We start from the raw sequence: 115,343 nt of genomic DNA, 5'->3' as shown, positions 1-115,343 counted from the left end.
ACATGGGCGAAATGGCGCAGGGCCAGACGATCCGACACTTGCCCACTGGCCTCGGCAATTTCTTGCAGCAGATCCGCCAGCCCATTCAGAGCTGCCCGGACGCTGGATTCCCCGAACAGCGGATTCTCCAGACACCCCAGATCGAACCGCGCCAGACGCTCGACCAGTTGCGGCAGCCCGGTCTCTCGCGGCGCCGCGAAATCATCGTTCAACCGTTTCAAGGTGCGGGTCACCAGTTTCAACTGGAACAGCACCGCATGCGGGTTCTGCTCATCGAGCAGCAGCAGGTCGAGCACCGGAATCAATTGCGCCACGGCCAGATAACGCGAACGGTAGGTGATGCTGCTGTTGCCCAGTTCCAGTAGCCATTCGAGGCCCGCTTGATCGAGCGCCCCGGCGCCGCGCAGAAACGCCGCCAGACTGCTGCTGAGAAACTGCAGCCGCTCGATGCGCCGGCCGATCATCAGAAAGCGCCAGCCTTCGTCGCGGGTCATGTCGTCGAGGGCGAACCCGGACAGCGCCGCCAGTGACATCACCAGACGGTTAAGGAAATCCAGCAATTCGCCAAAGTCGGGCTCGTCGGTGTCCAGCTCCATGGCTTCACGCTGCAACTCCACCAACGCTTGCCAGTTTTCCCGCGAAAGCTTGCCGCGCACTTGCGAGGCCGCCCACTGCAAACGCTGCAGGTTGGAGCGCAGGCTGAACGACCAGTCCTCGCCCAGCAGCGCCGCAAGCAGACGCTCCGGCAACTCACCTTCGTCTGGCAACAACGTCAGCCGCTCGCCGAGGTCGACGGCGGCCTGCAACGCTTGCGGGTCGTCGCCGTCGACATAGCGCGCGAGCATGATGCGCAGCAACCGCGCACTGTCATCACAGCGCTCGCAGTAACGACCGAACCAGAACAGGTTTTCCACCACCCGTGACGGCAGATACGGGTCGCGGCGCACCAGATCATGAACCCCGACGCTGCGCTGACTCTTCCATTGCTCGCCACTGGGCGGGCGATCACCGAGTACCCAAGTGTCTTTGCTCGCCCCACCGCGCTGCATCGACACTACTTCGGCGTCAGCCTCGGCCGCCACCCGGGTCAAACCACCAGGCAGCACGCGATAACCATCAGCACCGGCCACGGCGTACATGCGCATGCCGATCGCCCGTGGTTGCAGTTGGCCGTTTTCCGCCTGCCAGATCGGCGCTTGGGAGAGTTGAGCCAATTCTTGCGCCACATACGCATAAGGACGCGCCTGCATGCGCTCGGCAAGCGCCTGACGCTGCTTTTCACTCAGGTCACGGCCAAAGACCGGCGCGAAGCTCTGCGAAGGAAACGCCGGTTTGATCAGCAGTTCAGGAAGTTTTTCCAGGGCCTGGGCCAACACCGGCGCCTCACCGCACCACCACGTCGCGATCGACGGCAAAATCAGCTCTTCGCCAAACAGGTATTGGTTGATTTTCGGCAGAAAGCCCAGCAACCCCGGCGACTCCAGCACCCCGCTACCCAGCGCATTGGCGACCAGCACCCGGCCCTGACGCACCGCCTCAAGCAACCCGGGAACGCCGAGTGCCGAGTCCGTGCGCAACTCCAGCGGATCGCAGAAATCATCATCGAGCCGGCGCATGATCGCGTGCACCCGACGCAAACCACTGAGGGTTTTCAGATAGACCGTGGCATCGCGCACCGTCAGGTCACCGCCCTCGACCAGCGGATAACCGAGCTGGCGAGCCAGATACAAATGTTCGAAATAGCTTTCGTTGAAGCGCCCCGGCGTGAGCAGCACCACCAGCGGCGCGTCATCGTCACTGGGCGCTTGTCGCGCCAGGGTTTCCTGCAATGTGCGGAAGAAGCCGGCCAGATGCTGCACCTTCAGATCCCGGTACAACTCGGGAAAGGCGCGCGACACGATGGTGCGGTTTTCCAGGGCATAGCCGGCGCCCGATGGCGCTTGCGTACGATCGGCGGTAACCCACCAGCGCCCGTCCGGCGTGCGCGCCAGATCCACGGCGTACAGGTGCAGAAACGTCGCTTCCGGCGGCGCGACATGCTGACACGGCCAGAGAAAATTGTTGTGGCCAAATACCAGCTCCGCAGGCAACAAGCCTTCGCTGATCAGCCGTTGCGGCCCGTACAAATCGGCCAGCACCGCATTGAGCAGTCGCGCACGTTGGGCGATGCCTGCCGACAGTTGCTGCCATTCATCCGCAGCAATCACGTGGGGCAGCAGATCCAGCTCCCACGGCCGATCGGCGCCCTTGGGATCGGCATAGACGTTATAGGTGACACCGTTTTCCTGAATCTGTCGCGCCAGCAGTGCCTGACGCTGCACCAGTTGCGTAGGTGTGCTGCGCTGCAACTGATCGAACAGTCGCCGCCAATGCGGGCGCACCGCGCCACTGCCGTCGAGCAGTTCGTGATAAGTGCCCGCCGTGAGCGGGTAGCGGTCTAGCAGGTCAGGCATGGAAAGCTCGGCAGACAGCGAAGAACGGTCAGACTAACGCAGGCACATGACATGCGGATAGACGAAAAATCCGCATGTCGCGTGCGATCTAGAAACGTCGCAAATCGATTGTCATCGGCAGCTCGTCACTGATTTCTACGTTCGGTATAGGAAGTTTCCCCGGTGTGTGTCCGACACGGAAGAACCGCGCCATCCGCCGACTCTCCGCTTCGTTGGCATTGACCGGCAACGTCTCGTAATTGCGCCCGCCCGGATGCGCGACGTGGTACTGACAACCGCCCAGCGAGCGCCCCATCCAGGTGTCGAGCAGGTCGAACACCAGCGGTGCGTGTACGGGGATGGTCGGCTGCAAGCAGTTGGCCGGTTGCCACGCGCGGTAACGCACACCCGCGACAAACTCACCAACGCGCCCGGTCGGGTGCAAGGGCACCGCGACGCCATTACAGGTCAGCAGATAGCGCTGCGGCGGCAGCCCCTTGAGCTTGACCTGTAAACGCTCCAGCGATGAATCGACGTAACGCACTGTGCCGCCAGCCGCGCCCTCCTCGCCCAGGACATGCCACGGTTCCAGAGCCTGACGCAGCTCCAGTTCAATACCGTTGACGGCGTAATCGCCGACCTTGGGAAAGCGAAACTCCAGATGCGCGGCAAACCATTCCGCCCGCAGCGGATAACCGGCGCTGTTGAGTTCGACGATGACGTCAGCGAAATCCTGTTCGATAAAGTGCGGCAGCAGGAAGCGGTCGTGCAGTTCAGTGCCCCAGCGCGCCAGTTTCGGCGGCGCATAAGGTTCACGCCAAAACCGCGCGACCAGCGCGCGCAACAACAACTGTTGGGCCAGGCTCATGCGCGCATGGGGCGGCATTTCAAAGGCGCGCAGTTCAAGCAAGCCGAGACGCCCGGTGGCGCCGTCCGGTGAATACAGTTTGTCGATACAGAACTCGGCACGGTGCGTGTTGCCGGTGACGTCGATCAGCAGATTGCGCAGCAGTCGGTCAACCAGCCACGGCGCGCATTCCTCACCCGGTTCGGGCATCTGCGCAAAAGCGATTTCCAGTTCATACAGGGCGTCATTGCGCGCCTCATCGACACGCGGCGCTTGGGACGTAGGGCCAATGAACAATCCGGAAAACAGGTAAGACAAAGACGGGTGGTTGTGCCAGTAACTGATCAGGCTGCGCAGCAGATCGGGGCGGCGCAGAAACGGTGAGTCCGCCGGCGTCGCGCCACCGAGTACGAAATGGTTGCCGCCGCCGGTGCCGGTGTGGCGACCGTCGATCATGAATTTCTCGGTGGTCAGGCGAGTTTGCCGCGCCTCTTCATAGAGAAATTCAGTGCGTTCGACCAACTCGTCCCAGGTCGCCGACGGCTGCACATTGACCTCGATCACACCGGGATCCGGGGTGATGCGGAAATTGCTCAGGCGCGGATCGCTCGGCGGCTCATAGCCTTCCAGCAGCACTGGGCAATGCAGTTCTTCAGCCGTGGCTTCGATGGCCGCGACCAGTTCCAGATAATCCTCGACCCGCTCCAGCGGCGGCATGAACAGGTACAAACGTCCCTCACGCGCCTCGGCGCAAAACGCTGTGCGGGTCAGCCAGTCAGCGGATTCGTCGATTTTCGGCGCGCGTTCGTCAGGCGTCGCCGGTTCACCATGACTGTTGAGCTGCGCAGTTTGCGGCAGTTCGGAGAAATCCTGATTCGGGTCCTGTGGATGGATAAACGGATACTCGGCCGCCTTCACCCACGGCTGCGAACCCAGTGGCAAGCGATAACCCAGCGGCGAATCCCCCGGCACCAGCCGGCAGTGCTCATCTCGCAGGTACCAGCGCCCGCTCTGCCATTGATCGCCCTTGGCGGTGCGCGCCAGCGGCAATACCTGGCCGATCACCTTGTTCAAGCCCTGACTGAAGACCTTGCGCAGACGTGCGCGCTCCAGCGGCTCCTCCAGTCGCGAGTCTTCGGCGCTGACATTGCTCGGCAACGTGCCCTCGCGCCAGAGGTAATAGAAATTATCCTCGTAGGCAGGGAAGACAAAACGTGTAGGCAACTTCAACCGTTCGGCAACACTCGCCAGAAAGCGCCCGGCCAACTCACCATTGGCGCCGTAATCCTGCTGCTCGTCTGCGATCAAGGCGTTGTTGTGCCAGATCGGCACACCGTCGCGACGCCAGTAGCAATTGAGCGACCAGCGCGGCAATTGCTCACCGGGATACCACTTGCCCTGACCGAAATGCACCAAGCCCTGCGGCGCGTAATGCTTGCGCATGCGCTGGAACAGTTCGGCGGAAAGTTGCCGTTTGGCCGGCCCCAGCGCGGCGGTGTTCCACTCGGCGCCATCCGGGTCATCGATGGAAACGAAAGTCGGCTCGCCGCCCATGGTCAGGCGCACGTCATCCGCCAGCAGGTCAGCATCGATCTGCCGCCCCAGCGCCTGAATCGCCAGCCACTGCTCGTCGGTGTAGGGCTTGGTGACGCGCGGCGCCTCCCAGATCCGCTCCACCGACATTTCGTGGCTGAACTCGCATTCGCATGGCTCGACCAAGCCACTGATTGGTGCCGCCGAGGACGGATCGGGGCTACAGGCCAACGGAATATGCCCTTCACCGGCAAACAGCCCGGACGTCGCATCCAGGCCGATCCAGCCAGCGCCCGGCAAATACACCTCACACCAGGCGTGCAGGTCGGTGAAGTCGACCTCAGTGCCGGACGGGCCGTCGAGGCTTTTCACGTCGGCAGTCAATTGAATCAGATACCCGGAAACAAATCGCGCGGCCAACCCGAGGTTGCGCAGCAACTGCACCAGCAGCCACGCCGAATCCCGACAGGAGCCGGAGGCATGTTCGAGGGTGTGTTCCGGGGTCTGCACGCCCGGCTCCATGCGAATCAGGTAGCCGATGTCTTCGCTCAGGCGCTGGTTGAGCGCCACAAGAAAGTCCACTGCTGGCAGCGGAGTGCGATCGATGGCGTCCAGATAGGCTTTGAATTTTGGCGTCAGCGGCAGGGTTTCAAGGTACGGCGCCAGTTCCTTGCGCTCATCGGCAGCGTAGGCGAAGGGGATTTTCTCCGCGTAGGGCTCGAGGAAGAAGTCGAACGGGTTGAACACGGCCATTTCGGCGAGCAGATCGACTTCAATGCGCAACTCATTGGTCTTCTCGGGGAATACCAGCCGCGCCAGATAGTTGCCCTGCGGATCCTGCTGCCAGTTGATGAAATGCTGCTCGGGCGAGACTTTCAGCGCATACGACAGTATCCGCGTGCGGCTGTGGGCAGCCGGGCGCAGACGAACGATCTGCGGGCCGAGTTCGACAGCGCGGTCGTAACGGTAATGCGTGACGTGATGCAATGCGACATGAATCGACACGGCGTGCCTCCTGCGAGCCTAAGCGTATTCGAAAGCGCGCAAGACTTATGCCATGCACAGGCTAAGGCGCTTTCCCGGAATGCATAGGGCAGTACAGCACCAAAATCGGGCGATGCGGGGAAATGGTTTGGCGAAGTTGCTCCTAAATGTGGCGAAGATCAAAAGATCGCAGCCTTCGGCAGCTCCTACAGAAAATGCATATCCCCATGTAGGAGCTGCTGAAGGCTGCGATCCTTTGATCTTCTACCACAATGCAAAACGCCAACCCGAAGGTTGGCGTTCTGTTGAGCTCAAGCGATGTTTAGCGCGGGACGACCGGCTTGCGCGCCGGCTTCGGCCCTTTGCCTTTCGCGGCGTCCTTGCGCTCCTTGGCTGCCTGCTGGTTACGGGCAAACGCCGCTGCCTTGGCCTGTTCACGCTTGTCCCAAGGATTACCGCCATCACTGGCGCGCGGCGGCAGGCCGGTGTGCTGGGTGAGGATCTTGGTGGTCTTCTCTTTGCCTTCCTTCGCCACTTTATGGCTGCCGGCCGGCGTCGAGTTCTTGCGACGGGCGCTCTGGTAGCTGTCGGTAGCCGGCTGGTGCGTCGGGATCAATTGATCCTTGCCCGAACCGATCAGATCAGCGCGGCCCATGCGGATCAGCGCTTCACGCAGCATCGGCCAGCCTTTCGGGTCGTGATAACGCAAGAACGCCTTGTGCAGACGACGCTGCTCTTCGCTCTTGACGATGGTCACGCCGTCGCTCTTGTAGGTGACTTTGCGCAGCGGGTTCTTGCCCGAGTGGTACATCGCGGTGGCGGTGGCCATCGGCGACGGATAGAACGCCTGCACCTGGTCGGCGCGGAAGCCGTTGCCCTTGAGCCACAGGGCCAGGTTCATCATGTCTTCGTCGGTGGTGCCCGGGTGGGCAGCGATGAAGTACGGAATCAGGTACTGCTCTTTGCCCGCTTCCTTGGTGTACTTCTCGAACATGCGCTTGAACTTGTCATAGCTGCCGATGCCCGGTTTCATCATCTGGTTGAGCGGACCTTCCTCGGTGTGTTCCGGGGCGATCTTCAGGTAGCCACCGACGTGGTGGGTCACCAGCTCTTTGACGTACTCCGGCGACTCGACCGCGAGGTCGTAACGCAGGCCGGAGGCGATCAGGATCTTCTTCACACCCGGCAACGCACGGGCGCTGCGGTACAGCTGAATCAGCGACGAGTGGTCAGTGTTCAGGTTCGGGCAGATACCGGGGAACACGCATGACGGTTTGCGGCACGCGGATTCGATTTCCGGGCTCTTGCAGGCGATGCGGTACATGTTCGCGGTCGGGCCGCCGAGGTCGGAGATGACCCCGGTGAAGCCAGGGACCTTGTCGCGGATCTCTTCGATCTCGCGAATGATCGACTCTTCGGAACGGTTCTGGATGATCCGGCCTTCGTGCTCGGTGATCGAGCAGAAGGTGCAGCCACCGAAGCAGCCGCGCATGATGTTCACCGAGAAACGGATCATGTCGTAGGCCGGGATCTTCTCCTTGCCGTACGCCGGGTGCGGAACACGGGCGTAAGGCATGCCGAACACGTAGTCCATTTCTTCAGTGGTCATCGGAATCGGCGGCGGGTTGAACCAGACATCGACCTCGCCATGCTTCTGCACCAGCGCGCGGGCGTTGCCCGGGTTGGTTTCCAGGTGCAGCACGCGGTTGGCGTGGGCGTAGAGAACCGGGTCGTTACGCACCTTTTCCATCGACGGCAGGCGGATCACGGTCTTGTCACGGGTCATGCGCGGGCTGGCAAGGATCTGCACGACCTTGGCTTCCTGCGGATCCTCGACCGGGCCCTTTTCCTGTTCGATGGCACAGGCCTGGGTGTCTTGCGTGTTGACGTACGGGTTGATGATCTTGTCGACCTTGCCCGGACGGTCGATGCGCGTGGAATCGACTTCGTACCAGCCTTGCGGCGTGTCACGACGAATGAACGCGGTACCACGCACATCAGTGATGTCTTCGATCTTGTGGCCCCACGACAGACGCTGGGCGACTTCGACAATCGCGCGCTCGGCGTTGCCGTACAGCAGAATGTCGGCGCTGGCGTCGATCAGGATCGAGTTACGCACGCGATCCTGCCAGTAGTCGTAGTGGGCGATGCGGCGCAGGGACGCCTCGATGCCGCCGAGCACGATCGGCACATGCTTGTACGCTTCCTTGCAGCGCTGGCTGTAGACCAGGCTCGCGCGATCCGGACGCTTGCCGGCCATGCCGCCGGGGGTATAGGCGTCGTCGGAACGGATTTTCTTGTCCGCGGTGTAGCGGTTGATCATCGAGTCCATGTTGCCCGCTGCAACCCCGAAGAACAGGTTCGGCTCGCCGAGCTTCATGAAATCGTCTTTGGACTGCCAGTTCGGCTGGGCAATGATCCCGACGCGGAAGCCCTGGGACTCCAGCAGCCGGCCAATGATCGCCATGCCGAACGACGGGTGATCGACGTAGGCATCACCGGTAACAATGATGATGTCGCACGAATCCCAGCCGAGCTGATCCATCTCCTCCCTGCTCATCGGCAGGAATGGCGCTGGCCCGAAACATTCGGCCCAATATTTTGGATAGTCAAATAACGGCTTGGCTGCTTGCATGTCGACGACCGGTGTTGAAGTGAAAATTCGCGGGCGCGGAATATAGCACAAAAAATAACCAATTCCGACGGCAATGGTCGGTTTCTCTTACAGCCTGCGTTTTGCGCATCCGACAACCCGTAACCGGCATCAAATCACCGTTCAAACCTAATATTCATCAGTCCAGCGCCAGCGCCGGCTGATGTGACAACCCTTCAAGGATGAAGAAATGTCACCGAAATCGCCCATCAGAGGCATCGCCACTGTCCATATCCATCCCCGCCCCGACACGCCGCTTATCGGGCGTGTGCCGTATCAGACGGATCCATCAGGTGTCCTGCTGGCACGCGCAGTACAGACGCCCGGCAAAATCACGACGAGCACTGACCTTGACGCGATCACTGCGGCGCCCCCGATTACGATCCGCCAGTCGACATCCACCGCGCCCACGCACCCCGTGGCTCAGGAGCAATCACTTGAGCAGTACCGGATCAGTGCTCCTGTCTCGCTGCCGGATCCCGATGCAGAGGGTTTCAGAACATTCAAGGGACGCCGCTACGTCGATGTGCAGGACGGCGGGATCGTTCAGATTGTGCTGGATGCGCAAACCGGGCTGTACCAAGCGAGATTGCCCAGCGAGCGGCACGCCTCCGGGCCGATGCTTGTACGCGATCCCGACAGCCGTTTCTGGCATGCCCTGAAGGCCCCCGCCCCCACCACTTTCCCCTTGTCCACTCAACGCCTGCTCGCCTTCGCAAGCGATCTGGATTTGCACGGCGCAGAACCTGGACATGACGGCCTGCATCACTACAACGGCAAACTGTATGTCGTGTTGGGACAGCGCACCTATCAAGCACTGCATGATCTTGACGCGTCTTCGCCGTCGAGGGCCGTGATGCGCATCGTTCGCTCCGAAGATCCTGTGGCCGCTGATTCCGCCAACGTTTACATCGGCACACGTCCGGGGCGCTCGGAGCCGATTGTCTTTGATGAGCATCAGGGTTGGGTGGGCACGCTGGCAGGCGGTGCGGGAGGCATGCGTCGAAGCGCAAAGCCGACGGAAGCCGCGCGGGTGGCCGACCTGGTCTTCGAGCTGCAGGCTCTGGATCTGGAGTTCGACCAGGCGATGGCCAAGGGCGAGCAGATACAAAACCGCTGGCGGGCCCTGAAAGGCACCGACGGCGAGCGAAACGTATTGGAACAACTCGAAGGACACCATCAACGGGAGCTGTCGATACTCGAAAAAGCTCTCAGCGTGCACACCGGACAAAAGGAGCGGATCATCGCGGCCAGAGGCAGCACCTCTTACCGGAACAAAGTCATCATGCTGCAAAAAGGGCGAATGCTGACGCTCAACCAAATGATGATCGCCAATGACTCACTCAAGCTCCTCGACGGACCGCTTTTCGGCGGTCCGGTTTCAGACCACCCCAAAATCGCAGCCCATCTGTCAGCCAAACTGGTGATTCTGAAACAACGTCAGGCCATTGCTGATGAGCTGCGGAACACATGGCGCTTGTCGCAAACCGAATTGAAAGACGTAGCGTTCGAGCCGATGGATCTGCACGACACCGTGGCATTCTGGGTTTACGCCCAAAGCCGAATGTTCGTCGATACGACGGCTGAAGTGGACATCAACAACGCCCACGCCCGATACCTCGGCTTCTGCTTTGGCGAGATCACGTTTGCCTTCCGCGCGTACGACAGTATCCCTACCCAAGCGCGCATCGCATTGCTCAGCGATCTGCTGGATCAGACGTCGGCCATCAGAGTCTCTTACGAGAATCTGCAGCTCCCGACCGGTGCGCACCATAGCCGTTCACGCGAAGACATCGTCGAGGCCATCCGCACCTTCGAGGGCACGCTGGAAGAGCACCTGAACCGTTTCCACCATGAGCAGGAAAAGACATCAGCGCTGCCACCCCATGAGCAACCGATTGATTTCGACTTTATCCCTGCACAGGACAGGAACCAGCCGAGCGTCACACCGCGCAAGATGTTTCGCAGCAAACACCACGGCGTCTACAAGATTCGCGTCGGTCGGCCGCGCCGTACCGCCGCTGGCGAAGAGCTGATTGATGTCATCAACCCACACGATCCGGCAGAGGTTCTACAGACCTACGAGCACCGGGAAGGCGAATGGCGTCGCCAGATTGCCCGGCAAGAAAGAAATCTGGCGACATTGACCACCCAGGCCGAGCAACTTCTGGAAAAAACCGATTCGCACTTGAACACGGCCTGGCGCGATGAGAGCGCGAAACGCAACGCTACCAGCATCGTCGAGTTCCTCACCGACCGGGCCGACAACCTCACTGAAGTCACCCGACAAATCGAACAGGCCCCGAATCCCGGTGCCGTGGATACGGCCACATTGCTCCAGCGTCTGGAACACGACAGCCAGCGCCTGCTCAATGAGGGCGAAGAGATTCGCGTGCGGCTGTACAAAGACCCTGCCTATCTGAGCATTGATCGAGTGGCGTACCTGATTAGCCATGGCCATCTCAGCGCCACCCGAACCCATGCCCGGGTGCAACTGGGCAAAGGCAACAAAAAAGACTTCCTCGACGTTTACACCCTGAACGACAGGCAAACCGGTACGCCGTTGTGGCACGCCCATTTTCACTATGCGGAAAAACACAGCCCGGCGCTGAACTTCACTGCCAAGGGCGGCCATCTCAAGACCCTGCAGCAGAGCAGGCTCGGCACGTCATCCCAACGCCGGGATGAACAGGCAGGTCGAGCACACGTGCGGATCTGGCGCGAAGACATTGACCTGTCGACAGCACAGCAAATATTCCAGCTGGCTTCATAAAACGGCCTCTCCCTGAACCAGGGTTGAGGGACTTATTTTCAAGGATGAAAAACATGGCTCCAAAAAAAAGCGCCAAGGGCACCACCAATGCCGACAGCCCTTTTCGCGCGGATTCACCAGGGCACGGCAATACGGGGCAAGCACCTCGTATGACACTGGAATCGTCGTTTTCTCTCGCCCCCCAGACGCAGCCGCTCGGCACTCACGGCATGCCCAGTCCTGAGCTGAGAAGACCATCCCCCGTCGTCATAGCGCACACGACAACGGCCTCGGTGGAAATGGGCGTAACAGGGCCACAATCACTGGAGCGCTACCAAACCCCGGCAACTGGCCGTTTGCCCCAGGCCAATACCGAGGGCTTGAGAATGTACAAGGGCCGCGAATACGTCGATGTCGGGCACGGCGGCATCGTGATGGTCGGGATCGATCCGCAGACCGGCCTCTACCGCGCCCAGCTCGCGGCCGAGCGGGTTGCCTCTGGCCCGCTACTGCTGCGCGACAGCGACAGCGGTCTGTGGCATTCGCTCAAGGACGGTGACGCCGTTACCTTGATCGACACTCACCTGCAGACGTTGCGCACAAATCCGGATATCACCGACGCCAAGGCCGACAGCGACGGGATGTTGCGCCATGAAGGGCGGCTGTACCTGCCCCTACACGACTACGTTTATCAGGTCATGCACGATGTGAGTGCCTCCACCGGGGCCCAAAAAGGGTGGCGTATCGTCAACCCGAAAGACCCCGTGGCAGTCGACAGCGCGAATATCTACCGAGCCAGCCGCAGCGGCGCAACACGGCCGGTCAGGCGCGATGAAGGTAATCGCTGGGTCTATCATTTGCCAGACCTGAAGGGAGGCATTCAGGACGCGGAGATTGCCCGCCTGAGTAAAGACACGTTGATGCAGATGTACGAGCCTTTTCACAAGGCCCACACGGAGTTGACGAACTCGTCGGACCGGCATAACACCCTCTGGGCAGAAATCCAGAAACTGCCCGAGAGCAGTGCAGAGCGAAACGCAAAACTGCTGAGTCTCGAAGTGCATTTGCTCAAGCATGTGCAAAAACAGGCAGATTTCGTGGAGTCGCTGGTGCTCAACAGAAAATGGCTGGTCCTTGCGAAAGCCAACGGGCTGTTCAAGCAGGAACTGCACACCTTCCGCATAGAGCGCGCCGAATTCCTCAACCGTCTCATGGCGGCCATGGACCTGCGGGTCAGGCCGGCGGTCTCCAGTCTGGATGCCGACAGTTGCAAGCGAATGATCCCTCACCTGAACAAGAAGCTGAGATTTATCGAAGAACGTGAAGTGGTGTTGGCAGAAATCAGAAAAGCCGACCCTGGAGCGGCGCCGATACTCGAAGAAATCAGGCAACAAGTACCGTCGGCCGAACGCATCAACTTCAACAAGCTGACCCTCTACGTACACCTGTATGCGGGCACGCCCGACCATTCACCCAATACCACCATGCCATCGCTTTCCTCCGTCGACCTGGTCACCGGAGACCTGATAAACATTCCGCAACATGAGCATCCGATGGCGCTGCTCTTGAGCCTTGATCAGATCAGGACGGACAAATCCCGATTTGAACTGCAACTGGCGGTCAATGCTGACACGGATGCTTTGAGGGCCGGGTATCTCCGGGAAATTCTCAGACTGATTGATCCACTCGAGAGGCGAATCGAAAACCGGCTGAACGACATTCTGGAATCGATTGGCCGCGATCGCGAGCTGCCCAACATCGACCACGATATCGATTTCGACTTCCTTCCAGCGCTGCCCGACCCTTCGGAAAGCCCCCGCCCTTTTTCCCCCAGGAAAGTTTTCCGGGTCCGCCAGCACGGCACTTACCGGGTTCTGGTCGGTGAAACGGAAACGGCTCAGGACGGCAATGTCATCGTCAGGGTCCCGGACCCGTTGCGCCCCGGCTCTCCATCCGCCCGCTACGAAAAAAGACAGGGCGAATGGTTGCCAGTGCGACCTCCCATCGCCAGTACACCCCGACCACAACTGGTCGCCGAGGCAAAGCGGTTACTGGTCGACGTTGAACAGCACGTCGCCAAGGCCAGGGTGGAAGAAGCGAGAAAAACCAATCCGACCGAGATTCTTGAAGGCTTGGGCAAAGAGACGGAAAGCCTGAACGAGCAGGCAAGGCGCCTGGAAAGCCATGAAGACGCGGCCAATGACACCGAACTCCTCGACCTGGCTGCGCGCTTGCGAAGCGTTGCCGAGTCACTGGATGCCCATGGCCAAAGTGTTCTGGTGCGCATGTACAAGAACCGGGACGTGCTCGACATCATGCGTTTGAACTATCTGATGGATGCCGACGAAGTCAGCGTGAGTAAAACCGTTGACCGCAAGCCATTGGGCAAGGGCAAAAGCAAGTCGTTTCTTGATGTTTATTCGATCACTGATCGCGCTGACGACACACCGTTGTGGGAGGCACATTTCCACTATGACCAGCACAACGCCCCGCCCCTGAGTTTCACCACCAGAGGTGGTCACCTCAAAACCCTCGAACAGAGCAGGCGCGGCATCGACGCTCAGCGCCGCGATGAACTGGCCGGTTTGCCGCACGTGGCCATCTGGCGCCAGACCTTCGATGGCAAGACCGCGAGCAAAATATTTGCACTGGCCAGCGCGGCTGGCGTGCACCTCAAGCCTGAGTAAAGGACTCAGGACCATACGATCAATCAGGCAATGACGCCGCCCCTGCCATCAGCGCCCGTTCAGACGAGCTGATGCGCAAACCCTGCAAGGATAGAAAGACATGCCCGTTAAATCGCCTCCCAAAAGCAACAGGCCCGGTAATCGCCCGGCTCACCAAAACGCTGTGCCAGACGTGGACTCCCCGCGCCTCGACCTGCCACTGCGCACAGATTCAGACATCTCGATACCCGGTGGGCATACACCACGACCGGGCCGCTTACCAACGCCAGCCGATATCGATGCGATCGAGCCGGCACCAGGCATCACGGTTCATCAACCCGCGATGCCCATTGAAAATCCGCGCGCGGCAAGCCAGTCACTGGAACATTACTGGGTGCCTGCTGCCAGTGGTTTGTCGGATCGCAACGCTGAAGGTTTGAGAACGCACAAAGGCCGCCAGTACGCCGATGTGCCCGGCGGCATCGTGCTGGTCGGCAAAGATGCGCAAACGGGTCTGTATCGGGCCAGGCTGCCCAGCGAATCCAACCCCTCGGGGCCAGTATTATTGCGAGACTCCAGCTCGGGGCTGTGGCATGAACTGGAACACTTCGAGCCGATTGGTGTGCCATTGTCGAGCAGCCGTCTGGAAGTTTTCCGCACGCCGCTGGATTTCACTGGCGTTCAAATGGGTAGCGATGGCCTCCACCGGCTCAACGGTAAACTCTATGCTGTGATCGACAATCACAGTTACCAGGTCCTGCACGACACCGACGCCTCGACCCCATCGACAGCGGTAATGCGCATCGTCCGTGGGCAAGATCCGGTGGCCGGCGACAGCACCAATACTTACATCGCTACCCGTCCCGGGCGCTCGGAGCCGATCATTTTCGATGCTCGCGAAGGCTGGCTGGGGACGGCGGTCGGCGGTGCCGGCGGCATGTTCCGCAGCGAGCCGGGCAGCCCCGCGCATCCCAACCTGCTGCAACGATTTGCCAGCGCGATCAATCAATTACGAACGCCAGAGTCACGTGCGCGAAAACTCTTCCCGGCCCTCAACAGCGAGGAAATCTCTCAGCTTCTGCGTTCCCACGGCGATGACGTCCGCGACTATCTGTCCCAACGCGAGGCCAGTTACAGGGCACTCAAGGCAGATCTCGCTTCCTGGATCAGCAAGACATCCTCGCAGGCCCCTACCGAAACTGCACATCCCGCGGTGGAGCGTGCCGCCGAAGAAATAAAACGTTGCTGGAAACGGCAGACGGGGACGACGCTGAAACTTGATTTGGGCGAGGCGATTCTTGCCCCGCTGACGGCTGACTTCAGCCACGTACGAACACTGGAGCTGAAGGCGGTCGCCTGGTCGGACACCGCCGACACCTTCCTTGGCCGTTTCCCCAACCTTGAGAAACTGTCGGTAACTCACTCCACCCTGGACAAGCTGCCGCCCGATGTCGCGTCGATGAGTGTTCTCAAGGCCCTGGAACTGAACTCGAACCGAATCGAGTTCAATGAGCAGACAGCAGCAAAACTGGGCGCACTCAAACAGCTTGAACACCTCGACCTGTCGGGCAATCCGCTTGGCAGAATCCCGGACTTTCGCGGCATGTCACACCTGCAGTCATTGAACCTGAGCAACACCGGGCTGGACCATTGGCCCAGCGGTCTACGCGATCAGGTGGCACTGGACTTGGTCGACTTGCGCAATAACCAACTGCGCGAAATTCCACAGGCGATCCTTGACCCGTCAAGCGATGAACGACTGGCGATCACCCGTATCAACTCGGTCACGCTGATTGAAGGCAACCCCTTCCCGGCCGGCTACTGGCGAACGCTCGAGGTTTACTGGCGCCGCGTCGTGGCCGACTATCCGGCGATGCGCACTGGCTTGCGCGCAGATGCGTTCAGACTGGATGGCGACATTCCCGAAGTGGCGATGGTGCAGCGGATGTATCCGGACAAGAATCCGCAAGCCGCCAGGGAATATCTGCTCGGCCTCGGTGACGGCGCCGAAGAGCAGATAGCGCAACGCATTGCCGGTTTCGATCTACTGGAAACGCAACTGCAGGCCTACATCGCCGACAGTCAACCCGGGGCGGCCAACGCCCTGGGCCCGGAAAGAGTCAACGCCACCCGCCTGGCAAGAATCATCAGAGGCTGCTGGCTGGGTGAGTCGGAAGGCGTATTGAAACTGCCACAGCTGTACGGTCCATTACCCCTGCTGACCGTGGATTTCAGTCACATCAAATCCCTCAGTCTCGACTCGGTAATCTGGTCGGACACCGCCAATACGCTTCTGTCCAATTGCCCCAATCTGGAAAGACTGACCATCGTTAACTCCGGCATCGATAAACTGCCGCAAAAAATCGCCGAGATGGACAAACTCAACTATCTGGACCTGAGTTCAAACCAGATAAAACTGGATGAGCAAAGCGCTTTGGCACTCAGTGCACTGCATCAGTTGAAACAGATTGATCTGTCCAACAATCAACTGCGGGTGGTGCCTGACTTCAGCGCCATGTCCGGGTTGCAGGTCTTGAACCTGAAAAACACAGGCCTCACTCAGTGGCCTGCCGGGCTGCTCGACAAAACCGCTCTGACCAGCCTGGACCTGCGCGACAACCGCTTGAGCGAGGTTCCTCAGGCGAACCTCAACCCGACACCCGAGACGCTGTCCGTGGTCGCGCGGATCAACAATGTCACGCGACTTGAAGGCAACGACTTCCCCGCCGCTTACTGGCGAAAGTTCGATGGCTACTGGCGACACCTCAAAGCGTCTCACCCCGAGCTGATGGAGCCGGCGCATCCCGCCGTATTCGATAGCGAGAACTCCAGGGCGCAGCGTTATCGAAACCTGTACCCGACCAAGAGCATCAAGGAGTGCAGAGAGTTCATCTGGAGTCATGACAAAGGCACCTTTGCCCCACGCTTGCTCGCGCTGGAACAAGAGTTCGATCTTCTGAAAACCCAGCTCGACGACTGGGTTTTTTCCGGAGGCGGTAACCGCCTGCGTTACGTGCGTGCCAATCAGCTGCAAATCAACGCTACCACCCGTAATGACCGCACCGCAGCGCGGGATTTGATCATCAGTTGCTGGCGCCGCGAAACGGCGCAAAAGCACGCTTTCGACGGCTCGCCGATCGGCCTGGAACTGGACTTGAGCGGTCTGACCTTGCCGACCCTGCCGGATCTGAGCATCGACTTCAGCCATGTTGGCTCACTCAGATTGAGCGGCATGAGTCTGACGGAGTCACCGGAAGGTTTCCTCACCCGTTTTCGTCATGTGCGCTGGCTGGACATGTCGAACAATCGCCTCAGGGACTTGCCCCCGGCGGTGGGAGAAATGCACGCGATGACGCGCCTGTTTCTGCAGCACAACCAACTTGAACTCAATGCAGAAACGGCGCGGATACTGGCTGGACGCACAACGCTCAGAGCACTCTGGATCGACAACAATCCCCAGCTCGGTGTGATCCCGGATTTCAGCCTGATCACCGATATGCGCGAGGTCACCCTGGCGAACACCGGCATCTCGCAGTGGCCAACCGGGCTGTTTGATCAACCCCTGCTGACCCGGATCGATCTGAGCAACAATCAGATCACCACGATTCCTGACTTTGTCACTGCTCCGCCCCCGGAGCGCTTGGCGCATTCGGTCCAGGTCAACAGCGGCACGCTGGTGAGCAATAACCCGCTGTCGGACGCAACGCCGCAGCAATTGCTCGCCTACCGTGAACGACTGATGTTGGCCGGTACGCCTCTGACCCGAACAGCCAACCTGATCACGACGTCCGTCAACGTCGCACGACGTCCCGTCACAAGAGACGCCCTGGAACCGGACCCGCGATGGACTGAGGGATTAAGCGTCGACCAGGCTACCGCGCGAAAAGCTCAATGGCGCGCGTTACGCGAGCAGGATGGCTCGGACGGTTTCTTCAACATCCTGGCGAGCCGCGGTGACCATGCTGATTTTCGGCGTCAGGCATGGGACGTGATCGATGTCATCACAGAAAATAATCCGCAGTCGAGAAACCTGCGCAGGGAGCTGTTCGATCGCGCGTGCGAAGCCGGCTGCACTGACCTCGCCGCGGCCACCTTCACCGACCTGCAAGTCCTGGCCATGACGTACAAGGCTCGGGTTCAGGCCAGACTCGATCTGGATGGCGCACCCTTGGTGGCATTGTCCAAAGGATTGTTTCGCCTGAAGCACGTCGACGACTTCGCGGCAGCAGAGATCGCCTCAAGCAGGGCCATCATCAACGATCCGGCAACCTCCCGCGAGCTGCGAAACAGCCATAGCTTGCGCATACGCGATCCACATGAAATGACCATGGCCTACCGCTTTGGCCTACGAGATCGCCTGCAATTGCCGTTTCAGCCGCAGGCACTGACATTTATCGGCATGGCCGGCGTTACCCCGGCAATGCTGGATGCGGCGTATCGCAAAGTGTCGATGCTGAATGGTTCGCCTGAAGAATTTCAGGCGTTGGTGTCGATGGATTTCTGGCAGGACTTCATCATTCACAAATACCGGGCGCAATTCGATGCGAGTCGTCAGCCGTTTCAGGATCGTCAGGGAATTCTCGACAGCCAGTCATCACAAGGCCTGCTGAGCGAGGCTCAATACAACTCGCAAACCGATGATGTGACGGCGCAGTTGGCGATTGTCGAAGCGACATTGATTCAGACGCTGACGCGGCAGGAATTGCAGCCTCGAACAACAATCGAGGCGACTTCTGCCAACGTCACGTCTGCGCAGGAAACCCCGGGAGCGAGTAACGCAACGCTGTAACCAATAGAGCGGCGCAGCAGGCCGATTGATTTCGGCCTGCTGTCACTCGTCGTCGTCGAAGTTGTAACTGCCCGGCGCGAGGTTTTCGAAGCGCGTGTATTTGCCGATAAACGCCAGGCGGATAAAACCGATCGGGCCGTTACGCTGTTTGCCGATGATGATTTCGGCGATGCCCTTGTGCTCGGTTTCCGGGTGATACACCTCGTCGCGGTACACGAACATGATCACGTCGGCGTCCTGCTCGATCGCTCCCGATTCACGCAAGTCGGAGTTCACCGGACGCTTGTTCGGACGCTGTTCGAGGGAACGGTTGAGCTGCGACAGCGCCACCACCGGGCAGTTGAATTCCTTGGCCAGCGCTTTCAGGGATCGCGAGATCTCGGAAATTTCGTTGGTACGGTTGTCACCGCTGGAACCCGGGATCTGCATCAGTTGCAGGTAGTCGATCATGATCAGGCCGACGTCGCCGTGTTCACGCACCAGGCGCCGGGTCCGCGCACGCATTTCCGACGGGCTGATACCGGCGGTGTCATCGATGAACAGTTTGCGATCATTGAGCAGGTTGACCGCCGAGGTCAGGCGCGGCCAGTCATCATCTTCCAGTTGGCCGGAACGCACCTTGGTCTGGTCGATGCGGCCCAGCGAGGAGAGCATACGCATGATCAGCGATTCACCTGGCATCTCGAGGGAGTACACCAGGACCGCCTTCTCGCTGCGCAACACGGCGTTTTCCACGAGGTTCATCGCAAAGGTGGTTTTACCCATCGACGGACGGCCGGCGACGATGATCAAGTCGGCAGGCTGCAGGCCGCTGGTCTTCTCGTCGAGGTCGGTGTAACCGGTGGACAGGCCGGTAATCGCGTTGTCGGTGTTGAACAGGGTGTCGATGCGGTCGATGGCTTTGGTCAACAGTTCGTTGACACCGACCGGGCCACCGGTCTTTGGCCGTGCTTCGGCGATCTGGAAGATCTGCCGTTCGGCCTCATCGAGGATCTCTTCCGCGGTCCGGCCTTCCGGGTTGAAGGCGCTGTCGGCGATTTCAGTGCTGATGCCGATCAGTTGGCGCAACGTTGCACGCTGACGAACGATCTGCGCATAGGCCTTGATGTTGGCGACGGACGGCGTGTTTTTGGCCAGTTCGCCAAGGTAACCAAGGCCGCCGACCTGCGAGGTCTGCCCTTCCTTGTCCAGTTGCTCGGACAGGGTCACGACGTCGATCGGCATGTTCTGATCGGCCAGTTTGGCGATCGCACGGAAGATCAGACGGTGGTCATGTCGATAGAAATCGCCGTCGGAGACTTGATCGAGCACGCGTTCCCAGGCGTTGTTGTCCAGCATCAGACCACCGAGTACAGCCTGTTCGGCCTCGATGGAATGCGGCGGCACCTTCAGGGCAGCGGTTTGCAGATCGTATTGCTCGGGAGCGGAGATATCGTTCATGGCCACTTGTGTTTGTTGGGAAAAACAGGGAATTCAGAAAGACAAAGGGCACGACCTGTAAACAGGATCGTGCCCGATGTTAACCGTCTGACGGACAAGCCGCCAGCCGATCAGGTATTACTTAAGCTGCTACCACGACAACGCGTACGGTGGCTTCAACTTCGGCGTGCAGGTGCACAGCCACGTCGAATTCACCCACGTTGCGGATGGTGCCGTTCGGCAGACGAACTTCGCTTTTCGCAACTTCAACGCCGGAGGCGGTCAGTGCGTCAGCAATGTCGTGAGTACCGATCGAACCGAACAGCTTGCCTTCGTCGCCAGCGGTGGCAGTGATGGTCACTTCCAGCTCGGCCAGTTGGGCAGCACGGCTTTCAGCCGATGCTTTACGGTCTGCGGCAGCTTTTTCCAGCTCGGCACGACGCTCTTCAAACGCAGCCAGGTTGGCAGCGGTTGCAGCGGTAGCTTTGCCGAAAGGCAGCAGGTAGTTACGGCCGTAACCGGCCTTAACGTTTACTTTGTCGCCCAGGTTGCCCAGGTTGGCGATTTTTTCCAGAAGGATCAGTTGCATGTGGAAATCCTCTTAACTTTTAACCTTCACCGTTCGCGTTATCGGCGTCTTTCGACACGTGACGACCGCGAAAATCAATCAGGCTGTCGACAATGGCCAGAACCACGAGCAACGGATAGATCAGCTGCATGAACAGCAGCAGCGTGACGTACAACCCCACCAGCCAGAAACCGGCCAGTCGCTTCTGCCCGACCAGCCCGTGAATCAGGGCAAGTCCGGCGAACACCAGCGGTACACTGCACAACGGCGTCAACATGGCCATCTGTGCACCGAGATTCGGGCCCAGAAGCATCAACGCCAGCAGTAACATCGCCGGCCCCAGCGGGATCCGGATGGCGCGAAACTCGCGACCAAAACCACCCGGGTTGTACAACAACGCCTGCCAATGCCGCCCGACAATCAGGCTCAGCACGCTGACGATCTGCAACAGCGCCGCAATCAGTCCGGTCAGGACCGGTGCAATCAGGGACGCGAAACGCGCTTGCTCATCGACCGACAATTGCTTGTAGGTCTCACCGAGAAGCGCCGGCATGACCTTTATTAAGGCCTGCGCGAGCATCTCGATCTGGGCCGCAAACGCAGCCCCAAGCACCACCGAAAACACCACGCCAATCACTACGCTGACCAGCAGCGTGCGGACCCAGGACTCACTTGCGCGCAAAACCAACGCAAGCCCCGAAGACCCCAGCAGCACCAGAAGTGCCCGTGGGTCATCGGCATACAACCACCAGATCAACGCCGGCAGCAGCCCCAGAGACAGAACACCCAGGGCGTCCGTCAGTCCGCGCCGCAGCAGCACAAGGCTCCCCGCGGCAGCACCCAACCAATACAACAACGGCAATGTTGCACATCCGGCCACCACGAGAGTGGCCTGCATACGGCCTCGCATGATGAACTCAGCTAAGGCACGCATGCATTCAATCCTTTGCTACTTGTCGACTGCCCGGTCTCAGCGGCCGTGGCTGTCGGTGTAGGCCAGCAGGGCCAGGAAGCGGGCGCGCTTGATAGCGGTGGCCAGCTGACGCTGATAACGAGCTTTGGTACCGGTGATGCGGCTTGGAACGATTTTGCCGGTCTCGGATACGTAGGCTTTCAGAGTGTTGAGATCTTTGTAATCGATCTCTTTCACGTCTTCAGCGGTGAAGCGGCAGAATTTACGACGACGGAAGAAACGTGCCATTTGATAGGCTCCTTAAAAGGTCCGTGGATTACTCGTCAGCGTTATCGCTGTTGTCGCTGTCATCACTATCAGCGCTATCAGCGCCTTCGTGCTCAGGACGGTCGCGACGCTCACGGCGCTCACTGCGGTTTTCTTCAGCCTTGAGCATCTCGGACTGGCCGGTAACGGCTTCGTCGCGACGGATGACCAGGTTACGGATCACTGCATCGTTGTAGCGGAAGTTGTCTTCCAGCTCGGCCAGGGCCTTGCCAGTGCACTCAACGTTCAGCATCACGTAGTGAGCCTTGTGAACATTGTTGATTGCGTAGGCCAGTTGACGACGGCCCCAATCTTCCAGACGGTGGATTTTGCCGCCGTCTTCTTCGATCAGCTTGGTGTAACGCTCAACCATGCCGCCGACTTGCTCGCTTTGATCCGGGTGGACCAAAAAGATGATTTCGTAATGACGCATGAATGCTCCTTACGGGTTGTAGCCTGCCGCTCAAAAACGGTCAGACAAGGAGTGAATGACACTTATGGACTTGCTGGCGCGGGGCACATGCGTGCCTGCCGTCACAGCAAGGGGCGCAATTGTAGAGAAGGGACAGAGGAGGTGCAAGGCAATTGGTGAATATTTGAACAACCACCCATTTATGCAACACCACAAAACACTGTGGGAGCGAGCTTGCTCGCGAATGCAGTTTGTCAGGCAACATTTATGTCGACTGACACTCCGCTTTCGCGAGCAAGCTCGCTCCCACATTTGAATCGCGTACGACTCAGGATTTCTTGGTGGCAGCCTTGGCTTTTGCACCGCGCTGACGCTGGGCTTCGAACAGGCAGACGCCGGTCGCCACGGAAACGTTGAGGCTGCTGACGCTACCGGCCATCGGCAGGTTCACCAGATAGTCGCAGTGTTCGCGGGTCAGGCGACGCATGCCTTTGCCTTCAGCACCCATGATCAGAATGGTCGGGCCAGTCAGGTCCTGGTCATAGATGCTGACCTCAGCCTCGCCCGCCGTGCCGACAACCCACAGACCGCGCTGCTGAAGCTTTTCCAGCGTACGGGCGAGGTTGGTTACCGCGACCAGCGGAATCACTTCCGCCGCGCCGCAAGCGACTTTACGCACGACCGGCGTCAGGGTCGCCGACTTGTCTTTCGGCACGATCACCGCCAGCGCACCGGCCGCATCGGCCGAACGCAGGCAGGCACCGAGGTTGTGCGGGTCGGTCACGCCGTCGAGCACCAGCAACAGCGGCGCGCCTTCCGTGCGATCGAGCAGTTCGTCGAGCATGGCTTCGCCCCAGACCTGGCTCGGGCTTACTTCCGCGACTACGCCCTGGTGCACACCCTCAACCCAGGCATCCATTTCGCGACGTTCGGCCTGGCCGACCTGAACGCGATTTTCGTTGGCCAGCTCAACCAGAGTCTGCACACGCGGATCGTTGCGGCTTTCCGCCAGCCAGATCTGCTTGACGCGTTTCGGGTGGTGACGCAGCAACGCTTCTACCGCGTGAACGCCATAGATTTTTTCCAACTGACTCATGACTTCGCCTTCGGTTTACGTGCCCCGCCACTTTTGGCTGGAGCGGAACCCGCTTTTGGCGGGCCCTTACGGTGTTTGCTCGGTTTGGCTGGCTTGCCGCCGGAGGCCTTTTCAGGCGCCGACCGTCCGGTCTTTCCCCCGGACGCCGCTTTACCACCGTTTTTGGCATCGGAAAGCAGCGCTTTCTTCATTTCACGGCTTTTGCGCAGCTCGGCGTTCTTCGCCACGGCATCGCTAGGGCGATAGGCTTCGGCAGCCTTTTCCTTGGCCGGACGACGGCTGGCGGTTTTTGCCGGAGCCTTTTCTTCCGCAACCTTGGCCGCCGGAGCCGCGGTTTCAGTGCCACGTTTTTTGCGACCGATCGGCGCGCTGATGGTTTTTTCGGCCATCTCGAAGTCGATCTTGCGTTCGTCGAGGTCGACGCGCATGACCCGCACTTCAACGGTATCGCCGAGGCGGAAGCTGCGCCCGGTGCGCTCGCCCGCCAAGCGGTGATGCACAGGATCGAAGTGGTAGTAATCGCCCGGCAGCGCCGTGACGTGGACCAGACCTTCGACGTAGATGTCGGTCAGCTCGACGAACAGGCCAAAACCGGTGACCGCGGTGATCACCCCCGGGAACGACTCGCCCACGCGATCCTTCATGAACTCGCACTTGAGCCAGTTCACCACGTCACGGGTCGCTTCATCCGCGCGACGTTCGCTCATGGAGCACTGCTCGCCGAGTTGTTCCAGCGCAGCCTCGTCGTACGGATAGATGCGTGCCTTCGGAATGGTCATCGCACCGGCACGGCGAACGTGCGGGGTGTCCTGTTTCGAATGGATCACGCTGCGGATCGCACGGTGCGTGAGCAAGTCCGGGTAACGACGAATCGGCGAAGTGAAGTGGGTATAGGCTTCGTAATTCAGGCCGAAGTGGCCGTCGTTTTCAGCGCTGTATACCGCCTGGCTCAGCGAGCGCAGCATGACGGTCTGGATCAGGTGGAAATCCGGACGATCCTTGATGCTCGCCAGCAGTGCCTGATAGTCCTTCGGCGACGGGCCATCCTTGCCTTTGTGCAGGGACAGGCCGAGCTCGCCAAGGAACGCGCGCAGTTTTTCCAGACGCTCCGGTGGCGGACCGGCATGAACGCGGTACAACGCAGGAATTTCGTGCTTCTTGAGGAATTCGGCAGTGGCCACGTTGGCCGCCAGCATGCACTCCTCGATCAGTTTGTGCGCATCGTTACGGGTGGTCGGACGGATTTCGGCAATCTTGCGCTCGGAACCGAAGATGATCCGGGTTTCCTGAGTCTCGAAATCGATCGCGCCGCGCACATGACGGGCGGCGAGCAGCACTTTGTAAAGCGAATAAAGCTGCTTGAGGTGCGGCACAACGTCGGTGTATTCGCCGCGCAGTTTGCGCGCTTCGGCAACTTTCGGCGTTTCCAGCATCGCGCTGACTTTGTTGTAGGTCAGACGAGCGTGGGAATGGATCACCGCTTCATAGAAGCAGTAGTCGGTCATTTCGCCGGACTTGGAGATGGTCATCTCGCAAACCATGGCCAGACGATCGACATGCGGGTTCAGCGAGCACAGGCCGTTGGACAGTTGCTCAGGCAGCATCGGCACGACGCGCTCAGGGAAGTACACCGAGTTGCCGCGCACTTGCGCTTCGTTGTCCAGCGCCGAACCGATTTTCACGTAGCTGGAAACGTCGGCAATCGCCACGTACAACTTCCAGCCACCGGAGAACAAGCGCAGCTTGCCCGGTTTTGCTTCGCAATAAACCGCATCGTCGAAGTCGCGGGCATCTTCGCCGTCGATGGTGACGAACGGCAGATGGCGCAGGTCGACGCGCTTCTCTTTGTCCTTTTCTTCGACTTCCGGCTTGAGCTTGGCCGCTTCTTTCAGAACAGCTTCAGGCCAGACGTGCGGAATGTCGTAAGTGCGCAGCGCGACATCGATTTCCATGCCCGGCGCCATATAGTTGCCGACCACTTCAACCACGTCGCCCTGCGGCTGGAAGCGCGGCGTTGGCCAATGGGTGATTTTCACCTCGACGAACTGACCGATCTGCGCGTTGGCGTTGCGGCCCGGAGTGACCAGCACTTCCTGCTGGATCTTCGGGTTGTCCGCAACGACGAAGCCGATGCCGCCTTCTTCAAAGTAGCGACCGACGATGGTTTCGTGCGCACGGGACACCACTTCGACGATCACGCCTTCGCGGCGACCGCGACGATCGAGACCGGAGACGCGCGCCAAGGCACGGTCGCCATCGAACACCAGGCGCATTTGCGCAGGGCTCATGAACAGGTCGTCGCTGCCGTCGTCAGGCACCAGGAAGCCAAAACCGTCACGGTGACCACTGATGCGACCGAGGATCAGGTCGAGCTTGTCGACCGGCGCGTAAGTGCCACGGCGGGTGTAGATCAGTTGAGCGTCGCGCTCCATGGCGCGCAGACGGCGGCGCAGGGCTTCGATCTGGTCTTCTGTGGTCAGACCAAACTCTTCGACCAGTTGCTCGCGGGCAGCCGGCGAACCCCGATCGGCGAGGTGCGCCAGGATCAGTTCGCGGCTAGGAATAGGGTTTTCATATTTTTCCGCTTCACGAGCGGCCTCGGGATCGAGGGACTGCCAATCGGCCATTAGAGAGTTTTCACCTTGTCTATATGCGGGTTAGTTTGGCATAGGCGCCATGAAACGGGAAATTTCCGACTATATAAGGCCCTTATGAGGGTCTGTATCGTCGCTTGAAAGCCGTTTTGAACACCGCTGGTAAAAAAAATCATATTTTTTGCTGACAGGGGTTTACAGTTAAAAAGACGCTCCGTATAGTGCGCGCCATCGACGACGCACAGCGCTGCCGATACTGCCCAGATGGTGAAATTGGTAGACACGCCAGCTTCAGGTGCTGGTGACCTTACGGTCGTGGAAGTTCGAGTCTTCTTCTGGGCACCAATTTCGAGCTTGAGACTAGATCAGTTTCAAGGCTCACACAAAACCCGCGAAAGCGGGTTTTTTGCATTCTAAGCCCGGGTTTTCTTAAAACTGATTTATTAAAATTAAATCAGGGGTTTACAGATCAAAACGCGCTCCGTATAGTGCGCCACATCAACAGCGGCAACGCTTGCGATGATTGCCCAGATGGTGAAATTGGTAGACACGCCAGCTTCAGGTGCTGGTGACCTTACGGTCGTGGAAGTTCGAGTCTTCTTCTGGGCACCAATTCAAATTCAAGGTTACGACCTTGGATTTCACAAAAACCCGCGAAAGCGGGTTTTTGCGTTTCCGGCTTCCAGAAATTTATCGCCACCTCACCTATCAAAACGCCAGCCCCACCGCAAGGCGCACTTGAGAAACAATATCGTTTATCATTGTTGCAAGTTTTTGCAATGCGACAGTGAGGAACCCTGCGAATGACGTTTCGAAATACCCTGCGCCGAGGCTTGACCTTCACCCTTCTTGGCCTGGCGCTCGCCACTCCCCTCACCCAGGCTGCCGATGCGGTTTCCCTGACTCTGTACAACGGCCAGCACAAGGAAGTCGGTGACGCGATCGCCAAAGCCTTCGAAGCCAAGACCGGCATTCACGTCAACGTGCGCAAAGGCAGCAGCAATCAACTCGCCAGCCAGATCATCGAAGAAGGCGACCGCTCCCCTGCCGATGTCATCTACACCGAAGAATCGCCGCCGCTGAACAATCTCGGCGAACAAGGCCTGCTGGCCAAGGCCGATGCCGCCACCCTGGCCGTACTGCCGGAAAAATACGTCGCGACTAACGGCACCTGGATCGGCGTGACTGCCCGGGTTCGTGTCGTCGCGTTCAACCCTAAGCTGATCGATGAAAAAGACCTGCCGAAGTCGGTGATGGAATTTTCCGATCCGAAGTGGCAAGGCAAAGTCGGCTTCGTCCCGACCAGCGGCGCGTTCCAGGAACAAGCCGTGGCGATCATCAAGATGCACGGTCGCGACGCCGCCGAAGAATGGCTGACCGGCCTGCGCGCTTTCGGCAAGACCTACAGCAACAACATGGTTGCGCTCAAAGCCGTGGAAAACGGTGAAGTCGCCACCGTGCTGGTGAACAACTACTACTGGTTCGCCCTGCAGCGCGAGAAAGGCAAACTCGACTCGAAACTGCATTACTTCACCGGCGGCGACGTCGGCGGCCTGATCACCGTGTCCAGCGCTGCCGTGCTGAAATCCAGCAAACACCCAAAAGAAGCCCAGCAATTCCTTGCCTACATGGCCAGCGAAGAAGGCCAGCGCGTGATCACCCAGACCACCGCCGAATACCCGCTGCACAAAGGCATGGAATCGGATCGCGGGCTCAAGCCGTTCAGCGAACTGGAAGCGCCGAACGTGACGCCCGCCGACTTGGGCAATGCTGAAGAAGCGCTGGACCTGGAACGCGAAGTTGGCTTGAACTGATGACCGCATCGTTATCCGCCCCCGCCGCGCGCGGGGGTTACGCACCAAAGCGTAAGCGGCCTTCAATCTGGCTGGTGCTGCCAGTGTTGTTGCTGGTGGTGCTGAGTCTGTTGCCGCTGGCTTACGTCGGGCTCAAGGCCTGGCAGGCCGGTTGGGCCCAAGCGCTGCATTTGTTGTGGCGCCCGTATGTATTCGGCCTGCTGCGCAACACCTTGGCACTGATGGTTGGCGTGACGATTACCTGCGGCGTGATCGGCCTGTCACTGGCCTGGTTGCTGGAGCGCAGCAATTTGCCGGGGCGGCGCCTGTGGGGCGTGATTCTGTGCCTGCCGTTCGCGGTGCCGGCGTTTGTCAGCAGCTTCACCTGGGTTTCCTTGAGCGCGAAGTTCGAAGGGCTTGGCGGGGCGATTCTGGTGATGAGCCTGTCCAAGTATCCGCTGATATTTCTGCCGGTGGCGGCAACGCTGCGCAATCTTGATCCCTCACTTGAAGAGTCGGCCCGCACCCTTGGGCAGAATCGCTGGGGCGTGTTTTTCCGCGTGACCCTGCCGCTGCTCTGGCCATCGCTACTGGCCGGCTCGCTACTGATTGCCTTGCACATGCTGGTGGAGTTCGGCGCACTGTCGATCATCGGCCTGCAAACTTTCACCACGGCGATCTACCAGCAATTCGAACTGGAATTCAGCAACGCCAACGCGGCGATGCTGTCGGCCGTGCTGCTGGCACTGTGTCTGGTGCTGTTGTGGCTGGAACTGCGCGTACGCGGCAAAGGCCGACATGTGCGCACCGGACAAGGCGCGGCGCGGCAGGCTGAACAGGTTCGTCTGGGCCCTTGGGCGGCGGTCGGTCAGTTCTATTGCCTGCTGCTGGCGATCATCGGTAGCGGGATTCCACTGGGGATGCTGGCGTACTGGCTCGCAGTCGGCTCGTCGGCAGCATTCCCAGTAGCGGCTATCACTGAAGCGTTGCTGTCGTCGCTGGCGTTGTCGCTGGGTGGCGCGGCGCTGTGCCTGGTACTGGCGGTGCCGGTGGGATTGCTGGTGGTGCGCTACAAAGGTCACCTGGCGATCTGGGCCGAACGCTTGCCGTATCTGCTGCACGCGCTGCCGGGCCTGGTGATTGCGCTGACGCTGGTGTATTTCGCCCTGCATTACGTGCCGGCGCTGTACCAGACCTCGGGACTGCTATTGATCGCCTATGCGCTGCTGTTTCTGCCACTGGCACAGGCGCCGATTCGCACGGCGCTGAACAAGGCTGCGCCGCAACTGGAGGAGGCAGCGCGCACGTTGGGCGCTTCGTCGTTCATGGCGTTCTGCAGGGTGACGTTGCCGATTATTTTCCCGGCATTGGGCGCGGCATTTGCGCTGGTGTTTCTGGATGCGATGAAGGAATTGACGGCGACGTTGCTGCTGAGTCCGACCGGGCTCAATACGCTGGCGACCGAAGTGTGGGCGCATACCGCGAATGTCGAATTTGCGGCAGCGGCGCCTTATGCGGCGTTGTTGATTTTGGTGTCTGGATTGCCGGTTTATCTGCTGACAACGCGGATGTATCTGAGCCGCTGACACCGCTATCGCGAGCAGGCTCGCTCCCACATTTTGACCGAGTCCCATCAGAGGAATGCGATCTAATGTGGGAGCGAGCCTGCTCGCGAAGAGGCCCGCCCAAACAGCCTCAAGCCCTGAACTGCCCCAGACTCGCCTTCAGCTGCGCCGCCAAACCATCCAGCACCTTGCCACTCGCCGTGGTCTCCACTACCGCCTGCGCCGCTTTCTCGGCCTGCGCATGAATCGTCTCGACCCGACCACGAACAGCCTGAGCACCCTGCGCCTGATGCGCAGCTGCTTGTGTCGCCAGGCCAATCGCCGCATGCACCTGCTCGACCGAGATCTGAACCGACTGCTGCAACCGCGCACTGTCACGCAACACCAGCAAACCTTCACTAGCCTGACGCCCGGCCTGACCGATCGCCTCGACCGCTTCGCGCGCACCCTGCTGCAACGCGACAATGTGCGCCTGAATATCACCGGTAGAGCTTTGTGTCTTGCTGGCCAATGCGCGAACCTCGTCAGCCACCACTGCAAAACCACGCCCGGTCTCACCGGCCCGCGCCGCCTCGATAGCGGCGTTGAGCGCCAGCAGGTTGGTCTGTTCGGCAATCCCGTGAATCACCGTCAGCACCACTTCGATCTGCTCACTCTGCTGCGCCAGCCGCTCGATGACTTTCGCCCCGGTATCGACCTGCCCCGCCAACGCCTCGATCAGGCTGCCGACCTTGGCGGACGTCCGGGTGTTTTCGTCGGTGGCCTGGCGAATATCCACTACCTGCTTCAACGCCGCTTGCATCGCATGGCTTTCCGACTGCGCCTCGTCGGCCATTTGCGACAGCGCGCGCAGGCTCTCCGCCACTTCATCACGCTGCATGCCCGCCGCCGCATCGGCACCGGCATTGCGCAACGTCATCGCGCCGATTTCCACACCGGTACGCTGCGCCACATCACCCGCCTCGCGCACGATCGGCTGCAACTTATCCACAAAGCGATTGACCGCCGAAGCCATGTCGCCGATTTCGTCTTTGCTGTTGATCTGCACGCGTTTGGTCAGGTCGCCCTCGCCCGCCGCCAGGTCATCCATCGCGGCGTTGAGCATCTTCAGACGATTGACCACGCGATGGCCGAGCACGACTGCCAGCAACAGCAATACGCCGCAACCGACCAGCGCCAGGCCCATGCCGATCCGCCAACGCAAAGTCGCCGCCGCTTCTTGAACAGTATTGGCGGTGTTGGCTTTCATCTCGACGGCGGTTGACTGCGCCGATTGCAGGCGCGCCTGCATGGCTTTGGCACTGTCCGCTGCAGCGCCTTTCAGGCTGTCGCCGACCAATTGATCACTGCTGGCGATCAGCGCGGAGAAGCGCTTGTCGAGTGCCGCGAGATCGGTTTCCACCGACGCCGTGGAGACACCCATCAGCACCTTGCCGATTTCCACGCCATTGGGATTGATCGAGGCCTCCAGGTAGTAAACCGACGGATCGTTTTTCGCCGCATCCAGCACTTTATCCAGCGCACGCTCGCCCTGGCCTTTTTCCAGCAAGGCCTTGTTGATCGGGTTTTCGCGATTGAGATAGCGGGTCAGGTGCTGACCGGTGGCGTCGTCATAGACCACGAACAGCACATTGGGATTGCGCTGGGCGCGGCGGGCGAACTCGGACAGGGTCGGCACATCACTGTCCCACATGGCGCGCGGGGCCACGGAGGCGAGCAATTGCGCCATGTCATTGGCCGAGTCCTTGAGATCCTTTTCCAGCGTCGCACGCAGTTGCGCCTGCTCTTCTTTCAAACGCGAAGACAGGCCGGCGGTAAGCCGCTGGCGGGTACTGGCAGACAAGGCATCGAGACTCGAGGTGACTTCACGCCCGGCTTGCTCCAGTTCACCGGAAAGTTTCTGGCTGTCGGCGCCCAAGCGCACCGCCAAATCAGCTTCCAGCGCGGTGACGGTGCTCCGCGTGAGGGCAACGGCCACCAGCACCTGCACCAAAAGGGCGATACCAAGGGTAACGAACACGGGCCGCAACAAACGGCTTTGTAACAGTGAGAGAACGGCCGACACTGTGAATACCTCTACTTCTGACGCCATTAATTTGATGGCACTCTTGTAGACAGATTCACAGCAAAGGTCATGCCGTCCAACAGGCATAAACGACAAAGGCCCCGATTAAGGGGCCTTTGTGTTTTTACATCAACGACTTATCAAGCAAACGGATGACGCAGAACGATGGTTTCGTTGCGGTCCGGGCCCGTCGAAATAATGTCGATCGGCGCGCCGATCAACTCTTCAACGCGTTTGATGTAGGCACGCGCGTTAGCTGGCAGCTCTTCCAGGGTTTTGGCACCCACGGTCGATTCGGTCCAGCCCGGTACTTCTTCGTACACAGGCTGCAGGCCTACGTAGCTGTCAGCGTCAGTTGGAGCAACTGCGTTGCCTTGCGCATCTTTGTAGCCGACGCAAATGTTGATGGTTTCCAGACCGTCGAGTACATCCAGCTTGGTCAGGCAGATGCCCGAGATGCTGTTCACATCGATCGCGCGACGCAGGATAACGGCGTCGAACCAGCCGCAACGACGGGCACGGCCGGTGGTCGCACCGAACTCGTGACCTTGCTTGGCCAGGTGCGCACCGACGTCGTCAAACAGCTCAGTCGGGAATGGACCCGAACCGACGCGGGTGGTGTAAGCCTTGGTGATGCCCAGGATGTAATCCAGGAACATCGGGCCAACACCGGAACCGGTCGCCACGCCACCGGCGGTGGTGTTGGAGCTGGTCACGTACGGGTAGGTACCGTGGTCGATGTCGAGCAACGAACCCTGGGCGCCTTCGAACATGATGTCTTTGCCGGCGCGACGCAGGTCGTGCAGCTCGGCAGTGACGTCGAGCATCAGCGGCTTGAGCAGCTCAGCGTATTCCTTGCACTCAGCCAGGGTCTTTTCAAACTCGATGGCCGGCTCTTTGTAGTAACCGACCAACATGAAGTTGTGGTAATCCACCAGTTCACGCAGCTTGTCTTCGAAGCGTGGCATGTTGAGCAGGTCGCCAACACGCAGGCCACGACGGGCAACCTTGTCTTCGTACGCCGGGCCGATGCCGCGACCGGTGGTACCGATCTTCAGTTCGCCACGGGCCTTTTCACGGGCCTGGTCCAGCGCCACGTGGAAGGACAGAATCAGCGGGCAGGACGGGCTGATACGCAGACGCTCGCGGACCGGTACGCCTTTCTCTTCCAGCTTGGTGATCTCGCGCAGCAGGGCGTCAGGTGCAACCACCACGCCGTTGCCGATCAGGCACTGCACGCCTTCGCGCAGCACGCCCGACGGGATCAGGTGCAGGACGGTTTTTTCGCCGTCGATCACCAGTGTGTGGCCAGCGTTGTGGCCACCTTGGTAGCGCACTACGGCTGCAGCATGTTCGGTCAGCAGATCAACGATCTTGCCTTTGCCCTCATCACCCCATTGGGTGCCCAGGACTACGACATTCTTACCCATAACACTTGTCCTCATTCGCGCAAACTTGGTGCCGGCGATGGCCGGCAGGAAAACTCAAGAAGCCAGTGGCGATACTTGCCAAAGCCCGTTCTGCTGAATCAATTGCCGGTCGCAGTCCGCATCACGGGCGGCGGCCAAAGGTTGCCCAGGCAGGGCCTGAACGACACGCTGACCCTCACTGCGCAACTGGCAAACCTGCTGCCAGAGTGCCGCATCCGTACTGTCAGGCATCCAGATACCGCCAGACGGTAGCTCGATCTCAGCACGCCCCAGGGTCACCAGGGTTTTCAAATCGGTGGAGAAGCCTGTCGCCGGACGGGCGCGACCGAAGTCGGCACCGATGTCGTCATAGCGACCGCCCTGAGCGATGGACTGACCAACGCCCGGCACGAACACCGCGAACACCACACCGGTGTGGTAGTGGTAGCCACGCAGTTCGCCCAGATCGAAGTACAGCGGCAGATCAGGGAAACGTGCCGACAGACGCTCGGCGATCGCCAGCAAATCCTCCAGTGCCGCCAGCACCGGCGCCGGCGCATTGGCCAGGCGCTCGCGGGCAGCGCTCAACACTTCACGGCCGCCACACAGGTCGACCAACGCCCGCAGCATGCCCGACAAGTCGGCCGGCAAGCCCTCGGTCAAGGCAATGACTTCGTCGATGGCCTTGCGTTGCAACGCATCGAACAACTGCTGCTCGACTTCGCCGGAAAGACCGGCGGCGCGCGCCAGACCACGATAGATGCCGACATGACCGAGGTCCATGTGCACGTCCGGCACATCGGCCAGTTGCAGCATGGCCAGCATCAGGCTGATGACTTCGACGTCGCTGCTCGGGCTGGCGTCGCCGTACAGCTCGGCGCCCAGCTGGATCGGGCTGCGCGAGGACGACAATGCACGCGGCTGGGCGTGCAGGACGCTGCCGGCATAGCACAGACGGCTCGGGCCTTCGCGACGCAGGGTGTGCGCATCGATGCGCGCCACTTGCGGCGTGATGTCGGCGCGGAAACCCATCTGCCGGCCCGATTGCGGGTCGATGACCTTGAAGGTACGCAGATCAAGGTCCTGGCCCGCGCCGGTCAGCAGGGATTCCAGGTACTCGATATGGGGAGTCACGACAAACTCGTAACCCCAGCTCTGGAACAGATCCAACACCTGACGACGCGCGACTTCAATGCGCGCCGCTTCCGGTGGCAGTACTTCTTCGATGCCATCTGGCAGCAGCCAGCGGTCTACCGTTGCCATTACGCCATTCCCCTTTGATCCGGGCGGCCAGCCTGCGGGCGAGCCTTGAGTGAAGCAGAAAATGACCGATCCGTTCAAAACGCACGCGCATGAACGACGCGGCGAAAGGCCTGTTACCGGCTTCGCCCATCACTTTCCTCGAAATACTCTCGGGCCATTCAACCCGATGCCTGCAACAAAAAACAGCAATCAAACGTGCAGACGCAAAAAAGCCGGGAATTTCCCGGCTGCCGCATCATACACACGTTTTCCCAAAGGATCACCCCGCCCGAGGTTTTAGCCGCCGGGCGGAATGATTCAGGTCAACGGCGTATCAAGGCTTGGCCTTTTCCAGGTAGTGGAAAAAGTCGCTGCTTGGGTCGAGGACCAATACGTCGGATTTGTTCGCGAAGCTTTCACGGTAGGCGCGCAGGCTACGGTAGAAACTGTAGAACTCCTGATCCTGACCGTAGGCCTTGGAGTAGATCGCAGCGGCCTGGGCATCACCGTCACCGCGAACCTCTTCGGATTCACGATAGGCTTCAGCCAGCAGCACGCGGCGTTGACGATCAGCATCGGCACGGATGCCTTCTGCCAGCTCGTTACCCTTGGCGCGGTGCTCGCGAGCCTCACGCTCACGCTCGGTGCTCATACGTTCGAACACACTGCGGTTTACTTCTTTCGGCAGGTCGATGGCCTTGACCCGAACATCGACGACTTCGATACCCAGCTCTTTTTCCGCCATCTTGTTCAGCGAGGCAGTGATGTCAGCCATCAGTGCGTCACGCTCACCCGACACCACTTCGTGCAGGGTGCGCTTACCGAACTGGTCACGCAGACCGGATTCCAGACGACGGGACAGACGCTCGTCGGCGATTTGCTTGAGGCCGGAAGTCGCGGTGTAGAAGCGCTCGGCATCTTTCACGCGCCACTTGGCGTAAGCATCGACCATCACGGCTTTCTTTTCCAGGGTCAGGAAACGCTGTGTCGGTGCATCCAGCGTCATCAGACGTGCGTCGAATTTACGCACCTGGTTAACGTAAGGCACCTTCACATGCAGACCTGGCTGAACATCGGCCTGAACCACGCGACCGAATTGCAGCAGCACCGCACGCTCGGTCTGAGCGACGATGTAGAAGCAGTTCCAGCCCACCAGTACCACAACGACGCCAACGATCAGGGCGATCAGCGATTTATTGCTCATCAGCGGGTCTCCCTTGTGCGCGACTGCGGCAGGTCAGTGACATGCGGCGTGACGTCCGTGTTGTTGCTGGCGGCAGCCGAACCGGTAACCGGCGCATTGCTGCCCGAACTGTTTTGAATCATTTTGTCCAACGGCAGGTAAAGCAGGTTGCTCTGGCCGTTCTTGTTGCCGGTCACGAGTACCTTGCTGGTGTTGCTGAAGACTTCCTGCATGGTGTCCAGGTACAGACGCTGGCGGGTCACTTCAGGTGCCTTGCGATACTCGGCGACCAGTTTGGTAAAGCGATCGGCCTCACCCTTGGCGCGCGAGACCGTTTCGTCACGATAACCGTTGGCATCTTCAAGGATGCGCTGGGCCTGACCACGGGCTTCCGGCACGACGCCGTTGGCGTAGGTTTCAGCCTGGTTGCGCGAACGCTGCTCGTCTTCACGGGCGCGGATCACGTCATCGAAGGCTTCCTGCACTTCACGCGGTGCCGCTGCGCTCTGTACGTTGACCTGAGTAACGGTGATACCGGTGCGATAGGTATCGAGGAAGCGTTGCAGACGCTCCTTGATTTCGCTGGCCATCAATTCACGACCTTCGGTCAGCACCTGATCCATGGCGGTGGAACCCACCACGTGGCGCAGGGCGCTGTCGGTCGCATGCTGCAGGCTGATTTCCGGCTGATCGACGTTCAGCACGAAGTCCTGCAGGTTGCTGATCTTGTACTGCACGGTCAGCGGCACTTCGACGATGTTCTCGTCTTCGGTCAGCATCTGGCCTTGCTTGGTGTAGGCACGCTCACGCGTGACGTTTTCCATGTACTTTTTATCGATCGGCGGGAAGTAGATGTTCAGGCCCGGGCCGACAGTCTCGTAGTACTTGCCGAAGCGCAGCACCACTGCCTGCTCCTGCTCGTCGACCACGTAGACTGCGCTGTACAGCCAGACAGCCGCCAGCACGACGAGGCCGATGCCGAGCAGACCGCCGAAGCCGCCACTGCTCTTGCCCGACCCACCGCCATCGTCACCACGTTTCTTACCACCACCGAACAACCCGTTCAGGCTTTCCTGCAGCTTTCGGAAGGCCTCGTCGAGATCCGGTGGCCCCTTGCGGTCGCCGTTATTGCGGCGTTTGCCACCCCAAGGATCCTGATTATTCGAGTTGCCACCCGGCTCATTCCAAGCCATAGCGCTCTCCATCTGATAAAGCAAAGACGCACCCACGGCGCGCCGACCAATGCTACAGAATGCCTGCCGTTGCGGCACAACCGCTTTTTCAGGCTTTTATTGCAAAGTGTGTTGCTCGATGAATTCCATCGGCTGCAATCCTTCGCGGCTTACCAGTCGATTCAGCTCGACACGGGGCAAACGAACGGCCAGCAGACTGATGCCTTCTTCGTCGTGCTCTTCTTTCTGCACCGCACCGAGTTCGAAAAACTGCGCACGCAGTCGGGCGAATCGTTGCGGCAAGCGCAAGGTGCCGATGAACAAATCACTGCCGAGTAATTCGGCGATGGCTTGTTCAAGCAATTCCAGGCCACTGCCATCACGCGCCGACAGCCAGACCCGCTGGGGCTTGCCGTTCTCGTCACGCTGGATTTGTGGCTCAACGCCTTCAAGCAAATCGAGTTTGTTATAGACCTCGAGTATCGGCAAGTCCTGGGCACCAATCTCGCCCAGCACCACCATCACCTGCTCGATCTGCAACATGCGATCCGGTTCAGCCGCATCGATCACGTGCAACAACAAGTCAGAGTTGGCCGACTCTTCGAGGGTAGACCGAAATGCTTCGACCAGCTTGTGCGGCAAGTGACGAATGAAGCCCACCGTATCCGCCAGGACAATCGGCCCCAGGTCGTCCAGATCCAGACGACGCAGGGTCGGGTCCAGCGTGGCGAACAACTGGTCAGCCGCATACACGTCGGACTTCGTCACGTTGTTGAAGAGTGTGGATTTACCGGCGTTGGTGTATCCCACCAGAGAAACGGTGGGGATATCCGCACGGGAGCGGCCACGTCGCGATTGCTCGCGCTGGCTGCGCACCTTCTCCAGACGGCCCTTGATCTGTCGCAGGCGAACCCGCAGCAAACGGCGGTCGGTTTCGAGCTGGGTCTCACCCGGGCCACGCATGCCGATGCCGCCACCTTGACGTTCAAGGTGAGTCCAGCCGCGAACCAGGCGGGTGCTCATGTGGTCAAGCTGGGCCAGTTCGACCTGGAGCTTACCTTCATGGGTGCGGGCGCGCTGGGCGAAAATATCGAGAATCAGACCGGTACGGTCGATCACGCGACACTCGAAAACACGTTCGAGGTTACGTTCCTGACTGGGCGTGAGGATGTGATTGAAAATCACCAGATCGGCTTCTTCAGCTTTGACCAGGTCGCGTAATTCCTCGACCTTGCCACTGCCAATCAGGTATTTGGCGGTTGGCCGATGACGCGGCACGTTAAAAAACGCAACGGTCTCGGCGCCGGCCGAATTAGCCAATTCCTGAAACTCCTGCGGATCTTCGCGCGCCTCAGGGTCCTGTCCATCCAAGTGAACGAGGATCACTCGTTCACCACCACCGTGGCGCTCAAAGAACAAAGGAGACTCCTATCAGGCGTTACCTGGCTCAGCGTCACCTGCTTCGGATTCGGTTGCGCTAGGCAGACGAATTGGACGAACCGGCACTACTGTCGAGATAGCGTGTTTGTAAACCATTTGGCTCACGGTGTTTTTCAGCAGGATGACGAACTGGTCGAACGACTCGATCGTGCCTTGCAGTTTGATACCGTTGACCAGATAGATGGAAACCCCAACTTTCTCTTTACGTAAAGTATTCAGGTAAGGGTCTTGTAGCGAATGCCCTTTTGACATGTGCCGCACTCCTTTAAGGATTCAATAATAAAAATAGGTAATTCAGATGGCTTTGGCCGCCACACCCCCAAGGATAGACGGCAATTGCAAGGACTCAGCTCAATATGGAGATGGTCCCAAGGTATTTCAAGGCGCGTGGCAGATTGTCGCAATCAAGACTGTCCAGCCAGTGTAGATCTTCCCAGCTGCGCAGCCAGGTGAACTGGCGTTTGGCCAATTGGCGCGTGGCAATGATGCCGCGCTCCTGCATTTCGGCCAACGTCAGCTTGCCATCCAGGTAGTCCCAGACTTGGCGGTAGCCTACCGCACGTATAGACGGCAACCCTGAATGCAGGTCACTTCTTTTACGCAGGGCTACGACCTCGTCGATGAACCCCTGTTCCAACATATTTGTGAATCTTTGTTTAATGCGCTCGTGCAATACCTGACGATTTGCCGGGGCAATGGCCAAGTTCGCGACAGTATAGGGCAATTGTTGCCGTCCCGAAGCGGCTGCTTCAGTACTTTGCGCAGATTGTTGCTGACGCAGCTCGGTCATGCTCTGACCGCTGACCCGATAAACTTCCAGCGCGCGACTCAGGCGCTGCGGGTCGTTGGGGTGAATCCGCGCCGCAGACACCGGGTCAATGATCGACAATTGGTCGTGCAGCGCTTGCCAGCCAAGGCGTGCAGCCTCTTCTTCGATCTGCGCGCGGACGTCGGGATCGGCGGCCGGCATGTCTGCCAGGCCTTCGACCAAAGCCTTGTAATAGAGCATCGTACCGCCCACCAGCAGCGGAATTTTTCCGCGCGCGGTGATCTCGGCCATGGCTTGCAGGGCATCGCGACGGAAATCCGCAGCGGAATAGGCTTCAGCCGGATCGAGGATATCGATCAATTGGTGCGGATATTCGGCCAGCAACTCCTTCGAAGGCTTGGCGGTGCCGATGTCCATGCCGCGATAGACCAGCGCCGAATCGACACTGATCAACTCGCACGGCAGCACCTTGGTCAGCTCGATGGCCAGATCGGTCTTGCCCGCAGCGGTCGGGCCCATCAGGAAAATCGCTGGAGGAAGCTGGCTCATCAACGACCGCGCAGGAACAGTTTGTCCAGATCGTCCAGGCCCAGTTGGGTCCAGGTCGGTCGGCCATGGTTGCATTGACCGCTGCGCTCGGTGTTTTCCATGTCGCGCAGCAGGCCGTTCATTTCCGGCAGGGCCAAACGCCGGTTGGCGCGGATCGCGCCGTGACAGGCCATGGTGCCAAGCAATTCGTTGAGGTGCGCCTGAATCCGGTCGCTGGTGCCGTACTCCATCAGGTCCGACAGGACATCGCCGACCAGACGGTTGGCTTCGGCCTGCTTCAACAAGGCCGGGATCTGGCGGATCGCCAGGGTTTCCGGGCCCAGACGCTGCAGTTCGAAGCCCAGACGCTGGAACCATGCGGCGTGTTCTTCAGCGCAGTCGGCCTCACGCTGGCTGACCGCCAGCGATTCCGGCACCAGCAACGGCTGACCACTGAGGCCTTCGCTGGCCATGGCGATTTTCAGGCGTTCATACATGATCCGCTCGTGGGCGGCATGCATGTCCACCAGCACCAGACCTTGCGCGTTCTCGGACAGAATGTAGATACCCTTGAGCTGCGCCAGCGCGTAACCGAGCGGCGGAATGTCTTCCTGTCCGGCCGGCAATGCGTTGGCATTGGCTTCCGGCAGTGGTGCGAAAAACTCTCGGTACGCGGCTTGCGCCTCGGCAGCCGGCGGCACCGCCGACTGCGGGCGCGGCGAGTATTGATACTGGTAAGCCCCGCCAGCGCTGGCACCGGACGACGTATTGAACGCCGGTTGCGCCTGCGGTTGCTCCAGCAGCGCATTGGCTGCCAGACGCATTTCACCCTGCGGGCCGAACTCACCGGCGTCGAGGCCGGTTGGCCGGACGACGGCAGTGGTCACGGAACCCGCGAGCTGGTCTTCAGGACGCACATCGCCCAACGCGCGGTGCAACGTGCCATAAAGGAAGTCATGCACCATGCGCCCGTCACGGAAGCGCACTTCGTGTTTGGTCGGGTGCACGTTGACGTCGACCGCCGCCGGATCGACTTCGAAAAACAGCGCAAAGGTCGGGTGACGGCCGTTGAACAGCACGTCGCGATAGGCCTGACGTACCGCGTGGGCCACCAGTTTGTCGCGCACCGCCCGGCCATTCACAAAGAAATATTGCAGATCCGCCTGACTGCGGTTGAAGGTCGGCAAACCGACCCAGCCCCACAGGTGCAAACCGTTGCGTTCGATCTCGATCGGCAACGCTTGCTCGAGGAAGCCGGAACCACAGATCGCCGCCACACGCCGGGCGCGAGCCGCATCATCGTGGGCTTCGTGCAGGCTGAGAATGGTCTTGCCGTTATGCCGCAGATGGAAAGCCACGTCGAAACGCGCCAACGCCAGACGCTTGATCACTTCTTGCAGGTGATCGAATTCGGTTTTTTCGGTCTTGAGGAATTTGCGTCGCGCCGGCGTGTTAAAGAACAGGTCGCGAACTTCCACCGAAGTGCCGACCGGATGCGCCGCCGGCTGCACCCGAGGCGCCATGTCGCGGCCTTCGGTTTCCACCTGCCAGGCCTGGTCGGCGTCACGGGTGCGCGAGGTCAGCGTCAGGCGCGCCACGGAGCTGATCGACGCCAGCGCCTCACCCCGGAAACCGAGACTCATCACCTGCTCAAGGTCTTCGAGGTTGCGAATTTTGCTGGTGGCGTGACGGGCCAGGGCCAGCGGCAGGTCATCGGCGGAAATCCCGCTGCCATCGTCGCGCACACGCAGCAGCTTGACGCCGCCTTGCTCGACGTCGACATCAATCCGCTTGGCTCCGGAATCCAGGCTGTTTTCCAACAGTTCCTTGATCACCGAGGCCGGGCGTTCGACCACCTCACCGGCGGCGATCTGGTTCGCCAGCCGTGGGCTGAGCAGTTCGATGCGGGCCGAGTTCAGAACCTGATTCATTCTTTGGACGCCAGTTCGGTGCCAGGAATGGTCAAGTGCTGGCCGACTTTCAGCTCATCGCTTTTCAGGTTGTTGGCGGCGCGCAGCGTGGCCGGCGACACCTGATAGCGCACGCCGATCATCGCCAGCGTTTCACCCGGGCCGACGCGATGATCGCGCGGGCCTTGAGCGATCTTGCCGGAATCACGCAGCCAGGCGATGTAAGTGCCCGGTGGCGGGTTCTGCTGGAAGAACTGGCGCACGCCACTGCTGATCGAACGCGCCAGCGCTTGCTGGTGGCTCGATGCCGAGAGCTTGTTGGCTTCGTTGGCGTTGGAGATAAACCCGGTTTCGACCAGGATCGACGGGATGTCCGGCGACTTCAATACCATGAACCCGGCTTGTTCCACGCGCTGTTTGTGCAGCGGCGTGACGCGGCCGATGTTGGTCAGAACTTTCTGCCCGACGTTGAGGCTGGAGGTCAGCGAGGCGGTCATCGACAGGTCGAGCAATACGCCGGCGAGCATGCGGTCCTTGTCGTCGAGGCTGACGTTGCCGGCACCACCGATCAAGTCGGACCGGTTTTCGCTGTCGGCCAGCCAACGGGCGGTCTCCGACGTCGCGCCGCGATCAGACAGGGCAAACACCGATGCGCCGAAGGCTGCAGCAGACGGCGCAGCGTCGGCGTGAATCGACACAAACAGGTCTGCACCCTTCTTGCGGGCGATTTCGGTACGGCCGCGCAACGGGATGAAGTAGTCGCCGGTACGGGTCAGCTCGGCGCGGAAGCCTTTCATGCCGTTGACCTGACGCTGCAGTTCGCGGGCAATCTGCAGGACCACATCTTTCTCACGCTGGCCACGCGAGCCGGACGCACCCGGGTCTTCGCCGCCGTGGCCGGCGTCGATCACTACAATAATGTCGCGCTTGCCGGCCGGGGCTGGCGGTAACTTGATCGCAGGTTCGGTCGGGGTGACCGGCACCGCTGGCACAGTCGCCACCTGCGGCGTCGGCGCGGGCGGCGGTGCAGCGTCGGCCGGGTTATCGAACAGGTCGACCACCAGACGGTTGCCGTACTGCGCATTCGGCGCCAGCGAGAAGCTTTTCGGGGTGACGGCTTTCTTCAGGTCGATGACCACCCGCAGATCAGTCGGCGTGCGTTGGGCCGAGCGCATCGCGGTGATTGGTGTGTTTGCGGTCTGCACGTTCAGTGGCGCACCGAGGGTGGCGCCGTTGATGTCGATCACCAGCCGGTCCGGTGAGGTCAGGGTGAAGACGCTGTGCTGCACCGGGCCGCTCAGGTCGAAGACCAGTCGCGTGTTGTCCGGCGCCCGCCACAGGCGCACGCTGTTGACCTTTGAATCGGCCACAGCGTTGACGGTTACTGCCATCAACAACAGTCCAGCGGCAGCCACCAACGCGCGAAAGCGCATACCTAACCCCATCATTTAATTGGATTCCAACGCCAAAGCGGCACACCAGGCCTCGCCACGCGAGCCCTGGGATAAAATTTTCAGCGAACGCCCGCTGTCTTGCGGGCTAATGGTAATGGTCAGGTCAGGCTTTGGCAAAAAGCCTGCACCTTTATCGGGCCATTCGATCAGACACATCGCGTCGTCTTCGAAGTAGTCGCGGATACCGAGAAACTCCAGCTCTTCCGGATCGACCAGGCGATACAGGTCGAAGTGGAAGGCGCGGATATCACCCATCTCGTACGGCTCGACCAAAGTGAAGGTCGGACTTTTCACCGCCCCGACATGGCCCAGCCCGCGAATGATGCCCCGCGACAGGGTGGTTTTGCCCATGCCCAGGTTGCCTTCGAGAAAAATCAGGCCATGGCCCTGGGTCACGCGGGCGATCCGTGCGCCAAAGTCGCTCATGGCCTGTTCATCGGCCAGGTACAGGGTTACTTCAGACACGGTACTTGCTCCTCCAACAACTGACGAATGGCTGGAATCAGATCACTGGCCGCCAGCCCACGGCCGAATTTTCCTTGTTGCTGACCGGCATTGGCATGCAGCCAGACCGCCAGACACGCCGCATCAAAACCGGCCATGCCTTGCGCCAGCAGCGCACCGGTCAAACCGGCCAGTACGTCGCCGAGTCCTGCAGTGGCCATGGCCGGATGACCTTGGTGACAGAGCGCCAAACGTCCATCAGGATGCGCAATCAGGCTGCCCGCACCTTTCAACACAACCACTGCTGTATATTTTTTGCTCAGCGCCAGCGCCGCCGCCGGACGATCCGCCTGCACTTCGGCAGTGCTGATGCCCAGCAAACGCGCCGCTTCGCCCGGATGCGGGGTGATCACGCAATCCTTGGGCAACTCAACGAAACCGCTGGCCAGCAGGTTCAGTGCGTCAGCGTCCCACACTTGCGGCAAAGCCGCGTTGGCGGCCGCCGACAGCAACGCTCGGCCCCAACTGGCCTGGCCAAGGCCAGGACCGACGACCAGCGTCGAAACCTTTTCCAGCAAACCCATCAGCTGATTGGCCGATGAGGTGCCGAGCACCATGGCTTCCGGCACACGGCTCAGCGCCGCTGGCACATGTTCTGGCCGGGTCGCCAGCGACACCATGCCCGCGCCGCTGCGCAGGGCCGTTTCGGTGCTGAGCAGAATCGCCCCGCCAAAACCGTGATCGCCACCGATCAGCAGCACGTGACCGAAACGGCCCTTGTGCGACGACGGCGCACGTGGTGCCAATCGAGGAAGATTAGCGGCATTGAGTCGCTGGGCGCGGACAGGTATGTCACGGTAAGTTTCCGCTGCAGCCTGCAAATCGTTGAACACCAGCGCGCCGACATGATCCGCCGCGTCACCGGTGAAAAGCCCAAGCTTCAGGCCAATAAAAGTCACCGTGAGATCGGCACAGACCGCGACACCCAGCGCGCGCCCGGTGTCAGCGCACAACCCGGAAGGGATATCGACCGCCGCAACCGGCAGGCCACTGGCGTTGATCGCATTGATCGCGCTGGTATAAGGCTCACGCACTTCGCCGTTCAGGCCAGTGCCGAGCAAGGCATCGAGGATCACACCACGCAACTCGCAGTGAGTGCTCCACCCCTGAATCGCCACACCGTGCGCCACGGCCTCGGCATGGGCCGACGCCGCATCGCCCTGCAATTGCCGGGGATCACCGACCGCCAACACCCGCACTTGCCACCCGGCCCGGTGCGCCATGGCCGCGATCAGATAACCGTCACCGGCATTGTTACCACGCCCGGCCAGCACCGTCAGTGCAGTCGCCGACGGCCATTGCCGCACCAACGCGCGCCACGTCGCATGGGCGGCGCGCTGCATCAATTCGAAGCCCGGCGTGCCGGCGGCGATCAGCCGTGCATCGAGTTCACGCACCTGCGCGGCGCCATACAGCGCGTCGGGTAATTCATCTTTCGTGTGCGGCATGCGTCTTCAGGCTCCGATGTCTGGCAGAATTATACGCACCTCAGCTCCGGTTTCTCTCGCCTCATGTCCGCCATCACCACAGACCTGCCCGCCCTCGCCCAATCGATCAAGGATTGGGGCCGCGAGCTGGGCTTCCAGCAAGTCGGCATCAGCGGTCTCGATCTGGCCGAGCATGAGCAGCATCTGGCGCGCTGGCTCGAGGCCGGTTACCACGGCGAAATGGACTACATGGGCGCCCATGGCAGCAAACGCTCACACCCCGAAGAACTGGTGCCGGGCACTTTGCGCGTGGTATCGCTGCGCATGGACTACCTGCCCGGCGACACGCAAATGGCGCAAATGCTGGCGCAACCGGAAAAAGCCTACGTGTCGCGTTATGCCTTGGGCCGCGATTACCACAAATTGATCCGTAAACGTGTGCAGCAATTGGCCGACAAGATTCAATCCGAGATCGGCCCGTTCGGTTTTCGTGCGTTTGTCGACAGTGCCCCGGTCCTGGAAAAAGCCATCGCCGAACAGGCTGGGCTGGGCTGGATCGGCAAAAACACTCTGGTACTGAATCGCAAGGCCGGCAGCTATTTCTTCTTGAGCGAACTGTTCGTCGATCTGCCATTGCCGGTGGATGAGCCACACAGCACCGAGCATTGCGGCCGTTGCACTGCGTGTCTCGATATCTGCCCGACCAATGCCTTCGTCGGCCCGTATGTGCTGGACGCTCGACGCTGTATTTCCTACCTGACCATCGAATTGAAAAGTGCCATACCCGAAGACCTGCGACCGTTGATCGGCAATCGCGTATTCGGCTGCGACGACTGCCAGATCGTCTGCCCGTGGAACCGTTTCGCCAAGCCCTCCGGCGAAAGCGATTTCAAGCCACGGCACAACCTCGACAATGCCGAACTGGCCGAGCTGTTTTTGTGGGATGAAGAGAAATTTTTGAGCAGCACCGAAGGCTCGCCGTTGCGGCGTGCGGGGTATGAGCGCTGGTTGAGGAATCTGGCGGTAGGGCTGGGCAATGCGCCTTCAACGATTCCGGTGCTGGAAGCGTTGAAGGCGCGACGGGATTATCCGTCAGACCTGGTCAGAGAGCATGTGGAGTGGGCACTGGAACAGCACTCCAGACTTTCAAACCCATAAAGGGCAACAAAGTACTCAGGCCGATGGCAGGCGCGTTGTGTCAATGCTTTTAGCCGTTTTCATCATGGTGTTGGTCTGCCCGTCGGACAAATGGCCGCCCGCCTGCAAGACTTTGCAAACTCGCTGTTTACTGTCCTCCAGGAGGTAAATCCGCTCGCCACGTCCTTTGGTCTTCGCAAAAAACACATGCGTTACTTTTCTTCCAGCGCCGACGGGGCCGAATTCCTCGTACAGCATCTCGGACTCCGCAGCAGCCTGGCTGGCGGACTTATTGCTTTCCACGAGTTCGTAGAAACCTTTAGCCCTCTGCTCATTAATCTCAGACACGAAGTTGTCTTTTTTGGCCCTGTGCAATTGCCAAGGTTCGTCTGCCACTTTCTCCACCGGCGCGTTGGCTTTTTTGGCCGCAGCCTTGGCGCCTTTGCCACCCTTCTTCAAAAATTGCCCCGCTTTGCCTGCGCCCCTGCCACTGAGCCCTTGGCTAAAGGCTGAAGCCATCTTCCTGCCCGCATTCACAGCAGCTTTTGCACCCGCTGCCATACCTGCACCCAGCGAAGCCAGCCCAAGACCAAAGCTGATCCAGCCCAAGATCTCGCCCGCTTGAGAACCCGGTGCCAGCTCATTGACCACCTCGCTGGCAATACCCGCCAGGCCTGAAGCAACCGCCAGTCCCAATGCCGCCACTGCCCAAGGCGTGGCCGCGCCCATCGTCAGCACACTGGCAACAATCCCGAGAATACTGAGCCCGATGCCCAGGATCGATTGCCAGGAGATATGCCCGGTTGGGTCGACACGATTGACTGGGTCGCCCAGGCAATAACTGTAGGCATTCAATCCACCCGCGCCGAACGGACTCATGCTGTCGGGGGCGAGAAAACGCATGAGTGTCGGACTATAGGCCCTGTAACCGTTACCCAGCAGATACAACCCGGTCACCGGATCCAGCTGCTCGCCGTTGAACCCGGCGAGGCTGAACACGCCACCTTCGGCAGGGCGATGCCCGTATGGGCTGTAGGCGCAATCAGTGAGCTGTTCCTTGCCCAGCGTTGTCAGCACGCTGTGTTGCTGATCGGTGCCAAACAGCTGGGCGCCGGCGTTCACACCGAGTTGTTGTTGCCCCACAAGCGCTCCACCGTGACGCACAACACTGGAGGAATTTTCACCACTGACCTCATTGGCGACCCGGCCTGCGTGGTAGTAACGCTGCGCAGTTACCTTATCGTGTTGCGACAGTTCAACCAGATCGTCGAAACCGTCGTAATGGTAGCCACGAATGACTGATCCCCCGGCACTGGACAATTGCTCAAGCCGTCCGAACGCGTCATAGGCCAGGGTTCGCGCCTGGTCGTCCTTGATCATTCTGCCGTTGGCGTCGTATTCCAGAGTCACTGGCGGCGGATAGTCGGCATGGGAATGTTCGACTGCGCTGAGTTGTACAGGATCGGGATTGTCATAACTGAAGGTGGTCAGATTCACCCCCAGCGGGAACTTCGTTTGCACGGTCAGGATGTTATCCAGCACATCGAAGGTGAACGTCTGCCGGACAATTTCCTTGCCATACGGATCGCGGGGCTTTTGGGTGCCGGCACAGTCGTACTGGATCAGTCGCCCGCGCACATCGTAGGTAAATTGCTCATCGCGCAATAGTTGCGTGCCACGCCTGGACACTTTCTGCGCCAGTTTGCCAGCAAGCGTATAAGTCGATTCCAGCGTCTGGTCAGGCTGCCCCTGAATCTCGAAAGTACGGCGGGTTTCACGACCGATATCGTCATAGGCAAACCGCGTGATCATCTGCCGCTTGATCGACGTATCTTCGGTTTTCGTCCAGCCCAGCATCCCCGTCTGGGTGTCGTAGTGAAATTCGGTTGTCAACGAACCCCGCGAGGTGGATAGCAGGCGGCCGTGCTTGTCGTATTCGGATCGGCTTTCGGCTCCGAGTACATCGACATGAGTGATCGGTCGCCCCTGCAGGGACCAGGTACTGGACGTTGCTTTCGTGATCGCGCCGAAGATCGTCGTCTCGGATTTAAGGCGTCCGGAAGGGTAATAGGTAAAGCTGCGTTCCCTGCCGTCTTCGGTACAGGTCAAGGGATTGCCACTGACCTTGTCATAAGTCAGGGTGGTGACCAACTCCCCGGCCTTGCGCTCCGTCAGCACACCGCCCAGATCGCGCAAATATGTGAATTCGGTTTTTTTGCCATCGGCACTCTTGTACCACTGAGGCTGAGTGAAGCCGCCTTCATAACCCGCCTCGGACTTTCGGCCGCCGACGGTACTTTGTATTAAACGACTCAAGCCGTCATAAGTTTGCTGCCCCAACACCTTGTCATCGACCTTAATACCGATCGGTAGCCCGTCATCGCTATGCTCGGCGTAGTCGGTCACGACTGCACTGGCGTCAGGCAGGACAGTGCGAACTATCCGGTCAAAAACGTCGTATTCATATCGAGTGGTATTACCGACAGGATCTGTCTGGCTGGTTGTGCGCCCGAACCCGTCATAGCTGTAAACGGTTTTGCCCAGACTTTTGTTCTTCAGATTAAAGCTTTCCACACTCAGCGGTTTACCGAAGTCATTGACGAGGGTGAGTGTCTTGCCCATACCCTGGAACCAATGGGTTTGCTGGCGAAGAACCGGATTCGCCTCGCTGTGTTCGATACGCCCGTCGGCATGCAGCGTCTTGCTGACCTGGCCCCAGGAATCGAATTCGTAGCGGGTACTGACCGGATAAGGCTTGCCGTCACGCCAATCGGTCAGCGTCACTTTCACCGTGTGACCGACCGGATCATGCAGGGCAGAATAAATCGTGCGAGCCTGAATAAGCCCGTCCTTGTCGGGATGGTCGCAGTCCTTTTCCTGAACGGTGATCACCCGCTCCAGGCCGTCATAATTCACCCGTTGCTCACCACCGACGGGATCCGTGGTCACCATTGTCGCCGGTTGCTGTTTAGTGGCGGCCAGATAGGCAAACCGGGTAGCGGCCGCATAAGGGCTCCCGGAAGCAACCGTTTTGCGCACTGCCCGGCCGATGGCGTCGTATTCATGTTCGACGTGCTCGCCATCGACACCGATCTCTGACATCAGTAATCCGGTCAGCGTCGAAAGCACTTTCTCACTGGTCTGTAGCGCACCGTCAAATCCACATGTGCTGGACTTGACCCGCAACCTGTCACCCTCGAGTTCATAGGAAAACCCGGTAGAGGTTTTTTTATCATTGAGGGTGATACTTTGCTGTTTCGTGGCACCGTGCTTGAGTGGGTCCTTGGGCGTATCCAGATAACTGCGTTCGGTTTTCGAGCGTAAGACTTCAACATCTGCCACAACTTCGTAAAAACGTTCCGCAACCGGCAACACGAATGCCAGCTCCGCACCCTCCAGTGCAGTATGCAGCGCATAGTCGTAGTACGTGACAGTCGAAGCCCCACCCGACGCGGCAGCGGTAACCGTTCTCTTTTTCGGGAACCTGGAGAAACCCAGCGGATCCTCTGGGCAATTGTCTCCACCACCTACCGGATAAAATTCCGTCGAAGTCGTCACCCCACTTGGCTCAATGTGCTTGAGCAAGTTGCCTTCGCCATCGAACTCGGTGACGGTGGTTTCCACTCGCTGCTGTTGGGTGCGTCGATCGAGGTGAGTCACCGTATGGACTTTCGGCATGCGGAACTGAGCCACCTGCTCATTGAAAGGCTTGGTGACGGAGCAGTGATACTCGGTGGCGGTGGCGATCTGGGCGTCACCACAGGTTGTAACCTCAGCCACCAACAGATGGAACTTGTTGTAGGTGCGTTTAATGCGCGTATGCACTTTGCCGCTCAGTAACAACTGCTCGTCCGAGGTATAGACATAGTGACCGGGCGCCAGATAGAGCGGGTCCAGGTCATTATCCTTGGCAGGGAGGAGGCCCTGGCCAAGGAAGTTATGGTCGGAGTACGTGTATGTCTTGCAGAGTCTGGGTTGGCCGCGCCCTGGGTAGATATCGTGCGCGATAACAAACGGCAGTGTCTGTTCCGCTCCATTTACGAAGCTATGACCTTGCCGCTTGTAGCGGATGATTTCTACGCCGCGTAGTGGATTGACGACTCGGTGCAAATAGCTGCCCTCGTCGATGACTTCATATTCCAGCTCCCAACCTTTACCGACCGGAAGCTCGATTGCCGTTACCCGAGCGTTTTTCAAGATCAACTTGTAGTCGGAACTGGAAGAGGTATCGGGATACCGGGTCAACGTTACCTGACCTGCATTGCGGGTGATTTTCAGCAGGCATTGTTTGGCGTCACGAACTTCGGCCAACCTGGGGAACTGGTTGAACAACTCGTGCTTCAACGCGATGCTTACACCGTTCGCCGCGATTATTTTTTCCGCTACGGCGACCTGAGTACCAGCCAGGACCTTGAGCAGTTCACGCCGACCATCCTTGTATCGAACTTCATAGCGCCCTGCTCCGGTCACCAGCACCTTTGCCGTTTGCAGTTTCATTTCCTTGAACTTCAAACCGGTGGACGTTTCCACAGCCTTGTAACGCTCACCGTTGGACAGCGTCATGACTTTGCTGCGCAAGTCGTAATGGGTCAGGGTCAAAGACCAGCCAATGCCAAAACCGGAGTCCGTCTGGTTGAGCGGATTGAAACCCATTGAAAGTGCAAGTTCGGGACCATTGAGATCCGCCGAGTGCAACTTTCCTAACGAAAACGAACACGTATACATGCCGGTGCGGGGATCAACACCTCCGGAGACAAACTCACCGAAGTTGAAAGCATTTGAATGAACAGCGGCAGATAAATTACTTTCCATTGAAAAACGTCCTTTTATTTCAAGATCCAGATACTGACTCGTCAACTTGGCCAGCAAACATCGCTGACCACATTATGAAATCAGACAAGCTGTTTCATGGGTCGCCTGGACCCACCCAGAATAAAAGTGCGCTCTTCTTTATTACCTTCGATACACAGCCTGTGTTCCGAGCCAAACTCATCGATCACTGCAAACTCGAATGAACCCTCGCTCTCCCGCCCCACTTGCAGGTCAGCGGAAATATATTGAACAAGCGTCAGTTGCCCAGGCACATTGTTGATCGGCACGTTCATGATACCGAGGGGACTGCGGAAGGTTGCTTTCAGGCCGTAGATGGGTGCCATGTAACCGTAAAAGTTTCTGCGCCCGTCGCGAGTACCAGGAATGTTTCCGGAGGCATAGACTTGCACCGCATCTTCGGAATCATAAGGATCAAGTTTCACCTCACTGCTGTACCAGTCAAGCAGGTGAATCTGCCTGCCGTCCGCGTGCAGCCCAATGTGATGACTTTGAACCCAGTCATATTGTGCTTTCTGCTGTTTGCTACCATATTCATTGAATGTAAAGCTATTCAGCGAATATTCTTTCGGCGGAATTGCCTCCAGCGTAACACTGCTGTCAAAGCCGATTCCGTTACTTCGCAACAACACGCCATCCACGAGAATTTCGGCGGCCACTTCCATGATTCCGGGCCTGGTGGCCGAAACCCAAAACTGGAAAATCTGCACGGGATCAGAGTCGTCACTTATCCGATTGTGCGTGGCACGTGGTACTTCGGTAATCCGCGGTGCACCACCCGACATTTCGTGTGCATAACGATTTTCCTGCAGCGATACATTCCAGTCGCCTTCCAGAGGGCGCGCGCCGTTATAGGCGATTAACCGCAGGGACTGCAACGCAGGATGCCCATACAGGGATGCGCCGTCGCCATTGTTATCGATCCCGTGCAGAAGGACCAACACCCGCACCTGCATGCGCCCATTGGCATACAGCACTTTATGCTGGCCTGACCTTGTGGAGTCGAGTTTTACCTCGATACGGGAAATACCAATTTGATCATCAAACATTTATCAATACCTTGCTGAGTAATAGACTTCGCCCTCTAAGGACTCAGCAAACTATTGACGATCGATTTAAATAAAAACAGCCGCGACATTCGACAAATTATTAGAAAGTAATATTTCAACATCACCCTCAACAACCCTCACAAATGCTAATACTTTCAAAAATCGCAGACCACCTTATGCAAGCTTCAACCAAGCTCTTCCCGCCCCTTTGATTTCAGCACTCAACAATCAGGCTCCCCTTATGACTTCAACTACTCAGAATCAAAAAGGGGAGCCAACAGGCAGTTTATTCTTGTCAGGCCATGTTAGAAAAACACAGAAGTCGTTACTTCCACCAATATTCAGTCACTGTCTGAACCTGTCGAGAATCCGCTTTCCGAGGACTCGCTATCGGAGTCAGAGTCGAAAACCACATCCTCCGTCTGGATTTCCACCTTCCGATCCATACTGGCGTTCTCAAGATACTGACTGATCCGTTGTCTTGACGCGTCACTCAGCGGATTATTCAATAAACCAACGAACAGATCCTGTGTATCCGGAATCTCGAACAACTCATATCCCACGTCGGAGATATTATTATCATGCAATGCCACAACCCCCAGTTTCCTCAGCGAATCTATGCCTGAAGGAACGCTGGAAAGATGTGCATTGCTCAGCATCAATCCGGTTAAACCTGGCATGTAGCCTACATGCGGCGCAACTGTCAGAGGATTGTTTGCCAGATTCAACCGGGTCAGCGTTTCAATTCTGGACAATCCTTCAGCTGTGACCTCGGATAGTTTTAGCGAGCACCTGTCCAGCGTAAGCTCGCTTAACTGGCGCATTTGAAATATTCCTGACGGGAATTCCTCCATTTTTATACCGACGACACCCAAATATTGAATATTCGGAAAGCTGTCAAGAAACGCACCTATCCGTGCACCCGGTTCATTTGCGGTCAACATCAACTCTGTTACATATTCAAATCGGGCGGACAACGTGGGTAACTCACCCGAAAAATCAACATAGTGAGAGAAATGATAGTCCCCCTCCCCCCACTTCGAAACCGACTTGCGTTGCCAGATATCTTGCAACTTTGCGCTGAACTGTTCGCGAGCCTGGCGTCGTTGGGCGGCTGTCGGCGCGCCTTCTGGCTCCGACGTCCGCGAATGAGGTGACGCCTCTTCGGCACTCCAGATCGCCAACTCATCACGCAACGTCGCAAACTCTGTTTCCAGGCGAGACAAAACGCCTGATGGATCACTCTTCAAACGCTCATTGATAACCGTCGTCACTTCCTCATCCGAAAGTAGCGGATAAAGATCACGGACACGATCCACGACGGACTTTGTCGATACTGGATGGCTGTCACCACCACCTCGCAACTGCCCCGCTTGCCGATATTGCGCGTCGGCAGGATCGGCGCTAAGCGGAAGCGCCGCGAGTTCCAGCAGTTCGCTTACGGCCTGGTACGACGGCAACGGCTGTGTCCGGATCAACTGTTGCAGCGCTGCACCACCTCCCTCTGTCACACCGAGCACCTGACGATGATCGGGCAACAACAGAGACCAGACGGTTGAATACAGATCCTTCGATTCCTGAGGTAATGGGGCATCGCTGCTGTGGATGACATAGCCATCATCCTGACGAATCAATACGTGACGAATCGGCGACCGCGCGTTGCCGATAGCGCCCAGAACATCCCCGTCGGCCACGCCCTGCCGAACCTCGATACGAACTTTTCTCGGCCACCCCGCCAGGCGCCCGAACATCTGCAACGCCAGTCGGTCACTGTCCGGGCTGGATACCGAATCCAGATACATGCCTTCACAGGCTCTGGCAAGACGAACATCACGTAGCGCCAGCAGCGCTTCTTCTGTCAGGTGCCGTGGCATTCCCGGTTGGTTATGCATATGCAAACGGTCGCCGGCGCTTGCATCGCGCCAGAGCGCCTGCGCCATCGTTTTGGGCAATAAAGGAAAAATCCGCCGCATTTGCAGCGTGATTTCATCACAGTCAACTTCGAACGCCCGCTCCTGCTCCTGAAAGAGCAAGGCGCGGTCGCGTTCGACCCCGCGGCCGATGAGATCGCCTTCGCTTGCCGGCAGCAAAGCCCGCAGTTGTGGATCAGCCTGGGCGCGCACCAGCGGATCGGCATGTTGCATGTGCGTGATGAACAACTGGATTTTGCGATCGAGGCTGAAGCGCCTGAGTGTGTCTTTCAGCAAAGCCAGGGGCCGAACATGAATGTCGGAATCGCGCGCCAGCATTTCGCTTATGCCACTTACCGCAAGAATGCGTTTAATCGTGACTGGGTGGAAATCGTCAATTGAATGACCCATGCGAAGAAACAGTTCTGCCGTTCGCCTGCGCATCAAATAAAGGATTTCAGAGCGATTGCGCAAATCCGTGTTTTCCAGCGTGCGCCAGAACCGGCCCTCGCTGTCGGGCTGCAACAGTGGGCCGGATGAATGCAGCTCCCTGGCCTGCGTAGCGCGAAACAGGCCACTCTCGGCGTCCAGGACCACTTGCACGATATGCTCGTCGTCTACGGCAACGTACTGACGCTGCTTCAAAACCCGGATGCCCTGCGCATTGGCCTCGCCCAAGCCTTTGGGTGTGGGTATCCAGTAATCTGCCAGTGAGGGCTGCGCCGCATGCAGCGCGAGTTCATCGGTCGTGGAAGGTCTCGGGATCGCGTTCACCTTGATCGCTGGCACTACTGCGATCGGATCAGGCTTGTAGGAAGGCTGCAATGGCTCCAGGCGATGCGGTGTGGATTGATGCAGCGGTGCAGGAAAAGCGACCGGTGGCCGGCGAGAGCCATCCACATTGACATCAGGGGTTTTGGTTGGGGCGGGAACAGGTTTGACCTTTGGCGGTTTGCCAGTCATGAATACTCATCCTTGAGCTGAGGTTGCGCTGGCCCGATAACTTCAGGACCAGCGCCGGACATTCAGTAAAAGCACTTTGGGTGCGACTACCGGATAATTGAACAGCACAGCTTATCGATAGTCGCCATGCCAAAAAGAATATATATCTACTACATCCACCGACATTGCATCAGTGAAGCCGGACTTAACCTCGTTCCAGATATAAATTGCGCTCATAGAAGTTGACACGAATCGCCAGCTTATGCTCCGTACCGTGTTCATCAATGGCGAGAAAGTAAAGTTTATCTCCGTATTTGAATTCTTTCCCGATTTTCGAATATTCGGACAGGGCTTGCACGACAGTCAGCTCTCCGTCGCTCTGGATCCTTACAGAATAACTCTCATCATTCCACGTATGGGCGTCAGAGAAAAACGCGAACACAAAAGGATCTCCGTTAGCCGGCAAGGACACCGTCACTTTATGGGCTTCGGGGCGAACAAGAATGACCTTCATAAAGTTGGTTCTTATTTCATTAAGTCTGTTACCCCCCGCAAAATCATGGTCGGTTCCTTTATCTACACCGTCTACAACCCAATCGACCAGTTTGATCTGCTGCCCCCCTGGATACAGTCCCAGACGATGGCTCCAGATGCGATTGCCGGGCAACTCATCGCCGCGCCGGGTTTGATACCAGCGAAACGCTTCCATGGAATATGCCGAAGGAGGTTGTGCTTCGATAGTTACGCTGCTGTCATGGACACTGGACAGTGTGGTTCCGTTACTGAGAATCCTCTCACCGTTCAAAGACAGGCGCGCACCGATCTGAGTCGTCCCGGCGCTCGATGAGGACACCCAAAACGTGCGAACTTGAGGATGTACGCCATCGTTTTCCAGATCATCGTCGTGATCCTCTCCGGCAGTGAGTGAAGGTCGTGCCTCAATCGTGAACCGCCCTTGCTCGGTGCTCGCCACCCAGCCGTCGCGCAACGTCTTGCCAGTGCTGTAATGAATCAACTCAATGCTTTCCATGACCTCTGCCGGTACGTGCATGGCATTGCCGTCAAGATCTATCCCGGAAACCAGAACTTGCACTTTCACCTGCATTCGGCCGTTACCGAACAACGATCTGCTACGAGTACTGTCGCTGGCATCAAACTTGACCTTCATAAGGGCAAGGCCTGAAATAATGGGCAGATTGGTTTGCTGATCGGGTGTAGCGTCCATGCTTTCGCTCATGATCTATTCCTTTGAAGAGTTATACTTAAATATTGACATCGAAAAGATGCCAACAAAAAAATTACAGCCCTTTCAAATAAACAGCAAAGCGAAAAATGTAAGAAACATACACTTGCAGCATCTCTAGCAGCTTACGGGTATTTATCCTGTAAACCACTATCTTCCTGCACCGAGGATTAATGCTCGTCGTTATATACGAATTTTGGCATCTCCCAATGAAAACGGATGGCCAGCAGGCGTAATAAAAAACCGCCAAACAAGGTAATCAGAATGGCCTGTTCACCGGGCACGCTCAGATAAAGACAGAGCATGTAGCACCATGCTGCAGCAAACGAGACACTCGCATAAAGTTCGCGCCGAAAGATCAGCGGAATGTCGTTGCAGAAAATATCGCGCAGGATGCCGCCAAATACCCCGGTGATCACGCCGCTGACGGATGCCACCAGCATCCCGTGACCCATTTCCAGGGCGGTCATGCAGCCGATCAGGGTAAACGCCACCAGGCCGACGGCGTCGAGTACCAGAAACAGCGAGCGCAGGTGACGCATCCAGCGCGCGGTGAACACGGTAACCATTGCGGCTACCGAGGTCAGCACCAGGTATTCCGGGTGTTTGACCCACGTCAGCGGATAATGTCCAAGCAACACATCTCGCACTGAGCCACCACCCAACGCTGTAATACACGCGATCAGTACGACACCGAACCAGTCCATGCCGCGGCGCCCGGCAGACAGAGCGCCAGTCATGGCTTCGGCAGTGATAGCGATCAGATAGAGCATGAGCAACATGGTGGCAATCCTGGCAGTGAGGCGCGCAGTTTAGCCACTACGCGCCGCCGCCAACAGAGATGCCCCTGACTTCACTCCAATTTAAACCGCCGTCATTGAATTTGCCCCTTTGCTATTTCACGAAAAGCAAAAATATCAGCCTCGCTCCAGCCTGAAGCTTCGTTCTTTAAAGTTAGTGCGGATGGCGAGTTTATGTTCAGTACCAAATTGATCCAGAGCGGTGAAGCGGAAAACGTCCGATCTGTCGACGGGCAATTGGTCTCGTGCCGTTGGGGACAGTACCTGGACAATCGTCAGTTCTCCGACGCGATCGTTGACTTCAACCTCATAGTCCTTCTCATGATGAGTAAACCTGATGGAATCTGGCGTCATACCGGAACTCTCGACAAACGGTAACGACACGTTAAACGTGTTCCTGTTCGGACGGATCAGAATTCCTGCCTGAAACGCTGCATTCCATGCATCGATTTTATTACCAAAGGCAAATACAACGTTCCTGGCAGAACCCTCGGCAATCCAGTCAACCAACTTTACTTGTTGCGCATGGGGATACAAGCCGAGGTAGTATTTGTAAATTCGTTGATTTCTGAACCCGCCGTCATACCAGACATCTTCCCATCGAAATTGCTCGATCGCATAGGTTACCGGCAGGATGGCCTCAATGCTGATACTGCTGTCATGCCTGCTCGACAGAGTTGTTCCATTACTGCGGATGACTGTGTTATCGAACTTTATGGACGCACCGATCTGAATGCTTTCAACATTTTCACTGGAAACCCAGAACGTCCGTACCCGGCGCTGGTCCGAAAGATCCTCGCCTCCATCATCCTCATCCTCCATAACGGCGGCCGTGTGCGCGACTGCCAAGGTGAAACGGCCCTGCTCAGTACTGGCTCGCCAGCCATTGCGCAAGGTTCTGCCGCTGTCATAGTGAACAAGACGAATACTCTCCATGACCTCGTCGGAAACAGCAACGACATTCCCATCACTGTCCAAACCCGCCACTACAACCTGTACCTTAACTTGCATGCGCCCATTGGCGTATAGCACCTTGCTCCGACTCGATGCCCCCGCGTCGAACTTTACGGCAAGACTACCGATACTTACGGCCGCCTGTGACTCGGCGGACTGGTCCTGCGCGGCGTTTGATATTTCGCTCATGAAATCATCCTTAATAGACATTAGCTCATACACTTCCAGTGTTCGAAGCAGTGAGCACTATTAATAACATGCACTGATAACTTCAACTTACCCAAAAGTGTAAGGAAAACTCCAGAAAGGTGATCCGATGTTTAATTCATGAAACACACTTAAATGAAACTCTTAAAAACCATTGCTTCAGTTGGTTTACCCGCTCGAAGATATCAGATGAAGGCACAACAGGGCACGAGCGACACGTGTAAATGCAAAAGCTGCCTCAGGCCGAGATCTTTTGATAGGTGTGAATGCACAACAAGTGCAAAAAGATCGCAGTCTGCGGCAGCGCCTGCATAGACCCCATCAGAACTTGATGAAGTGCTTGCGGTAATGCTGCAATTCGGCGATCGATTCGCGGATGTCGTCCAGTGCCAGGTGCGTGCTGCCCTTCTTGAAGCTGTCGCGCACGTCCGGCGCCCAGCGCGCGGCCAGTTCCTTGAGCGTGGAGACGTCGAGGTTGCGGTAGTGGAAGTAGCTCTCCAGCGATTTCATATGGGTATAAAGGAAGCGGCGATCCTGGCAGATGCTGTTGCCACAGATCGGCGACTTGCCCTTCGGTACCCATTTTTCCAGGAAGGCGATGGTTTCAGCTTCCGCTTCAGCCATGCTGATGCGGCTGTCGCGCACGCGCTGGGTCAGGCCGGAGTTGCCGTGGGTGCGGGTGTTCCACTCGTCCATGCGCGCGAGCACTTCGTCGCTGTGGTGGATGGCGATCACCGGGCCTTCGGCCAGTGTGTTCAGATCGCTGTCGGTGACGATGGTGGCCATCTCGATGATGACGTCGTTTTCCGGATCCAGACCGGTCATTTCCAGGTCGATCCAGATCAGGTTCTGCGGGTTTTGCATATGTCGGCTCCTAGGCAATGCTGCGCAGTTTAGCCTAGGGCGATGCCCGGGCGTGCTAAACTCGCGGCCGTTTTACCTAATCGCTGCATTCTTCAGACGGAACACCCATGGCCAAACGCCAACTCAATCGTCGTCAAAACTGGCGCATCGAAAAGATTCAGGGCGAACGCGCTGCACGCGCCGCCAAACGCGAGTCCTCGGCTGTCGAAGCCCTTGAGGGCGGCGACCTTGGCCCGGAACAGACAGGCCTGGTGATCGCCCACTTCGGTGTACAGGTCGAGGTCGAGGCTGTTGACGGTGAGCAGGCCGGCCAAGTGTTCCGCTGCCACTTGCGCGCCAACCTGCCCGCGCTGGTAACCGGCGACACCGTCGTCTGGCGTGCCGGCAACCAGGGCATCGGGGTAATCGTCGCGCAACTGCCGCGCACCACCGAACTGTGCCGCCCGGACAGCCGCGGCCAGCTCAAACCGGTTGCGGCCAACGTCGACATGATCGTCATCGTCTTCGCGCCGCTGCCTGAGCCGCATGCCAACCTGATCGACCGCTATCTGGTCGCAGCCGAACACGCCGGCATCCGGCCGTTGCTGCTACTGAACAAATTCGACCTGATCGACGAACAGAACGCCCCGGCGCTGAATGCGCTGCTGGCGGTGTATCGCACGCTGGGTTATCCGGTGCTGGAGGTGTCCGCGCACCACGGCAACGGCATGGAACAACTGCAACAGCAGCTCGACGGCCGCATCAGCGTCTTCGTCGGCCAGTCCGGTGTCGGCAAGTCGTCGCTGGTCAACAGCCTGCTGCCAGAGGTTGAAACCCGCGTCGGGCCGTTGTCCGAGTTGTCCGGTCAGGGTACGCACACCACGACCACCGCGCGCCTGTTCCACTTCCCTGGCGGCGGCGAACTGATCGACTCTCCGGGTATCCGTGAATTCGGTCTCGGTCACGTCAGCCGTGCCGACGTTGAAGCGGGTTTCATCGAGTTCGATGATTTGCTCGGCACATGCCGTTTCCGCGACTGCAAGCACGACCGCGAACCGGGTTGCGCGTTGCTCAAGGCACTCGAGGACGGCCGCATCCAGCAGCAACGGATGAACAGCTACCGCTCGATCATCGCCAGCCTGCCGGAAAACGGCTACTAAACATCTGCACCGGCAGCACCTCGCCCGAGGGCTGCCGGATGTCGGACCGCGCCTGACAAATTCCCGCCCCCGCTAAACACCAGACCTTTCTGACAGACCTGTAAACGCCTCCTTGCAGGACATTTCTCTTTCACCGCCCAGCCCTTGTAGGCAAGCTCCAGATGCCTAGATTGGGGTCCTCCTTCGCACCTTCGCGACCTTCGAGGAACCCCATGCAGACCTATCACCTGTTCATCAGCCATTCGTGGAACTACGCCCACGCTCACGACAATCTGGTACGCCTGCTCGGCGCCAAGCCGGATTTCAATTTCAAGAATTTTTCCGTGCCGCCACATAACCCGATCATGGGCGCGCAGACCGACAAGCAGCTCGAAGAAGCCATCGAAAACAAGATTCGCCCTTGCTCGGCGGTACTGATCATGGCCGGGATGTATTCGACCTACAGCAAGTGGATCAACAAGGAAATCGAGATCGCCAAACGAATGGGCAAGGTGATCATCGCGATCAAGCCATTCGGCGCCGAGCGCATTTCCACCGTGGTGCGTGAAGCGGCGCACGCCGAGTGCGCGTGGAACACCAACAGCATCGTCAGCGCGATCCGCCTGCATACGGCGGTGTAACCATGCGCAAGGGACTGTTTATCGGCATCAACCACTACGACTACGTCTCGCCGTTGAGCGGTTGTAACAACGACGCAATGGCCATGGCTTCGGTACTGGAGCGTCACGCCAACGGGCGCCCGAACTTCAGCAGCAAAGTGCTGACGTCGGCCGAAGAACAACTAACGCTCAAACACATGAAACAGCAGATCCAGAGCCTGTTCTCAGGCGACTGTGACGTGGCACTGCTGTACTTCGCCGGTCATGGGCAGTTCGACACCAGCATCGACGAAGGACTACTGATTCCCCAGGACTATCAGCCTGGCGGAGACGGTATCCGCATCAGCGACATTCTGGAATGGGCGGACAAGGCCCCGCACATCAAGAATAAAATCATCATTCTCGATTGCTGCCAGGCCGGCGCAGCAGGCGCCCTGCGCAACCTGCGCGGTGGCAGCAGTGTGATCGGCGAAGGCGTGACCATTCTCACGGCCTGCAAAAAAGAACAGTACGCCCTGGAAAGTCGCGGCCACGGTGTATTCACGGATCTGTTGCTGCAAGCGCTGCATGGTGGCGCTGCCAACGTACTCGGCAAGGTCACCCCCGGTAGCGTCTATTCGTTTGTCGACAATGCGCTGGGAGCCTGGGAGCAGCGTCCGGTATTCAAGACCAACGTGTCGCAGTTCGTGCCACTGCGCGAAGTGGCACCGCTGATCGCCGAGGAAACCCTGCGCAAACTCAAGGACTGGTTCCCCGAGCCGAGCTTCGTTTTCAGACTCGACCCCAGCTACGAGCCCACCGAAGCGCTGTTCGACCCCGAGCACGGCGACATCTTCAAGCAACTGCAAATGTGCAATCGCCATAGCCTGATCGAGCCCGTGGACGCCGAACACATGTACTACGCAGCCATCAACTCCACCGGCTGCCGCCTCACCGCCCTCGGCGCCTACTACCGCGAACTCGCCATAAAAGGACACTTCTGATGCCCGTATTCATCAGCTACCGCCACATGGATCGCGCCCACGCCATCGCCATCAATAGCCGCCTGATCCAGGCCAACATCAAAACCTACCTCGACGTGCTCGACCCCGAGTCGCAGACCACCGACGACATCACTGGGGTCATCACCCGCAACATCACCGAGTGCACGCACTTGTTGGCGGTGGTTTCGGAAAAAACCGCGTTATCGTGGTGGGTGCCGTTCGAAATTGGCGAGGCGACGATCAGCAATCGGAGGATCTGTTCGTTCAAGACCGGGCCGGCGGAACTGCCGTTGTATCTGGACAAGTGGCCAAAGTTGAGCACGGCCAGTGATCTGGATTTCTTTATCGACGCGTATCGCGAGGAAGTGTCGAACAAACGCTCGATGTCGCTGGAATCAATAAGCGAATCCGTTAAGGGTACCTACAAACGAAATGCCGAGATTTTCCACGAACAACTGAAGAACCGGATTCGGCGCGGGTTCTGACAGACGTAAAAAAGCCGCGATCATCTCGCGGCTTTTTTTGCCTCACACGCTGGCCGGCGGTTTTGGCACAACCACCTTTGGCTCAGGCTTGCGAAACGCATACAGGTGCTGACGCACAATCCCGCCCGGCAGCTCCTTGCCAAACACGCCATAACGCACCGGCCACTCCTTCGGCGGCAGCTTGAACGTACCGAAGAGCATGTCCACCAGCGGTGTGTGGATCGCGTAGTTTTTGTAGATGTAGTCCTTGTGCCGGGCGTGGTGCCAATGGTGATAGCGCGGCAGCACGATCAGGTAGTTCAGCCAGCCGCCATTGATTCGCACGTTGGCGTGGGCCAGGACCGCTTGAACGCCGACCAGAATCACATAGGCATTCAGTGCCTGCGGGGCAAAACCCAGCAACATCAACGGCACCAGCACGCCGGTGCGGGTCAGCAGGATTTCGATGAAATGCACCCGGGAACCGGCAAGCCAGTCCATGTGCGTGCTGGAATGATGCACCGCATGAATGCGCCACAGCCATGGCACCACATGATAGAGCCGATGCAGCCAGTACTGACCGAGATCGGCCACCAGGATCGCCAGCAGAAACTGCACAACGAGCGGCAGGCTTTGCACACTCGCCTGCAAACCGGGAGACACCGCCCAGCCGGCAATGTAAGTCGACGAGGCGGTGATGAAGATCAGGATGAACTGCACCAGCATGTGGCTGACGAAAAAGTAGGTCAGGTCGGTGCGCCAGTGCGGGCGCAGGATGTTTTGCTCGGGGTCCTTGGAGTAGAGCTTTTCCAGAGGAATGAACACGATGGCCGACACCAGCAGCGCCAGCACAAACCAGTCCAGGCCGAGCGAGTACGGCGTCTGCCCGATCGCGCTGACCTGGACATTGGTACCACCGAGAAACACTGCCAGCCCCGACGCCACCAATCCGGTAATCCCCAGACGTTTGCGCTTGTTGAGCAGGATATTCAGGGTGCCGAGGCTGAACGACAGCACCAGACCGAGCAACAGCGTGGTGCGCGCAAATTGCTCGTCATAGACTTTGCGCAGTTCGGCGGTGGTCAGCCATTCCGGGAAGAGGAAGCAAAACACTGCCAGCAGGCTCAGCAGCCCGAGGGTCGCCGAAATATAGCCACTGACCCGCCCCTCGCCAAATTTGAAGGGGGCGTTGCCGTGCCGCTGAAAATAGGCTTTGAGTCTTTCCATAACTGATCTTCCGTGATTGCGAATACTGCGACTGGTCATTGCGACGCAGGCAGAAACAAAAAAGCCACGGTAACCGTGGCTTTTTGTGAATCACTGCTTGGGCGCGGGAGCCGGTGCAGTGGCTGGCGGAGCAGCGGGAGCAGGCGCCGCACTCCCCGGCTCGGCCGGTTTCGGTGCGGCGTCGTCGAACAGATTCAAGCGCTCGCGCAACTCGTGCGCAGGCACAGGTTGCTGATCCGCCGGCAACGCATTCGGATCAACCGGTGTCGCCGGGGCATTGCCGTTCTGACTCTGATCCGCCGGTTTAGCCGCGTCGGCACCTTGCGCACCTTCGATGGCCGCTTGGGCTTTCTTGGTCAGCACGACAATGTCAATGCGACGGTTGACCGGGTTGAACGGGTTTTCCCGATCGAACAGCGCCGACGAGGCATACCCCACCACCCGCGCCACCTGCGAGTCCGGATAGCTACCGGCAACCAAGGCACGCCGGGCAGCGTTGGCACGGTTGGCCGAGAGTTCCCAGTTACCGAAATCACCAGTGCCGGTGTACGGCTTGGCGTCGGTGTGACCGCTGATGCTGATCTTGTTCGGCACCGCTTTGATGGTGTCGGCCATGGCCAGCAGGATGTCTTCAAAGTACGGTTTCAGGCGTGCGGAGCCCGAGTCGAACATCGGCCGGTTCTCGGCGTCCATGATCTGGATGCGCAAGCCATTCGGGGTGATCTCGAAGAGGATCTGATCCTTGAACTTCTGCAGTTGCGGATTCTCGTCGACCTTGTTCTGCAGTTCTTGCAGCAGCAGTTCCAGACGTTCCTTCTCGACCTGCTCGGCCATGCCTTCAACCTGTTCGGTATCGACCGTAACCTTGTCAGGCTGCGGTTGCGATTTCACTTCCGGGTTAAGGGTGTTTTCCGGGGCCAGGGTCGGTGTGCCGCCCAGATCAATGATGTACGGCGTGCCGCTTTCGGAGAAGCCGACCGGGTCTTTGAAGTAACCGGCAATGGCGATCTTCTGCTCCGGCGTCGCGGTGGACAGCAGCCACAACACGAGGAAGAACGCCATCATCGCCGTGGCAAAGTCGGCGAAGGCGATTTTCCACGCCCCGCCGTGATGCCCGCCGGCTATGCGCTTGACGCGCTTGATGATAATCGGCTGATTATTTTCCATGACTTAGCGACCGCGAACCGCTTGTTCCAGCTCGGCGAAGCTTGGACGGTGCGCCGGGTACAGAACCTTGCGACCGAACTCGACCGCCAGCGAAGGCGGCATGCCGGAAGCCGAAGCTACCAGCGAGGCCTTGATGGCTTCGTAGACGTTCAGCTCTTCCTTGGCATCGTGGGCCAGCGAGTGCGCCAGCGGGCCGAAGAAACCGTAGGCCGCGAGAATACCGAAGAAGGTACCGACCAGTGCCGCACCGACGTGCAGACCGATGGACTTCTGATCACCTTCACCCAGCGAGGCCATGGTCACCACGATACCGAGTACCGCCGCGACGATACCGAAACCGGGCATGGCGTCGGCGATGCCGTTCACCGCATGGGATGGATGCTCGAGGTCTTCTTTCAGGCTGTACAGTTCCATGTCGAACAAGCCTTCCAGCTCGTGCGGCGCCATGTTCCCGGAGGACATGATGCGCAGGTAATCGCAGATAAACGCGGTCATGCGTTCGTCTTTGAGCACGGCCGGGTACTTGGCGAAAATCGGGCTCGCGGCGGCGTCTTCGATGTCGCCTTCAATGGCCATCATGCCTTCGCGGCGGCTCTTGTTGAGGATCTCGTAGATCAGGCCGAGCACTTCCAGATAGAACGTGTGGCTGAAGCGCGAACTGAACATGCTCAGGGATTTCTTGAGCACGTGCATCGTCATGTAACCGGGGTTGGCCTGGAGGAATGCACCCAGTGCCGCACCACCGATGATCAACACCTCGAAGGGCTGGATCAGGGCGGCAATCTTGCCGTGGGAGAGCACGTATCCGCCGAGCACGCTCGCGAATACGACGATGATGCCGATAATTTTAGCCATAGGTAGAAAGTACTTATTTAAGTCGGGTTCAAGGTCATATTCGGAAGTTAAAAAATCTCTTCTTCTACTTATCGGCAAAACTGCGCCAGACTATAGCCAGTTCAGGCGAAAAGCCAATTTAGCCCATGCCGGGCGCGTCTACAGTCAGTGAAGATCTCGTCCAGACATGGCTAATGAAACGAACGTCCCACACGCAAAACCGACCACGCTCGAGGGCTGGGTAAAACTGCTCGACAGCGTCCAGCTGCCCGTGCCGCAAGAGGCTCACGACAAAGTCTGCCGGGCGATCCGCGACAACCGCAGCTCGTTGCGCGACATCGCCGACCTGATGCAGGAGAGCCCGGCGCTGGCCTTAAGCATCATCCGTGAGGCAAATCGTCACACCCACGGCACGATGGCCGCACCGGCGGAAAATCTCGAGGTGGCAATCAATCGCCTCGGCCTTGCCCGCACAGAAGAACTGCTCGCGCGCTTGCCTGCCGAACCGCAGATGCAAATTCCCAAGGCCCTGCGCCAGTTACAGATGATCAGCCAGCACGCGACGCAACAGGCCAACGGTTTTTTCGCCAGTCGCCTGGCGCGGCTGTGGCAGGACATTCATTGGGGCAGCTTGTTGTTCCTCTCGCCGCTTTGGCCCTTGGCGCTGACGTATCCAGAGTTGCTCGAAGAGTGGGAACTGCGGGTTATCCACAAGGGCGAGTCGGCCCCGGTGGTCGAGAAGCAATTGTTTGGCGTGCGCTTGCTGAAGATCGCCGAGGCGCTGGTGCAAGTCTGGCACCTGCCGATCTGGGTCCAGCAGGGCTATAAATTGCTGCTCAGCGAACAGCGTGAACTGGTCAAAGTCCTGCGCATCGCCCGCGACAGCGAACATCCGCTGCGCCAGCAAAACCGTCTCGATGACGATCCGACCCTGCGCCGCTGGCTCAACCAGCCGGCCAACACTGTGCTGCTGGCCAACGGCCTGGCACTGTCGGCGCAACAAGCGTGGGACAGTCGGCACAGCGAACGCTGGCAGTACCTGACCAGCCTTTATCTGCAGATCCCGATGGATGAAGTGCAACAACAGTTGCACCAGCAAGCCGCCAACAGTGCGCGCCACCATGCAATGCCGGACTTGTGGCACCCAGCGGTTTCGTTGCTGTGGCCATGGGGCACCCATCGTTTGCCGGCCGGCATGCTACCCGCCGCTGCGCCAACCTCGGAAGATCTGACGCAATGGCGCCGGCAATGCGCCGAACTGTTGGCCGAGCCGAGCCGTTTCACCAATGCCATGAGCCTGACCGTCGCCGCTCGCGATGCGCTGGTGGCCAGCGGCATGCGCCGGGTGATGATCCTGATGGCCGACCGCACGCAGTCCAATCTGCGCGTGCATCAAACCGCCGGGCTGCCGAAAGAAGCGGCGGCGCTGAATTTTGTCGTCAGCCAGAGCAAGGTCCTGCAACGGCTGCTCGCGCAACAGGCGCAGGTGCGGATCAATCCCGAGAACAACGCACAATTCTCTGCCCTGCTGCCAGCGAGCCTGCGCACGCTGTTTCGCGGCGAGCATCTATTTCTGCGCTCGCTGGTCAATAACGGTCGGGTGATCATGATCGTCGTCGCCGATCAGGGCGGCGGGCCGTTCGCCGACATCACCGTGCAAGCCTTTGGCAAAACCGCGCAGTGCATCGAAAAAGCCCTGCACAGCTTTAGCAGCCGTGGCCGATGAGGCTGCGCTACAATCCTCCCCTTTGTGCTCTGGAGACCTCACATGTCTGACTTCTCTGGCTTGCCGCTCGTCATCGAGGCGAGCGACCTGCTCCCGCGTCTCGATTCCCCTGAACTGATTCTGGTGGATCTGACCAGCCCTGCCCGTTATGCCGAAGGTCACTTTCCCGGCGCACGCTTTGTCGACCCGAAACGCACCCAGCTCGGCCAGCCGCCGGCGCCGGGCTTGTTGCCGGCCAAAGCCGACCTGGAAGCGTTGTTCGGTGAACTGGGCCACCGCCAGGACGCGGTCTATGTCGTGTATGACGACGAAGGCGGCGGCTGGGCCGGGCGTTTCATCTGGCTGCTCGACGTGATCGGTCACGACAAATACCACTACATTGACGGCGGTCTGCCGGCGTGGCTGGCGGCCGGCATGCCAATGTCGATCCAGGTTCCGCCTGCGGTAGGCGGCCCGGTGGCACTGACCCTGCACGAAGAGCCGACGGCAACCCGCGAATACCTGCAAAGCCGTCTCGGCGCTGCCGATCTGGCGATCTGGGATGCCCGTGGACCGCTGGAATACTCCGGCGAGAAAGTACTGGCCGCCAAGGGCGGTCACATCCCGGGCGCGGTCAACTTCGAATGGACGGCGGGCATGGACAAGGCACGTCAGCTGCGCATTCGCAGTGACATTGCGCAGATCCTCGAAGACCTCGGGATTACCAAGGACAAAGAAATCATTACCCACTGCCAGACCCATCACCGGTCGGGCTTCACTTATCTGGTGGCCAAGTCCCTCGGTTATCCGCGGGTCAAGGGCTACGCCGGTTCCTGGGGCGAATGGGGCAATCACCCTGACACGCCTGTCGAGATTCAAGGTTCTAAGGACAACTAATGAAAGAGCGTCTGTTTATCCTCAGCCAGTATCTGCTGCCTCATCACCTGCTGTCGCGCCTGGCCGGCTGCATTGCCGAGTGCCGCGTACGCTGGTTCAAGAATGCCTTCACCCAATGGTTCGCCAAGCGCTATCAGGTGGACATGTCGCAAGCACTGGTCGAAGACCTCACCGCTTACGAGCACTTCAACGCATTCTTCACCCGCGCCCTGAAAGACGGCGCGCGTCCGCTGGACGAAACCCCGGGCGCGATCCTCAGCCCGGCCGACGGTGCGGTCAGCCAGCTCGGCCCGATCGAACACGGTCGCGTGTTCCAGGCCAAGGGCCACAGCTTCAGCGTGCTGGAACTGCTCGGCGGCGATGCGGCCAACGCTGCACCGTTCATGGGCGGTGACTTCGCCACCATTTACCTGTCACCGAAGGACTACCACCGCGTGCACATGCCGCTGGCCGGCACCCTGCGCGAAATGGTCTACATCCCCGGCCGGATTTTCTCGGTCAACCAGACCACCGCCGAAAACGTGCCGGAGCTGTTCGCCCGCAACGAACGTGTGGCGTGCATTTTCGACACCGAGCGCGGGCCGATGGCCGTGGTGCTGGTGGGCGCGATGATCGTCGCTTCGATCGAAACCGTGTGGGCCGGCCTGGTCACCCCACCGAAGCGCGAACTGAAAACCTTCCGCTACGACGAAGCCGCCCGTGCGCCGATCCATCTGGAAAAAGGTGCTGAACTGGGTCGCTTCAAACTGGGTTCGACCGCGATCGTGCTGTTCGGGCCGGATCAGGTTAAATGGGCTGAAGAACTGGTGGCCGGTTCGCCAGTGCAGATGGGCCAAGGCCTGGCACTGCCAAAAGCCTGAACATGATGTGAGCCAGGATCCGCCCGTTCGCACGTCTGCGAATGGGCGGAGACAACTCGGTGGTGCCGTTACTCTATTTGCCCACGGAAGCCGATCGGGCCTTCGTTGGCATAGGTATTGGTGCCACTGAGGTTTTTCCCTCCGTCACTGGACGTGATGCTCAACGCGATAACGTTCTGATTGTCCCGGCCGCCAATCACCCACTTGCCGCCCGGATGCCATGGGGCATCATTGCCACCCCACTGATTCTCGACGTTGTACTGGTTCTGACCGGTGCGTTGCGCTTTGAAGCCAATGGGACCTTCCCCGGCATAGGTCATGGTGCCGGTGAACGTTTTACCGTCATCGCGCGACTTGATCTCGATAGCGACGACATTCTGGTTGTCCCGCCCGCCCAACACCCAGGTTCCACCCGGATGCCACGGCGCCGAACTGCCACCCCATTGATTTGCCACTGCATATTTAGACATGAACCTCATCTCCTTGAAGTTTCGGGAGACCTGCCCGAGGTTGACGGCAGGCCGTGCAACCGTGCGTTTCCGATCGCACGTCTGAGAGACTAGTAGGGCTTCAGGAATGGCATCCGGCCAGCAGACCAATGGTCAAAAAGGCTGACGCCAACCAGCGAAACAGACCACAACTGCTAGAGTTTCGGGCATCGCCTATTTCGCCACCGGAGCCAGTCAAGGCATGAGTGAATCTCGCCCCCTACCCTCCCTGAGCGCCCCGACCCCGACGCAAACGCGTCTGTCGTTTTGCGAAGCCACCCCGCGCGACCTCAAGCGCTGGATCGCCGGCCTGCCCAAGGCCAACATCGGTGAAACCGCCCGCCTGCTGTATCAAGGCCTGGGCGAACTCAACCAGTTGCTCACCCCCAGCGACAACCGCCTCAACCTGCTGGAGCTGCTGCGCCCCGAGGTGTATTTCGTCTGCCAGCATCTGGAGCGGCACTTCATGCATCAGGCGATCATGCTCGACGAGCGCTCGCGCAAGATCAGCAATCTGTGCAAGGCGCTGCAAAGCCATCTGGCCGTCGGCTACAAACAGATCGTGTTGCGGATTGCGCCGAAGTACAGCAAGGATCGCGCGGCATTGGTCAGCACGGCCCTGCAACGGGCGGCCCATGCACTCAAAGGTCAGCTGCTGCGTGCGACGCAGTTGTATAGCTCTGCGCCGGAGCATGTGTGGTTCGAACTGCATCAGCTGTATCGCAGCGCCTGCGAAATGCAGTTGCAACAGCGCCGGGTGCATGACGATCTCGCCAGCCTCACCACCGAACTCAGCCTTGAACAGACCTACATCGCCGCCCTGCTTCTGGGCAGTGCCCGCTGCAATCAATTGCGGCAGAACCAGATCGCCCGCTTGGCCGAAGTACTCGAACCGTGGAGCGCCCTGCTCAAATTGCATCCCGCTCGCACGAGCGAAGGCCTGTTTGCGATCAGCCCGGCAATCGATGCCGGCCCGCGCTACCGCAACATGTTTCGCAGCGAAGAACAGCCCGGATTGCTCGGCTTCGATCCGCAGCCACTGGTGAACGCCATCGAAGCGCATTTGCAGCATCAAGACACATCAACGCCGCTACCCGTGCCGGCCGGCCTGAGCCTCGATACCCTACAACACCTGCACGCGACTTGGGGGCAGGCCGCCGAGCGCAGCTTTCAACGTACCGTTGGCCAGGGCAATCTCACTGTATGCGTGGGTATGAGCGCCCTGCACTTTTACCTCGGCGGCGAGCGCAGTTTCAGCGAATTGCTCAAGCATCCCGCAGCGCGCCCGGCAAATTTCTGCAGTAGCGTCGCTGAAGGTGAAAAGGACAGTTGGAGCCAGGCCTTCGACGCAGCACCGCAGAGCAAATCTGATGAATTTTTGCCTTACGAGGAAATCCAGTACGACCATTTGCTCGAGGATGAAGGCGGCACGGACAGTACGCCGCATTACCCGACCTATGCCTTGCCGGTGATCAATCACAGCCCCGGCGGATACTGCCTCGCGTGGCCGGATGAAGTGCCTGCCGAACTGCAGGCCGGGGAAATGCTCGGCATCCACGACAGTGTCAGTCTGGGCTGGAGCATCGCGGTCATTCGCTGGATCCGCCAGGTGCGCGGCGGCGGCACACAAATGGGCATTGAGCTTGTGGCGCCCCATGCCCAGCCTTGCGGTCTGCAACTGGTGCGCTCGCGGGATGATCACAGCCAGTATCTGCGCGGCTTGTTGCTACCGGAGATCAGCGCGATCGACTTGCCGGCGACTTTGCTGGCGCCGCGCTTGCCGTTTCAGGAAGGCAATAAAGTGCTGATCAACACCCTGGGCGAAGAACATCGCGCCGGGCTGGATCGACGGGTAGCGAGTACGCACAGTTTCAATCAGTTCGCTTATCGCTCGCTGGAGGCCGCGCGCAATGGCGGGAGCGAGGAGGATTTTGATTCGTTGTGGAAGTCGCTTTAAAGCAAAAGATCGCAGCCTTCGGCAGCTCCTACAGGGAAATGCATATCCCTCTGTAGGAGCTGCCGAAGGCTGCGATCTTTTGATCTTTAATTACAACTGCCCGTCGCGATCGCGGAAACCCAGCAGATACAGCACGCCATCCAGCCCCAACGTCGAAATCGCCTGCTTCGCCGACTGTTTGACCAGCGGCTTGGCACGGAACGCCACGCCCAAACCGGCAATCGCCAGCATCGGCAGATCATTCGCGCCGTCGCCGACCGCGATGGTCTGCTCCAGACGCAACCCTTCCTTGTGTGCCAACTCTTTCAGCAAATCAGCCTTGCGCTGGGCATCGACAATCGGCTCGATCGCCACGCCAGTACACTTGCCGTCGACCACTTCCAGCTCGTTGGCGAACACGTAGTCGATGCCCAGTTTGGCCTGCAATTGCTTGGCAAAATAGGTGAAGCCACCGGAGAGAATTGCAGTCTTGTAGCCCAGACGCTTGAGTTCGGCGAACAGCGTTTCGGCGCCTTCGGTCAGACGCAGCGAAGCGCCGATCGAGTCCAGCACGCTGACATCCAGACCTTTGAGCAAGGCCAGACGCTCTTTGAAACTGGCGCGGAAGTCGAGCTCGCCGGCCATGGCGCGTTCAGTGATTGCCGACACCTGCTCGCCGACACCGGCAGCCTTGGCCAACTCGTCGATGACCTCGGCTTCGATCAGCGTCGAGTCCATGTCGAACACCGCCAGACGACGATTACGGCGGAACAGCGAATCTTCCTGGAAGGCGATGTCGACGTTCAGCTCTTGGGCCACGCTGAGGAATTCGGCACGCAGCGCTTGCGGATCAGCCGCTTCGCCACGCACGGAGAACTCGATGCAGCCCTTGCCCTTATCAGCCGGGGTGTCCAGCGGCATGCGACCCGACAGACGGTCGATGTGATCGATGTTCAGGCCATATTTGGCGGTGATCGAGCTGACGGCCTGCAATTGGCCGGCGGTGACTTTGCGGGTCAGCAGGGTGACGATGTGGCGTTTCTTGCCCTGATTGCCCACCCACTGCTGGTAATCCTCTTCGGATACCGGCGTGAAGCGCACCTGCTGGTCGAGCTCGTAGCCCTTGAACAGGATGTCTTTGAGCACGGATTTACCCTGCTCGGAATCGGGAATCTCAACCAGGATGCCGAACGACAGGGTGTCGTGGATCACCGCCTGACCGATGTCGAGAATGTTCACACCACCTTGTGCCAGAACGCCGGTAATGGCTGCCGTCAGACCCGGACGGTCGACTCCCGTGATGTTAATCAGGACGATTTCGCGCAACGCGCACCCCCGCAACTGGAAAAAAACCGCATTCTACCCACTTTCAGTGACCATCGGGCACCGTGAGCGCTTTGCCGGTCTAGGGCCTGTCGCTATACTGCGCGTCAACTTCACGGACAAAAGAGCCGAGCTCAGTGAACCGGCCCACGCCAGTTAAAACCGATAACTTCTTCCTGCTGATCTTCCGTGCACTGCGCCACCGCCGTGTACCGATTGCATTGCGCATTGCCAGCCATAACGTGATCCTGGTCGCTCTGGCCCTGGTGATCTATGCCGGCGTGATGGGTTTGCAATTCAAGCAGGCCATGCACCAGCAGGCCGATGCGCTGGGCGAAAGCCTGACCACGCAGACCGCGACTTCTGCCACGGAGCTGTTGGTGTCCAACGACATCCTCAGCCTCAACGTGCTGCTCAACAATCTGACCAAAAACAAACTGGTGGCCCACGCGGCGATCTATAGCGTGGATAACCGCATCCTCGCCGAGTCCGGTCAGCGGCCCAAGCACAGCCTGCTGGGCGAAGCCGAGGGCATGTACGAGAGCAAGATCACCTTCCAGGACGTGACTGCCGGGCAACTGCGCATCAGCCTGGACATGGATCAGTTCCAGCAGCCGATGACCATCAGTCTGCAAAGCATGGGCATCCTCAGCGGGATCCTGCTGGCGCTGTCGCTGGCCCTGAGCCTGCGCATGGGCCGCTACCTGTCGACGCCGTTGCTGCAATTGCGCGTCTGGCTGCGCCGCATCGACGAATACACGCCAGGCATCGATCGTCAGGATGAAATCGGCGATCTGGCGCGTCAGCTGCACGCCAACTACGCGCCAGAGCCTGTACCTGAACCGGAGCCTGAGTTCGAGGACGAAGAGGACGAGCCGGAATTCGAGGTGCGCAACTTGCGTGATCCGAGTTTCGACGAAACCCGTCCAATGGCCGCGCAGAAGCCTGCGCCGAGACATCTGGTCAGCACCGTCGAAGATGAAGATGACGATGACGCATTCGCCGACCTGCGCGATGAGTCGCTCAATGGCGCGCCCCAACCCGTCATCCGCCAACCGTCTCCAAGCGTGCCGCAGCACACCGCCGTGCTGGCCGTGCAATTGGGCTCACAAGAGCAACTGCGCCGCTTGCCGCGGGCACGCCTTGAAGAATTGCAGGAGCGCTATCGCGACTGCCTCGATCAGGCTGCGTCGCTGTATCAGGGCGAAATCGAAACCCTGAACGACGGCAGCACGCTGATGCTGTTCCACACTGAAGACAGCGGCGACGATTACCTGACCAACGCGATCTGCTGCGGCGAGCTGCTGCGGGCGCTGGGCCATCAGTTGCAGATTGAGGTCGCGGACAGCGGCATCACCCTGCAATTGCAGTTGGGTTTGACGCTGGGCGATGAGCTGTTCGGCCTGAGCCAGATCGATCTGCTGCTGACCGATTCGGCTCAGGACGCACTGGCCTTGTCGCAGCACAGCCGCAACCTGCTGCTGGTTGAGCGCAAGATCAGCGACGACGCGCTGATACGCCAGCGTGCGCGGATCCGCCCGATCGCCAGCCCTGAGGGTGCTTGCTGCGTGGAGCGGTTGATGGAGCCTTATCCGTCGATGCTCGAACGGCAACTGGCGCGGATGCATGAGCGTCGGGCGTAAGCCTTAGGCCTTAAACACAGAAGCCCGCAGACGAGTGATTGTCTGCGGGCTTTTTTGTGGCTGACTGAAAAGCCCCTCACCCTAGCCCTCTCCCAGAGGGAGAGGGGACTGATCGGGGGATATTGCCGAAATACACCGACCTGCACGTCCTGCTTTGAATCCATAATCGCCAAGCTCTTTCAGGTCGATGTATGACGTCAGACACTTCTACCGAATCCACATTCGCCAAGCTCTTTCAGGTCGATGTATGACGCCAGACACTTCTACCGAATCCACATTCGCCAAGCTCTTTCAGGTCGATGTATGACGCCAGACACCTCGGTCAGTCCCCTCTCCCTCCGGGAGAGGGCTAGGGTGAGGGGCTTTTGATCCTCCCCACCAAACCCCAGACACAACAAAGCCCGCACAAGGCGGGCTCTGTTCTGACTCGGTCCAGGCTTAGAAGCGGAACACTTCCATATCGGTACGAATCGGTGATGCCATTGGAATCTTCGGCTGCTTCTCGGCCTCCGTCGCCGGTGCTGCCGGTTTCGGTGCCGCTTTACGCGGGGCCTCGGCCACCGGAGGCTGATTGGCCAACGGCTTGAGCGCTACCGACAATTGCTCGGCCAGACGCTGCAGCAAAATGCCCTGGGCCTGCACCTGCGAAGCCGTACTGCCAGCATGCAGCTCTTGCAGATGAACGATGCGGTTATCGCGCACCTGACCACGACGGTCGATCAGACGCCATTGCGCATCAAGTATCGCCGGTTGTTTCTGGCCAGAGTCCAGACGCGTGATGGTCAACAACACCTGCACATCCGGAGTGAACCCCGTAGTAGCCGGTGCCAGCACCACACGCTGGCTGTCCAGATGGCCAGCCACCTGACGCATCAGCAACTGATCAATATCCGACGAAAGGCTGCCAGCCCAACGACCGTCGGTCGCCGCTTGCAGGCTACCGTCCGGTTGACGTTGCAGCAAAGTCTCACGTTGCAGGTAATCGGCTACGACTACCGGGCCTAACAAAACCGCCATGCCCGCGCTTTGCGCAGGCTGAACCGGACTTCCGCTGTCCAGTTGATACAGCGACACCGGCTGGTGAACGCTGCAACCCGCCAGGCCCAAAACGCCGGCGAGCAGGAAAATAAGGGGGCGCAGAGCAGTCATCATCCCGTCCAGGTGGCCGCCACAAGGCTGACCACAGTGAAAATACTCAATAAATATGAAGAACGCTCGGCCACGCCGGCGCTTGGAAAGGCCATATCATCCGTGAATATGCGTTCCGACTCCAGCGCCAAAGCGTCGATCTACGCGTTAAATCGTAGATCGAGCTCTCTAGGACGCCTGATTGAGGTTTTCGACGAGCAGCGCATCCACCCTCTGGAAGCCCCTTGGAAGCTTATTGCCACGACGGCCACGCTCACCCTTGTAGTGTTCGAGGTCGTCGGCTTTAAGCGACAGGGTCCGTTTTCCGGCCTGCAGCACCAAGGTGGCGCCTTCCGGAAGTACGGCAATGTCCGTGACATATTCTTCGCGACTGGCCACGCGTTCACCGGAAATACCGATGATCTTGTTGCCTTTGCCCTTACCTAATTGTGGCAGATCGCTGATTTTGAAGATCAGCAGGCGACCTTCGGTCGTGACCGAGGCCAGCCAGTTCTGCTCACGATCGGCCACCGGGCGCGGCGCGATCACTTTGGCGTTGTTCGGCAGGCTCAACAGGGCTTTACCGGCCTTGTTCTTGGCTTGCAGGTCTTCGCCCTTGACCACGAAACCGTAACCGGCGTCGGACGCGATCACGTACAACGCATCATCTTCCGGCATCAGCACACATTCGAAGCTCGCGCCTGGCGGCGGCGTCAGGCGACCGGTCAGCGGTTCGCCCTGGCCACGGGCCGACGGCAAGGTGTGCGCGGCGACCGAGTAGCTGCGGCCGGTCGAGTCGATAAACACCGCAAACTGGTTGGAGCGCCCCGCTGCCGAGGTCTTGAAGCCGTCGCCGGCCTTGTACGACAGGCCGGTGGCGTCGATGTCATGACCTTTGGCGGAACGGATCCAGCCTTTTTCCGACAGCACAACGGTAACTTTCTCGTTCGGCAGCAGATCGTGTTCGGTCAGCGCCTTGGCTTCAGCACGCTCGACGATTGGCGACCGACGGTCATCGCCGTAGGTTTCGGCGTCTTTCAACAGCTCGGTACGCACCAGCTTCTTCAGCTTGGCTTCGCTGCCCAGCAGAGCTTGCAGCTTGGCTTGCTCCTTGAGCAGTTCGTCCTGCTCGTCGCGCAGCTTCATCTCTTCCAGTCGCGCCAACTGACGCAGACGGGTGTCGAGGATGTAGTCGGCCTGAATCTCGCTGAGGGCGAAACGCTCGATCAGCTTGGCTTTCGGGTGTTCCTCGGTGCGGATGATGTGGATCACTTCATCGAGGTTGAGGTAAGCGATCAGCAAACCGTCCAACAGGTGCAGACGACGCTCGACTTTGTCGAGGCGGAATTGCAGGCGGCGACGCACGGTCAGCACGCGGAATTCCAGCCACTCGACCAGCAGCGCACGCAGGTTTTTCAGCTGCGGCTTGCCGTCCAGACCGATGATGTTGACGTTGACCCGGTAGGTCGACTCCAGCTCGGTGCTGGCGAACAGGTGCTGCATCAGCGCTTCGTGATCGACGCGGCTGTTGACCGGGATGATCACGATACGGCACGGGTTTTCGTGGTCGGATTCGTCACGCAGGTCAGCGATCTGCGGGGCTTTCGACGGTTTGGCCTGCATCAGCGCGGCGATCTGCTCCAGCACCTTGGCGCCGGACACCTGGTGCGGCAGCGCAGTGACGATGATGTCGCCATCCTCGACGTGGTACACGGCGCGCATGCGCACCGAACCCTTGCCGGTTTCGTACATCTTCAGCAGGTCGGCGCGCGGCGTGATGATTTCCGCTTCGGTCGGATAATCCGGACCTTGGATGTGTTCGCAAAGTTGCTCGACCGTGGCTTTCGGCTCATCGAGCAGACGTACGCAAGCGGTGGCCACTTCACGCAGGTTGTGCGGCGGCACATCGGTGGCCATGCCCACGGCAATGCCGGTGGTGCCGTTGAGCAGGATGTTCGGCAGGCGCGCTGGCAGAACCAAAGGCTCCTGCAAGGTGCCGTCGAAGTTCGGGCCCCAATCGGCGGTGCCTTGGCCCAGTTCGCTGAGCAGTACTTCGGAATAGCGCGACAGGCGTGCTTCGGTGTAACGCATGGCGGCGAAAGACTTCGGATCGTCCGGCGCACCCCAGTTGCCCTGGCCGTCGACCAGCGTGTAGCGATAGCTGAACGGCTGCGCCATCAGCACCATCGCTTCGTAGCACGCCGAATCGCCGTGCGGGTGGAACTTACCGAGCACGTCACCGACGGTACGCGCCGATTTCTTGTGCTTGGAGTCAGCGTCCAGCCCCAGCTCGCTCATGGCGTAGACGATACGCCGCTGTACCGGTTTCAGGCCATCGCCGATATGCGGCAGAGCACGGTCCATGATCACGTACATGGAGTAGTTGAGGTAGGCATTTTCGGTGAAGTCAGCCAGCGAGCGGCGTTCTACACCGTCCAGGCTGAGATCAAGGGAGTCGCTCATGCGGGCCTCATCGGTTCGTTGTCTGGCGCAGCAGCATGGTGCCACCGCGCTGGGTAAATTCAAGTTTGTTCAGGGCGCTCATGCCGAGCAGCACCTGATCGCCATGCAGCCCCGGCGCCACCAGTGCGCGGACGTCGCGCAGCACGATGTCGCCCAGTTGCAGACGGGCAATTTTTGTCCGATAGCCCTGGCTCAGGCCGTTGGCCGTGCTCAGGGTCACACCAAAACCTTCTTCCAGCTTCAAGCGTTTGGCCAGCTCCGCCGGGATCGCCACATCGGTTGCGCCGGTGTCGAGCATGAATTCCACCGGTTCGCCGTTGATCTGACCGCTGGCGACAAAATGCCCTTGGGCGTTGCCGGCCAGTTTCACCTCGATAAAACCTTCGCCCTGCTCCGAACTGACCACGACGTTCGGATTCTGCTGGCGTTGCTCCCACTGGCCGAAAAACCGCGTCGCCAGAAACAGCGCCGCGCACCACGCCAGAATCATCAGCACCCGACCGGCGCGCTTGCCCGGTGGCTGCTGGCTCACGGCTTGGCACTCCAGCCACCCTCGGGCGCGGCGAAGCGCCAGACAATCGGCCTGACCTCACCATCGGCGCGGGGGCCAAAATTATTGTCGACGCCGACCCACGCACCATCAGCGTCAACGATCAGCGCCTCTTCCAGACCGAAGTTCTGCGAATAACGGCGGTTGGTCTGCAACAATTCAGCGGCGTACGACCAGCAACGTTCGACCTTGGCGGTCTGCGCATCGCGCCGACAAATCTGAAAGGCGTTGCGCTCAAGGGTAAACAATTTGCCGTTAAACAATGAAAGGTCGGAAAAGTCCCGGTCGACCGCTCTGGCCTTCGGGAACTGCGGCGGCTGCATTTCCTTGCCGCCCTCGCTGAGCAGCACGCAACGACCGTCGCAATCCCACACCGTCTGCTGGCGCTTGATCAGCAGCAAGCCACGGCTTTGCCGTTCAGCGGCCAGCCACATCTGATCGCCCGCCGGGTTGATTGCCAGGCCTTCGAGAATCGCATTGAAATGCAGGAGCATGCCGCTAGCCCGTGCTTCGCGAACCATCATCGGCGAGATCTTCAACCAGTTGACCGGGCCGCTGACAGGCACCTGCAAGACCGCCGCATGGCCCTCGCTGACAATGTAGCGATTGCCGGCGCTGTCGCAACTGATGCCCTCGAAATCCAGATCGCCTCCGCGCACGAACGACGCAGCCCAGTTGCGCGAGCGCAACCCCCACGGCAAACCGGTCTCCGGCACCAGGGGCACGTCGATGTGCAAGGCTTCGGCCTGCCAGACCTGATCGGCGGTGTTGAGCCGATAGATCTGATCGTCATCGCGGTCCGACACCGTCCACAACTCGCCGCCACACATGGCCAGCCCCGACAGGTTACCGCCGCGCATGCCGTCGACCGGGTGCCCGGAGAGCACGCGCAACTCCTGCAACGGCTCGGCCGACACACTCATTGCACTCAGCAGCAACGCACCCGCCAAGGCCCAGCCAAACCGCATCAGGCCAGCACCTCGGCGAGGTTACCTTTGGATTCCAGCCAGGTCTTGCGGTCACCGGCGCGTTTCTTCGCCAGCAGCATGTCCATCATTTCCGAGGTTTGCGCGAAGTCTTCGCCCAGCGTCAGTTGCACCAGACGCCGGGTGTTCGGGTCCATGGTGGTTTCACGCAGTTGCGGCGGGTTCATTTCACCCAGACCTTTGAATCGGGTGACCTGTGGTTTGCCACGCTTCTTCTCGGCAACCAGCCGATCAAGAATGCCGTCGCGCTCGGCTTCGTCGAGGGCGTAGTAGATCTCTTTGCCCAGGTCGATGCGGTACAGCGGCGGCATGGCGACGTAGACGTGACCGGCATCCACCAGCGGGCGGAAATGCTGGACGAACAACGCGCACAGCAAGGTTGCGATGTGCAGTCCGTCGGAGTCGGCGTCAGCGAGGATGCAGATCTTGCCGTAACGCAGTTGGCTCATGTCCGCCGCACCCGGATCGACACCGATGGCCACGGCGATGTTGTGCACTTCCTGGCTGGCCAGCACTTCGCTGCCGTCGACTTCCCAGGTGTTGAGGATCTTGCCGCGCAACGGCAGGATCGCCTGGAACTCCTTGTCCCGCGCTTGCTTGGCGGAACCGCCGGCGGAATCACCTTCGACGAGGAACAGTTCGGAACGCATCGGATCCTGCCCGGCGCAGTCCGCCAGTTTGCCCGGCAATGCAGGGCCCTGTGTAACGCGTTTGCGCTCGACCTTTTTGCTGGCCTTGAGGCGACGACCGGCGTTGTTGATCGCCAGTTCAGCCAGCGCCAGACCGGTTTCAGGGTTGGCGTTGAGCCACAGGCTGAACGCGTCCTTGACCACACCAGAGACAAATGCCGCCGCTTCACGCGATGACAGACGCTCTTTGGTCTGGCCGGAGAATTGCGGTTCCTGCATTTTCATCGACAGGACGAACGCGATGCGCTCCCAGACGTCTTCCGGCGCCAGCTTCACGCCACGCGGCAGCAGGCTACGGAATTCGCAGAACTCGCGCATCGCATCGAGCAGGCCCTGGCGCAAACCGTTGACGTGGGTACCGCCCTGCGCCGTCGGGATCAGGTTGACGTAGCTTTCCTGCACCGCGTCGCCACCTTCCGGCAGCCACAGCAGCGCCCAGTCGACCGCTTCCTTGTTACCGGCGAAAGCGCCGCAGAACGGCTCGTCCGGCAGGCGTTCGAACTCGCTGACCGCATCGACCAGATAGGAGCGCAGGCCGTCTTCGTAATGCCACTCGACTTTCTCGCCAGTGCCTTTGTCTTCGAAACTGACCAACAGGCCCGGGCACAACACAGCCTTGGCCTTGAGCACGTGCTTGAGGCGGCTGATGGAAAATTTCGGTGAATCGAAATACTTCGGATCCGGCGCGAAGTACACGCTGGTGCCGGTGTTGCGCTTGCCGACGGTGCCGACGATTTCCAGCTCGGTAGCCTTATAACCATCGGCGAAAGTCATCTGGTATTCGTTGCCGTCACGCTTTACGCGCACACGCACTTCGGTCGACAAGGCGTTGACCACAGAAATACCCACGCCGTGCAGACCACCGGAGAACTGGTAGTTCTTGTTCGAGAACTTGCCGCCCGCATGCAGCTTGGTGAGGATCAGCTCGACGCCCGACACGCCCTCTTCCGGGTGAATGTCGACCGGCATGCCGCGGCCGTCATCGCTGACTTCCAGCGAATGGTCGGCGTGCAGGATGACCTGCACCGATCTGGCGTGACCGGCCAGTGCTTCGTCGACGCTGTTGTCGATGACTTCCTGGGCGAGGTGGTTCGGCCGACTGGTGTCGGTGTACATGCCGGGGCGTTTGCGCACCGGGTCGAGGCCCGAGAGGACTTCGATGGCGTCGGCGTTATAAGAGCTAGCGCTGGGAGTGGCCATAGGGTCTCGTCGTCAGTCATTCATGAAATAGGGGCAAGACTTCACAGTGCGGTGAAATCGATTGCCTGATACACATCGGCGCCAATGCCGGCAAAACTCAGCAACGCCGGCAATTGCCCGGCAAAACCCTGGAAACTGTGGTCGCCGCCGGCCTGAATGCGCAAGGCACAGGCGCGGTAATACTGCTGGGCGAGGCGATAATCCAGTGTTTCATCGCCGGTCTGCAACCATACCTGATAGCGCTGCGCTTCCTGAGGCGCCGGCACTTCCAGTTCGGCCAGGGCCGTGACGTGGTCGTGGGTCAAATCCCAGGTTTCATCGGTGTACAGGTTTTTCTGCGGGCCCAGATAGCCGTCGAACATCCGGTGCGGGCTGACCGCCGGGTTGACCAGCAGGGCTTTCAGGCCATGGCGCTCGGCCAAGTGAGTCGCATAGTAGCCGCCGAGTGAGCTTCCCACCAGCAGCGGGCTGCCCAGTTCGGCAATCGCTTGTTCCAACTGACCGATGGCTTCACGCGGGTGATGATGCAGGGCCGGGACACGCAGTTGCTCACTCAACCCCAGCTGTTCCATCACCGCGACCAGCTGACAGGCCTTTTTCGAGGCCGGGGCGCTGTTGAAACCGTGGATATAGAGGATCGAACCGGACATTGGAGCTCCCTGGGTGTCGGCGAAAGATAGCGGAGTTTACAGGGAGTCAGGGCAGGATGGGCCATCCAAATGATGCCTGGCTGCATCCTGTAGGAGCTGCCGAAGGCTGCGATCTTTTGATTCTGTTTTTAAGATAAAAAGATCGCAGCCTGCGGCAGCTCCTACAGGGATTATCAATAGCCGTCAGAGCCGTAGTCGACGGTGAAGGCGAAATTGATGACGCGTTCCACGCCAGTTTCCAGCCGCCCATCCGGCAACAGCCGTAACCAGCGATACCCCGGCGCCTGCTCCCCCACCTTGAAATCCTCACTGCCCGGCTCAAACTGAATGCACGTCGAAGGCGAAGCCATCAGTCGCACGCCATTGCGCTGGCGATCAATCTCCTGATGCACATGTCCCCACAACACCGCACGGGCCTGTGGAAAACGATCCAGCACCTCGAAAAACGCTTCAGGATTGCGCAAACCAATTGGCTCCATCCACGCGCAGCCAATCGGAACCGGATGATGGTGAAAGCACACCAGATGATGCCGCTCCGGCGCTTCGCTCAGCGAACGGGCCAGCAGCTGCAATTGATCGTCCTGCAAATACCCCGGCACTGAGCCGGGTACAGCCGAATCCAGCATCGTCACCCGCCAGTTGCCGATGTCCACAATCGGTTCCAGCAATGCGCTTTGCACGGCGGCAACCGCCATGATCTGTGGCTCATCGTGATTACCGGGTATCCAGCGCGCCGGCGCATCGATCTGCGCGCTCATCTGGCGAAACTGTTGATACGACTCCAGCGTGCCGTCCTGGGAAATATCGCCAGTGGCCAGAATCAGGTCGATCTGCGGCTGTTGCCCAAGTACCAGTTCGATGACCTTTTGCAGGCTCTCGCGGGTGTTCATGCCCAGCAGCGAGCCATCCGTTCCAGCAAACAGATGGCTGTCGGACAGCTGCACAAGCATCGCCGCATCGGCGGTGGTCAACGTGGATACGCTCGGCAAGGCGTTCTCCCAAGGCAAAAGCACGGAATCGATCAAGTGCCGCAATTATGCTGGGGGATCACGCAAAGAGGAAACCGCCGAACCGGACGCAGTTCACAACTAGCGTACGACTTCGTACTCGTGCCCCAACGCCAGACAATGGCTCAGCCATTCCCCCAGGAACAGATTGAGCTGGGCCTTTTCATCCGGCTGATGCATGGCTGCATTCGGGTAAGGATAGATGCCGCGAAAGCGCCGTGCATGTTCGGCGCTGATCACTTCGGCCATGCGCGCGTCGTGATACACCTGCACTTCCAGTTGCGGCACCGGCAGCCATGGCAGGCTGTGTTCCTGACGCACTTGCAAGGTGGTGGTGTACGGGCAGGTCTGCAGCACTTCGAGGGTCAGCACGCCGAGCATCTGCTCGCCCTGGGTCACGGCAATGCGCCGCGCCTCGGGATCGTTGCGCATGTCCGGCAACAGTCGCATCAGGCGCGCGTAGTTGGCCTCGCAGGCGGCTTGCAGCCCCGCAAGGTCGACTCGATAGCGATCGCGCAACTTGTTTACGACCATAACCCCCTCACTTCGGCGCGGTTCAGCGCCAGCCACTGCAAAGCGATGATGCTCGCCGCGTTGGCAATGCGTCCGTCACGGACGGCCTGCAAGGCATCTTCAAAAGCCCAGACCGTGACGCGGATATCTTCTGCCTCTTCTTCCAGGCCATGCAGGCCGCCAACGCCGTCGGTACTGCAACGCCCCAGATACAAATGCACGAATTCGTTGCTGCCCCCCGGCGACGGGAAATATTTGGTCATTGGCCACAGAGCCTTGATGTCCAGACCAGCTTCCTCCTGTGCCTCGCGGTGAGCAACTTCTTCCGGTTGCTCATCCTTGTCGATCAGACCGGCGACCAGTTCGACCAGCCACGGGTTGTCAGCCTTGCCCATGGCGCCGACGCGAAACTGCTCGATCAGCACCACTTCATCGCGCTGCGGATCGTAAGGCAACACGCACACGGCGTCGTGGCGCACGAAGATTTCACGGTTGATCTCGCGGCTCATGCCACCGGCGAACAATTCATGGCGCAGGTGCAAACGCTCGAGTTTGTAAAAACCCTCGTAGCAGCGCTCGCGTCGCACGACGTCGACGGTGGTCGGAATGGCGTTGGCAAAATCAGTCATGAGCATCCTCTTTACTGCAGATCCATTACGAGGTGCCTTCGTGTGACCGGCAGCCTCGACTTCGCGCCATCCTAACGCGCCCGCACGGTTTGATGCAGCCCCTTTACCGTCAGCGGGATGGACGGTGGCGGCGAAACCCACTCTAATTAGCTTAGTGGCGAACTGACTGCTTCTGCGAGAGTCGAAGCGGATATCTTTTTGCCTTCCCCTGCTTTCGAAAGGACGCCCATGTCGCTTTTCAAAATTGCCTCCGTGGCCGCCATCGCCCTGACCCTCGGCGCGTGCGCAAGCCTGTTCCAGCCCAACTACCGCACACCGCTGGAAACCACCCGCGATGCGTCGGAACAACTGAAACCGGGCTGTTCCAACCCGGATTGCCCGCTGGTGAACATCGATACCCTGCGTTTCCCGGCCGAACCTGCGCTGGACGGCATCATCGAAAAACGCCTGCTGCAAATGACCCGCACCGAGCAAAACGCCCCGGTGGCGCCAACCCTGGCGGCCTACCGCGAGCAATTTCTGGCCAGCGCCGGCCCGCGCAACAGCAGCTACCTGCAAGCGAAAGTACGCGAGCAGCATGACGGCTTGGTGATCATCGAGTTGTCGAGCTACCTCGACACCGGCGGCGCGCATGGCACACCGGGTCGCGGTTTCATCAACTATTCGCGCCAGCAACACAAAGTGCTGAACCTGTCCGACATGCTCGTGCCGGGTCAGGAAGAGGCGTTCTGGAAAGCGGCGCAAGTGGCGCACAACAGTTGGTTGATCAGCACCAAGCTCGACCAGGAAGCGGACTTTGTGAAGAGCTGGCCGTTCGTGAAAACCCCGAACGTGGCGCTGACCTATGGCGGCGTGATCCTCAAGTACGACGTGAGCACCATTGCGCCTTACGCGCTGGGCCACGTCGAACTGAAGATCCCTTACCCGCGTCTGAACGGCATTCTCAAGCCCGAGCTGTTTCCCGGCCGTAACTGAAGGCCCGGCCCAGCACCAGCTGCAACAGCCCTGCCAGCACCAGCGCCGGCAGGGTTGCGCCGACATCCGGATACAGATTCGCCAGCAAGTGATAGGTGCTCACGCCACCCAGCCACGCCAACAACGCCGGCCAGCGCAACGCGGCTGACGCGACTTGAGCACTGCGCTTGCGCAGGATGAAGTGATCGACCAGCACCACGCCGAACAGCGGCGCAAACACCGAGCCGATCAACAGCAGGAAATTCTGGTACTGCGCCAATGGCGCCAGCAGGGCGATCAGCGTGCAGAGCACACCAATAGCCAAAGCCAGATGCTCGACTTTCAGACGCAACAGAATCCCGCTCGATACCGCTGCCGAATGAATGTCGGCGAAAGCGTTTTCCGACTCATCGAGCAGAATCAGCAGCAACGGAATGCCCAGTCCGGCACCGGCCAATGCGAGCAGCAGCGCGTTGACTTCACCGCTCGGCGCGAACGCCAGGGTGTAGGCGACGCCGAGGCTCATCAGCCAGAAGTTGCCGATGAAGAAACCGATGGCAGTGCCACCAAAGACATTCTTCGCACGCTTGCCGAAACGCGAGTAGTCGGCAATCAGCGGCAACCACGACAGCGGCATCGCGATGGCGATGTCGAAGCCCACGGCGAACGGCATCGAACCGTCACCGGCACGCGACCAGAGATCGGCCAGATCGGCTTTGACGAACAGGTTCCAGGTCAGCCACAGGCACGCCGCCAGCAACAGCCAGATGCCCCACTTGCGCAGGATCTGGCGCACAAATGTCAGCGGCCCGCTGACCGCGAGCAAGGTTGCCAGCGCACCGAAAAACAGCGTCCACAACACCGGGTTCGACCACAACGAACCTTCGCTGAACGCACGAGTGCCGAGCAGGCTGGCGGCGTCGCGCATGACGATGATTTCGAACGAGCCCCAACCGATCAATTGCAGCAGGTTGAGCAGCGCCGGCAGGCTCGCGCCTTTGCTGCCGAGGCTGAGTTTCAGCGCGGCCATCGACGACAGGCCAGTGTCACTGCCGATCACGCCGACAGCGGCCAGCAGCAAAACGCCGACCAGCGTGCCGAGGAAAATCGCCAACAGCGAACCGGACAGGCCCAGGCCTGGCGCGAGCAATGCGCCGGTCTGCAAAACCATCAGGCCGATACCGAGGGAGAACCACAGGGAAAACAGATCGCGACCGCCGAATACACGCTTGTCGGCGGGCACGGCGAGGTCGGGGGAATAGGTGCTGGGCTGAATGCTCAAGGGTGTTATCTCAGAGGGACATTTTTGTTGTGTTGTGATCGTTCCCACGCTCTGCGTGGGAACGATCAGTACGGGGTCAAACCTTCTTGTACAGCTGACTGCCTTCCTTCTTGAACCGCTCGGCCTGTTCCGCGAGGCCTTGGGCGACGTCCACGTCGACCGCGTCGATCCGCTGGTTGGCCGCGTATTCGCGGACTTCCTGAGTGATCTTCATCGAGCAGAATTTCGGTCCGCACATCGAACAGAAGTGCGCGACCTTGGCCGAATCCTTCGGCAGGGTTTCATCGTGATAAGAACGCGCGGTGTCCGGATCAAGCCCCAAGTTGAACTGGTCTTCCCAACGGAATTCGAAACGCGCCTTGCTCAAGGCGTTGTCGCGAATCTGTGCACCCGGATGCCCTTTGGCCAAGTCCGCAGCGTGCGCGGCGATCTTGTAGGTGATGATCCCGGTCTTCACGTCATCCTTGTTCGGCAGGCCCAGGTGTTCCTTAGGCGTCACGTAGCAGAGCATGGCGCAACCGAACCAGCCGATCATCGCCGCCCCGATACCGGAGGTGATGTGGTCGTAGCCCGGTGCGATGTCGGTGGTCAGTGGGCCGAGGGTGTAGAACGGTGCCTCGTCGCAGCACTCCAGCTGCTTGTCCATGTTCTCCTTGATCAACTGCATCGGCACGTGGCCCGGGCCTTCGATCATGGTTTGCACGTCGTGTTTCCAGGCGATCTTGGTCAGTTCGCCGAGGGTTTCCAGTTCGCCGAACTGAGCAGCATCGTTGGCGTCGGCAATCGAGCCCGGACGCAAGCCATCGCCCAGCGAGAAGCTGACGTCGTAGGCTTTCATGATTTCGCAGATTTCTTCGAAATGCGTGTAAGCGAAGTTTTCCTTGTGATGCGCCAGGCACCACTTGGCCATGATCGAGCCGCCACGGGATACGATGCCGGTCACGCGTTTGGCGGTCAGCGGCACGTAGCGCAGCAGTACGCCGGCGTGGATGGTGAAGTAGTCGACGCCCTGCTCGGCTTGCTCGATCAGCGTGTCGCGGAACAGCTCCCAGGTCAGGTCCTCAGCGGCCCCGCCGACTTTTTCCAGCGCCTGATAGATCGGCACCGTGCCGATCGGCACCGGCGAGTTACGGATGATCCACTCGCGGGTTTCGTGAATGTGCTTGCCGGTGGACAAGTCCATGATGTTGTCCGCGCCCCAGCGAATACCCCAGGTCAGTTTCGCCACTTCTTCTTCGATCGAAGAACCCAGGGCGCTGTTGCCGATGTTGCCGTTGATCTTCACCAGGAAGTTACGGCCGATGATCATCGGTTCCAGTTCGGTGTGGTTGATGTTGGCCGGAATGATTGCGCGGCCACGGGCGATCTCGTCACGCACGAATTCCGGAGTGATGATTTTCGGCACAGTGGCGCCGAAGCTGTGGCCCGGGTGCTGCTGATCGAGCAGGCCGGCGGCGCGGGCCACCTCGAGTTTCATGTTTTCGCGGATGGCGACGAATTCCATCTCGGGCGTGATGATGCCCTGACGTGCATAGTGCATTTGCGTGACGTTGGCCCCAGCCTTGGCGCGGCGCGGGTTGTTGACGTGGGCAAAGCGCAGCTTGGTCAGTTCCGGATCGGCGAGGCGCTCGCGACCGAAGTTGGAACTCAGACCCGCCAGACGCTCGGTGTCGCCACGGTCGTCGATCCACGCCGAACGCACATCGGCCAGGCCTTTGCGCACGTCGATCACTACGTTCGGATCGGTGTACGGGCCCGAGGTGTCGTAGACGGTGACCGGCGCGTTGATTTCGCCGCCGAAGTCGGTCGGCGTCACATCGAGGGTGATTTCGCGCATCGGCACGCGGATGTCCGGGCGCGAGCCCTGAACGTAGACTTTTTGCGAACGGGTGAACGGCTTGACCGATTGCTCGTCGACCTTGGCCGAGTCACTCAGGTTGATCGCATTTTTTGATTTTGTAGTCATCACGGGCTCTCCAGACAGCATCCAGGCAGTGGATTGTCGGAGCAGAACCTGAAAGGCACGGACGCACCAGGACCGGTGCTGTGCATCGTCGTCGAGCGTTCGATTGTCGAACAATTTCCCGGACGAAGCACAAGAGGACTCGCCGGGTGACGAGAAATCTTGTTCCCTACGCAGGCGCTAACCTGATCAGGTTCAACGGGATCCGAAATTATTCGATCTCAGCCTCATAGCAAGGCACCCCGACAAGAACCCGGCCAGTCTAGACACAACCGGCAAAGAACGCCAACACCGCAGTAAACACCGTGATGAATGGCATAAATACAGGGGCTTGGCCGATTGTTGTGAGGCGATTGCGCAACTACACTCGCTTTGCCCCGCCACGCCTTGACGCTGTGGGGCCTGCGCCTTACCTTTGGCGCCCGGATTACTTCCATAATATTAATGCTAGGGATCGCCTCATGCTGCGCAAACTTTCACTGGCTCTTGCCGTGTCTTGTGCGTCCAACGCAATGGCCTGGGCAGCAGAAGCGCCCTTGTCGACCAAAACCGATCTGGTCAGCGTCTATCAGGAGGCGGTCGACAACAACGCCGATCTCGCCGCCGCCCGTGCCCAGTACGGCGCCCAGAAAGAAGTGGTGCCGCAGGCCCGCGCCGGGCTGCTGCCGAACCTGTCGGGCGGCGCTGAGGTGGCCAATGTGCGTACCTCAATCGATCAGCCCTCGGCCACCGCCAACCGCAGTGCGCATTCCTATCAGGCGACGCTGGCCCAGCCGCTGTTCCGCGCCGATCGCTGGTTCCAGTACCAGGCGGCCAAAGACGTCAACGAACAAGCCGCGTTGCAACTGTCGGCGACCGAGCAGAACCTGATCCTGCAATCGGCCGAAAGCTATTTCAACGTGCTGCGCAGCCAGGACAACCTCGCCTCGACCAAGGCTGAAGAAGCCGCGTTCAAGCGCCAGCTCGATCAGTCCAATGAGCGCTTCGATGTCGGCCTGTCGGACAAGACCGACGTGCTGCAATCGCAAGCCAGCTACGACACCGCACGGGCCAACCGTATCGTTGCGCAGCGCCAGGTCGATGATGCGTTCGAAGCGCTGATCACCCTGACCAACCGCCAGTACAACTCGATTCAGGGCATCGTCCACACGCTGCCGATCCTGCCGCCGGCGCCCAACGATGCGAAATCCTGGGTCGACACGGCGGCGCGACAGAACCTCAATCTGCTCGCCAGCAATTACGCGGTCAGCTCCGCCGAGCAAACCCTCAAGCAGCGCAAGGCCGGCCATTTGCCGACCCTCGATGCCGTGGCCAAATACGAAAAGGGTGACAACGACGCCCTCGGCTTTTCCAACCCGAACGCCTTTGGCGTACCGTACCGTGACAACGTCGAGCAGAGTACGGTCGGCCTGCAACTGAACATCCCGATCTACAGCGGCGGGCTGACCAGCTCGCAAGTGCGCCAGTCTTATGAGCAACTGAACCAGAGCGAACAACAACGCGAATCCCTGCGCCGGCAGGTCGTCGAGAACACCCGCAACCTGCACCGCGCGGTGAACACCGACGTCGAGCAGGTGCAGGCGCGGCGTCAATCGATCATTTCCAACCAGAGCGCGGTGGAAGCTACCGAGATTGGGTATCAGGTCGGCACGCGCAACATCGTTGACGTGCTCGATGCACAGCGTCAGCTGTACACCTCGGTGCGCAACTACAACAACACCCGCTACGACTACATCCTCGATAACCTGCGTTTGAAGCAGGCAGCGGGGACATTGAACCCCGGGGATCTGGAAGACCTGCGGCGTTATCTGAAAGCCGACTACAACCCGGACAAGGATTTCCTCCCGCCGGATCTGGCCAAGGCTGCCGAAGCGCAGCTCAAGGCGCGGCCTTAAGCCTTAAAAGCAAAAGATCGCAGCCTTCGGCAGCGCCTGCAGGAAACGTATTCCAATGCAGGAGCTGCCGAAGGCTGCGATCTTTTGGCTTACTTGATCAGTCTGCCCAAGCCATCCAGCAAACGCTGCAACGCGCCCTGATTGCGGCGCATCACCGCCAGCCCGGCCTCAGCCATGCGCTGCGCATCACGCGGCAGTTCAAACAGGCGCTGCACTTCCACCGCCAGTCCTTCGGCATCATCGACCTCGGCCAACGCCCCGGCTTCGCGCAATTGCGCGGCGATGTCGAGGAAGTTGAACAGGTGCGGGCCGCTGATCACCGGTTTGGCCAAGGCTGCCGGCTCCAGCAGATTGTGCCCGCCGTTGGCTACCAGGCTGCCGCCAACAAACGCGCTGTCCGCCAAGGCATAGAGAAACAGCAACTCGCCCATGGTGTCGCCGAGCAGCACGCTCGTTTGCGCGTCAACATTGGCCCCGGTTGAACGCCGCACCGTGGCAAAGCCTTCGCGCTGGCACAGTTCGAACACCGAGTTGAAGCGTTCCGGGTGACGCGGCACCAGAATCAGCAACGCATCTGGATGATTGGCCAACAAGCGACGATGGGCGTCGAGGATCACTTCGTCCTCGCCTTCGTGAGTGCTGGCAGCGATCCACACCGGACGCTCCAGCGCCTGCCACTGGCTACGCAAGTCAGCAGCACGTTGCAGCAATTGCGGGTCGATGGTCAGGTCGAATTTGATCGAACCGGTGACCTCGACTGTTTCCAAACGCGCGCCCAGATCGCGGAAGCGCTGAGCTTCGGCTTCGGTCTGCACGGCGAACAAACTCATTTCGGCAAGCATCGGCGCGGTCAGTTTGCTGAAGCGGCCATAGCCTTTGGCGGAACGCTCGGACAAGCGTCCATTGGCCAGCGCCACCGGAACTCCACGCTTGGCGCACTGATGAATGTGATTGGGCCACAGTTCGGTTTCCATGATCACCGCAAGCTTGGGCTGAACGCGATCCAGAAACCGCGCCGCCGCACAGGGCAAGTCGTACGGCAGATAGCAATGCTGGATGCGCGGCTCATTGGCGAACAGCGCCTGAATCCGCTCCGAACCGGTCGGGGTCATGCAGGTCACGGTGATCGGCAGTTGTGGATAACGTTGTAGCAACGCACGGATCATCGGTGCCGCAGCAATGCTTTCGCCCACCGATACCGCGTGCACCCAGATCCCGCCGGGTTGCAGGGTCGGCATGCCGTAGGAGAATCGTTCGCCAATCCGTTTGGCATACGCCGGCGCCTTGCGCGCACGCAGCCATAGCCGAATCGCCACCAATGGCAGCCCCAGGTAAAACAGCGCGGTGTAGAGAGTTCTATTCATGGCGGCGGAGTTTATCGACTTTTGTCGCCGATCGCCCGCAAGTGCACGGCAAAACGTTCCGCCAGCCAGCGCGCGGCCGGGCCGAGCGGCTCATCGCGGCGCCAGACCAGTTCCACCACCAGCGCCGGTGGGGTCCATTCGCTGGCCAGTTCGACCATCAAGCCCTGATACGCCGAGTACTGCACCACATGCCGGGGCAACCAGGCCCAGCCGAGGTCGCGCACCAGCCATTCGGACATGACGTAAAAACTGTCGGCGCGCCACACCTGCGGGCTGGCCGGCTCGTTGCCGGGATAGACGCTGGTTTGCGTCGACATCAGCAATTGCCGGTGTTGCGCCAGTTGCTGGCAGGTCACGTAAGACTGCTTCGCCAACGGATGGTTGATCCCACAGACGGTGACCATTTCGACGCTGCCGAGCACGCGGCGCTCCAGGGCTTCGGGAATTTCGTCGTGATAGAACAACAGGCCGAGGTCGGCGCGACGCTCGACCAGTTTGTGCGCCACCTCGCCTTGCGCGGCGCTGGTCAGTTGCACTTCCAGGCTGGGGAATTGCTCGGCCAGTTCACCGAAACTTTCCACCAGTGCCTGATACGGCATCGCCTCATCCTGGGCCACGCGCAGTTGCGCTTCCTGGCCACGCATCATCGCCATGGCACGACCGTTGAGGCGTTCGCATTGACGCAACACTTCCCGCGCTTCTTCGAGGAGTGCTTCCCCGGCCTCAGTGAGGCTAGGCTGGCGACCGCTGCTACGCTCGAACAGGCTCACGCCAAGGTCATCCTCAAGCATGGCTATGGCGCTGCTGATCGCCGACTGCGCTTTACGCTGCTGGCGCGCCACGGCCGAAAACGAGCGGTGTTCGGCGACGTCGACAAACACCCGAAGCTGATCGAGATTCCATTGCATGCTGAGCCACCAACCCATCTTCAAAACAGATAGGTAATGACTTTACCCCATCTGGCAAATCTCTAAAATGCCGCCTCAGCAAGCAACGTTTCACATTGAGGATTTGAACATGAACGCCTACGCCTACCTGGCCATTGCCATCTGCGCCGAAGTGATCGCCACCGTGTCGATGAAAGCCGTCAAAGGCTTCAGCACGCCGCTGCCATTGGTACTGGTGATCGTCGGCTATGCGATTGCGTTCTGGATGCTGACGCTGGTGGTGCGCACCGTTCCGGTCGGCGTGGCCTACGCGGTCTGGGCCGGCATGGGCATTGTGATGGTCAGCGTGGCGGCACTGTTTATCTATGGGCAGAAGCTGGATATCCCGGCGATGCTGGGGATGGCGTTGATCGTGCTGGGCGTGGTGGTGATTCAATTGTTCTCGAAAACCGCCGGCCATTAACTGCCAGACTCAATCCCCTGTGGGAGCGAGCCTGCTCGCGAATGCGGTACATCAGTCAACACATATGTCGACTGGCATTCCCTCTTCGCGAGCAGGCTCGCTCCCACATTGGCCCATATGTTCGGCATGTTGATCATCGACAAATCCGCCCCTTTCCCGAGTCTGTATACTGCGCCCTCGTCTTGAACACTGAGGTCGCTGCATGCCATCCGTTATTTCCACCGACGTTCTGATTGTCGGCGCTGGTGTCGCCGGCCTCTGGCTGAACGCGCGTCTGCGCCGTCAGGGTTTTTCGACCGTGCTGGTGGAAAGCGCCAGCCTTGGCGGCGGGCAAAGCGTGAAGTCCCAGGGCATCATCCACGGCGGCGCCAAGTACGCGTTGCACGGTGCGCTGACTGGCGCCTCGGAGGCCATCGCCGACATGCCGCGCCGCTGGCGTGAAGCGCTGGCCGGCAGTGGCGAACTGGATCTGTCCGGCGTACGCCTGCTGTCCGAGGCCCATTACCTGTGGTCGCCGGGCACCCTCGCCGGCAACCTCACGAGTTTCTTCGCCAGTAAAGCCGTGCGTGGCCGGGTCGATCAGGTCAAGGGCGATCAATTACCGCCAGCCCTGCAAGACAAACGCTTCAAGGGCAAGGTCTATCGCCTCGCCGAACTCGTTGTGGACGTGCCGAGCCTGATCCAGCGCCTGGCCGATCTGGCCGGTGACGGCCTGCTCGCCGGGCATACCATCGAGCCGCTGCTGGAAGCGGGCGTGCTGGTCGGCTTGAGAGTCGACGGTCGCGAGATTCACGCCCAACGCATTGTCCTCAGCGCCGGTGCCGGCACGGCTCAACTGCTCGAAGACCTTGGCCTGACTCAGCCGGCCATGCAACGCCGCCCGCTGCACATGATCATCGCCAAAGGCCCGGGCCTGAAACCGCTGTACGCCCACTGCCTGGGCGGCGGCACCAAACCGCGCATCACGGTGACCACGCACCCGGCCGCTGATGGCCAGTGGGTCTGGTACATGGGCGGCGATATCGCCGAGAGCGAGGGTGTGAACCGCGAGCCGGCCGAGCAGATTGCCACAGCGCAGAAAGAGATCGCGCAACTGTTGCCGTGGATCGACCTCAGCACCACGCAATGGGCGACCCTGCGGGTTGATCGTGCCGAGCCGCTGCAAACCGGGCTGACGCGCCCGGACAACGCCTTCCTCGCCGAACAGGGCCGCTTGCTGGTCGGCTGGCCAACCAAACTGGCGCTGGCGCCGGACTTTGCTGACCGGGTCATCGCCGCCCTCGAGCGCGACGGCATCCAGCCACAAGCCAGCGAACCGTTGCCCGCCCTGCCCAAACCACCACTGGGCGTTCCTGCCTGGGAGCAACTGCTGCCATGACCATTGCCAACCTGCACGACCTTCATCGAGCGTTGGGCAGCACCGGCCTGACGGTTTCGCCGCTGGGCCTGGGCACGGTCAAACTCGGCCGCGACCAAGGGGTGAAATACCCCAACGGTTTTCAGATTCCCGGCGACGACGAAGCGCGGATGCTACTGCGTCAGGCGCGCGATCTGGGCATCAACCTGATCGACACCGCCCCGGCCTACGGTCGCAGTGAAGAACGCCTTGGCCCGCTGCTACGCGGCCAGCGTCAAGACTGGGTGATCGTCAGCAAGGTCGGCGAAGAGTTTGCCGACGGCCTGTCGCATCATGATTTCAGCGCAGCACACACACGGATGTCGGTGGAGCGCAGCCTGCAACGTCTTGAAACCGATTTTATCGACCTGGTGCTGGTGCATTCCGACGGCAACGACATGGCGATCCTTGAGCATGAAGAGGTTTACGCGACACTCGCCGCGCTCAAGGCCGAAGGCAAGATTCGCGGCTTCGGGTTTTCCGGCAAAACTGTCGAAGGTGGCTTGAAAGCACTGGAGCAAGGCGACTGCGCGATGGTCACCTACAATCTGAACGAACAAAACGAGAAGGCTGTCATTGACTATGCTGCTGCCCACGGCAAAGCCATTCTGGTGAAAAAAGCCCTGGCCAGCGGTCACGTATGCCTCAGCCCGGGCGTGGACCCGGTGCGCGCCAGCTTCGAATTGCTGTTCGCACAACCTGGCGTGGCCAGTGCTATTGTCGGGACGATCAATCCGCTGCACCTCGCCCACAACGTTGCGACCGTTGCCCAGGTCCTACGTGGTCACTGACGCCGCCTCGCGGCCTTAAGCAGGAGCCGATATGCCGCGCACGCTCATCAGAAAGAACCCGAGTAACTTCAAGACCCTGCCGTTGTATGTCGAAGCCACCCCCGAAGGTCTGACCTACCAGAGCGTCGGCATGCCACTGAACTTCGCGCAGACCTTGCAGCGGCGCAAACCGGTAAGCGTGACCGACACCGAGCGCTTCTCGCTGGAACTGGCCAATCTCGGAGTTTCCGTGCGCCTGACCCTGCATTGGCAGAATCGCGATTATTGGGTGCTGGTGCGCCAGCGCCGACAGGATCGCGGCGACGTGGTGCTCAAATTGATTTCCGGTTACGTGCCAGCTCACGAGCTGAATATTCCGCTGCACACAGCCATTCAGGAAATTGCCGAAGAGTGCTTGCTGGAGACACCGGAAGGCTGGCTCGGCGGGCGCTTCAACGATACCTGGCTGCCGGCGCCCTACTCTGCTGCATTACATTATCGCGAAGCGCTGCCGTTTCGCCTGACCCCGCTGTCCGGCTCGGCGCGACCGATACGTAGCGCCAATCTGCAATTGCTCGAACGCCCACGGGCCTACGTGCATCTGCCGACCGCATCGTTGCAATTGATCTACGACTTGCGTCTGGATGTGCCCAAGGAAGCCAAATCCCTGAGCCTGTTTCACGTCGACGAGCGCCTGGAGGGTGATCAACTGGTGGCCCGACTCGACCGCAAACGGCCCGACCTGTACTTGATGCCACTCAAGGACGGTGCGCCACTGGCCGAGTTGTACACGCTCAAGCGCGACAAACTCGTACCCGCCAGCACCCGAGGTCTGTACCTGGCCGAGAGCTTCGCCACGCAAACCGGTTGGGTCGTGCGCGAGGAGCGGATTCGCTGGAAAGACTGGTTGGTGCAGCAGGGCCTGCAACCGGCCAAAGCCCCGCGTCAGGGGCTCAAGCAATTGAGTATCAAGGCGCTGCGACTGGTCGGTCTGGGCAAGAAAACCGGCAAATAGCGGTTTAGCGCTGGCGATCCCACCAGGTGCGCAATGCGGCGAAGAAATGGAAGTAGCGGTTTTCGCGCTTGCCCATGCCGCGCTTGGGCGAGAACGATTCTTCGGCAAAGGCACCGGTAATGCGCACCCGCGATGCCTGGGTCGGCAGCGTGCAGATTTTCGCGTCCACCTGCTGCAGCGCATATTTGAGCAAGCGCTCGGAATGCAGCTTTCGGCCTGTCGCCTTGCAGAAATCGAAAATGCGCTCGATCCGCTTGCCGTACGCGACATACGTATCGCGCCCGCACACGGCAAAACGGTCATTCAAGCCGCCCCACCACTGCCAGTCCGGAATGTACGCATAGTGCCGCCGCGCCTGCGGATGATTGAACACATAGCCGGGCAACGCAGTATGGAAAAAATTATCCGGCCGCACGAACACGACGAAATCCGGATCGAAGGATTCAATCATCGTAGTCACGGTATGCAGCGAGTTGAGCTGATAGATCAGATTGCGCAGCGACGCGTAGTCATCGGCCCAGGTGTCGCCCTGGGCTTTGACCTGTTCGAAATCCCAGCGCTCCAACACACCTTCGGTCGAAGTCAGCGTGCCGATCATGGATTCGAAGGGCTGGTAGTTATCCGCCGTCAGCTCGCCTTTCTCGCCGGAACGCGAGTTCTGTACTTCTTCGATCTTGTATAGATGGTAGAAGCATTTGACGTCGCTCCCCGCAGGCAACTGCGCCAGCACGTTTTGCTCGATGGAAGGGAAACAGATCGGCGAATTTCTCGGGATCCCGAAGAACGCCACGGCAATTTTCAACACTCAACAGCACCTTTTGAAAGTAGGTCGGGCCTGCTGGCAACCGGATAGACGATGTCGCTTACTTTGCCCGAAACAGCTTTTGCCACCAGCGCCGGGGTTGCAGCGGCACCACGATGATGTCCGATTTCTGCAGCCAGTCGCGCTCATAGTCCCAGGCATGGCCGCCCCAGAGTTTTCCTGCTTCGTTGGAAAAGCCCAGGGTCATAAGCTGATAGGTAAAACCGGCATGGCCGCGCAACCAGTCAAACACCACCAGCGTGTTGAAACCGGTGGAAGGCCCGACATAGCGCTTGCCGCCCGGACGGTCGACCGGGTAGTTCCATAGCGGCGGCAGCGGAATGCGATCCCGGTACATGGCCACACGTGGCAATGGACACATCGGTGCGGCGCAGCCCACCAGCATGCTGAAACAGCGCTCGCGCGCCTGCTCGAACATCCGCTGTACCGGCGGCGCGTAAGGCAGACCAAAAAAATACGCGTCAGGCGCGTTATAGCCATGCACGAAGACATTAACGCTGTGCTCATTGAGCAGCGCTGCCTTGATGCAGGTATTGAAGCTGACAACGATGTCATCGACGCCAATATTCAGCGCCTGAAAATCCGCCGCTGTGATCGCCGGATTGTTGGCAATCAGCACGACGCGAGGCGCACGGCTCAGGCAGTCGAGAAGCTCGGCGGGCAAGGCCCCGAGGACGGACTGATCACCACCGGGCAGCGCATCCAGCGCCATGTGTTCGCCGGATTGCGACGATTGCTGATCCTTCATTCAGACGGGCACCTTCATCCCGTAACGCAGCTTCACCCAGAAACGTGTGAACGCCGAGGGCGGCTGCCATGGGCGCATCTCACGCTGGATTTCCGTGGCCAGTGCCTGACCGACCCGAGCAAATGAATAGCGACTTTCCGCAAAGGCCTGGCCATTGCGGGCGATGCGCTCTGCCAGTTCCGGGTCACTTTGCAGCAGCCGGATCTTTTCCACCGCCTCTTCTTCGCTGCGGTAGAACACGGTGTTGTGCATGTCCTCAAAACCGAGCAAGCGGTCTTCTTCGCCCTGGCTCCAGGCCAGCAACACACAGCCGCAGGCCATGGCTTCAAAGTTCTTGATCATGAACTCGTTCATGCCGATGTCGGCGCTGACGAAAATCCGGATGCGATTGAGCGTCTGCAGGTATTCCTCACCCGACTTGGTGCGGGTCACCAGCATCCCGGTACGCCTGGAGAGCGACTCGAGCATGGCTTTACGCTCGGCATACTCGGTGCTTTTCAGGCTGCCAAGAAAGCCGATGGGAATGTCCCGCTCAACGCCGGTGTTGTGCAGCATCTGCTCGTCATAACCTTTGGAGACGAACACCGTGTCGATGCCTTCGGCGAGCATCTTGCGCGCGACCACGGCACCCGACACCAGCGCCCGACAACTCGGCAGGCGGCTGTACAGCCGCGAATACACACCGCGATACTTACTCGCCGGCATGTAGTTCTGATAGGCGTCGTGTTCGAGGAAGACCAGACCGGGTATGCATTTGAGCACCCGCAGTTGCGTGGCCAGACGTTTGACCCGGGAGAAAATCACCACGCGATCGAAGGTCTGGTAATCGACCGAGGCCAGAAACGACCCCAGATTCAACTGCTGTTTTTTGCTCAAACGGTAGATGAAACACTCATCACAGTTCTGCTGCACGATGTCGTAGAGCCGGTCGAGAATGACCCGCTGCTCGTCCATCACCAGGAGCATGACTTTCATAAGTTAATTGACCACGCGACGTAGGCAGGCAAGCGCATCGGATTCAAACCTGCCAACATCAACGGAAACGGTTAGATCCCCAAGGCAAAATCCGTTCACACGCAGTACACAACGGTAAAAATTCATCTGATCAACGACTGCGAATCTTCTCGACAATCGCAGTTGTCGAGCTGTTTTCCACCAGTCCCAGCACCTTCACGGTGCCACCATAAGCCGAGACGATATCCGCGCCGACCACCTGATCGATGCCGTAATCGCCGCCCTTGACCAGCACGTCCGGTTTGACCTCGCGCAGCAGGTTTTCCGGGGTGCCTTCAGGGAAACTGATCACCCAGTCCACCGCGCCGAGTCCGGCGAGAACCGCCATGCGCCGGTCAACACTGTTGATCGGGCGGCCCGGACCTTTGAGGCGGCTGACCGAGGCATCATCGTTGACCGCGACAATCAGCCGATCACCTTGTGCCCGCGCCTGCTCCAGGTAGGTCACATGGCCGGCATGGAGGATGTCGAAGCAGCCGTTGGTGAAGACGATCTTCTCGTTGTGCGCGCGGGCATCGGCCACGGCGAGCAGCAACTGCTCCAGGCCCAACACACCACGTTCGGAACCTTCCTCACGCTGAATCGCGCGACGCAGTTCCGGGGCGCTGATCGCAGCTGTACCGAGTTTGCCAACCACGATGCCGGCGGCCAGGTTGGCCAGCGCGACGGCGTGGGGCAGGTCTTCACCGGCGGCAATCGCTGCCGCCAGAGTGGAGATCACCGTGTCACCGGCACCGGTGACATCGAACACTTCACGGGCACGGGCCGGCAGGTGCAGCGCCGGCTGATCCGGACGCAGCAGGGTCATGCCATGTTCGCCGCGCGTTACCAGCAGCGCACCGAGTTCGAGGTCGTGCATCAACGCCGCGCCCTTGCTCACCAGCTCATGCTCGTCGACGCAACCGCCGACGATGGCTTCGAATTCGCTGAGATTGGGGGTAATCAGGCTGGCGCCACGATAGATCGAGAAATCCTTGCCCTTTGGATCGGCCAGCACCGGAATATTCTTCGCGCGGGCGGCCTGGATCAGCGCCTGATGGTTTTTCAGGGCGCCTTTGCCGTAGTCGGAGAGCACCAGCACCTTGATCCCTTCGAGCAAGTCGTCGACCTGCGAACCGAGGGCCAGGGCATCAGTAGCGAACGGTTCTTCAAAGTCGATACGCAGCAGTTGCTGGTGCCGGCTCATGACCCGCAGCTTGACGATGGTAGGCTGGTGCGCGATGCGCTGGAACAGGGCACGTACGCCCGCGCCTTTGAGACTGTTGCTCAGGCTGTCGGCAGCTTCGTCATCGCCGGTCACACCGACCAGCGACGCCGGCGCACCCAGCGCGGCAATGTTCAAGGCAACGTTCGCGGCACCGCCCGGACGGTCTTCGATCTGCTCGACCTTAACGACCGGCACCGGCGCCTCAGGGGAAATCCGTGAGGTTCCGCCATGCCAGTAACGGTCGAGCATGACATCGCCGACTACCAAGACCGGGGCTTGATCGAAACGCGGCATGGACAACTTCATGGAGCAACCCACATACAAAATGAACAGGGGCGCGATATTAACACAGGGTAAAGCGCCGTCCGCCTCAATCTGAAAGGTCGCGCACCCAGAACAACTCGTGACGCCGCACCGCCTTGCGGAAAAACTCGTTACTGCCCGTTTCAGGCCAGCGACGGCCGGCCAGAGCCTGCTGGATCCAGCGACGCAATTGCCTTTTGAACACCTGCCCACCCTGCAGATCGTGTTCCATGGCCAGCGCCATGGCTTTGTCCAATTGCACATCCGCTGACAACAGCGGACTCCACAGACGGTCGGCCGGCAACGGCTCGATGGCCGGTGGCAGCGCGATACCGGCCCCGGCAGGCCCCATCGGCCAGCGATCGTTGTCGTGCAGGTGATTGGCGTACATCAGCAGGGTTGTCGGCTTCCAGCTGCTCAGTTCGATTGCCTCAAGCAGCGCTTGGGTCGACGCTACATGATCACTGTGGGGATCGAGTTCAGGATGCGGTGTAACGACCACTTCCGGGCGGTAGTGCTCAAGCAGGGCCGCCAGATCACCCAGCAGGTTTTGCCAGGTCGGCTGCCCGTCAACATCGGCGGGCAGGGTCAACGGGTTATGCAGGCGCACGCTGCGAATGTCGTTTTCCTGCGATTCCCGGGAGCCGAACGCCTGGGTCGGCGTTTCGGCCATCGAGGGCAGTTGCAGGCAGTAATAGCCCAGTTGCACACAACGCTCGGCAGGCACACCACCCCACAGAGGGATCACCAGACTGTCCCAACTGCGCAAACGACCTTTCAAACGTGCCGCTGCGGCTTGATCAAGCCCCAGACGCTGGAAGTCTTCAGCCTCGATCTCGCCTTGGGTCAGGGTGACGATACTGACCTCTTCGCAGCGGCTGTACAGGCCGAAGGCAGCAAGTTCGGCATCATCGGCATGGGGCGCGATGATCATTACCCGCTGGCGGCTGTAATCCGGATTGGCCATGACCCACAACACGCCCGTCGCCGCGGGTACGCAGTATCGGCCACGCAGCGCCAGAGTCCCTTGCGCCAGCGCATCGGCTTGCCCCGACAGGTTGAGAAACCGCCGCCCCCTGACGCCACGCTCCAGCTCCTGACGATCATCGCCCACTTCGACGCTAGGATCGAACCAGCGCCCCAGCCAAGTGGACTTCACTTCGAGTTCGAGCAGCAGCGTCTCGCCCTGTGCCAGCGGCTCGCTCAGATGAACCACGCCGCCCGCGAGGCTCACCGCCTGCCGCGCGGTGTCTGCCGGGAAGTTGTATTGATAGTCGTCAGCAGGCCGGTAGAACAAATGGTCGGCAAACCAGGCCTCGTGAGCGACCCAGGCCAGCACCAGCAACAGCGGCACCAGCCACCACGCGATCAGCACGCCGATCAACAACAACGCCAGCACAAAGGCGATCAGGAACAGACGTTTGTTGCGCCGATGGGCCTTGAGAAGCTGTTGCTTGCGAGCGCTCATGAATTCAGACCTTGTAGACCGGCACCGTGTGGCACCAGCGATCCTTGTACTCACGGTCGGCACGACCGAATGAATAACGCAAAGGCTTACCCAGCGCCTGCGCGTGCGCCCAGGCCTCTTGGGTATTGACGAAACTCAACACACTGCCGGGGCTGAACTCGCGGCTCTGCGGGTCGACGCCACCGTTGATGTACTCCAGCGAAACCCATTGCGGGGCTTCGACGCGGTACAGCACTTGAATGGCCACGGGCGCCGAATCGAGCATCGCCACGGAACCGGTCATGAACTCGCGCAACAAGGTGAAGACCTCAACCAGACCGGCCTTGCCCGGCACTTCAAAGCCCCAGCGCCGGTGAAACAGATCGCCGTAAGCGGCAGCCTGTTCCTGCGGGGTAAAGTCGGACATCGGCACCAGCGATCCGCCCGCTTCTTCCAGCAGACGCTGTTCGCGACGCTGGTTGTAGCGGAATTTCTTCGAATACTCTTCCGGAAGCCGAGCCAGGGCCAGGCCCTCAGGCTGCGGCTTGAGCGTGCTGATCTGCTCGGCATTGAGCTGGGACACATAGGCCATGCGCTGGCGCACCGGCACGATGACATCTGGCGCGATCGGCAGAATGATTTCCGCATTGCCCATGTCCAGCAAGCCGCGCTTGCCCTCGCGCTTGAGCACTTCCTTGGACAGGGCAACATGCCGCCCCCAGCAAGGGATGGCGGCAAGCACATCACCGCCAACGACCCAGCCCAGGTAGCGCAACTCGATGCCAAGGAACGTCGACATGCGCTCGACAACGTCGGGATGCGTGGCAAAACTGCCGCCGAACTGCTGCCAGGCGCGGGCGTAGCTGTCCCGGTCGATTTCGCTCCAGCCACGCTCGCGAAAGCTGCGAAACATCGTCAGCATACGTCGGTCGCGTGTGCCGGCTGTGGCTCGTCACCCTCTTCAAACTCTTTGGCGTGCAGACGGGCGTAATAGCCGTTCTGTTCGAGCAATTGCGCGTGAGAGCCGCGCTCGACGATGCGGCCTTCGTCCATGACCAGAATCAGGTCGGCTTTCTCGATGGTGCTCAAACGGTGGGCGATCACCAGGGTCGTGCGATTCTGTACCACATGATCCAGGGCAGCCTGGATATGCCGCTCCGACTCGGTATCGAGCGCGGAAGTGGCCTCGTCGAGAATCAGCAGCGGCGCATCCTTGAGCAGCGCCCGGGCAATGGCGATGCGCTGACGCTGGCCGCCGGACAACAGCACGCCGTTTTCGCCGACCATGGTTTCATAGCCCTGCGGCATCTTGACGATGAACTCGTCGGCATAGGCTTCGGTGGCCGCTCGCTTGACCTCATCGAACGGCGCGCCGGCCAGATCACCGTAGGCGATGTTGTTGGTCACCGTATCGTTGAACAGCGTGACCTGCTGGGTCACCAGCGCAATCTGCCGACGCAGGCTGCGCAGGGTGAAGTCCTGCACCTGCACGCCATCGAGCAGGATCTGACCCTGCGCATCATCATGCTGATAAAAGCGCGGAATCAGGCTGGCCAGGGTCGACTTGCCACTGCCCGAACGGCCGACCAGAGCCACCATTTGCCCCGGCTCGACGACGAAGCTGATGTCGTTGAGCACCGCTTTGTCGGTGTCCGGATAGTGGAAGCTCAGATTACGGACTTCCAATCGACCTTCGAGACGATCGTGCTCGACCGTACCGCGATCCACTTCCGCCGGCTCATCCAGTTGCTCGAAAATGCTTTCGGCACCGGCCACACCCTTCTGGATGGTCGAGCTGACTTCCGACAATTGACGGATCGGCTTGGGCAGCAGGCCTGCCATGGTGATGTAAGCCACCAGATCGCCCGGCGATGCGTCGCCGCGAAGGTACAGCACAAGGAACATGACCACAGCCATGGCGCTGTACGTCACCAGTTGCAACATCGGCGTGTAAACGGCGCCGGTCTTGGTCATCGTCAACTGCTTGTCGGTGTTGCTCTGGCTGGCATCGCGGAAGCGATCCTTTTCGTATTGCTCGCCGCCGAAGCTGCGCACAACCCGGTAGCCATGGATGGTTTCGGACGCGACGTGCGTGACGTTGCCCATCGAGACCTGGATCTTTTTGCTTTGCTTGCGGAATTTCTTGCTGGTGCTATTCACCATCAAGCCGATCAACGGCAGGATGGCGACCATCACCAGAGTGAGTTTCCAGTTCATCCACAAGAGCGTGCAGAACAGGAAAATCACGGTCATGCCTTCACGGATGACGACTTTGATCGCATCCGTTGCCGCGCCGGTGACCATGGTCACGTTGAAGGTGATCCGGGAAATCAGGTGACCGGAATTGTTCTTGTCGAAGAAGCGATTGGGCAACTCCAGCAATTTGTTGAACAACACCACCCGCAGGTCATGCACCAGGCCCAGAGAAACCCGCGCCAGGAAGAAGTTGCCCAGGTAAGAACCCACGCCCTGCCACAACGCGATGAATACAATCATCAGCGGCACGGTTTCGAGCAACTGCAGCTTGCCCAGATAAGGGTTGCCCGGAAACAGACTGGCTTCAGGATTGGCCAGGCCATCGACAAAGTATTTGAGGATGTAAGCGAGCATCGGTTGAGTCGATGCGAAGATCAGAAACCCGACGATGCTGAGAAGGAAAAGGCCGGCATAAGGCCGCACGTAAGCCAAAAGGCGGAAATAGATCGCCAGCGTGGACTGGGCTTTCGGTTCAGGACTGCTCATGGTGATCCGCGCAATTCAGTGAGGCGCCGATGATATCACACGCGTTTTTGCCCCGATAAACATGACTTCAAGCCAGCATTCGACCAAGTCGGTTAAGATACCCCGCTAATGATGGGGAGCCCGATATGCAATCGATTGATCAAAGCACTTACGAGGCACTGCGCAAGGGTGCACACGTACTGGAGGCCGACGGTTCCGGCGACAAAGTGCTCAGATTGGCCGATGGACGCATGCTCAAGCTGTTCCGCCGCAAGCGGCTGCTCAGTTCGGCGCTGTTCTACCCCTATGCACAACGCTTTGCCGACAATACCCGCGCGCTCGAACAGCGCGGCATCCTCTGCCCGAAAGTCATTGCGGTCTACCGCATCCCGAGCATCGAACGTGACTGCGTGTATTACAGCCCGCTGGAAGGCAATACCGTGCGTCAGCTACAGGGCACTGACGAAGAGGCTGACACACTGAGATTCCAGTTGGGCGGCTACTTCGCCCTGCTGCACGAAAAAGGTGTGTACTTTCGATCACTGCACTTCGGCAATGTCGTGCTGACCCCCGACAACCGTTTGGGCCTGATCGATATCGCCGACCTGCGCTGCCAGAAACGCGCGCTCAGTGACAGCAAACGTCTGCGCAATTTCGCGCACTTGCTGCGCTACAAGGAAGACCGTCAATGGCTGCTCGGCCAGGACGCCGGCGACACATTTATCGAAGGCTACCGGCAGGCACTGCCGAGCAACCGACAAGCGCCGCTGATCTCGCGCCTGCGTCCGCTGCTCGGTTAAGCCTTAGCGGCCGATAACCACCACAGTGGCACCTTTGCGATTGGCGAAATGCTCGATGATGCGCAACTTGTGCGCCACCAGCCACTCGTTCAGCCAAGGTTCGTCACCTTTGGCCTCGATGAGGAAATATTGATAGTCGCCAGCGTGCGCTGCCGACATCGCCTCCTCTGCGGTCAGTGCCGGCATCACGTAGCCGCGACCGGCGTAATAGCTGATCCGTCCATCCTCGAAATACGTCTTCGCCCCTGGCTCGACATGGGCCGACAACCAGCGCCCGGCCTCGACGTAATGGGTTTTGCCGGCGCCGGTGGAGATGACGTTCGACAGCATCACCAGCAGCCCCAGAGCCACCAGCCACTTGCCGCACCGCGGGAACTCGCGAACGAACGCCGCCAGGCCCATCGCCAGCACGGGCACAAACAACAGATTCAGAAAACTCAGGTAGCGCGTATTCATGAACTGTTGCTTGATGAAAAACAGCACCAGCACGACCAGATACAGCAACGCAGCCCAGGCGAAAGGGCGATAGTCGCGCCAGTAGACACCTAGCACCCCCCAGTTGCGCCGCAGAATGAACGGGACAGCAAACGGCCCCATCAACTTCACGAAACTGATGGTCATGGTCGCCAGGATGCCGAAGAAAATGATCCGGCCGGCTTCATCCTGGGAGTACTTGTTGATGAGCGAATTGGCAAACTGATCGCACAGCATTTGAAAGGAAGCAAACACACTGTGCGGCGCAATCATGTCCAGATACAGCATCACGCGCGCCGACATGAGTACGCCGGTTGCCGAAACGGCCAGCAGTCCCAAAATCGGCAGCAGCGCAAACTGGGCAAACTGCATCCGTCGGCCAGATGACCACAGGTTGGGTAACTGCCACAGGGCCAACGCCGGCACCAGCAACAAGGCTTCCAGCCGAAAAAGGGCTGCTGCGACGATTGCCAGATGGATCAATGCCGCGCGCAGCCAGCCGCCACGGGCCTGCCAGCGCAGTGCGAGCCAGAGCGTCAGTGTGCAGAAGAACCAGAAACCGCATTCACGGATGATATCGTTTCGGAAGGCATTCACCGCCGGCATGGCCAATACCACCAGGCACGCCCAACGGGTAACCTGCGCAGATCGTTGACGAACGCAGTCCACCATCAACGCGCTGGTGCCGGCAAAAAAGAGTGCACACCAAAGATAGGCACTCAGCTCGAGCGGCAAATGCAGCACCGTGTGAGTAGCAGCCAGCAGAAAAGAAAACCAGGGCCAGTCGAAAGCAGCCCAGGCCACATTCGGCCCCTGCTCGGTGACCTGTTGCGCAATATCGATGTACAGCGCGGCATCACGCCCGACTGTCGCGGTGCCCAGCACGGCTATCAGCGATAACAGCGCGCTGCCCAGAAACGCCAGCCAGACCGGGTATTCGTCGATGATTCTGGAGACTTGAGTTGCCACGCTACCGCCCGTACCTTTCACCCAGCCACCTCATCGACATCCATTACAAGGTACGCGCAGATCACCGCGACCCGCTTACCGAAACAGCAACCGCAAAGCCTTGCGGGTGTATGACCAACGCGAAAACGTCCGCCAGTCTGCACGCAAAGCCTGGAAATAGAACGACCTGGCCAGTTTGTACTCGCCATGGGAATAACAGTCGCGAAACAGCGACAAACAGCGCTGAGCCAGAAACGCCTGGCGCAGATCACGCATTTCTTCGGGCATGCGCCGACTGGAGAACACTTCGCTGACGACCTGCTCGGTACCGGCAGCAAGGCTTTGGCGCAAATCATGGCGCATGCTGTCGGCGTGTTTGTAGATCAGCGCCAGAGGCTTGTCCAGAACGGTGCAGGGGTAACGCGCCAGCACTTGGGCAAACACTGGCAGATCCTCGACATTGCGCAGATGTTCCGGGTAATTGCCCGGAGCGAACACCTCGCGGTGCATCGCGCAGGCACCGTTGGAAATCGATACCGTCTTGTTCAGCAGGTAGCCCTGCAAGCGCTGGCGGGCCGTCACAGGCAGCGGTTTGGCCGCCTGCAAGCTGCGTCTCCCGTCAGCGAACACCGCCCAGTGCGCACCGATGACCATAAGGCTTTCTGGATGCCTGGCAATGTGCTGCGAAAGCGCAGCCAACGCACCTGGAGCCATTTCGTCATCGGAGTCGAGAAATACCAGATACCGCCCGGTTGTCTCTTCGAGTCCTCGATTGCGTACCGATGACAATCCGCCGTTGCTTTTACGCAGCGCGCGAAAACGCCCACCATGCTTGAGCAGGAGTTTCTCCACTACCTCAGGCGTATCGTCTGTCGACCCGTCGTCGATGACCAGCAGATCCGCCGTCGCTTCATCCAGTTGCGCCAACACCGACTCCACTGCACGTGGCAGGGTTCGCGCGTAGTTGTAGACCGGAATGACGACGCTGATCAGTGTTTCAGTCAAGTTCGTATCCTTTCACACCCTCTTTTACGACCAGAATATCTTCCATGATCAGGTATTCCAGATCCGAACCGAAAAACATGTTCAGCGCGTCGGTCGGCGAGCAAATCATCGGTTCGCCACGACGGTTGAGCGAGGTGTTCAGCGATACGCCGTTACCGGTCAGGTTTTCAAGCGCTTTCATCATGTCGTAGTAGCGCGGGTTGTATTCACGCTTGAGAACCTGGGCACGAGAAGTGCCATCTTCGTGAACGACTTCCGGCACACGGGTCTTCCACTCTTCCGCCACTTCGAAAGTGAAGGTCATGAACGGTGCCGGATGATCGATCTTGATCATCTGTGGTGCAACGGTGTCGAGCATCGACGGGCAGAAAGGCCTCCAGCGCTCGCGGAACTTGATCTGATGGTTGATGCGGTCGGCCACGCCGGCCACGCTCGGGCAACCGATGATCGATCGGCCACCCAGTGCACGCGGACCGAACTCCATACGGCCCTGGAACCAGGCCACCGGATTGCCATCGACCATGATTTTGGCAATCTGTTCCGGCATGTTGTCGAGCTTGCGCCAGGTCGGCTTGTTCTCATGACGGGCGCAGGCGGCGATCACGTCCTCGTTGCTGTACGACGGGCCGAGGTAAACGTGTTCCATCTTCTCGACCGGCACACCACGGGCGTGAGACACGTAGGCAGCGGCACCGACCGCCGTACCGGCATCGCCGGACGCCGGTTGCACGAACAGTTCCTTGATGTCGTCGCGGGCAATGATTTTCTGGTTCAGTTTGACGTTCAGCGCACAGCCACCGGCGAAGGCCAGTTTGCCGGTTTCCTTGAGCACGTCGCCCAGGTAGTAGTCGATCATCTGCAACGCCAGCTTCTCGAACAGCGCTTGCATGCTCGCGGCGTAGTGGATGTACGGTTCGTCAGCGATGTCGCCTTCGCGTTTCGGCCCCAGCCACTCGATCAGCTTCGGCGAGAAGTAAAAGCCTTTGCCCTTCTCTTTATAACGACGCAGGCCGATAACGTTGGCGTAGTCGGTGTTGATCACCAGTTCGCCGTTTTCGAACGAGGCCAGACGCGAGAAATCGTACTTGCTGGCATCGCCGTACGGCGCCATGCCCATGACCTTGAACTCACCGTCGAGCATCTCGAAACCGAGGAACTCGGTGATCGCGCCATACAGGCCGCCGAGAGAGTCCGGATCGAAGAATTCCTTGATCTTGTGGATCTTGCCGTTTTCGCCGTAACCGAAGAAGGTCGTGGCGTATTCGCCCTTGCCGTCGATACCAAGGATCGCGGTTTTCTCTTTGAAACCGGAGCAATGGTAGGCGCTGGAAGCGTGAGCCAGGTGATGCTCGACCGGTTCGATCTTGATCTTCTTCGGATCAAAACCCAATTGTTCCAGGCACCAGACAATCTTGTTGCGGTAGCGCTTGTAGCGACGGTTGCCCATCAGGATCGCATCAAGGGCGCGATCCGGCGCGTACCAGTAACGCTTGGCGTAGTGCCAGCGCGCCTTGCCGAACAGGCTGATCGGGGCGAACGGGATCGCGACTACGTCAACGTCGGACGGCTTGATGCCGGCCTGCTCAAGACAGAACTTCGCCGATTCGTAGGGCATGCGGTTCTTTGCATGCTTATCGCGTACGAAGCGCTCTTCTTCAGCCGCCGCCACCAGCTTGCCGTCGATGTACAAGGCTGCTGAAGGGTCATGGCTAAGGGCGCCGGACAGGCCAAGAATCGTCAATGCCACAGGGGTCTAGCCTCTTTAGTCTGCGTGCAGGCGCGATGCGCCTTGAAAATTGATGTGCCCTCGCGCAGGGCGAGTGACAGCTAAAGGGCGGGATTATAGCGTAAACGAGTGGGGAATTACCCTGTGCGATTGCCCCCGGGTGAATGGTTTTGAGAAACCTTGCCCTGCTACTCAATAACCGCCCTTGCGCCAGTAAATAACAAGATTGCCGTCGGTGACCTGACGATAAACCGTATAGGGCAACGCTACTGTATCGAATACACCGGACAATGGCAGATCCAGCAGCACGAAAGGTACCAGGAATCCGCTGGGATCCGGGGGCGCGTTCAACACGCAGAAATCGAAGGCCAGACCGCTGTAAATCCGCGGAATGGACTGGCAGTAGGTTTTTTGCTTGCGCATGTCCCGCGCCACGTCGGCATCGTCCTGCAGGACGGTCATCGCGCTGCCGCAGCCAGCCAGAACCCATGAAAATATACTCAGCGTTGCAGCCTGTTTGATGGTCAAGATTCGCCCTCCAAGGTCGTTGGGCAAATTAGCATCGGGGCTGAACCTGGCACAGTTCATGGCATCTGGAGAAGCTGTAGGACAAGTCGCTGAATCTTGTCCCTATTGCTGTACTGGTTTGATTCAGACCGTGTGGGAAATTTCTTTCGGCAAACGCTGATCAATAATGCGATACAGCGCACTGCTTTCGGGCCAGTTACGCATGAATCGCGCACGGTCACGGGCATAGGCCGGGGCGAAACTGCCGGCGGATCCATGCTGGCACATCGAGTCCAGATCAATCAGCGCCCAGCGATCGTGCTGCCAGAACAGATTGTGCCCTTTGAAATCGCCATGGCTGATGCGCTCGTCAATCAGTCGAGCGAACAACAGGTCAAGTGCCTGCAACTCCGCCTCAGGCGCTTCGCCACTTTCAACATAGGGCGCAAAGCGTTCGATGATGTCCGGCCCGGGCAGGAACTCGGTCACCAGATACGCACGACTGCGCAGCCACAAAAAGCGCTTCTCCAGTACCGCCAGCGGCTTGGGTGTGGCGATCCCGAGGAACGCCAGGCGATTGCCTTCACGCCACGAATGCCAGGCCCTGCTCGGCCGCCAGAAACGTTTGAGCCAATGCGCAAACCCCTTGATGTTGTAGCGTTTGATCACCAGCGTGCGTGCACCCGCCTGAACCTTGCCGACGCTCGCCGCGCCACCGGTCTTGTACAGATGGCCCTGATCGAGCAACGCATCGGCCTGCTCCAGCACCGGCAGCATGGCTGACTCTTCTTCGCGACGAATCGCGCGCAGAGCGAATGCGCCACGCTGCACGCTGAACAGCGTGCACTCGCGACCGACCTTGATCAGGAAGTCTCTCAAACGCCAGCGCCGCACTTTGTCGATCTGCTTCTGCAAGGCCTCCAGTGGCAACGCGTGCTCACTGTTGCTCAACAGGTAATACACCAGCAGCTCTTCAGTGAACGGCTCCAGCGCCTTGGGTAACTGGGCAAAAAACACCCCGAGATTTTCCAGGACTTTTTGCCGTGACAACGGCTGGCCGGCGGTATCTGCGCAGATCCCGGCACCGTCAATCAAGTACAACTGGCCGCCGTGACGCAGCAGATTGTCCAGGTGCAGGTCTTCCTGCCAAAGCCCTTTGCCGTGCAATTGGCCAATAGCGCCCAGCGCCTCGGCCAGCACCGCCGATTGTTCATCAGCCAGCACTGGCAACAACTCGACTTTCGCCCAGGCATCGCCAAGACTTTCGGCATCTTCAAGGAAATCGAACAGCAGCCAGCCACCCTCGCCACTCTGCAAGCCATCGGCCAGCAGCAGCGGTGTGGTCAGACCTTGCGCAGCCAACAAGCGCACGCCCTCCAGCTCACGCTGAAAATGCCGGGCAGCCTTGCTGCCGACCAGCAATTTGGCCAACACCGGACGGCCGCGCCAGACACCCGCGCCGACGTAACGCTGCCCCGGCAATACCCGCAGCAGCGTCAGCAATTGCAGATCAGCACTGCCGGCGGCATCGGCCAGAGTTACTGTCAGCGGCAGTTGCGGGACTCGCCCGACCCCTGCCAGCTCGGACAATTGCATCAGCGGATCTCCTTGTGAGTGCGGCGCGCGGTCAGCCGCGCGAGCCAACTATCCAGCAGCGAGCTATCGGTGGGCTGATCGAGATAAGCCGCCAGCAATTCACGCAGTTGCGCCTCGCTCCATTCCGGCGCGCGGCGTTGCAGCGGTTCCAGATCCTTGATCCGGTCGCGCATGCCGAACAACAACGGCCGGGTCTTTTCCAGATCAATCAATTGCGCCTGATACCCGTCACCGGTGGCTCGCAGAAAAATATGCTTGGGATAGAAGCAGCCATGCACCTGCCGCACACCGTGCAGATGCCGCGCGAGCAACCCGCAGGCCTTGAGGATGGCCGACTGCTGCGCGGCACTCAGCTGAGCCCAACGCTGCAGCAGCGACTCCAGATCGCTCCAGCCATCCAGCGCCCGGGTCAGCAGGATGGCGCGGACTTCGCCGTCAACCTTGCGCTCACCGAAAAACGCCGCTTGCAGCGCCGGGATACCGAGCTTGCGATAGCGGCTGATATTGCGAAACTCACGGGCAAAACTGGGCTCGCCAAAAGGCGCGTGCAAGGTGCGTGTCAGATAATTGCTCTGGCGCTTGAGGTAATAGCCGTGCCCTTCCAGGTCCAGACGGAAGACGCTGCTCCAGCCGCCACGGGCGGTATTGGGCTCGTCCACAGCCTCAAGCTGCTTGGCCCACAGTGCGTCGAAAGTGCCGAGACCATGGCGCTCAAGCAGTGCGCGGTCTTCAGCAGCGAGAAAATCAGTCATTCACGTCCCTCGAAAAATCTCACCACGTGCCGAATCCGTTTCTTGTCGGCGCCATCAAGCCGATCGCACTGGCGATATTGCTTATAGAAGCGCAGGCGTTGGGTATTGGACAGGTGGTATTTGGCGAGTTTATCGAGACAGGCCAGATCCTTGGTGATCCGATACTTGAGCCAGAAGCCGCGCCAGAACTCGCCGTTAGGGCAATCGATCAGAAATATCCGCGCCTGCTCATCGATCAACAGGTTGCGCCATTTCAGATCGTTATGGGTAAATCGGTGATCATGCATCGTCCGGGTATAACCGGCCAGCTGCCGACTGACGCCGTCGACCCAGGCGCGATCCTTGAGTTTCGGATCCTTGCGCTCGGCGAGTGCCGAAAGGTCTTCAGTGTTGGGCAATTCGCGAGTGATCATGGCGCCACGATCATACGCCGCGCCACGTCGTTCCAGGCCCCACGCCACCACTTCAGCGGTGGGAATGCCCCACTTGGCGAAGCGCTTGAGGTTCTGCCATTCCATCTTCACTCGCGGCTTGCCGAGGTAACGACGCAAGCCTTTACCGGCGCCGACATAGCGTTTGACGTAGTAATTGACGCCGTTGCGCTGCACACGAATCACTTCCGACAGCGGATCACGGGTCAGGCGCTCGCCCTGCAACGCAAATACCGCTTCGAGACTGCCAAAATCTTCGGCGAGTTCGCTGTATTGCGGCTCGAGAGTCCAACCCGCCATCAGAGCGCATCCCCGTATCGCTGCTTACGCGCATAGAGCTTGCTCGCTTTGCCTTCAAGCCAGTTCAGCAGCGGCGCTTCTTCGGCCAGAATCTGGCGCAGCGGTTGCTGGAAATAGCCCTTGAGGAAACGCAATTTGTCGCGGCGGGTCAGGCCAATGTCCAGCGCGGAAAAGTACAGCGCGGCCAGATCCTTGTTGCGCCAGCGCTGCGTGATTTTCGCGCGGGTCTGGGCACGGTGCAGGTCGATCACCGAGAGTTTGAAATCTTCTGCCGTCACCGGTTTGTCGGTGTGCAGCAGGAAGTGGCAGATGTAGCAGTCGCGATGGTTGACGCCGGCGCGGTGCATCATGCCGGTCATGCGTGCGACTTCGGCGATCAGCGCGCGCTTGAGCTTAGGCTCGGGTGGCTGCTTGACCCAATCGATGCTGAAGTCTTCGAGGCTGATGGTCGGCGCCAGTTCTTCGGTGACGATGAACGAGTGCTGATCCGCCGGGTTGCTGCCCTTCTCACCGTAAGCCACAGCGGTCATGGTCGGCACGCCGACTTCCTGCAGACGCTGGATGGCCTGCCACTCCTGGCCCGCACCGAGCACCGGCAGCTTGGCGGTCAGCAGGTTCTTGAAGATTTCGCCCCAGCCGATGCCACGGTGGATCTTGACGAAGAATCCGTTGCCGTCGACTTCCGTGCGCAGTGTCCGGCGGGCTTCCAGCTCGCGGTATACCTCGCCCTGCAAGCCTTCGACTTCGGCGAACGGGTCGCGTCCGGCCCAAAGGCTTTTGAACGGTTCAGCCAGCATCAACTTCATTAAGCGTGCTCCGCCAGAATCACATCGGCCGCGTGCTGCGGCATGCTGTAGAGGTCGGCCGTCTCGGCGAAGGCCAGACCATTGCGGCTCCAGGCCGCGCGTGCAGCGTCGTCATGCAACATGTCGGTCAGGTATTGCGTCAGCTGCGCCTGATCGAACGGTTCGTCCAGCACTCGCCCGGCATTCGCCTCGGCAATGTAATGGGCGTAACCGCAGACCGCGCTGACCAGCACCGGCAGGCCGGCGACCAGCGCTTCCAGCAATACCGTGCCGGTGTTTTCGTTGTAAGCCGGGTGGATCAACAGATCGGCGCCGAGCAGGAAACGCGGGATATCGCTGCGCCCCTTGAGGAACGTCACGTTATCGCCCAGCCCCAATGTCGCACTCTGCATCTGGAACAATTTGGGGTCATCCTGGCCGATTACAAACAGCCGGGTGCGTTTCTTCAGTTCGGTGGGCAATGCGGCCAGTGCTTTGAGGCTGCGATCGACGCCTTTGGTCTTGAACCCGGAGCCGATCTGCACCAGCAGCAGTTCGTCGTCCTTGAGATTGAATTCGGCGCGGAAACCGGCGCGAATTTCATCGGCATTCGCCGGACGCCGGCGATCCTGGGCAATGCCCGGTGGCAGCAGGTGGAAGCGCTCAAGCGGCGTGTCGTAATGCTTGATGAACAGCGGCTGCTGCACTTCGGAAATCATCAGCACTTCAGTCTTCGCGTCTTTGGCGAACACCGCGCGCTCGTATTCGGCGAAGTGGCGATAGCGGCCCCAGCGACGGTACAGCGAGTGGCGCAGGTTTTGCGCCTTGTCTTCGAAGCAGCCGTCGGCGGCGTAGTAAACGTCCAGACCCGGCATCTTGTTGAAACCGATCAGGCGATCGACCGGACGTTTGGCCAGATCCGCTGCCATCCACGCGCTGAGTTTTTCATTGCGGCGATGATTGAAGAACGCCTTGACCGGCGCCACCAGCACCTCGAAACCGGGCGGCACATCACCTTCCCAGATCAGCGTGTAGACGCGAATCTGGTGACCGCGCTTCTGGCATTCGAGGGCGATGCGCATGAAGTCGCGCTGCAAGCCGCCAAACGGGAAATATTTGTACAGGACGAATGCCAATTGCATCAGCGCAGCTCCTCAGCCATTAACAACGTGCTCAGTCGGCTGGCGACACGCTCGGGGTTCAGACGCGTGAAGCACAGCGGCTGTTCACGCTTCAGGTCAAACTGACGGGCATCCTGCGCGGTCGGTTGATAGGTACATTTCTTTTGCAGACACGGCGCACACGGGAAGTCGCTGGCCAGGTGGATCTGCAATTTGCCGTAGGCGCCGGTCAGGCCAGGATTGGTCGGGCCGAACAGCGAGATGGTCGGCACGTCCAGCGCGGCAGCCAAATGGCCGAGCCCGGTGTCCACCGCCACGCAGGCTTGCGCGCCGGCGAGGACCTTGCCGACACCGGCCAGATTCAGCTTTGGCAGCACTTCGGCGTGCTTGAAACCGGCGGCGATGCGTTCGGCGCGGGCCTTTTCCTGCGGGTTGCCCCACGGCAGTTTGACGCCGACGCCGAGATAGCCGACGCGTTCGGTCAGCTCGCGCCAGTAGGCTTCAGGCCAGTGTTTGGTGTCCCACGTCGTGCCATGCAGGAACACCACGAAGGCATTTTTGCGCGGCAACTCGACCAGACGTTCGACGTTCAAGCCGTAATCGCCCAAGCCTTTAGGCAAGTCGTAGCCCAGCGCGATGGCGAACAGTTGGCGCACACGTTCGACGGCGTGCTGACCACGGGCCACGGCCAGTTTGCGATCATAGAAACGCGAGGCCATCGGCTCGCGGGCCGAACCTTTATCGAGGCCGGCCACCGGCGATTTAACGTAGCGGGTCAGCCAGGCGCTTTTCAGCAGACCTTGAGCGTCGATCACCAAGTCATATTTATTGGCGCGCACGCTTTGCTTGAAGCGTTTCCACTCGCCGCTGGTGATGGTTTTCCAGATGTTTTTGCGCCAGCGGCGGATCGCCACCGGAATCACCTTGCCAACGGCCGGGTGCCAGGTCGGGATCTCGGCGAAGCCCTCTTCCACCACCCAGTCGAACTTGATTCCGGGAATGGCCCGGGCGGCGTCGGTCAGCGCCGGCAACGCATGAATCACGTCGCCCAGCGATGAAGTCTTGATCAGCAATACCCGCAACTTAATGAACCTCGACCACAGAGCCCTGCAACTTCTGCAAGGCATCGTTGACCGCGTCCGGCATCAGCTGGCGCAGGCAGTTGTAATGGCCGAACCGGCAGGTACGGTCGAAGCACGGGCTGC

The 115,343-nt window shown here is 59.6% G+C and carries 86 protein-coding genes, 2 tRNA genes, 1 pseudogene and 1 riboswitch (1 of these 90 only partly in view); of the genes and pseudogenes, 24 read left to right on the top strand and 65 right to left on the bottom strand.

Annotation, left to right across the window (positions count from 1 at the left end; all coding sequences use genetic code 11):
- From M9827_RS01310 to M9827_RS01300, 3 genes are all read right to left on the bottom strand, one after another.
- On the bottom strand, positions 1–2,453 hold the 5' portion of the coding sequence (locus M9827_RS01310) for a circularly permuted type 2 ATP-grasp protein (RefSeq protein ID WP_250602950.1). Its footprint begins 34 nt before the window's first position; the window shows 2,453 of its 2,487 coding nt (coding positions 1–2,453); the start codon lies at positions 2,451–2,453; its stop codon lies off the left edge, out of view.
- Between the two features lie 88 nt (positions 2,454–2,541).
- The gene (locus tag M9827_RS01305; RefSeq protein WP_250602949.1) at positions 2,542–5,817 is read right to left on the bottom strand and encodes a transglutaminase family protein; all 3,276 of its coding nucleotides are present in this window, start codon (positions 5,815–5,817) and stop codon (positions 2,542–2,544) included.
- 301 nt (positions 5,818–6,118) lie between these two features.
- On the bottom strand, positions 6,119–8,431 hold the full coding sequence (locus tag M9827_RS01300) for a YgiQ family radical SAM protein (protein ID WP_250602948.1): 2,313 nt from the start codon (positions 8,429–8,431) through the stop codon (positions 6,119–6,121).
- 208 nt (positions 8,432–8,639) lie between these two features.
- On the opposite strand from M9827_RS01300, the gene M9827_RS01295 reads away from it, so the two are divergent.
- The 3 genes from M9827_RS01295 to M9827_RS01285 all read left to right on the top strand — a co-directional run bounded on the left by M9827_RS01295 (position 8,640) and on the right by M9827_RS01285 (position 18,656).
- The gene (locus tag M9827_RS01295; RefSeq protein WP_250602947.1) at positions 8,640–11,222 is read left to right on the top strand and encodes a hypothetical protein; all 2,583 of its coding nucleotides are present in this window, start codon (positions 8,640–8,642) and stop codon (positions 11,220–11,222) included.
- Between the two features lie 53 nt (positions 11,223–11,275).
- Positions 11,276–13,888, top strand: coding sequence for a hypothetical protein (locus tag M9827_RS01290; RefSeq protein ID WP_250602946.1), 2,613 nt, complete (start codon positions 11,276–11,278; stop codon positions 13,886–13,888).
- Positions 13,889–14,210: 322 nt separating this feature from the next.
- Positions 14,211–18,656: an NEL-type E3 ubiquitin ligase domain-containing protein gene (locus M9827_RS01285; protein WP_250602945.1), complete on the top strand. Its 4,446-nt coding sequence runs from the start codon at positions 14,211–14,213 to the stop codon at positions 18,654–18,656.
- 42 nt (positions 18,657–18,698) lie between these two features.
- Here the strand turns inward: M9827_RS01285 and dnaB are convergent, their stop codons facing one another.
- The 7 genes from dnaB to rnr form a co-directional block, all read right to left on the bottom strand.
- A complete protein-coding gene (gene dnaB, locus M9827_RS01280) occupies positions 18,699–20,096 on the bottom strand; it encodes a replicative DNA helicase (protein ID WP_008016882.1) in 1,398 nt (465 codons plus the stop codon).
- Positions 20,097–20,217: 121 nt separating this feature from the next.
- A complete protein-coding gene (gene rplI, locus M9827_RS01275) occupies positions 20,218–20,664 on the bottom strand; it encodes a 50S ribosomal protein L9 (protein ID WP_003186385.1) in 447 nt (148 codons plus the stop codon).
- Positions 20,665–20,683: 19 nt separating this feature from the next.
- Positions 20,684–21,577, bottom strand: a complete 894-nt coding sequence (locus M9827_RS01270; RefSeq protein ID WP_122599308.1) for a hypothetical protein — start codon at positions 21,575–21,577, stop codon at positions 20,684–20,686.
- 36 nt (positions 21,578–21,613) lie between these two features.
- A complete protein-coding gene (gene rpsR, locus M9827_RS01265) occupies positions 21,614–21,844 on the bottom strand; it encodes a 30S ribosomal protein S18 (protein ID WP_002551829.1) in 231 nt (76 codons plus the stop codon).
- A 28-nt stretch (positions 21,845–21,872) separates the two neighbouring features.
- On the bottom strand, positions 21,873–22,295 hold the full coding sequence (rpsF, locus tag M9827_RS01260; RefSeq protein ID WP_038360383.1) for a 30S ribosomal protein S6: 423 nt from the start codon (positions 22,293–22,295) through the stop codon (positions 21,873–21,875).
- Positions 22,296–22,602: 307 nt separating this feature from the next.
- Positions 22,603–23,370, bottom strand: a complete 768-nt coding sequence (rlmB, locus tag M9827_RS01255; RefSeq protein WP_093105350.1) for a 23S rRNA (guanosine(2251)-2'-O)-methyltransferase RlmB — start codon at positions 23,368–23,370, stop codon at positions 22,603–22,605.
- Entirely contained in the window at positions 23,367–25,997 is a 2,631-nt protein-coding gene (rnr, locus tag M9827_RS01250) for a ribonuclease R (protein WP_250602944.1), read from the bottom strand. Before rnr ends, rlmB begins: the two co-directional genes overlap by 4 nt.
- A gap of 225 nt (positions 25,998–26,222) precedes the next feature.
- On the opposite strand from rnr, the gene M9827_RS01245 reads away from it, so the two are divergent.
- The 4 genes from M9827_RS01245 (at position 26,223) to M9827_RS01230 (ending at position 29,343) form a co-directional block, all read left to right on the top strand.
- Positions 26,223–26,309, top strand: a tRNA-Leu gene (locus M9827_RS01245).
- A gap of 180 nt (positions 26,310–26,489) precedes the next feature.
- Positions 26,490–26,576, top strand: a tRNA-Leu gene (locus tag M9827_RS01240).
- A 191-nt stretch (positions 26,577–26,767) separates the two neighbouring features.
- Entirely contained in the window at positions 26,768–27,778 is a 1,011-nt protein-coding gene (locus M9827_RS01235; protein ID WP_250602943.1) for an iron ABC transporter substrate-binding protein, read from the top strand.
- Complete coding sequence (locus M9827_RS01230) at positions 27,778–29,343, top strand: ABC transporter permease (RefSeq protein ID WP_250602942.1); 1,566 nt, start codon at positions 27,778–27,780, stop codon at positions 29,341–29,343. Before M9827_RS01235 ends, M9827_RS01230 begins: the two co-directional genes overlap by 1 nt.
- A 109-nt stretch (positions 29,344–29,452) precedes the next feature.
- Here the strand turns inward: M9827_RS01230 and M9827_RS01225 are convergent, their stop codons facing one another.
- The 12 genes from M9827_RS01225 to M9827_RS01170 all read right to left on the bottom strand — a co-directional run bounded on the left by M9827_RS01225 (position 29,453) and on the right by M9827_RS01170 (position 44,446).
- Complete coding sequence (locus M9827_RS01225) at positions 29,453–31,387, bottom strand: methyl-accepting chemotaxis protein (protein WP_250602941.1); 1,935 nt, start codon at positions 31,385–31,387, stop codon at positions 29,453–29,455.
- 140 nt (positions 31,388–31,527) lie between these two features.
- Positions 31,528–32,817, bottom strand: a complete 1,290-nt coding sequence (locus M9827_RS01220) for an adenylosuccinate synthase (RefSeq protein WP_008078328.1) — start codon at positions 32,815–32,817, stop codon at positions 31,528–31,530.
- A gap of 54 nt (positions 32,818–32,871) precedes the next feature.
- Positions 32,872–34,059, bottom strand: coding sequence for an ATP phosphoribosyltransferase regulatory subunit (locus M9827_RS01215; protein WP_250602940.1), 1,188 nt, complete (start codon positions 34,057–34,059; stop codon positions 32,872–32,874).
- A 313-nt stretch (positions 34,060–34,372) separates the two neighbouring features.
- The gene (hflC, locus tag M9827_RS01210) at positions 34,373–35,242 is read right to left on the bottom strand and encodes a protease modulator HflC (protein WP_016984784.1); all 870 of its coding nucleotides are present in this window, start codon (positions 35,240–35,242) and stop codon (positions 34,373–34,375) included.
- Positions 35,242–36,414: an FtsH protease activity modulator HflK gene (gene hflK / locus M9827_RS01205; RefSeq protein WP_007915828.1), complete on the bottom strand. Its 1,173-nt coding sequence runs from the start codon at positions 36,412–36,414 to the stop codon at positions 35,242–35,244. The genes hflC and hflK overlap by 1 nt, the downstream gene beginning before the upstream one ends.
- A 96-nt stretch (positions 36,415–36,510) precedes the next feature.
- Entirely contained in the window at positions 36,511–37,812 is a 1,302-nt protein-coding gene (gene hflX / locus M9827_RS01200) for a ribosome rescue GTPase HflX (protein ID WP_123448395.1), read from the bottom strand.
- 12 nt (positions 37,813–37,824) lie between these two features.
- Positions 37,825–38,085 carry an RNA chaperone Hfq gene (gene hfq / locus M9827_RS01195; protein WP_007902656.1) on the bottom strand — a complete coding sequence of 87 codons (261 nt, stop codon included), beginning with the start codon at positions 38,083–38,085 and terminating at the stop codon, positions 37,825–37,827.
- Positions 38,086–38,179: 94 nt separating this feature from the next.
- Entirely contained in the window at positions 38,180–39,151 is a 972-nt protein-coding gene (miaA, locus tag M9827_RS01190) for a tRNA (adenosine(37)-N6)-dimethylallyltransferase MiaA (RefSeq protein ID WP_250602939.1), read from the bottom strand.
- A complete protein-coding gene (mutL, locus tag M9827_RS01185) occupies positions 39,151–41,061 on the bottom strand; it encodes a DNA mismatch repair endonuclease MutL (RefSeq protein ID WP_250602938.1) in 1,911 nt (636 codons plus the stop codon). The genes miaA and mutL overlap by 1 nt, the downstream gene beginning before the upstream one ends.
- Positions 41,058–42,431 carry an N-acetylmuramoyl-L-alanine amidase gene (locus M9827_RS01180; protein WP_401044867.1) on the bottom strand — a complete coding sequence of 458 codons (1,374 nt, stop codon included), beginning with the start codon at positions 42,429–42,431 and terminating at the stop codon, positions 41,058–41,060. Before M9827_RS01180 ends, mutL begins: the two co-directional genes overlap by 4 nt.
- 57 nt (positions 42,432–42,488) lie before the next feature.
- Complete coding sequence (tsaE, locus tag M9827_RS01175) at positions 42,489–42,959, bottom strand: tRNA (adenosine(37)-N6)-threonylcarbamoyltransferase complex ATPase subunit type 1 TsaE (protein WP_250602937.1); 471 nt, start codon at positions 42,957–42,959, stop codon at positions 42,489–42,491.
- A complete protein-coding gene (locus tag M9827_RS01170; protein ID WP_250602936.1) occupies positions 42,947–44,446 on the bottom strand; it encodes an NAD(P)H-hydrate dehydratase in 1,500 nt (499 codons plus the stop codon). The genes tsaE and M9827_RS01170 overlap by 13 nt, the downstream gene beginning before the upstream one ends.
- Before the next feature lie 63 nt (positions 44,447–44,509).
- Here M9827_RS01170 and queG point away from each other — a divergent pair, with 63 nt between their 5' ends.
- Positions 44,510–45,583, top strand: a complete 1,074-nt coding sequence (queG, locus tag M9827_RS01165; RefSeq protein ID WP_250602935.1) for a tRNA epoxyqueuosine(34) reductase QueG — start codon at positions 44,510–44,512, stop codon at positions 45,581–45,583.
- 15 nt (positions 45,584–45,598) lie between these two features.
- On the opposite strand, the gene M9827_RS01160 is transcribed toward queG, so the two are convergent.
- From M9827_RS01160 to orn, 7 genes are all read right to left on the bottom strand, one after another.
- Entirely contained in the window at positions 45,599–50,374 is a 4,776-nt protein-coding gene (locus M9827_RS01160) for an RHS repeat domain-containing protein (protein ID WP_250602934.1), read from the bottom strand.
- An 80-nt stretch (positions 50,375–50,454) separates the two neighbouring features.
- Positions 50,455–51,441 (bottom strand): hypothetical protein, encoded by a 987-nt coding sequence (locus tag M9827_RS01155; protein WP_250602933.1) that lies wholly within the window; start codon positions 51,439–51,441, stop codon positions 50,455–50,457.
- A gap of 341 nt (positions 51,442–51,782) precedes the next feature.
- Positions 51,783–54,314: a leucine-rich repeat domain-containing protein gene (locus tag M9827_RS01150; RefSeq protein ID WP_250602932.1), complete on the bottom strand. Its 2,532-nt coding sequence runs from the start codon at positions 54,312–54,314 to the stop codon at positions 51,783–51,785.
- Between the two features lie 184 nt (positions 54,315–54,498).
- Positions 54,499–55,530 (bottom strand): hypothetical protein, encoded by a 1,032-nt coding sequence (locus tag M9827_RS01145; RefSeq protein ID WP_250602931.1) that lies wholly within the window; start codon positions 55,528–55,530, stop codon positions 54,499–54,501.
- A 176-nt stretch (positions 55,531–55,706) separates the two neighbouring features.
- Positions 55,707–56,318, bottom strand: a complete 612-nt coding sequence (locus tag M9827_RS01140) for a trimeric intracellular cation channel family protein (RefSeq protein WP_250602930.1) — start codon at positions 56,316–56,318, stop codon at positions 55,707–55,709.
- 135 nt (positions 56,319–56,453) lie between these two features.
- Positions 56,454–57,479, bottom strand: coding sequence for a hypothetical protein (locus M9827_RS01135; protein ID WP_250602929.1), 1,026 nt, complete (start codon positions 57,477–57,479; stop codon positions 56,454–56,456).
- A 339-nt stretch (positions 57,480–57,818) separates the two neighbouring features.
- Positions 57,819–58,361: an oligoribonuclease gene (gene orn / locus M9827_RS01130; RefSeq protein ID WP_064593092.1), complete on the bottom strand. Its 543-nt coding sequence runs from the start codon at positions 58,359–58,361 to the stop codon at positions 57,819–57,821.
- A 107-nt stretch (positions 58,362–58,468) separates the two neighbouring features.
- Here orn and rsgA point away from each other — a divergent pair, with 107 nt between their 5' ends.
- The 4 genes from rsgA (at position 58,469) to M9827_RS01110 (ending at position 61,567) form a co-directional block, all read left to right on the top strand.
- On the top strand, positions 58,469–59,500 hold the full coding sequence (gene rsgA, locus M9827_RS01125; RefSeq protein WP_250602928.1) for a small ribosomal subunit biogenesis GTPase RsgA: 1,032 nt from the start codon (positions 58,469–58,471) through the stop codon (positions 59,498–59,500).
- Between the two features lie 212 nt (positions 59,501–59,712).
- Entirely contained in the window at positions 59,713–60,120 is a 408-nt protein-coding gene (locus tag M9827_RS01120) for a TIR domain-containing protein (RefSeq protein WP_250602927.1), read from the top strand.
- A 2-nt stretch (positions 60,121–60,122) separates the two neighbouring features.
- Positions 60,123–61,082, top strand: a complete 960-nt coding sequence (locus tag M9827_RS01115) for a caspase family protein (RefSeq protein ID WP_250602926.1) — start codon at positions 60,123–60,125, stop codon at positions 61,080–61,082.
- Positions 61,082–61,567, top strand: a complete 486-nt coding sequence (locus M9827_RS01110) for a toll/interleukin-1 receptor domain-containing protein (RefSeq protein ID WP_250602925.1) — start codon at positions 61,082–61,084, stop codon at positions 61,565–61,567. The genes M9827_RS01115 and M9827_RS01110 overlap by 1 nt, the downstream gene beginning before the upstream one ends.
- A gap of 42 nt (positions 61,568–61,609) precedes the next feature.
- Here M9827_RS01110 and M9827_RS01105 read toward each other — a convergent pair whose 3' ends face one another.
- From M9827_RS01105 to motA, 3 genes are all read right to left on the bottom strand, one after another.
- The gene (locus M9827_RS01105) at positions 61,610–62,773 is read right to left on the bottom strand and encodes a sterol desaturase family protein (RefSeq protein ID WP_250602924.1); all 1,164 of its coding nucleotides are present in this window, start codon (positions 62,771–62,773) and stop codon (positions 61,610–61,612) included.
- Between the two features lie 90 nt (positions 62,774–62,863).
- The gene (gene motB / locus M9827_RS01100; RefSeq protein WP_250602923.1) at positions 62,864–63,940 is read right to left on the bottom strand and encodes a flagellar motor protein MotB; all 1,077 of its coding nucleotides are present in this window, start codon (positions 63,938–63,940) and stop codon (positions 62,864–62,866) included.
- 3 nt (positions 63,941–63,943) lie between these two features.
- Positions 63,944–64,795, bottom strand: a complete 852-nt coding sequence (gene motA / locus M9827_RS01095; RefSeq protein WP_007915795.1) for a flagellar motor stator protein MotA — start codon at positions 64,793–64,795, stop codon at positions 63,944–63,946.
- Between the two features lie 166 nt (positions 64,796–64,961).
- Here motA and M9827_RS01090 point away from each other — a divergent pair, with 166 nt between their 5' ends.
- The 3 genes from M9827_RS01090 to asd are packed head-to-tail and all read left to right on the top strand — an operon-like array spanning position 64,962 to position 68,236.
- Positions 64,962–66,500 carry an HDOD domain-containing protein gene (locus M9827_RS01090; RefSeq protein WP_250602922.1) on the top strand — a complete coding sequence of 513 codons (1,539 nt, stop codon included), beginning with the start codon at positions 64,962–64,964 and terminating at the stop codon, positions 66,498–66,500.
- Between the two features lie 42 nt (positions 66,501–66,542).
- Positions 66,543–67,376, top strand: coding sequence for a thiosulfate sulfurtransferase (gene rhdA / locus M9827_RS01085; RefSeq protein ID WP_250602921.1), 834 nt, complete (start codon positions 66,543–66,545; stop codon positions 67,374–67,376).
- Positions 67,376–68,236: an archaetidylserine decarboxylase gene (gene asd, locus M9827_RS01080; RefSeq protein ID WP_024011354.1), complete on the top strand. Its 861-nt coding sequence runs from the start codon at positions 67,376–67,378 to the stop codon at positions 68,234–68,236. Before rhdA ends, asd begins: the two co-directional genes overlap by 1 nt.
- Positions 68,237–68,304: 68 nt before the next feature.
- On the opposite strand, the gene M9827_RS01075 is transcribed toward asd, so the two are convergent.
- Positions 68,305–68,706: a lectin OAA family protein gene (locus tag M9827_RS01075; protein WP_250602920.1), complete on the bottom strand. Its 402-nt coding sequence runs from the start codon at positions 68,704–68,706 to the stop codon at positions 68,305–68,307.
- 220 nt (positions 68,707–68,926) lie between these two features.
- Here M9827_RS01075 and M9827_RS01070 point away from each other — a divergent pair, with 220 nt between their 5' ends.
- Entirely contained in the window at positions 68,927–70,681 is a 1,755-nt protein-coding gene (locus M9827_RS01070) for a cyclic-di-GMP receptor FimW-related protein (protein WP_250602919.1), read from the top strand.
- Positions 70,682–70,771: 90 nt separating this feature from the next.
- On the opposite strand, the gene serB is transcribed toward M9827_RS01070, so the two are convergent.
- On the bottom strand, positions 70,772–71,986 hold the full coding sequence (gene serB, locus M9827_RS01065; protein ID WP_064388597.1) for a phosphoserine phosphatase SerB: 1,215 nt from the start codon (positions 71,984–71,986) through the stop codon (positions 70,772–70,774).
- Between the two features lie 134 nt (positions 71,987–72,120).
- On the opposite strand from serB, the gene M9827_RS01060 reads away from it, so the two are divergent.
- On the top strand, positions 72,121–73,626 hold the full coding sequence (locus M9827_RS01060; protein WP_250602918.1) for an AhpA/YtjB family protein: 1,506 nt from the start codon (positions 72,121–72,123) through the stop codon (positions 73,624–73,626).
- 438 nt (positions 73,627–74,064) lie between these two features.
- Here the strand turns inward: M9827_RS01060 and M9827_RS01055 are convergent, their stop codons facing one another.
- The 9 genes from M9827_RS01055 to M9827_RS01015 all read right to left on the bottom strand — a co-directional run bounded on the left by M9827_RS01055 (position 74,065) and on the right by M9827_RS01015 (position 83,441).
- Entirely contained in the window at positions 74,065–74,775 is a 711-nt protein-coding gene (locus M9827_RS01055) for a PqiC family protein (protein WP_250602917.1), read from the bottom strand.
- Between the two features lie 168 nt (positions 74,776–74,943).
- Positions 74,944–77,217: a DNA topoisomerase IV subunit A gene (gene parC, locus M9827_RS01050; RefSeq protein ID WP_250602916.1), complete on the bottom strand. Its 2,274-nt coding sequence runs from the start codon at positions 77,215–77,217 to the stop codon at positions 74,944–74,946.
- Between the two features lie 7 nt (positions 77,218–77,224).
- Positions 77,225–77,749 (bottom strand): retropepsin-like aspartic protease family protein, encoded by a 525-nt coding sequence (locus M9827_RS01045; RefSeq protein ID WP_250602915.1) that lies wholly within the window; start codon positions 77,747–77,749, stop codon positions 77,225–77,227.
- Positions 77,746–78,735, bottom strand: a complete 990-nt coding sequence (locus M9827_RS01040) for an esterase-like activity of phytase family protein (protein ID WP_250602914.1) — start codon at positions 78,733–78,735, stop codon at positions 77,746–77,748. Before M9827_RS01040 ends, M9827_RS01045 begins: the two co-directional genes overlap by 4 nt.
- Positions 78,735–80,642: a DNA topoisomerase IV subunit B gene (parE, locus tag M9827_RS01035; RefSeq protein WP_250602913.1), complete on the bottom strand. Its 1,908-nt coding sequence runs from the start codon at positions 80,640–80,642 to the stop codon at positions 78,735–78,737. Before parE ends, M9827_RS01040 begins: the two co-directional genes overlap by 1 nt.
- Positions 80,643–80,683: 41 nt before the next feature.
- Positions 80,684–81,292, bottom strand: coding sequence for a YqiA/YcfP family alpha/beta fold hydrolase (locus M9827_RS01030; RefSeq protein ID WP_250602912.1), 609 nt, complete (start codon positions 81,290–81,292; stop codon positions 80,684–80,686).
- A gap of 173 nt (positions 81,293–81,465) precedes the next feature.
- The gene (gene cpdA, locus M9827_RS01025) at positions 81,466–82,281 is read right to left on the bottom strand and encodes a 3',5'-cyclic-AMP phosphodiesterase (protein WP_250602911.1); all 816 of its coding nucleotides are present in this window, start codon (positions 82,279–82,281) and stop codon (positions 81,466–81,468) included.
- A 99-nt stretch (positions 82,282–82,380) separates the two neighbouring features.
- Positions 82,381–82,833, bottom strand: coding sequence for a DUF1249 domain-containing protein (locus tag M9827_RS01020; protein ID WP_250602910.1), 453 nt, complete (start codon positions 82,831–82,833; stop codon positions 82,381–82,383).
- Positions 82,824–83,441: an NUDIX domain-containing protein gene (locus tag M9827_RS01015; protein WP_250602909.1), complete on the bottom strand. Its 618-nt coding sequence runs from the start codon at positions 83,439–83,441 to the stop codon at positions 82,824–82,826. The genes M9827_RS01020 and M9827_RS01015 overlap by 10 nt, the downstream gene beginning before the upstream one ends.
- Positions 83,442–83,669: 228 nt before the next feature.
- Between M9827_RS01015 and M9827_RS01010 the strand changes: the two genes are divergently transcribed.
- Entirely contained in the window at positions 83,670–84,416 is a 747-nt protein-coding gene (locus M9827_RS01010) for an RsiV family protein (protein WP_250602908.1), read from the top strand.
- Here the strand turns inward: M9827_RS01010 and cytX are convergent.
- Complete coding sequence (cytX, locus tag M9827_RS01005) at positions 84,385–85,677, bottom strand: putative hydroxymethylpyrimidine transporter CytX (protein WP_250602907.1); 1,293 nt, start codon at positions 85,675–85,677, stop codon at positions 84,385–84,387. The genes M9827_RS01010 and cytX overlap by 32 nt on opposite strands.
- A gap of 76 nt (positions 85,678–85,753) precedes the next feature.
- Entirely contained in the window at positions 85,754–87,643 is a 1,890-nt protein-coding gene (gene thiC / locus M9827_RS01000; protein WP_250602906.1) for a phosphomethylpyrimidine synthase ThiC, read from the bottom strand.
- A gap of 146 nt (positions 87,644–87,789) precedes the next feature.
- A riboswitch (TPP riboswitch) is annotated at positions 87,790–87,895 on the bottom strand.
- Positions 87,896–88,101: 206 nt separating this feature from the next.
- Between thiC and M9827_RS00995 the strand changes: the two genes are divergently transcribed.
- Entirely contained in the window at positions 88,102–89,535 is a 1,434-nt protein-coding gene (locus M9827_RS00995) for a TolC family outer membrane protein (protein ID WP_250602905.1), read from the top strand.
- 89 nt (positions 89,536–89,624) lie between these two features.
- On the opposite strand, the gene waaA is transcribed toward M9827_RS00995, so the two are convergent.
- Together waaA and M9827_RS00985 are read right to left on the bottom strand one after the other, a co-directional pair.
- Positions 89,625–90,899, bottom strand: coding sequence for a lipid IV(A) 3-deoxy-D-manno-octulosonic acid transferase (waaA, locus tag M9827_RS00990; protein ID WP_250602904.1), 1,275 nt, complete (start codon positions 90,897–90,899; stop codon positions 89,625–89,627).
- An 11-nt stretch (positions 90,900–90,910) separates the two neighbouring features.
- Complete coding sequence (locus tag M9827_RS00985; protein ID WP_250602903.1) at positions 90,911–91,807, bottom strand: LysR family transcriptional regulator; 897 nt, start codon at positions 91,805–91,807, stop codon at positions 90,911–90,913.
- Between the two features lie 109 nt (positions 91,808–91,916).
- On the opposite strand from M9827_RS00985, the gene M9827_RS00980 reads away from it, so the two are divergent.
- The 4 genes from M9827_RS00980 to M9827_RS00965 all read left to right on the top strand — a co-directional run bounded on the left by M9827_RS00980 (position 91,917) and on the right by M9827_RS00965 (position 95,430).
- Positions 91,917–92,249 (top strand): DMT family transporter, encoded by a 333-nt coding sequence (locus M9827_RS00980; RefSeq protein WP_016985677.1) that lies wholly within the window; start codon positions 91,917–91,919, stop codon positions 92,247–92,249.
- Positions 92,250–92,451: 202 nt separating this feature from the next.
- Entirely contained in the window at positions 92,452–93,627 is a 1,176-nt protein-coding gene (locus M9827_RS00975; protein ID WP_250602902.1) for an NAD(P)/FAD-dependent oxidoreductase, read from the top strand.
- Positions 93,624–94,436, top strand: coding sequence for an aldo/keto reductase (locus M9827_RS00970; protein WP_250602901.1), 813 nt, complete (start codon positions 93,624–93,626; stop codon positions 94,434–94,436). Before M9827_RS00975 ends, M9827_RS00970 begins: the two co-directional genes overlap by 4 nt.
- A 31-nt stretch (positions 94,437–94,467) precedes the next feature.
- Positions 94,468–95,430, top strand: coding sequence for a metal ABC transporter ATPase (locus tag M9827_RS00965; protein ID WP_250602900.1), 963 nt, complete (start codon positions 94,468–94,470; stop codon positions 95,428–95,430).
- A 4-nt stretch (positions 95,431–95,434) separates the two neighbouring features.
- On the opposite strand, the gene M9827_RS00960 is transcribed toward M9827_RS00965, so the two are convergent.
- The 7 genes from M9827_RS00960 to msbA form a co-directional block, all read right to left on the bottom strand.
- Positions 95,435–96,235 carry a hypothetical protein gene (locus M9827_RS00960; RefSeq protein WP_250602899.1) on the bottom strand — a complete coding sequence of 267 codons (801 nt, stop codon included), beginning with the start codon at positions 96,233–96,235 and terminating at the stop codon, positions 95,435–95,437.
- Positions 96,236–96,293: 58 nt separating this feature from the next.
- Positions 96,294–97,001, bottom strand: coding sequence for a hypothetical protein (locus M9827_RS00955; RefSeq protein WP_250602898.1), 708 nt, complete (start codon positions 96,999–97,001; stop codon positions 96,294–96,296).
- Complete coding sequence (locus tag M9827_RS00950; protein WP_250602897.1) at positions 97,002–97,976, bottom strand: glycosyltransferase family protein; 975 nt, start codon at positions 97,974–97,976, stop codon at positions 97,002–97,004.
- Positions 97,977–98,106: 130 nt separating this feature from the next.
- On the bottom strand, positions 98,107–99,528 hold the full coding sequence (hldE, locus tag M9827_RS00945; RefSeq protein ID WP_007915721.1) for a bifunctional D-glycero-beta-D-manno-heptose-7-phosphate kinase/D-glycero-beta-D-manno-heptose 1-phosphate adenylyltransferase HldE: 1,422 nt from the start codon (positions 99,526–99,528) through the stop codon (positions 98,107–98,109).
- A 64-nt stretch (positions 99,529–99,592) separates the two neighbouring features.
- On the bottom strand, positions 99,593–100,993 hold the full coding sequence (locus M9827_RS00940) for a PIG-L deacetylase family protein (RefSeq protein WP_250602896.1): 1,401 nt from the start codon (positions 100,991–100,993) through the stop codon (positions 99,593–99,595).
- 4 nt (positions 100,994–100,997) lie between these two features.
- On the bottom strand, positions 100,998–101,894 hold the full coding sequence (locus M9827_RS00935) for a GNAT family N-acetyltransferase (RefSeq protein ID WP_250602895.1): 897 nt from the start codon (positions 101,892–101,894) through the stop codon (positions 100,998–101,000).
- Positions 101,888–103,714: a lipid A export permease/ATP-binding protein MsbA gene (gene msbA / locus M9827_RS00930; RefSeq protein ID WP_250602894.1), complete on the bottom strand. Its 1,827-nt coding sequence runs from the start codon at positions 103,712–103,714 to the stop codon at positions 101,888–101,890. Before msbA ends, M9827_RS00935 begins: the two co-directional genes overlap by 7 nt.
- Before the next feature lie 125 nt (positions 103,715–103,839).
- On the opposite strand from msbA, the gene M9827_RS00925 reads away from it, so the two are divergent.
- Entirely contained in the window at positions 103,840–104,493 is a 654-nt protein-coding gene (locus M9827_RS00925; RefSeq protein ID WP_250602893.1) for a protein kinase family protein, read from the top strand.
- A gap of 3 nt (positions 104,494–104,496) precedes the next feature.
- On the opposite strand, the gene M9827_RS00920 is transcribed toward M9827_RS00925, so the two are convergent.
- The 11 genes and pseudogenes from M9827_RS00920 to M9827_RS00870 all read right to left on the bottom strand — a co-directional run.
- Positions 104,497–105,852, bottom strand: coding sequence for a hypothetical protein (locus tag M9827_RS00920; RefSeq protein ID WP_250602892.1), 1,356 nt, complete (start codon positions 105,850–105,852; stop codon positions 104,497–104,499).
- Positions 105,853–106,011: 159 nt separating this feature from the next.
- Positions 106,012–106,920: a glycosyltransferase family 2 protein gene (locus M9827_RS00915; RefSeq protein WP_250602891.1), complete on the bottom strand. Its 909-nt coding sequence runs from the start codon at positions 106,918–106,920 to the stop codon at positions 106,012–106,014.
- Positions 106,913–108,667: a carbamoyltransferase family protein gene (locus tag M9827_RS00910; protein ID WP_250602890.1), complete on the bottom strand. Its 1,755-nt coding sequence runs from the start codon at positions 108,665–108,667 to the stop codon at positions 106,913–106,915. The genes M9827_RS00915 and M9827_RS00910 overlap by 8 nt, the downstream gene beginning before the upstream one ends.
- Before the next feature lie 171 nt (positions 108,668–108,838).
- Positions 108,839–109,174 (bottom strand): YceK/YidQ family lipoprotein, encoded by a 336-nt coding sequence (locus M9827_RS00905; RefSeq protein WP_250602889.1) that lies wholly within the window; start codon positions 109,172–109,174, stop codon positions 108,839–108,841.
- A gap of 123 nt (positions 109,175–109,297) precedes the next feature.
- Complete coding sequence (locus M9827_RS00900; RefSeq protein ID WP_250602888.1) at positions 109,298–110,749, bottom strand: lipopolysaccharide kinase InaA family protein; 1,452 nt, start codon at positions 110,747–110,749, stop codon at positions 109,298–109,300.
- Positions 110,749–111,501 carry a lipopolysaccharide kinase InaA family protein gene (locus M9827_RS00895; RefSeq protein WP_250602887.1) on the bottom strand — a complete coding sequence of 251 codons (753 nt, stop codon included), beginning with the start codon at positions 111,499–111,501 and terminating at the stop codon, positions 110,749–110,751. The genes M9827_RS00900 and M9827_RS00895 overlap by 1 nt, the downstream gene beginning before the upstream one ends.
- The gene (locus M9827_RS00890; protein ID WP_250602886.1) at positions 111,498–112,232 is read right to left on the bottom strand and encodes a lipopolysaccharide kinase InaA family protein; all 735 of its coding nucleotides are present in this window, start codon (positions 112,230–112,232) and stop codon (positions 111,498–111,500) included. The genes M9827_RS00895 and M9827_RS00890 overlap by 4 nt, the downstream gene beginning before the upstream one ends.
- Positions 112,232–113,038 carry a lipopolysaccharide core heptose(I) kinase RfaP gene (rfaP, locus tag M9827_RS00885; protein WP_250602885.1) on the bottom strand — a complete coding sequence of 269 codons (807 nt, stop codon included), beginning with the start codon at positions 113,036–113,038 and terminating at the stop codon, positions 112,232–112,234. The genes M9827_RS00890 and rfaP overlap by 1 nt, the downstream gene beginning before the upstream one ends.
- Positions 113,038–114,159: a glycosyltransferase family 4 protein gene (locus M9827_RS00880; protein ID WP_250602884.1), complete on the bottom strand. Its 1,122-nt coding sequence runs from the start codon at positions 114,157–114,159 to the stop codon at positions 113,038–113,040. Before M9827_RS00880 ends, rfaP begins: the two co-directional genes overlap by 1 nt.
- Positions 114,159–115,220: a lipopolysaccharide heptosyltransferase I gene (gene waaC, locus M9827_RS00875; RefSeq protein WP_250602883.1), complete on the bottom strand. Its 1,062-nt coding sequence runs from the start codon at positions 115,218–115,220 to the stop codon at positions 114,159–114,161. The genes M9827_RS00880 and waaC overlap by 1 nt, the downstream gene beginning before the upstream one ends.
- A gap of 1 nt (position 115,221) precedes the next feature.
- A pseudogene (locus tag M9827_RS00870) lies at positions 115,222–115,343 on the bottom strand (lipopolysaccharide heptosyltransferase II); the annotation flags it as partial.

The organism is Pseudomonas sp. AKS31 (assembly GCF_023634765.1).
Lineage (GTDB): Bacteria > Pseudomonadota > Gammaproteobacteria > Pseudomonadales > Pseudomonadaceae > Aquipseudomonas.
Note: the sequence above shows the minus strand (reverse complement) of the source record. Positions and strands in the feature narration are given on the sequence as shown.

Excerpts from the sequence above, each read along its gene's own strand:
- M9827_RS01220 (WP_008078328.1), bottom strand. The coding sequence starts at position 32,817 with ATGGGTAAGAATGTCGTAGTCCTGGGCACCCAATGGGGTGATGAGGGC.
- M9827_RS01235 (WP_250602943.1), top strand. The coding sequence starts at position 26,768 with ATGACGTTTCGAAATACCCTGCGCCGAGGCTTGACCTTCACCCTTCTT.
- M9827_RS00985 (WP_250602903.1), bottom strand. The coding sequence starts at position 91,807 with ATGCAATGGAATCTCGATCAGCTTCGGGTGTTTGTCGACGTCGCCGAA.
- M9827_RS01230 (WP_250602942.1), top strand. The coding sequence starts at position 27,778 with ATGACCGCATCGTTATCCGCCCCCGCCGCGCGCGGGGGTTACGCACCA.
- M9827_RS01290 (WP_250602946.1), top strand. The coding sequence starts at position 11,276 with ATGGCTCCAAAAAAAAGCGCCAAGGGCACCACCAATGCCGACAGCCCT.
- rnr (WP_250602944.1), bottom strand. The coding sequence starts at position 25,997 with ATGGCCGATTGGCAGTCCCTCGATCCCGAGGCCGCTCGTGAAGCGGAA.
- M9827_RS01270 (WP_122599308.1), bottom strand. The coding sequence starts at position 21,577 with ATGCGTGCCTTAGCTGAGTTCATCATGCGAGGCCGTATGCAGGCCACT.
- dnaB (WP_008016882.1), bottom strand. The coding sequence starts at position 20,096 with ATGAACGATATCTCCGCTCCCGAGCAATACGATCTGCAAACCGCTGCC.
- M9827_RS00895 (WP_250602887.1), bottom strand. The coding sequence starts at position 111,501 with ATGACTGATTTTCTCGCTGCTGAAGACCGCGCACTGCTTGAGCGCCAT.
- M9827_RS00975 (WP_250602902.1), top strand. The coding sequence starts at position 92,452 with ATGCCATCCGTTATTTCCACCGACGTTCTGATTGTCGGCGCTGGTGTC.
- M9827_RS01145 (WP_250602931.1), bottom strand. The coding sequence starts at position 55,530 with ATGAGCGAAAGCATGGACGCTACACCCGATCAGCAAACCAATCTGCCC.
- msbA (WP_250602894.1), bottom strand. The coding sequence starts at position 103,714 with ATGAGCAGTCCTGAACCGAAAGCCCAGTCCACGCTGGCGATCTATTTC.
- rlmB (WP_093105350.1), bottom strand. The coding sequence starts at position 23,370 with ATGAGTCAGTTGGAAAAAATCTATGGCGTTCACGCGGTAGAAGCGTTG.
- orn (WP_064593092.1), bottom strand. The coding sequence starts at position 58,361 with ATGCAAAACCCGCAGAACCTGATCTGGATCGACCTGGAAATGACCGGT.
- M9827_RS00965 (WP_250602900.1), top strand. The coding sequence starts at position 94,468 with ATGCCGCGCACGCTCATCAGAAAGAACCCGAGTAACTTCAAGACCCTG.
- M9827_RS01170 (WP_250602936.1), bottom strand. The coding sequence starts at position 44,446 with ATGCCGCACACGAAAGATGAATTACCCGACGCGCTGTATGGCGCCGCG.
- hldE (WP_007915721.1), bottom strand. The coding sequence starts at position 99,528 with ATGAAGTTGTCCATGCCGCGTTTCGATCAAGCCCCGGTCTTGGTAGTC.
- M9827_RS00980 (WP_016985677.1), top strand. The coding sequence starts at position 91,917 with ATGAACGCCTACGCCTACCTGGCCATTGCCATCTGCGCCGAAGTGATC.
- M9827_RS00900 (WP_250602888.1), bottom strand. The coding sequence starts at position 110,749 with ATGCAATTGTCCGAGCTGGCAGGGGTCGGGCGAGTCCCGCAACTGCCG.
- M9827_RS00970 (WP_250602901.1), top strand. The coding sequence starts at position 93,624 with ATGACCATTGCCAACCTGCACGACCTTCATCGAGCGTTGGGCAGCACC.
- parE (WP_250602913.1), bottom strand. The coding sequence starts at position 80,642 with ATGGCCACTCCCAGCGCTAGCTCTTATAACGCCGACGCCATCGAAGTC.
- M9827_RS01040 (WP_250602914.1), bottom strand. The coding sequence starts at position 78,735 with ATGCGGTTTGGCTGGGCCTTGGCGGGTGCGTTGCTGCTGAGTGCAATG.
- rfaP (WP_250602885.1), bottom strand. The coding sequence starts at position 113,038 with ATGAAGTTGATGCTGGCTGAACCGTTCAAAAGCCTTTGGGCCGGACGC.
- M9827_RS01070 (WP_250602919.1), top strand. The coding sequence starts at position 68,927 with ATGAGTGAATCTCGCCCCCTACCCTCCCTGAGCGCCCCGACCCCGACG.
- M9827_RS00880 (WP_250602884.1), bottom strand. The coding sequence starts at position 114,159 with ATGCAATTGGCATTCGTCCTGTACAAATATTTCCCGTTTGGCGGCTTG.
- M9827_RS01295 (WP_250602947.1), top strand. The coding sequence starts at position 8,640 with ATGTCACCGAAATCGCCCATCAGAGGCATCGCCACTGTCCATATCCAT.
- M9827_RS01285 (WP_250602945.1), top strand. The coding sequence starts at position 14,211 with ATGCCCATTGAAAATCCGCGCGCGGCAAGCCAGTCACTGGAACATTAC.
- M9827_RS01030 (WP_250602912.1), bottom strand. The coding sequence starts at position 81,292 with ATGTCCGGTTCGATCCTCTATATCCACGGTTTCAACAGCGCCCCGGCC.
- rhdA (WP_250602921.1), top strand. The coding sequence starts at position 66,543 with ATGTCTGACTTCTCTGGCTTGCCGCTCGTCATCGAGGCGAGCGACCTG.
- rpsR (WP_002551829.1), bottom strand. The coding sequence starts at position 21,844 with ATGGCACGTTTCTTCCGTCGTCGTAAATTCTGCCGCTTCACCGCTGAA.
- M9827_RS01015 (WP_250602909.1), bottom strand. The coding sequence starts at position 83,441 with ATGACTGATTTTGCCAACGCCATTCCGACCACCGTCGACGTCGTGCGA.
- M9827_RS01020 (WP_250602910.1), bottom strand. The coding sequence starts at position 82,833 with ATGGTCGTAAACAAGTTGCGCGATCGCTATCGAGTCGACCTTGCGGGG.
- M9827_RS00950 (WP_250602897.1), bottom strand. The coding sequence starts at position 97,976 with ATGAAAGTCATGCTCCTGGTGATGGACGAGCAGCGGGTCATTCTCGAC.
- rpsF (WP_038360383.1), bottom strand. The coding sequence starts at position 22,295 with ATGCGTCATTACGAAATCATCTTTTTGGTCCACCCGGATCAAAGCGAG.
- M9827_RS01055 (WP_250602917.1), bottom strand. The coding sequence starts at position 74,775 with ATGACTGCTCTGCGCCCCCTTATTTTCCTGCTCGCCGGCGTTTTGGGC.
- asd (WP_024011354.1), top strand. The coding sequence starts at position 67,376 with ATGAAAGAGCGTCTGTTTATCCTCAGCCAGTATCTGCTGCCTCATCAC.
- rsgA (WP_250602928.1), top strand. The coding sequence starts at position 58,469 with ATGGCCAAACGCCAACTCAATCGTCGTCAAAACTGGCGCATCGAAAAG.
- M9827_RS01300 (WP_250602948.1), bottom strand. The coding sequence starts at position 8,431 with ATGCAAGCAGCCAAGCCGTTATTTGACTATCCAAAATATTGGGCCGAA.
- queG (WP_250602935.1), top strand. The coding sequence starts at position 44,510 with ATGTCCGCCATCACCACAGACCTGCCCGCCCTCGCCCAATCGATCAAG.
- M9827_RS01150 (WP_250602932.1), bottom strand. The coding sequence starts at position 54,314 with ATGACTGGCAAACCGCCAAAGGTCAAACCTGTTCCCGCCCCAACCAAA.
- waaA (WP_250602904.1), bottom strand. The coding sequence starts at position 90,899 with ATGAATAGAACTCTCTACACCGCGCTGTTTTACCTGGGGCTGCCATTG.
- miaA (WP_250602939.1), bottom strand. The coding sequence starts at position 39,151 with ATGAGCCAGCTTCCTCCAGCGATTTTCCTGATGGGCCCGACCGCTGCG.
- M9827_RS01105 (WP_250602924.1), bottom strand. The coding sequence starts at position 62,773 with ATGGAAAGACTCAAAGCCTATTTTCAGCGGCACGGCAACGCCCCCTTC.
- motA (WP_007915795.1), bottom strand. The coding sequence starts at position 64,795 with ATGGCTAAAATTATCGGCATCATCGTCGTATTCGCGAGCGTGCTCGGC.
- hflC (WP_016984784.1), bottom strand. The coding sequence starts at position 35,242 with ATGAGCAATAAATCGCTGATCGCCCTGATCGTTGGCGTCGTTGTGGTA.
- mutL (WP_250602938.1), bottom strand. The coding sequence starts at position 41,061 with ATGAATCAGGTTCTGAACTCGGCCCGCATCGAACTGCTCAGCCCACGG.
- M9827_RS00925 (WP_250602893.1), top strand. The coding sequence starts at position 103,840 with ATGCAATCGATTGATCAAAGCACTTACGAGGCACTGCGCAAGGGTGCA.
- M9827_RS01180 (WP_401044867.1), bottom strand. The coding sequence starts at position 42,431 with ATGGCAGTAACCGTCAACGCTGTGGCCGATTCAAAGGTCAACAGCGTG.
- M9827_RS01010 (WP_250602908.1), top strand. The coding sequence starts at position 83,670 with ATGTCGCTTTTCAAAATTGCCTCCGTGGCCGCCATCGCCCTGACCCTC.
- rplI (WP_003186385.1), bottom strand. The coding sequence starts at position 20,664 with ATGCAACTGATCCTTCTGGAAAAAATCGCCAACCTGGGCAACCTGGGC.
- M9827_RS01160 (WP_250602934.1), bottom strand. The coding sequence starts at position 50,374 with ATGGAAAGTAATTTATCTGCCGCTGTTCATTCAAATGCTTTCAACTTC.
- M9827_RS01215 (WP_250602940.1), bottom strand. The coding sequence starts at position 34,059 with ATGGCAACGGTAGACCGCTGGCTGCTGCCAGATGGCATCGAAGAAGTA.
- M9827_RS01135 (WP_250602929.1), bottom strand. The coding sequence starts at position 57,479 with ATGAGCGAAATATCAAACGCCGCGCAGGACCAGTCCGCCGAGTCACAG.
- hflK (WP_007915828.1), bottom strand. The coding sequence starts at position 36,414 with ATGGCTTGGAATGAGCCGGGTGGCAACTCGAATAATCAGGATCCTTGG.
- M9827_RS01090 (WP_250602922.1), top strand. The coding sequence starts at position 64,962 with ATGGCTAATGAAACGAACGTCCCACACGCAAAACCGACCACGCTCGAG.
- M9827_RS00955 (WP_250602898.1), bottom strand. The coding sequence starts at position 97,001 with ATGAAGGATCAGCAATCGTCGCAATCCGGCGAACACATGGCGCTGGAT.
- M9827_RS01115 (WP_250602926.1), top strand. The coding sequence starts at position 60,123 with ATGCGCAAGGGACTGTTTATCGGCATCAACCACTACGACTACGTCTCG.
- M9827_RS01120 (WP_250602927.1), top strand. The coding sequence starts at position 59,713 with ATGCAGACCTATCACCTGTTCATCAGCCATTCGTGGAACTACGCCCAC.
- M9827_RS00935 (WP_250602895.1), bottom strand. The coding sequence starts at position 101,894 with ATGCTGACGATGTTTCGCAGCTTTCGCGAGCGTGGCTGGAGCGAAATC.
- parC (WP_250602916.1), bottom strand. The coding sequence starts at position 77,217 with ATGAGCGACTCCCTTGATCTCAGCCTGGACGGTGTAGAACGCCGCTCG.
- M9827_RS01140 (WP_250602930.1), bottom strand. The coding sequence starts at position 56,318 with ATGTTGCTCATGCTCTATCTGATCGCTATCACTGCCGAAGCCATGACT.
- M9827_RS01155 (WP_250602933.1), bottom strand. The coding sequence starts at position 51,441 with ATGTTTGATGATCAAATTGGTATTTCCCGTATCGAGGTAAAACTCGAC.
- M9827_RS01110 (WP_250602925.1), top strand. The coding sequence starts at position 61,082 with ATGCCCGTATTCATCAGCTACCGCCACATGGATCGCGCCCACGCCATC.
- M9827_RS00995 (WP_250602905.1), top strand. The coding sequence starts at position 88,102 with ATGCTGCGCAAACTTTCACTGGCTCTTGCCGTGTCTTGTGCGTCCAAC.
- M9827_RS01075 (WP_250602920.1), bottom strand. The coding sequence starts at position 68,706 with ATGTCTAAATATGCAGTGGCAAATCAATGGGGTGGCAGTTCGGCGCCG.
- motB (WP_250602923.1), bottom strand. The coding sequence starts at position 63,940 with ATGGAAAATAATCAGCCGATTATCATCAAGCGCGTCAAGCGCATAGCC.
- thiC (WP_250602906.1), bottom strand. The coding sequence starts at position 87,643 with ATGACTACAAAATCAAAAAATGCGATCAACCTGAGTGACTCGGCCAAG.
- hfq (WP_007902656.1), bottom strand. The coding sequence starts at position 38,085 with ATGTCAAAAGGGCATTCGCTACAAGACCCTTACCTGAATACTTTACGT.
- M9827_RS00890 (WP_250602886.1), bottom strand. The coding sequence starts at position 112,232 with ATGGCGGGTTGGACTCTCGAGCCGCAATACAGCGAACTCGCCGAAGAT.
- M9827_RS00940 (WP_250602896.1), bottom strand. The coding sequence starts at position 100,993 with ATGAGCGCTCGCAAGCAACAGCTTCTCAAGGCCCATCGGCGCAACAAA.